This is a genomic window from Morganella psychrotolerans, assembly GCF_965118875.1.
Lineage (GTDB): Bacteria > Pseudomonadota > Gammaproteobacteria > Enterobacterales > Enterobacteriaceae > Morganella > Morganella psychrotolerans_C.
Map to the genome: position 1 here is coordinate 1 of NZ_CBCPJD010000012.1, position 115,343 is coordinate 115,343.

Consider the following 115,343-nt stretch of genomic DNA (forward strand, 5'->3'; position numbering starts at 1 on the left):
ATAAAAATATTCTGACTGCTGTTTAATGCAGCAAATCACCCTGTTATTGTTAGTTTTTTCAGCGATTCAAACCCGAATTGCTGTAAAACCGGCAACAATTGCTGTGCAGACTCATCATTCCGCAGACAATAAGCAATGCATTCTTCTGCTGTAGAGTAATGTGGCTTCTCATTATTATTAATTAGCCATTGCACACGACGGGCAATTGCCGCTCCGGAATCAACCAACCGTGTGCCATCCGGTAACGCGGCTATCAATTCTTCCGCGATTAACGGGAAGTGAGTGCATCCCAGGACGATGGTGTCCGGCGGCTCTTTCATTTTCAGCCAGGGCGCCAGGATTTCCGCCAGTACATCAGCAGGCACAGCATCACCATGTAGTTTGCGCTCCGCCAGTTCAACCAGTTCCGCAGAACCTAATAATGTTACCTGACATTCAGAGGCAAAGCGGTCGATAAGCTCCCGTGTATACGCCCGTTTAACAGTCGCTCTTGTTGCCAGCAGCCCGACCACGCCATTGCGGGTCAGTTTTGCTGCCGGTTTCACGGCAGGAACCACACCGACAACCGGGATATCCGACATCGCCCGCAGTGCAGGCAGTGTAATGGTACTTGCGGTATTGCAGGCGATAACAATGACAGCCAGCGGATGTTGTTTTGCGACCTGCCGTACAATATTAATCACGCGTTCAACAATAAAGGCTTCGGTTTTTTCACCGTAAGGGAATGCTTCATTATCGAATGCATATATATAGTGGAGATCAGGAAGTAATTTTTTTACTTCCTGATAAACAGATAAGCCGCCCATGCCGGAGTCAAACAGCAGCACTGTCGGGCGGGCTTTCAGATCAGAAGTTGTAGCTTCCTGTGAGGAAGTATTCACGACCAGCGGTTCGGTAGCCATACGTCGTCTCGTAGTCTTTATCAAGCAGGTTAGCTACTTTACCACGAATTGTAAGATGGTCAGTGATCGGATATGCGGCAGTTATATCAAAAAGACTAACGCCACCCATTGATACTGATTTATATCCGTTTGCTGCAGGATCATATACACCATAATCTTTATCTGTACGCTGCCCGATATAGTGATAAGTTAGTCCCATATCAAATTCTTCTATATTCCAGTCCAGTTGGTACTTGAGTTGCTGTCTTGCTCTGCGATCCAGACGTTCATGCGTTTGTCCGTTTCTTGCATCAATATATTGATAAGAGAATGTATGGTGGAAAATCCACGTATCCATTTCTCCTGTCAGCTCAGTACCTTTTATGACGGCCTCACCGATATTATGGTTTTGCCACGGAGCATACGACTCGCTTTGGATTAATTCCTCAATATCATTACGGAAAGCGGTTGCCCGCCAGTTCAGGACACCAGTGTTTCCTTCAATTCCGCCTTCCCACTGTTTACTTTTCTCGGGTTTTAGATTGGGATTACTTCCCCACGCACTATAGAGTTGATTTAGTGTTGGCGCTTTGAATGCAGTTCCGTATCCGCCAATCAGACGATAGCCTTCTGCAAATTCCCAACCGATATTGGTTTGCCACGTAGAATTCCAGCCATAATCTGAATGATGATCAGATCGAACAGATGCCTCTGCGATAACCGGACCAATCCATTGCTGACCAGTTACGTATAGTCCGGTGTTATCAAAATAATCTTTATCTGCAGCTTCAAAATCACTGGAACCATCTTTCATTTTTTGCCGCAGCCAGTCAACACCACCGCTAACAGAACCATTTCCGACCTGAACATTATTTCCCCACTGAACATTATATTGTTCAGTATCAGTAAGACGACTTCCTTTACCATATTGTCCATACCGCGGGTCATAGTTGTAATCTTTAGTATGGTTAAAACTGTAATTCAGGAATGAAGAATAGATACCTTCGCTATACGAAATACCACCATCATATGTTCTGCTGTAAAGCTGACGGGTATCAACCAGTGCGCCGTCATATACAGCACTGTCATATGCTGTTCTGTTATCAAAACCGTAGGCTCTTGCATATACATCAAAGTTATCGTTTAGCTGATGTTTAACCCCCAACCAAAGTGACTTATTCATGAATCCGTCACGGTCAGGCTGAGGTACTCCGCCGGTATTACCATTAGCTTCAATATCAAAACCTTTTGTATAAAGATAACTTCCTGCCGCAGTGACCGTTGTTTTATCACCTATTTTTTGTTGTGTTGAAGCATCATATTCCTGATAACCATGAGATCCCATGGTTGCATTCAGTGTTGTACCTTCAGTTTTACGTTCAGTCAGAATATTAATCACTCCGCCGATAGCATCTGATCCATAAACAGCGGAGCGCGGACCTCTGATATATTCAATACTCTGCACCAGTGATAACGGGATTTGACTAATATCAGAACTACCGGATACGTTCGCCTGATTTAAACGGACACCATCAACTAAAATCATGACATGTCTGGCTTCTGTTCCCCGGATATACACTGAACTTAATTGTCCAATCCCCCCGCTCTGCGCCACATCTACCCCCGGCAATCTGCGCAGAACATCCACCACAGAATTTGACTGCCATTTGTCAATTTCTTCGCGGGTAACAACGGTGACAGGGGCTAATACAGAGGAAACCGGCTGCTGGAAGCGGTTTGCGGAAACAATTATTTGATCATCATTGGTGTTAGCTGAAACAGAAAAAGATAACGCAGAAAGAACGGCCAGTCCGGTGGCGGACAGCGCGCAAGGTAAAGTAATATTCATTTCCAAAGCACCCACATACATATAAAGAGGATGCCACCCATCAGCTTTGTAGCGTAAGCATAACGGACGACAAATCTTCGGCAGGTCTTCGGACTCAGGTGGGTATTATTACCCGCAACCACTTCCCGTCTTACGACAGTGTCATTTTGTTGCTATTACCATTACCGCTGCGCGCCAGTTCCGGAATTTCACCGGATTCCCTTTTCATTCTTATGAAGAAACCGAGTTATCATGCTACGATCACGCTTCTGACGCTGTCCATAACAAGGCTCCTGAAATGTCGGACAGAACACTTTAATTATTAAGACGCTAACATTTTTTGTGATCAGCAAACCGGGATTGATTCATGCAAAACACGTTACCCATTGAAAACTACAAAAAACAACTCGCAGAAAAGACAAGCCGTCTGCAAAACATGATGAGCCCTTTTCAGGCACCGGATGTGGACGTGTTTGCTTCCCCTGTATCTCACTACCGGATGCGGGCTGAATTCCGTATCTGGCACGAAGAGGATGACCTCTGGCATATCATGTTTGATCCGCAGACCAAACAGCGTATCCGCATTGATACCTTTCCGACAGCCAGCCATCTGATCAACGACATGATGCAGGCTATTTTGCCGTTAATAAAAGAGACACCTCTGCTGCGCCATAGACTTTTTCAGATTGATTATCTGTCGACGCGAAGCAATAAAATTATTGTCTCCATGCTCTATCACAAAAAGCTGGATGATAGCTGGACGGCAGCCGCAACAACACTGCGGGCACAATTACAAACGCTGGGGTTTGATATCCAACTGATTGGGCGGGCGTCAAAAACGAAAATCATGCTGGATAATGATTATGTGGATGAAGTGCTGCCGGTCGCAGGTAAAGAGATGATTTACCGCCAGGTCGAGAACAGCTTCACACAACCGAATGCTGCGGTAAATATCCATATGCTGGAGTGGGCGCTCTCTGCCACGCAAGGTTCACAGGGCGATTTACTGGAGCTTTACTGCGGCAACGGTAATTTCTCACTGGCACTGGCGCGCAACTTCCGTCGCGTACTGGCAACGGAAATTGCCAAGCCGTCCGTTGCGGCAGCGCAGTATAATATAGAAGCCAACCATATTGATAATGTGCAGATTATCCGGATGTCTGCGGAAGATTTCACACAAGCAATGCAGGGCGCGCGTGAATTTCACCGTCTCGCGGATATCGACCTGACATCCTACGAGTGCAATACGATTTTTGTTGATCCCCCGCGCAGCGGGCTGGATGAAGAAACCGTTAAATTGGTGCAGGGCTATGACCGCATTCTCTACATTTCCTGTAACCCGGAAACCTTATGTGAAAATCTGGAGACACTGAGTCAGACCCACAGAATTGAACGCCTCGCTCTGTTTGATCAATTTCCGTACACTCACCACATGGAAAGCGGCGTTTTATTGATCCGGCGCTGATCACTTGTTAATAGTCCTTCTAAAAAGTTCTTGATTTATGATCAAGAACTTTTTTAGTTTATATGTTTATTTCAACTATTCCCTGATCATATCTGGTCAGTTCTGTTTTTTTCTTTCTTTTTCCGTGTGATTCACTAAGCAGAGCATTAACCGGCGTAGTTTTCATCATAAAACTATATTTAAATTTTTATATATTCATTCAACTGACGCCCTCTATTTTTTCAACATTTCTGATACAAAAAATAACTCTGCCGCAATATATTAACAACCTGCCCAAACCAATTAAAGAAACCCGACCGGGTATATAAATATTTAACAATTTACTGTGAGCCGTTCCTGATATTAATTATTCCTTTGAATTTCAGGTCTTATTTTTATTTTCACTGACTTATACTCCGGGTAAAATAAACCCATCACTTAATCAAAAGGTATTTTTATGTCTCTGAAGAAAATAACGTTAATTTCAGCTGCTCTGTTATTCAGTAGTTTTCAGGCCAGCGCGCATAATATCTGGATTGAAAAAGCTGACGGCGCTGAATATGTTGTCCGCTTTGGTCACAATCCGACTGAAAAATATCCTGAGAATAAATTAAAACCTGTTCAGGCTGTTATGCAGGATGGTAAGACAGAAAGTATCAGTACTATATTTAAAGATGGCGAAGCGTACTTTGCCATGCCGGAAAATGCGTCAATTATATTATTAGGCTATGATAATGGCGTCTGGAGTAAATTAAAGAACGGACGCACTGTTGAAAAAAATAAAATTGAAGTACCGGATGCAGAATTCAGCAAAAATCCGATTAAATTCAGTAAAAATATTGTTAAGTGGGATAGTAATGCCACTAAAACGTTCAACACACCTTATGAGCTGGTTCCGATGACCAAACCGGTTGCCGGCGGGGAATTTGAAATCAAAGCACTGAAAGATGGTCAGCCGCTGGAAGGCATGAAGATTGCCAAAAGTGAAGAAGATCCGGGTGTATTAACCAATAAAGAGGGCCTCGCAAAATTCAAAGCTGAAAAAGGCGCAAACAAAGTGTATGCCGAATATAAACTGGATACACCGGATAATAAGGAATATGGATTCCAGCAGTTAGAATATGTCCTATCATTTGATGCAGAGTAATTAAACGTTATGAAGTCTATTTACTTATTTGCCGCTTTATTCATTAACGGGGTGCTGTTAGCAACAACAGCACAAGCTCACTCCATGCACGTTGTGGCACAATTAGAAGGTAATGTGATCAGCGGGCAATCCTATTATTCAGATATGTCACCGGCAAAAGATACTTATGTCGGCACCTATCTGAAAGGTCATCAGGATGATGAAATATCCGGTAAAACGGACGATAAAGGCTATTTCAAAATCGACGTACCCGCTACCGGTGAATATGTTTTATATGTTGAAGGGGATGAAGGTCATAAAGTTGAAACTGACGTTCCGGTTATTTCAGCAACCAGCAGCAGTGGTGATTCATCTTCCGGCTATATTCAGATCCGCCAGGATATTGATCAGTTAAAAAATAAAATTTATCTGCAAAATATTTTAGGCGGGGTTGGCTATATTGTGGGGATTTTTGGTGTGATTGCCTTCTTCCTTGCCCGTGAACTCACCAAACAGGCCGCTAAAGCCGCATAACAGGAGGACTAACATGCATTTATCAGAAGGCGTATTACATCTTCCTGTTCTTGCCGGTGCCGGTCTGGTTGCGGCGGCGGGTGTCGCCATCGGCATTCGTCAGCTGGATACTTCGCGCTTGTCTCTGGCGGCCTTGTTCGGCGCGGCTTTCTTTGTTGCCGGCACTATTCATGTGCCTATCGGGGTCAGTAGTGTGCATCTGATCTTAAACGGGCTGGCAGGACTGTTTCTCGGCTGGGCGGTATTTCCCGCCTTTCTTATCGCCCTGGCGCTGCAGGTGCTGTTTTTTTCCTTCGGCGGCTTCGCGGTGCTCGGCGTGAACCTGTGTAATATCTCGATTCCGGCGCTGCTGGTCTATTATCTGTTCCGCAACTCAATGCATCCGGGGCTGAGCCGGGGGCGTCTTATCTATATCGGGATCATGGCGGGTATGCTCGGAACTCTGGGGACTGTGTGTCTGACCTCCCTGGCACTGGTGCTGGACAGCGGAAAATCGTACATCGATCTGGTCTGGCTGCTGTTTATCGGGCACCTGCCTATTTTTGTGACAGACTCCCTGATAAGTGTCGGGATCCTGCTGGCGCTGGCAAAAATGCGTCCGGCATCACTGGCGGTCAATCAGACGGGTCAGCACAGCTATGGATAAGTGGCTTGCCCCGCACCGGCGTTTGCTTCTTGCTGTTCTCTGGGCATTTCTTCTCAGTGGCATCCGGCAGACCGACTGGCTGACAGCCGGTCTGTCTGGTGCCTTTGTGCTGTTTGTTATCTGCCGCCGCCATCAGTTAGGTCACTCATTGCTGACCGTTCTCAAGCTGAATATCTTTGTTTTATTCATCTGGCTGACGCTGCCGTGGAAAATCGAGAGTCAGGGAATTGTGCAATCTCCGGCAGGCATTTTTCTGGCGACGCAAATTACCCTGAAGATGAATGCGATTTTACTGTTTGTCTCCGCCATGCTGACCAACATGACAGATATAGACCTCGCTTGTGCGGTAAAACGCTATCCTCTGCCGGATAAGCTTATCAAACTGTTTATCCTGACAATCCGCTATATCGCGATTTTCAGTGAAACCAAACAACAAATTGAAACCGCCATGAAAGCCAGGGGATTCAAAAAAGGGATGAACAAACGGACATTTATGATGCTGTCCCAGTTAGTCGCCCTGCTGCTTATCAAAGCCATGCATAAAGCGGAAACGACAGAAATGGCACTGAAAGCCCGTGGTTTCTATGCGCGTCCATCTTCAATTACGACAAAAAGGTGTGTTAATGACTCCCCAAAGCCCGTTAGTTCAGGTCAGAAACCTTGTTGTCCGTCGCAACGCTGCGCCGATAATTCAGGATCTGAACTTTGACCTGAACGCCGGAGAACGATTGTTCCTGTGTGGTGATATCGGCAGCGGGAAATCCACCCTGTTACATACCCTGCTCGGCTTTATTCCGTTCAGTGGTGAAATCACTGTATTTGACCAGCGTCGTCAGTCAGAAGATGATTTTACAGAAATCCGCGGTCCGCTGGGATTATTGTTCCAGCATCCTGACGACCAGTTATTTGGTCCGGGCGTGCTGGATGATGTGATGTTCGGCCCGCTGAATATGGGTATGACGCAGGATGAAGCGCGCGAACGCGCCATCGCCTGCCTGGAAATGCTGGATATTATCCATCTGAAAGACCGGGCGGTGACGGAAATCTCCGGGGGTGAGAAGAACTTTACCGCGCTGGCAGGCGTACTTGCCATGTCACCGTCAGTATTGCTGCTGGATGAACCGACTAATGGTCTGAATGAGAAGAATATTCAGCGGCTGGAAAATATTCTCCGCGAACTGAATCTGCCGATGATTGTCGCCTCCCATAACAGGCAGTTTACTGAGTCAATGGCACACCGGGTAATCCCGTTTCCCTGCCGTCCCTGAAAACCTGATTCAGATAATAAAAAAGCCGATTAATATAAAATGATCGGCTTTTCTGTTTTCTTTGTTTTATCTTTTGTCAGCGACGGTTATTCCGTCACTTCATCCTGCCCGGTTTCACGGCGCAGTTTCATCGCCCGGTATAACCACAGTGCGATAATCACAATAAATACGGCAGAAAAATAATTTGATCCGGCTTCCGGATACTCCACCCGCAGTAATGCATTATAACTGAACAACCCTAAGAAAAACGTACCCGTCACCAATTTCGGCATGCCTTCAGGCAGCATCTGGTTAAGGTAGCGCTGATGGAAGCAATACACAGCCAGGCAAAGTGCAATGACCGGAAAAATCGAAAATTGAACCAATGAATTAAATAAAACTGAAAATGTACCGTGTACGGTAAGCCCGACAATAAACGCGAGCAATAAAGTTCCTTTGTCACGGCGGTACTGTTCCTTCATAGCATTCTCCCTGGTAGTGTTAAGTTAAAGGGCTGTCATCAGTGTCATCTGTTTTCTCTTGTTGGCGGCGATACCAGTAATACGCGCCACGGGCAATCATCCGCAGTTGTAATACCAGCCGTACTTCCAGATGCGCACGCTTGTCAAAATCAATATCCAGTGCTTCCGCACCGGCACTGAAGACGATGGTTACCATCGACTCCGCCTGTAGTTCCGTAAACTGACGTGGCATTTTGCTTTCCATTTCCAGATAGTCTGCCAGTTCAGCAATAAAATGCTGGATTTCCCGTGCAACAGCCGCACGAAACTCCGCAGATGTGCCGGATCGTTCACGTAATAGTAACCTGAAAGCGTTGGGGTTATTACCGATAAACTCCATAAATGTTGCAACTGATGTCCGGATCACACTCCCGCCTTTTGCGATACGCTGACGTGCCTGGCGCATCAGTTGGCGCAGCATCAGCCCGCTTTCATCGACCATCGTCAGACCCAGTTCATCCACATCTTTGAAATGACGGTAAAATGAGGTCGGTGCGATCCCGGCCTCACGGGCGACTTCGCGTAAGCTCAGACTGGTGAAGCTGCGTTCTGCACTGAGCTGACTGAAGGCAGCTTCAATCAAAGCCCGGCGGGTTTTTTCTTTTTGTTTTGCTCTTACACCAATCACGTTACTCACAGAATTTTGGCTCTCAATTAATTCAGACAGATCAATATAGCAAACTTAGTGTTATTTACAGTGATGATTAGTTGATGGCGACACAATTTCTTATGAAAAAATTCTTCAAACTGTGATGCATCAACCTTACATAATGTAGGCTGATTTATCTTCTGATGTTAAGATGATGTTATTAACTTATGTATAAACAGGTTATTTCTTATATGCAACAGAACCAGTTTGACGCAATTGTCATCGGCTCCGGTCCGGGCGGCGAAGGTGTGGCTATGGGGCTTGTAAAACAGGGAAAACGCGTTGCCGTTGTTGAGCGTTACAACAATGTCGGCGGCGGTTGCACCCATTGGGGCACCATCCCTTCCAAGGCACTGCGCCACGCAGTCAGCCGTATTATCGAATTTAACCAGAATCCGCTGTACAGTGATAACTCCCGGATTCTGAAATCCTCTTTTTCTGAGATTCTGGCACACGCCGGACGCGTGATAACCCAGCAAACCGGGATGCGCCGCGGCTTTTATGAGCGCAACGGCTGCACCATGTTCTACGGTGAAGCTGCATTTACAGACACCGGTGATATCCGTGTCCGTTATGCAGACGGCAGCAGTGATATTCTCAGCGCAACTCACACTATTATCGCCACCGGCTCCAGACCTTACTGCCCGCCGGATGTGGATTTTAATCACCCCCGTATCTATAACAGTGACACTATTCTCTCCCTGACACATGAGCCGCGCCATGTCATTATTTATGGCGCCGGTGTGATTGGCTGCGAATATGCCTCTGTTTTTCGCGGGTTAAGTGTAAAAGTAGATTTAATCAACACCCGTGACCGCTTGCTGGCGTTTCTTGACCAGGAGATGTCAGACGCACTGACTTATCATTTCTGGAACAATGGCGTGGTTATCCGCCAGAACGAGGAATATGAGCGGATTGAAGGTACGGACGATGGTGTGATTGTTCACTTCCGCTCCGGCAAAAAAGTAAAAGCAGACTGCCTGCTCTATGCTAACGGACGAACCGGTAATACGGATGGTCTGGGGCTTGAGCATGTCGGGATCAGTGCCGACAGTCGCGGGCTTATCAGTGTTAATGATACCTATCAGACCAGTAATCCGGCGGTTTATGCGGTCGGGGATGTGATCGGCTATCCGAGCCTTGCTTCTGCGGCGTATGATCAGGGGCGGATTGCTGCCCGTGCTATCACCCATGATGGTGATGCACCACTGCATCTGATTGAAGATATCCCGACCGGTATTTACACCATTCCGGAAATCAGTTCTGTCGGTAAAACCGAGCAGCAACTGACTGCAATGAAAATTCCGTATGAAGTGGGACGGGCGCAGTTCAAACATCTGGCACGGGCACAAATTGCCGGTCTGGATGTCGGCAGCCTGAAAATATTGTTCCACCGCGATACCCGCCAGATCCTCGGTATTCACTGCTTCGGTGAGCGGGCGGCAGAAATTATCCATATTGGTCAGGCAATTATGGAACAGAAAGGGGAAGGTAATACGCTCGATTATTTCGTGAATACCACCTTTAATTACCCGACCATGGCAGAAGCTTACCGTGTTGCCGCCCTTAACGGACTGAACCGGTTATTTTAAACCGGCGGTTCCTGTTGATAATACGCACACATTTTTGCACGGATCGCTTCTGCCAGTTGGCTGTACCGGCTGCGCAGCGGCGAACCGGGACGATAAACCAGAATCACTTCACGGAAAGGCTCCGGTTCAGAGCAGGAGAGATAGCACACACCGTCGCGTTTATGCTCCGGCGGAATAGCCAGATCCGGCAGTAAGGTGATCCCGCTGCCCGCCGCAACCATATTACGCAGCGTTTCCATGCTCGTTGCCCGGAAATGGGTATCTTCTTTCGCCCCCGCCTGGAAACAGAACCCCATCGCCTGATCACGCAGACAGTGTCCGTCTTCCAGCATCAGCAATTTTTCACCCGCCAGCTCATGCATTTCCACGTCCTGGCGCGCAGCCCACGGATGATCATCATAAACCGCCAGTTTCATCGGCTCATTAAACAGCGGCTCTTCAATAAACGCGCCGGTTTCTTTCACCCTTGCCAGGATCGCGCAATCCAGCTTTCCGCTGTCCAGTTGCGCCAGCAACTGTTGCGTTTGTGCTTCATGAAGATACATTTCAAGTTTCGGCCAGAGCCGGTGCAGCTCAGGGATAATATGCGGCAGCAGATACGGCGCAATGGTCGGAATCAGCCCGATATGCAGCGGACCTGCCATACTTTCACCCTGAAGTGATGCCATCTCTTCCAGGATTTTCACTTCACGCAGAATGGTCCGGGCCTGATCCACCAGCAACATTCCCTGCTGGGTAAACAAGACTTTACGGCTGGTTCGCTCCAGCAGCATCACACCCAGCTCATCTTCCAGTTTTCTAATCTGTCCGCTCAGTGTCGGCTGACTGACGTGACATGCATCAGCTGCGCGGCGGAAGTGATTATGCTCTGAAAGTGCAACCAGATATTCCAAATCCCGGATATTCATGCCTGTCTCTCCGTCTGCGATTAATAGATAAAATCAATTGATATCCATCATAACGCAACTAAATGGTTAGTCGAGCCTAAATCGCAGTGTCCACTTCCCCTTATCTGAAACAGTCCTGATTAGAATTTTCCAGCTGCTTCCGGTAAATCTCAGGCGGAAGATTATGCAGGCTTTCATGTGTCCGGTTCCGGTTGTAATCCTGCATCCGGAACCCGGCCATTTCTTTAACCTGACTCAGTGATTCAAATAAATACGCATTTAAAAATTCACGACGGAATGATCCGTTAAAACGCTCAATAAACCCGTTTTGTTGTGGTTTTCCCGGCTGAATATAATTCAGTGCCACTCCATTTTCTGTACAAAACTAAATCAGTTTATCCGATATAAATTCCGGTCAATTATCCACCCGGATATATTCCGGTAATGAGGTATCAACTTCAATGGCCAGGCACTCACGTGTACTTTCATCAATAATATTCAATGTTCTAAATCTCTTGCCGCAATACAGGCTGTCGTTCATAAAATCCATCGCCCAACGTTCATTAATCTGTGTTGCTGTAATCAGCGGTTTTCTTTCCCGCTCAGGCAATTTTTTCTTTACCCTGCGTTTCAGGTTTAAGCCCAGCCGGCAATATACCCGATAAACCCGTTTATGATTAAAGCGATGTTTTTTTGCCGTATCCGGTGAAAACATTTCCGGAAGCCGGCCTGTGGTGATAATTCCAGTTCGGCATAAATCGCTTCAATAACAGGGGCGTCCTTTATTTTCCAGTCAGTGTTTGTCCGGTAAAAAGAGGTTCCGGGCAATGAAACTAACCGACAGGCGGTTATGACCGATAAGCCTGCCTGAGTTAATTCCTGAGCGCAGGTCTTTTTCCCAGTCATCACCAGCCCTTTTTTGCGAAAAGCTCCTTCATAGCATGATTTTCCAGACTAACTTCCGCAAACAACCGTTTAAGCCTGGTATTTTCATCCTCAAGTTCTTTAAGCCTTTTAATATCAGCCGCTTCCATACCGCCATATTTTGATTTCCAGTTGTAATATGTGGCGTTACTGCTCCCGTTTTGGCGACAGATTTCGTCAACCTTCATACCAGAGTCAGCCAGCTTTAAAATACTGACGATCTGCGATTCGGTAAAACGTGCTTTTTTCATCATGACCTCTGCTGTTTTCAGGGCAGAAAATCTAATTATAGTTGTTCCATTTTAGGGAAAGTGGACAAACGCCAGTGGAAGCATTGCTTGATGGAAAGCGCATCTGGATTTAAACTAGATGTAATCTGACAGGCACCTGTGTATAAATAACCGGTAACTGGCAAATCACGTCTGAGCTAATACAATTAATATCTTGTAGTTCCGTCCAATAATTTTTGGCAAATTTTGCTTTCACGAATAATTATATCTCGTGTCGTCTGAAAAAATTTTGGTTCACCCTGACTCCATTGCATCAATAAATTATGCATTTTTTTTAAATCTTTTTCTCGTGCACACTTATTGAAGTGAAACAGCAATCTCATTCTGGCGTTATTTAGTCTGCTACAATTTAAATTTAAAACCTCTATTGTTTTACTAACGATGCTTAGTGTTTCAGCAGCAGGCTTACCATCTATACTAATACGATTGCAATATGATTCATTAGGTAGCAATTTGCCTGTACCTTTCTCAAAAACAAATAAATTGTGTGCGTTTGGAAGGGTGAGGGGAAAGAGAATTTTCCCTGTCCAGTCTTTGTCATTGACTCTCTTTTTATCTTCATAATGAGATTTATATGAATCACAACTAAGGTTCACTGGTAATTCATAATCATCACCTTCATTTGTGCCACCAAGACATACAGCTAAGAGATTAGACCATTCTAAATGCCAGTTAATACCACCTGGGAGAGAACCAGATTTGGATTTGAAATGTTCCACTTTTATTTCATGTTCATTTTTACGTTCTAAATCTATCTCACAATACGCACAAAGGTACATTTGATCATTGCAAATGTGTTGCTTGAGCCTCTTATACAACACGCCTTGTTCATGATTCCTAAAGTCATCCCAAGTTCCATTTTGATTCTGAGCTTTGAAATTGGTAAAAAATTGATCCTCCAAAGTTTTATTGATCCTTTTCAAAGTCATCCTCCCAAATTCTTTTTTCAATTTCAAGCTTTAACTCTACTAAGGTTTCATCATCCGGACCAAAGTGTTGGGATAAAGTAGCACCTAGCTTTCTTGTGTCATCGTTAGCATATTTTTCTGAATATACTAAATCTTTATATTCTTGTAAGAGCTTGGTGTACCTATCTTCTGGCGGCCTTTGGGCAACCTCAAACAAATTCTCCAATACCCAAGAAGATATTGCCCCTCTAACCCCTTTCGGTGCCTTAAATTTTTGGCCATTCTTTAATAACCATATATTTTGGCTATCAATAGTATGACAAACCTGAGGACTGTGAGTTGTAACTATAAACTGAATGTTTTTAAAAGTTTTCTCAAGTCGTGGAATAATATTTTGCTGCCATGACGGGTGTAAGTGCAGGTCTATTTCATCAATTAACACAATACCAGTGCCATTCAACGGAATGACACTATTAGGGTTTAACAGTGTCAATCTACGGGCAATATCTGAAATTAGTGCTAAAATAGATTTTTCACCTTGCGATAATTGCAGAACACTTAAAGAAATATTATCTTTATCCACAATCAGATCAAGAGGAGCTCTTTGAAGCTTGAGGTTACTAAATCCAGGTAGGAAAGAATAAATTGCATCTTCAACAGTATGTAATGTTTTACTATTGATTGAATAATAGCTATTTAATTTCTCCTTTAAAACCTTTAAAGTATTGTTATGATCTTCTAGCAACTTTTTAGTAGTCTGAGAATCCTTATTTTCTGTCAGAAGAGCTTTTAATAATGGATTATCTAAGTCCTTTTCTTTAGCACGAATTTCTGCTCTTAATGCTGTTACATCAGCATTATCAGAATTTTCAATTTCTATTAATTCTTTAAACCATCTAAAGAATAATTTAAAATCAGCCTTTCCTGTCAGGCTCTTATTATATGCTTTAAATTTATCCCAGATTTGAGCTTCTTTAATTTCTTCTGAATTCTCAATATCTTTAGTTGAAACATCATTAGCTCTTTCAACTGTATACATTGCAATTAAAGGAAATGAAGTATTTAGATTTATTGAATTGGCTGTTTTGAAAATATTACCTAACTCATTAATCCCGCTATAGTTACTTTTTACGCTATCCTCATAACCAGGTTCTGTCATAGCTATGGTCATAGGGAAACGTACTCCCATATAGTCGTAATTTATTACGATCGAAGCATAGTTTTGACCTTTTTTTAATTCATGCTTTTCGATACCATCGCCATTATGTGAGCGAGTAGATAGTCTTGAGGAGAGATGTGTCATTCCCTTCTGAATTGCATCGAGAATCGTCGACTTTCCACAGCCATTATTCCCTACTAAAATTGTAGAGTTTTTTTTCATGGAAAAATTCATTATAAGGGACTCAAACCCTTTATAGTTTTCCAAACGAATATCAACAACTCTCAGTTGACCACCTTCTAGCTGTTTTGCTGATAATTCTTTAAAGTAATTAGACATTTTTTCATCTGGCTCAACTCCGTACTCATTTGAGTCAAATATCTTATAAAGCTGATAAGAAGTAGCAAAATCACCATTTTCCGATTTTTTAATTAATTTAGTTATTCTACTCGGTAAGTTCTGTTCCATTTTATCCTCCTTCAGAATATTTCTTGATAGACTCAATTGTTGATTTTCCATATTTTTTTTCAAGTCTTTCAATGAAAGTTGGCTCAATATTATAAGCAAAACCGATTAAGCCTCTAAGGTGATTAATATCAACACTAGAAAGCTTGCCTTCTTTAAACTTGAAGACTAAAGAAGTAATGTATCTTTTTCTTTCCCTTCCTATTGATAACTTATTATTATTAGTTAAAGTCACTCCGGTAACATGACGGTTATGAGCTTTTGATGAATATACAATTTTATTATTGTTAATTATAATCCGTGTGCCAAAAAAACGACGCAGGGTTGATTTTACCTTTTGATGTGCCAATCCTAAAATATCTCTTTCATTTGTTGAGAAAGTTAAATCATCAGCATATCTTGAATAATTTATTTTATTTGATAAGCAAAAATAGCTTATCTCTTCATCGAAGCTACTCATAACAATATTCGATATAAAAGGAGAGCTTGGTGCTCCTACACTTAAAACTAATGCACCATTTTTTCTTTTTGTCCTATTCCAAAAACAAAATTGTTTTAATAAATTTTTATTGTCCTCTGAAATATCTAAATGTTGTCTAGCTAATTCCTTGAATAAAAACTCTGGTGTTATTTTATTAAAGAAATTAACCAAGTCCAGCTTTAATAAATAAACTGATTTTTGATGTATCTTAGCGTTATTTAATATATTCTTCCCATCAATATACGCTGTGGCTGCATCGTGAATATGAGCATGTTGTTTGAGTATTTCAATTATATCCCTTTGTATTGCTTTTACTCGTGATGTAGGTTGAGCTATGATACGATGGCCAACTGTACGCTTTGGGATTTTATATACTTTGTAGTGCGTCGCTGGTCTTGATTTTAAAAGTGCGTCAAAATCAGGATAAGCTTTTTTAAGTGTCGTTCCAATGTCGATGCTCATTACCAGCTTGTTCCGTTTACCAGTCAGTAACTAGTACCTCGGGATGAACAAGGGCCATTACTTCCCTGTTCATCCCGAGGTCTAGGCTCTTTACTTGTAGCCGCGGAACAAACTTTTTGATCCGCAACCTACTGGATTGCGGCTCAAAAAGTTTGTTCCGCAACTGTAAATGTAATCAATAAATTAGAGTTTGGCGCAACGCCCAACTAGATTTAACCAGTCATAGGATAAATCCATAATACGCTAAAGAGCATTGGTACTTTACACTTTCTTCCGAGAAATTTCAATTAATCTATTAAAAAGATACCACCGAGAATAACCTTTAGAAACAATAGGTTGATCTTTGAGTTACCAAATACCATGCAGCTAAACTTATTACTTGCTTTTGCTTTGTTGCGCTAAGTTAGATAATTGTTATTGCCACAATTCTGCCACACCTACAACACGCAAAACTGCACATTAATTTGAATAAAGCAAAACACTGTAACAGTAACCTAATGATTTTACGAAAAAAAATGGTTCTACAATAGGAGTCGAACCTACGATCTTCCCGCTACCTATATAAAATAAGCCGATGGTGATAAACAAAAATACCCGAATCACATAATGTGATTCGGGCACAAAAGCAGAAATTACACTAATCCTAAGCGGATTTTTGCCTCACTGACGGCAGCGGCAACTTGTGCCTGTGATACACCGCCTTTTGCACAGCGCTTCGCCAGACAGGATTGCAGCGACAGGATGTCATACACATCCAGCTCAATCGCCGGGCTGTATTTTTGCAGCTCCGAAAGCGGCATCTCTTCCAGTGCCAGACCTTTTGCTATCGCGCCAACCACCACCTCACCAACAATATGGTGCGCCTCACGGAACGGAATATCTTTTGCGACCAGGTAATCAGCCAGTTCGGTGGAATTTGCATAGCCCTGTTTGGCGGCTTCTTCGCAGCGCGGGCGTTTTACCTGAATATCTTCCAGCACTAATGCTGCCATATGCAGACAATCCAGCCAGGTGTCGAGTGCATCAAACAACCCTTCTTTGTCTTCCTGCATATCTTTGTTATAGGCCAGCGGCAAGCCTTTCAGCGTCATCATCATGCCGCTCAGTGCGCCCTGCACCCGTCCGCATTTACCACGGATAAGCTCAAGAGCATCCGGGTTCTTTTTCTGCGGCATCAGGGAAGAGCCGGATGTCACGCGATCAGATAACTCAATAAATGCCGCTTCGCCGCTGTTGAAGAAAATCATATCTTCCGCAAAACGGGAAAGGTGCACCATACTGATGGCGGCATCACTCAGCAATTCCAGCACATGATCGCGATCAGACACACTGTCGAGACTGTTACGTGTCGCACCGGCGAAACCCAGCCAGTCCGCAAGCTGATCACGATCGATGGCATACGCCGTTCCTGCCAATGCGCCGGAGCCGAGCGGGCTATAATCAAACCGCGCCAGTGCATCGCGCACACGGCTTTCATCCCGCGCCAGCATTTCGCTGTACGCCAGGCACCAGTGCGCAAATGTGACCGGCTGCGCGCGCTGTAAATGGGTGTAACCCGGCATTACGGCATCCTGGTTCTGTTCAGCAGTCAGCACCAGCGCCTGCTGAAATTCCTGTAATGCCGCTAAAATCTGTCCGACGGCTGCTTTGCACCACAGTTTTAAATCGGTTGCGACCTGGTCATTACGGCTGCGCCCGGTATGGAGTTTTTTACCCAAATCGCCGACTTTGCCGATAAGTTTACCTTCCACCCAGCTGTGGATATCTTCCGCATCACTGCTGAGAATGACACGGGGATCCGCCTGCACTTCTGCCAGCAGCTCATTCAGTGCCTGCTCCAGCGCCGCCTGTTCCTGTACTGTCAGTACATTGACTGTCACCAGTGCTTTCGACCACGCGACCGAGCCGGTGATATCCTGCTCCGCCAGACGATAATCGAATCTCAGTGAGTCGTTGAATTGTTTGAACCGTTGATCGGCTTCCTGACTGAAACGTCCGCCCCAGAGTGCCATACTCTTTCCCTTTCATTTTTTGATATACCCTTATTCATTCAAACTGCAGGTTCGTTGGCTGCGCTCAACCTGCCGGGTCACATAGTTTACCTATGCTCCCCGGCGGTCGGAGCTTGCCGCCTTCCTGCATCTTGAGTGACGTTGGGTATAAACTATACGGATAGAAAAATATTGCCTGCACGTCCCTGTGCATAAAATCCCTGTTTTTACTGATTATTTCTGTTCTTTCAGCGCGCGGATCCGTGAGGAAAGCGAGTACAGACGGATAAAGCCGCCCGCGTGGCTGTGGTCATAAACCTCATCTTCGCCGAATGTCGCAAACTCTTCTGAGTAAAGACTGTTCGCCGATTGCTTCTGAATCGCCGTGACCTGACCTTTATACAGTTTCAGTACCACTTCGCCGCTGACATCTGCCGCCAGCGAATCTGCTGCCGCCTGGATGGAGTGACGCAGCGGTGCAAACCAGCGTCCGTCATACACCACATAAGACATTTCCAGACCTATCTGCTGACGCCATTTGAAACAGTCACGGTCGAGGATAATTTCTTCCAGCCCGCGCAGTGCAGCCATCATAATGGTGCCCCCCGGGGTTTCATAACAACCACGGGATTTCATGCCCACCAGACGGTTTTCGATAATATCGATACGCCCGATACCGTGTTTCGCGCCCAGTGTATTCAGTGCATCCAGACAGTTAAACGGCGACAGCGCTTTGCCGTTCACGCCGGTCACTTCGCCCGCTTTGATGGTCACAGTCACCAGTTCCGGCTGATCCGGAGCATCCTGTGCATCAACTGTCCACACCCAGCAATCTTTATTTGAGACATTCCACGGGCTTTCCAGTACGCCGCCTTCAGTGGAAATGTGCCAGGCATTCTCATCACGGCTGTAAATTTTTTCCAGTGACGCGGTGGTCGGAATATTGCGGACTTTCAGATAATCCAGCAGTGCTTCGCGGGAACGCAGATCCCACTCACGCCATGGCGCAACCACTTTCAGTTGTGGTGCCAGTGCGGTGTAAGTGCCTTCAAAACGCACCTGATCATTACCTTTACCGGTCGCACCATGAGCAAGCGCATCTGCACCTAATTTCAGCGCAAGCTCTACCTGCGCTTTGGCGATAATCGGACGCGCCATAGACGTACCCAGCAGATATTTCCCTTCATACAGCGCGCCGCTTTTCAGCACCGGATAAACATAATCTTTGATAAATTCTTCACGCAGATCCGCCACATAACAAGATGATGCGCCGGAGGCGAGCGCCTTTTCTTCCACGCCTTCCAGGTCTTCCGCGCTCTGACCGATATTGGCGACAAATGCCACCACTTCACAGTCATCGTAATGCTCTTTCAGCCACGGAATAATGGCTGATGTATCCAGACCGCCGGAATAAGCCAGTACGATTTTTTTAATGCCTGTTTTCTTTGCCTCTGCCATAACCCTGTCCTTTCGATAAATGTTATCCGCCGCAGCGGAATGATCCTGCAAATCTGCCGATAATCCGATTACGCGGAGATCCGCGTGCCGATGGCTTCGCCATCGAATAATTTGTGCAGTTGGTCTGCATGCCGCCAGGAGGCGATATCAACCGGATGCCCCAGTGTTTCTGCGGCTTCCAGTGCAGCATTCACTTTGACAATCATGCCGTCCGTGATAATGCCGTCATCAATAAGTTTCTGTGCGTGCTCACCATCCAGCGCGTTAATTTTCTGTCCTTTGCCATCAAGAATGCCGCTGACATCAGAAAGCAGCACTAAATCTGCCCCGAGGGTTTTTGCGATAGCGGTCGCCGCCTGGTCTGCATTCACATTCATCAGCCGCCCGTCATCTGTGATCCCGATAGAGCTGATGATTGGCAGGAAGCCTCCGCTCAGCAAGGTATTGAGTAAAACAGGATTACCCGGTTGCGCCAGCCCGACATGTCCGAGCTCATCATTCAGTTGTGTGACACTGACACTCTGACCATCCCCGAGACATAACCCGACGCCGTTGAGCTGATAACGGGTTGCCCACGCCAGCAGGGTTTTGTTTGCCGTGCCCGCCAGCGCGCCGCAGATGATATCTATCTGATCAGCCGGGGTAACACGCAGCCCCTGTTTTTTCACCACCGGTAACTGTAATTTCGCCATCAGCTCATCCACCACACAGCCGCCGCCGTGCACAATGACAAGTGCGCGGTCATGTGATGCGCGGTATGCCGCCAGTGCGGTAAACAAACGCCCGAGGGCTTCTTCGCTGTCCAGTAACACGCCGCCTAACTTGATGACTAAGGGTTCCATTTTCATTTTCCGTCAGATAAATGTTTGATAAATGCTGTCAGTTCACTGTGGCAGCAAAGACAGTGTTTCATTAAAGCCAAAACGAATATTCATGCACTGGACCGCTTGTGCCGCGGCACCTTTAAGCAGGTTATCTTCCGTACCCACCACAATCAAATGCTCACCCTGCACAGCAAAGCCCAGATCACAAAATGGCTGTCCGACCACGCCTTTCAGTGCCGGAACGCCCTTGTCATACAGACGTACTAACGGCTTATCGTCATACGCCTGATGGAACGCCTCACTTATCTGTGCCGCCGTCACACCGCTTTTCAACTTACAGGTGATGGTTGCCAGAATTCCCCGTTTAAAGTTGCCGAGATGCGGGGTGAAAATAACCTGAGTACCCAGATGTGCGGCAATTTCCGGCTGATGACGATGCGTAAATAATCCGTATGGTTGCAGACTCACTTCACAGAAATTACTGCCTAATGCCGCTTTCCGTCCTGCACCACTGACACCGCTGGTGGCATTAATCACCGGCCACTGAGTGAGATCTAACAGTTTGTTTTCCAGCAGCGGTTTCAGGGCTAACTGAGAGACGGTCGGATAACACCCCGGTACCGCAATCAGCTCCGCCGTACGGATTTTGTCACCTGCCCACTCCGCCAGCCCGTACACCGCCTGCGCTAATAACGCGGTATGTTTGTGTTCGAATCCGTAGTATTGTGGATAAAAATCATCCTGCTGAACACGGTAAGCACCTGAAAGATCAAATACCACACATCCGGCGGCCAGGAAGACGGGCACAAGGTCATGACTGACTTCATGTGCGGTTGCCAGAAAAACCACATCGGCTTTTTGTGCCGCCGCCTGCGGGTCAGTTAACGGCTCAAGAGGTAAATCCACCAAACCTTTGAGCTGCGGATGTAAATCCGAAAAACATTTACCGGCATCCGCACTGTTGGCAGAAACCATCAGGCCGGTCAGTTCCGTCTGCGGGTGGCGTTGGATATACGCGGCAAGCTCTGCGCCGGTGTATCCGCTGGCCCCGATAATCAGTGTTTTCAACATAAGTCATCTTCACCTTGTACCTGAAACACAAACAATGTATTTTTATTCACATAAACTGCATGAATATTGATACTATCATGGATAAAGGCTGTCAACAGTGAATATTAAATTACCTGCATTTATTGAGATTTATCGTCAACTGATTGCTGCACCTTCCATCAGTTCGACGGAAGCAGAAACGGATCAAAGCAACGAGACAGTTATTAATTTATTAGCCGCCTGGTTTGAAACCCTGGGCTTCGATGTTGAAGTTCAGCCGGTGCCGGAAACCCGGGGGAAATTCAATCTGTTAGCCAGCCTGGGTGATGGTGACGGCGGATTATTACTGTGTGGTCATACCGATACTGTGCCGTTTGATGAAGGGCGCTGGAGTAAAGATCCCTTCACGCTGACTGAGCAGGACAACAAGCTCTACGGGTTGGGCACCGCGGATATGAAAGGGTTTTTCGCGTTTATCCTTGATGCGGTGCGTGATATTAACGTGCGTGATTTACAGCATCCTCTGTATATCCTCGCGACCGCAGATGAAGAGACAACAATGGCCGGTGCGCGCTATTTTGCGGCAAATGCGGCTATCCGTCCGTCTTTCGCCATTATCGGCGAGCCGACCTCGCTGCAACCGGTGCGGGCGCACAAAGGGCATCTTTCCAATGCTATCCGCATTACCGGACAGTCAGGTCACTCCAGTGATCCCTCTCGCGGCGTGAATGCAATTGAGCTGATGAATGAGTCAATCACGCATCTGATGGGTCTGCGTAATCAGCTGAAAGAAAAATTTAATAACCCGGCATTTGTCATTCCGTATCCGACCATGAATTTTGGTCATATTCACGGTGGTGATGCGGCAAACAGGATCTGTGGCTGCTGTGAGTTGCACATGGATATCCGTCCGCTGCCGGGTATGACGCTCAGTGATATTGATGAGATGCTGAATGCAACACTTGAACCGGTGAAACAGCGCTGGCCGGGGCGCCTGGCTATTGAGGCACTGCATGAACCAATCCCGGGCTATGCCTGCCCGACGGATCATAAAATGGTCGGGGTGATTGAAAGCTTGCTCGGAGAAAAAGCACAGACAGTGAATTATTGTACCGAAGCGCCGTTTATTCAGGATCTCTGCCCGACACTGGTGCTCGGTCCCGGGTCAATTGAGCAGGCGCATCAGCCTGATGAATTTCTCGACACCCGTTTTATTGAGCCAACCCGCGAATTGCTGACCCAACTCGTCACCCATTTCTGCCTGAAAACGGCTGAGTAATCTTCTCTGCGGACAGCGCTGCCTGTCCGCCCCTTTATCCCATTATGAATTTTCTTCATCATCTTATTGCGAAAACCTCACCCGCACTGTGTCAATTAGTGGTTGACGTTTAACCAATTCATCCCTTAATCTACGTCCAGACGTCTAAACGTATAGACATTCAAATAATCGCGTACCGGAACATATATCCAACATCATTCAAGATGCAGCCAACGAACCTGCAGTTTGAATGAATAAGAGTATATTCACCACGGACGGATGACAGCGGGGGCAGAGATGAGTTTTTTACACGTTGACCAGCACGAGGCACTGAACCAAAACCTGGCGGAATTAGCCGGCCGCGTGGAAGTATCTTTTGAGTTTTTCCCCCCGGGCACACCGGAAATGGAAAACACACTGTGGCAATCTATTGAGCGCCTCAGTGTTCTGAAACCTAAATTTGTCTCTGTGACTTACGGGGCAAATTCCGGCGAGCGCGACCGCACACACTCTGTGATTAAAGGGATCAAAGAAAAAACCGGGCTGATTGCCGTGCCGCATCTGACCTGTATTGATGCCACCCGCGATGAACTGAAAACCATCGCAAAAGATTACTGGGATAACGGCATCCGCCATATTGTGGCACTGCGCGGCGATTTGCCGGATAACAGCTGCAAACCGGATATGTATGCCGCCGACCTGGTCAGTTTGTTAAAATCAGTCGCCGATTTTGATATTTCCGTCGCCGCTTACCCGGAAGTGCATCCGGAAGCGCGCAGCGCGCAGGCAGACTTGATTAATCTCAAAAAGAAAATCGATGCCGGGGCAGACCGCGCTATCACGCAATTTTTCTTTGATGTCAGCACTTATCTGCGCTTTCGCGACCGCTGTGCCGCCGCAGGGATTGATGTGGAAATTGTTCCGGGTATCCTGCCGGTGTCCAATTTCAAACAGTTACAACGTTTTGCCGGTATGACCAACGTGCGCATCCCGGGCTGGCTCGGTAACATGTTTGAAGGGCTGGATGATGATCCGGAGTCCCGCAAGCTGGTCGGCGCATCGGTTGCAATGGAGATGGTGAAGATTCTCAGCCGCGAAGGCGTGAAAGATTTCCATTTTTACACCCTGAACCGCGCTGAGCTGACTTATGCAATCTGCCACACTTTAGGTGTCCGCCCCGCTGTAGCCTGTGTGGCATAAAAAAATCATTCACATCGCGAATAATTATAGCGATATCATTGGGTAACTAAGGATATCGTTAAGTTATTTTGTATAGTTGGTTTTTATTTCACCGGTTCGACTCAAACATCTGACTATCATCACCACTACAGCATATCTTACTGATTATCCGACTCAAGGCGCATTTACGTAAAATCACCTATTCACCTTCCTGCCAAACAAACTGAAAATACGCAGTCATTTCATAAGAAAATTTGTCGTATTTCACTTTCTCTCCGTGTGACGGGCTCCGCCGCACAACATCCGCAGGTCAGAATCAATATGAAAAAATTAGTTTTAGTGTGTTTAATTGAAGCAGCATTGGCAGGGTATTCTGTTGGTGCAGTGGCAGCGCCGGTACATTTCACTGAAGAAGTAACTAACGGAACTGTAGTTAACGGTGAGGTTGTATCTTCAGCCACACAGGTAAACCCGATAGGCTCTGCTACACAAAACGTTTCAGACAATGGTGTTGTTAATAATGGTATTGTTCGTGATGGCGGCACCATTTGGCTCGAAGATAACGGAATTGCAAATAATACAACAGTGGGGAACAACGGGATTCTGACTGTCATCAATAGTACAATCCGCGATACTGTTGTACAGGAAAATGGTTACCTTGAATTACGGGTAAAAGGAAAATCTGTCGGTACTCTGACCATTGACCGTGGTGCAGAAGTCAGTGTTGATAATAATGACTCAACAGGTATGGATGTTTCAACAAATAAGCCGCTTCAGGGTGCGGGTGTGTATATTGAGCATCTGAAGCTTGCCGGTGAAATGGATATTGATACTGATTGGGATCAGCAACCTGAAGATAATATTGCCGCGACACCGTCAACCCCCGGTCCTGCATTTGTCACCACTATCGATAAATTAGAAATGGCTGGCGGACGCATGGGAATGGTAACCTATCTGCCCGCAGCACAAGCTAACCGCCTGGAAATTAAAAACCTCTCCGGTCAGGGGGATTTCTATATATCCACTCAACTGGCTAATAACTGGGGTGACTTCATTAATGTCAGCCAGAATGCCACCGGGAAATTCGGAATTGATGTTGAAGATACCGGCAAAGAACCGGTAAAAGCTACTCCTCTGAATATTATCCATGTTGCCGCTGGTGATGCTGAATTTAAATTACTCAATAAAGACAGCGTAGTTGAAGTAGGTGCGTATCAATATCACCTGGTTAAAGAAGAAAAAGGTGAAAGTTCAGACTGGGTTTTACAAACTCAGCCGGATGCAACGTCATACAGCGCCAAAGGTGTTATGGCAACTGCTGCCGCACCGCGCCAGGTATTACAGGCAGAATCAGTTTCTCTGCAACAGCGTCTGGGAAATTACTACAGCAATCCGCAGCATGGTTACGGGTTATGGACGCGCTACCTGCACGATGACACCCGCCTGAATGATAAACTTAACACCTCATTTAAAAACAAACTTGATGGCGTACAAATCGGGGTGGATAAACCATTCCGTCTGGATGATGCCACTGTGCTTGTCGGCGTATTCACCGGTTTCAGCCGGACAAAAGTCAGCACAGATAACTATGGCAGCGGAACCGTTGAAAGTTACCACGGCGGGCTCTATGCAACTTATCTGCATGACAATGGCTTCTATGCCGACGGAATGCTCAAAGGTAACCGCCTGGACAATGAAAACAACGGCCGGATGAAAAACGGCAGTTCTGCGCACGGTGATTATCACCAGAACGCATTCACTGCGACAATTGAGAGCGGATTTAACTACGAGGTTGTTCCGGCACTGACTATACAGCCTTACGGCAAACTACAATATGCCCGTATCGGTAGTGCAGATTATGAACTGAATAACGGGATGCGCGCAGATGTTCACAGCGCAGACAGTTTGCAGGGTGAAGCCGGGACATTAATCAGCACATCATTTGATGTAAACAGCGCGGTACTGAAACCGTATGCCCGCCTGGCGATTGTCCATGAATTCACAAAAGAGAATGATGTGACAATTAACCGCACCAATACAATCAGTAATGATTTCTCCGGCAGCACCGGTAAATACGGTTTAGGTATGGATGCACAGATCACACCACAGGCAGCATTCTATACAGAAATCAACTATCTGAACGGTAATAAAACAGAAACCCCGCTGCGTGCAGATGTCGGTTTCCGTGTGCGTTTCTGATTTTTTGATGTAAATAAAAATGCAGGGCTATTCCCTTTTACAGGGAATAGCCCTGCAGTAATATTATTTTGGATTACGCCGGATCAGCCGGATATCCGGCCGCACTGAGTGCTGTACGGAAAGTACTTTCTGCGATATTACTTTTAATTTTCACTGTTCTTGTTGCCGGCTTAGTCTCTATCTGTGCCTGCCCATCCACATCTGATAATGCTTTTGTCACTGATTTAGCACAACCGCCGCAAGTCATGTTCGGTATAGTAAAACTAATCATTTTTCTCTCCTGATTATTCGTAATTTCATAATTAAGGTAAGGCTTACCAGCATAGTAAGGTCAACTGGTTTTTAATTAAGACGACGACCAAACCGGGTGCTCCGCGATGTATTTTTCTCAGTATTCATAACCGGTTCAGTTAAGCTTGTTATAATCGGGCAATCCGGCTGATTATTACCGCTGCAATGTTGAGTCAGTTGCTCAAGTGTTTGAGCCATATCCTGTAGTTCTGTGATTTTCTTTTTTAATTCAGACAGGTGAGTAAGTGCCATCTCTTTGACGTTTGCGCTGGTGCGGTCACTGTCGCGCCATAAAAGTAAAAGTGCAGAGATTTGATCTGTAGAAAAACCAAGATCGCGGGCACGACGGATAAGATGAAAACTTTCCACATCAGATAAACTATAACGCCGGTATCCTGAATCAGAGCGATTTGCTTTCGGAATTAAACCGATCTGTTCGTAATAACGAATCATCTTTGCTGAAATATTAGCGAGTTTAGCCGCCTGCCCGATATTCATAATATCTTCCTTTATGTTGAGGTCAGCTGGGTTTTCCAGCCCGGCTGACCCGCAGATTAACGGATATATCAGCCTTTCACCGGATAAAGCAGACCGGCATCCGGACGGATGGGGATAGCGATAAATTTGTCTTCATTAAAAACTGCCCCCGCAATAAGTTATTGAGTGAGAGCCTAAGCTTTACCTTAAGGGCAAGGTCAAGTTATTTTTAAAAAACTAATTCACCAGACATCAGATGTCTGGTGAATTTCAAGGTAATTAATTACATTCTATTTTCATACTAATTTTTTTAATTTCCGTTTACGGACAATAACGTAAAAAACAGGTGTCAGTAACAATCCGAATAATGTGACTCCCAGCATGCCTGAGAATACGGCAATCCCCATAGCCTGCCTCATTTCAGAGCCCGCACCACTTGCAAAAACCAACGGAATAACGCCGGCAATGAATGCAAATGATGTCATTAGTATCGGGCGTAACCGCAGATGCGCAGCTTCTGATACCGCAGCAACGGGATCAGCACCCTGCTTTTCCTGAGCAATAGCAAACTCAACAATTAATATTGCGTTCTTAGCGGCAAGGCCAACAAGAACAATAAATGCAATTTGCGTAAAGACATTATTATCACCATTAAACAGCCATACACCGGCAATCGCCGAGAGTAATGCCATCGGTGCTATGAGTAAAACAGAGAAGGGTAAAGCCCAACTGTTATATTGGGCAGCAAGGATCAGGAAGGCGAAGAAAACGGCCAGCGGGAAAATATATAATGCTGAGTTTCCGGACAATTGTTCCTGATAAGTCAGATCTGTCCATTCATAGGCCATTCCTTCAGGCAATGTTTCACGCAGGATTTTTTCAATCGCGTCAGTTGCCTGACCGGAAGTATAACCGGGAGCTGAGTTCCCTGTAATATCGACTGACGGGAAGCCATTATAGTGAATAATACGGTCAGGTCCGGTTGTCCGCGTAATTTTAACTAATGTCCCGAGCGGGATCATATCGCCGTCTTTATTGCGCACCTTCAGTAACTGAATATTTTCAGAGTCTATTCTGAATAATGTATCCGCCTGAACAATCACGCGATACGTCCGGCCAAACCGGTTAAAATCATTTACATATAATGACCCTAGATTGATTTGCAGTGCATCAAAAATATCCGTTAATGTCACACCTTGCGATTTAGCTTTAACCCGGTCTATATCAACATCTATTTGCGGTGAATTAGTTTGAAAGCTTGCCATCATTCCCGTAAGTTCAGGCGCCTGCATCGCTTTCATTAAAATCGTCTCCTGCACTTTTGCTAACGCATCAAATCCGAGATCTGCTCTGTCTTCTATCTGAATTTTAAAACCGCCCATAGAACCTAAACCGGGAACCGGAGGTGGCGGAAAAATACCGGCAAAACCGTCTGGTATCCCGCTGAATTTCCCCATCAACCGGCCTGCAATAGCATTAGCTGAAAGAGACGGGTCAGTGCGCTCGTCAAAAGGTTTAAGCATCGCAAACATTAATGCTGAATTAGGTATATTAACCGGACCATTCACAGATAAGCCGGGAAATGCAACCACATGCTCAACACCGGGTTCTTCAAGTGCAATACGGGACATCTCTTTAACCATGTTCTCTGTTCTGTCGAGCGAAGAACCCGGCGGTAATTGTGCGACACCAATTAAATAATATTTATCCTGAGCAGGCACAAATCCATTTGGTACGACATTAAAGCCCAGCGCCGTCAGCCCGGCAAATCCCATATACAGAATGACAATAATGACACTGCCCCGGATACAGCGGCGGACTAATTGAACATACTTTTCTGATAACTTATTAAAAAAATGATTAAACCGGGCGAAAAAACCACCAAATAAACGATTAATAACCCGTGTTAACCAGTCTGCTTTTACATTTTTACTGTGTGGTTTAAGTAATATTGCACACAGTGCCGGTGCTAACGTTAATGAGTTAATTGCAGATATTACTGTCGAGATAACAATCGTTAATGAAAACTGGCGATAAAACTCCCCCTGTAAACCTGATAAAAAGGCAGTGGGAATAAATACCGCAGCTAATACAGATGTTATTGCTAATATAGGCCCCGTAACTTCATTCATGGCTTTAAATGCAGCATTTTCAGGTGTTAACCCCGCAGAAATATGCCTTTCTACATTTTCAACCACAACAATCGCATCATCAACCACTATCCCTATAGAAATCACCAGACCAAACAGAGATAAGGTATTTAAAGAAAAACCAAACAAATACATAAAAGCAAATGTACCGATTAATGAAACCGGTACAGCAACAAGGGGAATAATCGAGGCCCGCCAGCTTTGTAAAAATAACACAACAACCAACACGACCAGAATAGTTGCTTCGAGTAATGTAATTGCGACGGATTTTAATGACGCACTGACAAATACAGTAGGGTCATACGCTATTTTATAATCGATCCCGTCAATAAAATCAGTTTGTAAACGAGCCATTGTCGCCCGGACAGAAGCAGAAACATCTAACGCATTCGCACCGGGGCTCATAACGACTTGTAAACCAACGGCATTTTTTCCATCAAGGAGGCTACGTAATGAATAATTATCAGCACCTAATTCTATTCGCGCGATATCTTTCAGATAAGTAACCTGACCATTTCCGCCGGCTTTGATAATAATATTGCCGAATTGCTCTTCTGTTGTAAGTCTGCCGAGGGCATTAATACTTATCTGAAACGATGATGTGGTATCAGGCTGCTGTCCGACAGAGCCGGTGGCAACCTGAATATTTTGCTCACGAATAGCCTCCGTAACATCATTTGCGGTCAACCCCAGTGATGCAATTTTAGTCGGATCTATCCAGACCCGCATCGCATATTCCCCCTCGCCCCATACAACAGCGCTTGCAACACCAGAAAGTTTGGCAATTTCATCGCGGACATTTAACATTGCATAGTTAGAAACAAAAAGTGAGTCGTAAACATCCTCAGGGGAATACATATGAACAACCATAAGTACATCCGGCGATGTTTTTTCTGTCGTCACACCTATATTTCTGACCTCTTCAGGTAACCGGGGAAGGACTCTTGATACTAAATTCTGAACCTGAATCTGGGCAATATCAGGGTCAACGTCTTGCTTAAATGAAATAGTTAACACCATTTTTCCGTCAGTCGACATCTGGGAACTCATATAGAGCATTCCTTCGACACCATTAACAGCTTGTTCTATCGGAGAGGCAACCGTATCCGCAATAACTTCAGGTGTCGCTCCCGGATAGCTTGCAACAACCTGAACCGTCGGCGGTGTGACTGCCGGGTATTCACTCAGGGGTAATTTAAAAACACTGAGAATACCGGCTATCAATATAAATGCTGATAAAACAATGGCGAAAATTGGTCGCTGTATAAAGAAATGAGAGAACTTCATTATTTATTTCCCTCCGCTTCATTTAATACGCTATCGCTACTTTGTCCGATGTTATTATTCTCAGCCTCCGGTAAATACATCGGAACATTCTCCGGCATGACCTCCATTCCCGGTCTGACAAGGCCTTTAATAATGATCCTTTCACCTTTGACTAAACCACTCTTTATTACCCGAAGTCCATCAATCATAGCTCCCGGCTCGACTTGCCGGTATACCGCTTTATTATTATTATCAATCACCAACACATAGCTTTGGCCCTGATTAAAACCAATAGCCCGGTCATCAATCAGTATTGAAGATGTTTTAATACCAACAGGGAGTTGGACACGAATAAAAGAACCGGGTACTAATTTTCCATTTTTATTTTTAACTACCGCACGGGCTTTAACTGTGCCCGTAGTACGATCAATTTGGTTACTCATAAAATCAAGCGCGCCTGAATAAGGATAATTTTTTCCCTCAGATACACTGATATTTACAGAAGGACGTTCTGGACCCTGATCTTTTTCAGATTCAGCCTGTATGGCTGACAGTTTATGAAATGTTTTTTCATCAATATCAAAGTAGGCATATACCGGATCAATTGAGACAATCGTCGTTAATAACGTAGCCGTGTTAATATCACCGCCGGTAACAAGATTTCCTTCTGTAATAAGTGCCCTGTCAACCCGGCCTGTGATCGGTGCTTTAACTTGCGTGTAAGATAAATTTAATTTAGCCGCATCAACAGTGGCTTTTGCTGATTTAACCTGTGCATTGCTTACAGTACGATTGGCCTGAGCATCATCGTAATCTTTACGGGAAACCACCCCTTTATCAACAAGCTTTTTGATTCTGCTATAGTCACTATTCGCCCGGAAAGCGGATGCTTCAGCCTGACTTAACTGGCCAATAGCGTCATCTAATGCGATTTGGAAAGGCTGAGGATCGATAAGGAACAACAGATCGCCTTTTTGAATAACCTGACCTTCCGGGATACTGACAGAATTAATCCGGCCACCAACCCGGGGGCGTAATTCCACTATTTTGGGGGCGGCCAGGTAGCCGGTAAATTCAGAAAAAGGAACAATATCCCGCTGGATAACTTCTGCGACGGGAACTTTCGCAAGCATGATATCACTCGTGCTTTCCGGCTTACTCTCATTCTTATTATCTTGTGCAGCCGCAGTATTACCCATTGCGATAGCGACAATGATAGTTGCATATACACCAATTTTCATTTTCATAAAAAACCCTGCCTGATTAAATCAATTAATAATTAATTTAAATACTGTTGGATAAGATCTTTGCAAGGGTAAAGGTTACAGCCACTGTAAGGTCAACTGTTTTAATTCTGGTACAGAGCCTGAACAGGGAAAATAAAAAACCATTGACCTTATATGTGCTTTAAGGTTTTTAATACACTTACAAAATAACATTACCTTCAAATAAAACAGGATCACAAATGAAAAAAATTATTGCTGTATTAGCACTGGGACTATTTAGTTATCAGGGCATTGCCGCTGCTGTTGAACCAGGCAATCAATATAAAAATGAATTAAGTGAAACAAATAAAATATCGTTTACCGGAACTGAAAACAAAAATGAAACAGAGGTTAAAAACAATAATACCGTACTCGCAAAAATAACATTCACAGGCGATTCGAACCTGGACTCGATAGAATACCGGGCTATTGAGAAGGCGAATAGTCTTGGCGCCAGCCATTATAAAATTATCGGTGCCGGAGGAGAAACAAACCTGCGGGGTTATGTGGTATTTTATAAATAACGTGTCTCTGCTCACAAGGGAATTAGCTATGGATAATAGTGTGTTACGTAAAAAAGTTGTAGATGATATTCTTATCTGGATTGAAAAAAATTCAGATATACCTCTTGATGTTGATACAATATCTGATAAAGCAGGTTACTCAAAATGGCACTTTCAACGCATATTTAAACATATTGTTGGCGTAAATTTAGGTGAGTATATCTTAACAAGAAGACTATTGAAGGTGTCATCAGATCTGAAAGAGACTAATGATAAAATCATTGATATTGCAGTCAGATACGGTTTTGAGAGCCAGCAGGGATTAACCCGTGCATTTAAACGCACACTGAAACTAACCCCCGGAAAATATCGGGAAATACATCATTAAGGAATAAAAGTATAAATAGATACAAAAATTCCTGATATTAAAAAATGTACAAAATATTACGCGGGTAAAAAACACACACACCTTCTATAGTAATTACCTTTTACCCGCTAACAATACGATATCATTTGTATGTCACCCTGAAATTCCTCTTGACCTTACAATAATGGTAAGGTTTAAAATTATATCAGTACTGATTTTAATCCTATAACTGTCAAAACCGGGATGATGCACAATGAAAATAGGTGAAATGTCAAATTTGTTTAACATTCCACGAGAAACTATTCGCTTCTATGAGCGGGAGGGTTTGATGCTGGCTCCGAACAGAAATAATAACAATTACAGAAGCTATAGTGAAAATCATATTGAGCGATTACGATTTATAAAAAATTGTCGATATTTCAACATGTCACACCGTGAAATCAAAAAATTACTGGATCTTATAGATAATAATAAAGACAACTGTACTTTAGTCGATAAAGTTATTGTTAGTCATTTATCTAAAATCCGTGAAAACATTAATAATCTGAAGAAATTAGAAAAAAATCTTATCACCTTACAGAGGCATAGTAATGAAACAGAACCTGATAATAAATGTAAAACAATAAAAAGCCTATTATCAATAGATATTTAAAAAACCAAAAATAAATACACTTCAAAACCGCCCGATCTAAACGCTAAATCATTCAATCTGTGGCAAGGTGGCGAAGTAAAGAGCACGGGGAGCATACATCATGACCAGGGCGATGAACGAAGCCAACACCGCCACAGGTTGAAGGATGACGCGTTTATTTGAATTCTTTAAAGGCCTTCAGCGTATTCGCCGCATACATCATTGACGGCCCGCCCCCCATAGCAACTGCAACACCCAGCGCTTCCGCCAGTTCCTGCTCTGTAATACCCAGATCGACCAAGGTTTTGGTATGAAAACCAATGCAACCATCACAACGATTTGCCACTGCGATACCAATCGCTATCAGTTCTTTGGTTTTTTTATCTAATGCACCGTCTGCTGTGCTGCTGCCGATAAGGGCAGAAAACGCTTTCATCACATCCGGAACCTGTTTACCAAATTCCTGCATATTACCGGAAATATCATTTATCACTTCTTTGTAGTAAGACATATTTTATCCTTATTATATACCCTTATTCATTCAAACTGCAGGTTCGTTGGCGGCGTGAAGCCAGCCGGGTCACATAGTTTACCTATGCTCCCCGTCTATCTTCCCTTGCCGCCTGCCTGCATCCTGAATGTCGTTGGGTATAGATAGACCAATACAATATACATTATTATATAATGTATATTGTGATATTATCTATGACAGCTACGACAAATTTAGATATCAACCCAATTTTACGGATAAAAAAATGGCCGCATTTGCGGCCATTTCCGGGGGTATGACAAAGTTTTGCTACAATCAGCCGGTATTTCGCATTCCGGCGGCAATACCTGCGATAGTCACCATCAGCGCTTGTTCTACCTGCGGATCAGATTGTTCACATTCGCGTGAACGATGCAGAAGCTCTGCCTGGAGGACATTCAGCGGGTCCGTATAAACATTACGTAATGCAATTGATTCGGCAATCCATGGCAGATCAGCCATCAGACACTCATCTTTGGAGATGGTCAGGACACTCTTAATATCCTGCGATAGCTGGTCACGCAGTTTTTGACCCAGCGGCCACAAACGCGGCTCCACCAGGCGCTGGTCATAATATTCCGCCAGCCATAAATCGACTTTTGCAAACACCATTTCCAGCATCGCAACCCGGGTTTTAAAGAACGGCCACTGGTGATACATCTCTTCCAGTACGCGCTGATTACCTTCATCCACCGCTGTTTGCAATGCCGCCCCCGCACCCAGCCAGGCCGGCAGCATCAGACGGTTTTGCGACCAGGCAAAAATCCACGGAATAGCGCGGAGTGTTTCCACGCCGCCGGTCGGACGGCGTTTTGCCGGACGCGAACCCAGCGGTAGTTTGGCCAATTCCTGCTCCGGTGTTGCCGAGCGGAAGTACGGGACAAAATCCGGCTGCTCACGGACATAATCTCGGTACATGTCACAAGACACTTCTGAGAGCCTTTCCATAATCACTGCCCATTCCGGTTTTGGCTCCGGCGGCGGCAGAAGATTAGCTTCCAGGCTTGCGCTGGCATACATCGCCAGGCTGCTGATAGTGACCTGCGGCAGACCAAACTTAAAGCGGATCATCTCGCCCTGCTCAGTGACACGCAGTCCACCCTTCAGGCTTCCCGGCGGCTGTGAAAGCAGTGCTGCATGTGCTGGTGCGCCCCCGCGTCCGATAGTACCCCCGCGTCCGTGGAACAGGGTAAGTGTCACCCCTTCGCGGTCGCAGACTTTAATCAGTGCATCCTGTGCGCGGTATTGTGCCCATGAAGCCGCCATCACACCGGCATCTTTGGCGGAATCCGAATAGCCGATCATCACCATCTGCCGGTCATTGATCAGGTTACGATACCAATCAATACTCAGCAGGCGGGTTATCACGCTTTCCGCATTATTCAGGTCATCAAGTGTTTCAAACAGCGGCGCCACCGGTAATGTGACCGGGCAACCCGACTCTTTAAGCAGAAGTTTGACAGCCAGTACATCTGACGGCACTTTCGCCATCGAAATAACATAGGATGCCACAGAGTTTTCCGGTGATTCAGCGATCACGCGGCAGGTATCAAACACTTCACGGGTTTCATTGCTGCACTGCCAGTTAAGCGGCACAAGCGGACGTTTGGATTGCAGCTCGCGCAGCAAAAATTCCTGTTTTTCCTCTTCCGGCCAGGCTGCGTAATCGCCCAGTCCGAGGAATTGCGTCAGTTCAGAAAGCGCTTCTGTATGGCGGGTGCTTTCCTGGCGCACATCAATCCGCACCAGTTGCAGCCCGAAACAGCGGATACGGCGCAGTGTATCCAGTAATTGCCCGTTAGCGATAATCTTCATGCCGCACTGCACAAGAGACTGATAGCACAGATACAGCGGCTCCCACAGCTCTTCGTTGTCTGTCATCAGGTTATCCGGCTCAATAGCCAGTTCCCCTGCAAGACGGCGCTCCAGATAATCCAGCGTGCTTTTCAGACGGGCACGCAACTGTTTGGTTATCACGCGGTACGGCTCTGCGGCATCCTCGCCTACGCGTTCACGCAATGCAGGTGAGCACTCACTCATGGAAAGCTCGGATACCAAAACCTGAATATCGTTATAGAAGAGATCTGCCGCTTTCCAGCGACTGAGCAACAGTACATGGCGGGTGATATCTGCCGTTACATTCGGGTTACCATCGCGGTCACCACCCATCCAGGATGTAAAGCGGATCGGCGTGGCTTCCACGGCAAGGTTATAATCCAGTGACGCTTCCAGTTGCTCGTTGAACTCACGCAGGAATGCCGGTACGCCTTCCCACAGGCTGTTTTCAACAACAGCAAAACCCCATTTAGCTTCATCGATCGGCGTAGGGCGATCTTTACGGATTTCATCCGTATGCCATGCCTGAGCTACCAGCTGGCGCAGGCGACGCATAATACGGTCGTGCTCATAATCCGCCAAATCATCATGATCCAGCTGAGCCAGGCAGGTATTCACCTCCACCAGCTTGTGAATCAATGTGCGGCGGGCAATTTCAGTCGGGTGCGCGGTCAGAACCAGCTCGATGGAAAGCGAATCAACGGCTTTACGCATCTCTTCATTGCTGAAATTTTTTGCTTTCAGCTGATCAAACAACGAGGCCAGCGCCACCGGGTTACTGGCGGCTTCGCCGTGCGGCGAAATGCTGTGATACTGCTCAGCCACATTGGTTAAATTCAGGAACTGGTTAAATGCACGAGCGACCGGCAGCAGCTCATCATTGGATAAATTTTGCAGTGTCAGCAGCAATTTCTGACGCTGAATTTCATTACCGGTCTGTGATGCTTTGGATAGCTTGCGGATGGATTCTACTTTTTCCAGAATATCTTCACCCTGCGCCTCTTTGATGGTATCTCCGAGAAGCTTGCCAAGCATACTGACGTTACTGCGCATTGCAGAATATTGTTGATTCATACGACCTCTGGCCCTTATTGACGGCAGAATCCTATGACCGCCGGTTGAGGAACCTTCATCCGGCAGTTATCGAGCCTGTACATCTTCGTGATTTTATACGGCGGATTAATTTTTATTTTGTGACGCCGTTCCCTTGCAATTATCTCTTGCCCTATATTCATATCAAAAAAAACAAGCTTTGAAAGGACTTTATCGGATTTAATTACACAGGAGACGCAATGCGTAGTAAGGGCAGATGTCGCAATATCGGGTAAAACACCGCCTGACCAGCATAATCAAAGGGAAACACTAAACCCGCAGACAGATATCGCGAATTAAGGTAAAAATAATAACGATTCAGCACACGAATAAATAATCGGGTTCCGGGTAAAAAATTCAGCGGGGAAGGGTAATCAGAAGGTTGGTCGGTGTGGCGGCGGGGCTGAAAATAATAACGGGATACAATTAATTCCGTTAATTGTATCCCGCAGGGTTCGTCTCTGTCCTGAAGCTGACATCCTGTCAGAGAAAGCACATCCGGTGCATATCCATTTACCACAACATCCTGTCGTGGCCATCATCCGTGACGGTCATATGTCCGTTTTGAAACATCACCATGTGCTATTTATATCAAGACTAAACAGCAAGTTTAATAAGACAATTCCCGTTATAGCAACAAATTGTCTTTTATTGTTCTTTTTCGGACTTCTTTTCGATATATACCATCACAGTAACTGTGCCAGCCGGTTTAAATCGGACTGAATCGCACCTGCGGTAACATCACGCCCCGCCCCCGGTCCGCGGATAACCAGCGGGTTATCGCGATACCAGCGGCTTTCAACCGCAAAAATATTATCTCCCGGCAACAGTGATGCCAGAGGATGATCCGGACGCACAGCTTCCACGCCAACCCGCGCTTTGCCGTTTGCATCAAAGCGCGCCACATAGCGCAGCACCATATCCATTTCACGGGCAGCCTCCAGGCGGCAAACCATCTGTTCATTCATTGCTGTCACATTTTCAAAGAAATGATCCGTATTGCCGCTCCGTGCTTCCTGCGGTACAAGCGATTCCACGCGGACATCTTCCGGCTCAATTTCATATCCTGCTTCACGCGCCAGGATAATCAATTTTCGCATAACATCCTGCCCGGACAAATCAATCCGCGGGTCCGGCTCTGTCAGACCCTGCTGCCACGCCTGCTCAACCAGTTCACTGAACGGTACTGAGCCGTCAAATTGCAGGAACAACCAGGAAAGTGTGCCGGAGAAGATCCCGCTGATCGCCAGAATACTGTCACCGCTTTCATGCAGATCCCGTACACAATGGTTGATTGGCAACCCGGCACCGACGGTTGCATTATACAACCAGTGACGCCCGGTTTTACGGAATGCATCGCGGATCTGCCGGTATTCCCGGGTTTTTGCCGCCCCGGCAATTTTATTAGCACTGATAACATGAAAACCGTATGCCGCAAAATCGGCGTAACTGTCTGCCAGTGTCTGACTTGCGGTTAAATCGATAATAACGAGATCATCAAACGGATGATTGCGCATCCACAGGTACAGCGACTCTTCATCGGCAAAAGGTTCTGCTTCTTCATTGAAGAATGCCAGAGCACGGCTCGGATCAAGCCCGTCATAGCTGAGTAACGCCCGGCTGCTGTCCGCAACACCTGTCAGGATAAATTCAAACCCGCTGCGGGCAGAAAGATTGCGCTGCTCGCGTGCAAACAACTCCAGCCAGCGGCTGCCGATATTACCTTTACCAAAGACCATCAGGCCAATCTGTTTCTCTGCGCGGAACAGACTCTGATGTAATCCCTGAATAACATGTCCGGTCTGACGGGTACGCAGAATAGCCACCAGGCTGATACCGTCTTCTGCCTGCCAGATAAATTCCACCGGCTGGTCTTTGAGCTGCTGATAAAAACGGTGATAGTGGAGCAGATTTTTGCAGACACCTGCGCCGACCAGCGCCACCAGCGCAAATCCGTCACGTAAAGTCAGCGTGCCGGGCAATCCTGCGCTCTCCAGCACATGCAGTGCGCTGTCCGCAATTTCTGATGTATAACTGAGCTGAATAAGGTTGTCGTCATTATGTAACCCGACAGCCAGCGGACGGATCTGGCTGCGTTTAAGCAGCAGATCAATACTTTTATAGCGCGCTTTTGCATTTTCCCCGGCGGGCAGACGGATATCAATCAGACAGACATCATCATGATTCGTCACGATTTTCGCACCGGTTCCGGAGGCCAGTACGCGTTCAATTTTTGTCGAGCCCTGCTCCGGCTGATAACTGCACCGCAGCTGGAGGTCGATATCACTGGCAGAGACAGGTTGCAGGGTACGGGTATGCAATACCGGAGCGGCAAGGCGTGCCAGTTCACTGGCTTCATCGAGGCGCAGCAGCGGCAGCAGACAGGCATCTTTGACTTTGCGCGGATCTGAGCTGTAGACCCCCGCCACATCACTCCAGATAGTGACTTTTTTCACGCCTGCCAGCGCACCAACCTGAGTTGCAGAATAGTCACTACCGTTACGACCGAGCAGTACTGTTTCACCCTGCCGGTTGCGGGAGATAAACCCGGTCACCACGAGGCGCTTGGCCGGATGGCGCGCCATCAGTTCCGCCAGCAGCGGCTGTGACTGTGCCGCATCCACCTCGGGCTGTGCCGCGCGCTCTGCGCAAAGGAATGTCCGCGCATCCAGCCATTGTGCCGCCATGCCCTGTTCTTGCAATACCTGCGCCATCAACCGGGCTGACCAGACTTCACCGTGGCCGACAACTTCGGCATAAGCCGCATCTGTCAGCGGGTTTTCCAGCAGTGCCGCCAATCGGTTAATGTCATCTGTAAACTGAAATATCAGTACATTTGCCTGAACTTCAGGCAATAAATCACAGATAAGGGAGGTCTGATAGCGGTGTAAGGTTTCCTGTGCCTGATGAGCAGCAAGGCGATCACTCTGGCTCAGTTTTACCCAGTTAATCAGCTGATTCGTTGTGCTGCCCGCTGCGGACACCACCATCAAATCATCAGGTTCACTGTAATTCGCCATAATATTCGCCACGCGCAGATAGCATGTTGCATCTGCCAGGCTGCTGCCGCCGAATTTATGTAACTGACGCCCTTTTTCTGACTCATCAATCGCCAAAGCACTCATGGATACCCTTACCCCTTAGTCACTGACTGAAATGCGTGCTCCAGGGCTGCGGTCAAATCACCGCTGTCCTCGATCCCCGCAGAAATACGTAATAATGCATCTGAAATTCCCGCAGCCTTGCGTGCCTGCTCCGGCATACCTGCGTGTGTCATGGTCGCCGCATGGGAAATCAGCGTTTCCACGCCACCTAATGACTCTGCTAGTGTAAAGAGAGACAGGTGAGATAAAAAGCGGGAAATGGTGGCTTTATCTCCATTAATTTCAAAACTGAGCATTGCACCGAATCCTTTCTGCTGTTTTGCTGCCAGTGCATGCCCGGGATGTGTCTCCAGTCCCGGATAATATATTTTTTTCACCATCGGCTGTTGTGCCAGGCAGGCTACAATGGCACGGGCATTTTCCTCCTGCAACCGGATACGCGGGACCAGTGTGCGTATTCCGCGCAGCAGCAGATAACTGTCAAACGCGCCGAGCGTAACGCCGATATTATTCGCCCACCAGCCCAGTGTTTCGGTATGCTCTTGTGACGCGGCAATCACCACGCCCGCCACCACATCAGAATGCCCGTTCAGATATTTTGTGCAGGAGTGGATAACAAAATCCGCCCCCAGCGCCAGCGGTTGCTGTAACACCGGGCTGAGAAACGTGTTATCTGCCGCGACCAGCGCACCGGCCTGATGCGCCTTTTCACTGACCGCCGCAATATCGGTTATCCGCAGCAACGGATTACCCGGCGTTTCAATCAATACCAGTTTTGGTTTTTCCGCCAGCGCGGCACTAAGAGCAGCATCATCATTCATATCCGTAAAACGGACAGAAAAATGCCCGCGCTGCTGACAACTGTCCAGCAGCCGGTAAGTGCCACCGTAACAGTCATGAGGTGCGACAATCACATCGCCCGGTGACAAAAAAACCGTAAACAGCAGGTGCAGCGCCGACATACCGCTGCTGGTCACGACCGCCCCGGCACCACCTTCCAGCTCTGCCAGCGTGCGCCCGGTAATATCCCGTCCGGGATTGCCGCGGCGCGAATAGTCATGCTCACGCGGGCAGTCAAATTCCGGAAAATTATAGGTTGATGAGAGATAAACCGGTGGCACAACACAGCCAAACTGGTGCTCCTCATTAAGTCCGTTATGTATTGCCGCAGTAGCGGGTTTGCGAGTCATACCGCTGTTCCTCTCAATAACCTGAATGAGAGATCAGCATATCCTTAGCTTATTTAGACGTCAATATGTCTGGACATCCATCCTGCTTTACGGTTAGATATACAAGTGGGATAATAATGCTATCAGTCTGGTGCGATCCCGTACCCGGCTCCTCCTAAACTGACTAATATAGCAAGGTAATTCATGGCTGAATGGAATGGCGAATATATCAGCCCTTATGCTGAGCATGGCAAAAAAAGTGAGCAGGTAAAGAAGATCACAGTTTCTATTCCGTTGAAAGTACTGAAAATTTTAACGGATGAGCGTACGCGCCGCCAGGTGAATAACCTGCGCCATGCCACCAATAGTGAACTGTTATGTGAAGCGTTCCTGCATGCTTTTACCGGACAACCGCTGCCGGATGATGATGACCTGCGTAAAGAGCGCAGTGATGAAATCCCGGAAGTGGCGAAAGAGATTATGCGCCAGCATGGGGTTGACCCGGATACGTGGGAATATTGATTTTTATCCGCATGTTACGTGTTACAACAACCAAAAAAATGACATAAAAAAACGCCCTGTGAAATATTTTCATTCAGGGCGTTTTTTATCAGATTCAACGCGGAAACCCGCGCTGTATCATTATTTCTTCACAGCAGGAACGCTGAAACGTTTGTTAAAGCGATCAACACGGCCGCCGCTTGCAACATCACGCTGTTTGCCGGTGTAGAACGGGTGACATTCGCCACAGACGTCCAGGTTGAAGTTGTGCCCTGCAGTTGAGTTAATTTTCATTACGTTGCCGCAAGAACAGGTTGCAGTGACTTCTGCGTAGTTAGGGTGAATACCTTTTTTCATGGGAAAACCTCAGTTAAGGCCGCGTCGCCATCCGGGCATTGTTGCCGGACACCACACGTCGTGTTGATGATAAATTGCCGCTGGTTTTTTAATTACCAAAGGCGGCGGATCATACAGAATATCCGGGAACCATGCAATGAAATCCGGCGGCTTTTCGTGGTATTCTGAATGTTATATACCAGATAAAACGGTTGGAATTTCCGGGTGATACACTAAAATCCGGTTATTATTCAGACGCTTTTGCGCTTTTTCTGGCTGTTGTGCTTTTGCGCATGCAGCCCTGTTGCCTATTGTGGAAATTATCATGACAGTCGTCCGGGTCATCTTGCCAGTCCCTCTGACACAAACGTTTGATTATTTATTGCCTGATAACCTGCCGCGTCCCGTGGCGGGTGCGCGGGTTATTGTGCCGTTCGGCAGACAAAAACAGGCGGTCGGGATTGTTGCGGAACTGGCAGAGAGCAGTACCTTCAGCCCGGATAAACTCAAAGCGGTCACAGAGTGTCCGGACAACGACACCTTGTTTCCGGGCGATTTATGGCCACTGCTGAACTGGGCAGCACAGTATTATCATTATCCGTTAGGCGAAGTGCTGTTTCACGCCATGCCTATCCTGCTGCGCCAGGGTAAAGAAGCGGCATTCACGCCGCTGTGGCGCTGGGAAGTCACCCCGGAAGGGACAGAGATTGATATCTATACTCTCAGTCGCTCCCCGAAACAGCAGCAGGCGCTGGCCTGCCTGCGCCGCCAGCCGGTTTACCGCCATCAGACCGGCGAATATGAATTAAGTGACAGCGCGTTACAGGGGCTGAAAAAGAAAGCCCTGATCGCACTCAATGATGTACAACCGGAAGCGAAAGACTGGCGGCCTGATTTTGCCGTCACCGGCGAGCGACTGAAACTCAATACTGAGCAGGCAACCGCAGTCGGCGCTATCCGCGCAGAGCAGCATCAGTTTTCGCCGTGGCTGCTGGATGGTGTTACCGGTTCCGGTAAAACGGAAGTCTATCTGAGCGTGCTGGAAAATGTGCTGGCAGAAGGTCATCAGGCGCTGGTTCTTGTGCCGGAAATCGGGCTGACCCCGCAGACCATTTCCCGCTTCCGTGCGCGTTTTCATGCGCCGGTGGATATCCTCCATTCCGGCATGAATGACAGCGAACGCCTGGCGGTCTGGCTGCGGGCAAAGCGCGGCGATACCGCGATTGTGATCGGCACCCGCTCCTCACTGTTCACGCCGTTTGCCTCCCTCGGTATTATTATTATTGATGAGGAGCACGACGGCTCTTACAAACAGCAGGATGGCTGGCGCTATCATGCCCGCGACCTCGCCGTTTTCCGCGCCAAGAAAAATAATATTCCTATCGTAATGGGAACGGCCACACCTTCGCTGGAAACACTGTGTAATGTCAGACAGAAAAAATACCGTCTGCTGCCGCTGACACAACGGGCGGGAAATGCACAGCTTGCTGATCAGCATCTGCTTGATCTGAAAGGTCTTCCGCTGACAACCGGTTTATCACAGCCGCTGATAAAGCGGATACGTCATCACCTGGCGGCAGATAATCAGGTCATTCTGTTTCTCAACCGCCGTGGCTATTCGCCGACGCTGCTGTGCCATGAGTGCGGCTGGATAGCAGAATGCCCGCGCTGCGATCACTTTTATACACTGCACCAGAACCACCGCATGCTGCGCTGTCACCAGTGTGACAGCCAACGTCCGGTGCCGAAACAGTGTCCGAAGTGCGGCTCCACACAATTAGTGCCGGTCGGGCTGGGCACCGAACAACTGGAAGACGGCATCACGCCGTTGTTCCCGGATATTCCGGTGACCCGGCTGGATCGCGATACCACCAGCCGGAAAGGTGAGCTGGAACAGCACCTGGCCGCAGTTCATCAGGGCGGTGCGCGGATACTCATCGGTACACAGATGCTGGCGAAGGGTCATCACTTCCCTGATGTGACCCTGGTTGCACTGTTGGATGTGGATGGCGCGCTGTTCTCCGGGGATTTCCGGGCAGCCGAGCGTTTTGCACAATTATACACCCAGGTTTCCGGGCGGGCAGGTCGTGCCGGAAAGCGCGGGGAAGTGGTTTTACAGACCCATCATCCGGAACACCCGTTGCTGACTGTTCTGCTGGACAAAGGCTATGGTGCGTTTGCGGTACAGGCACTGAATGAGCGGCAGAGTGTCTGTCTGCCGCCTTATACCAGCCAGGTGATGATCCGCGCGGAAGATCAGAATAACCAGCGCGCCGGGGCATTCCTGCAAACAGTTCGTCAGTTGTTTGAATCACATCCTCTGCGGGATGAACATTTCTGGCTGATGGGACCACTGCCGGCAATTCAGGCTAAGCGCGGCGGGCGTTTCCGCTGGCAGTTACTGTTACAACACCCGTCACGCAGCCAGTTACAAAAAATTGTCGCACAGGCTATCCCGCATATTCAGCAGTTGCCCGAAAGCCGGAAAGTCCGCTGGAATGTTGATGTGGACCCGACTGATGGCTGATACTTTACTTACCGGCCGGGAATGCGTGTAATATCGAAAAAATTGAGATATCTCACAGTTTTATGCAAACCAGATGACAGATTAGTTTTACAAAGGGTTTAGAATAACGCTGAATATATACCCAACGTCATTCAAGACGCAGGCAGGCGGCTGGTTTCACGCCGCCAACGAACCTGCAGTTTGAATAAATAAGGGTATAAAACGATCACAAAAACCACGCAGATACTTCACTTACAGGGTAAACAAAGGAACCAACGATGGAAGAACGCCGCAATGATACCGGCGCGACCATGAAAGATGTCGCTAACGCTGCCGGCGTCTCAACAGCGACAGTTTCACGAACGCTGATGAACCCGGAAAAAGTGTCGGTGCAAACCCGGCAGAAAGTTGAAAATGCCGTTCTGGAAGTCGGTTACTACCCGAATAACCTCTCCCGGGGACTAAAACGCAATGATTCCCGCACCATTCTTGTTATCGTGCCGGATATCGGTGATCCTTTTTTTACTGATATCATTGTCGGAATTGAAGAAATTGCCGCGCAGCATGGCTATCTTGTGCTGATTGGCGACTGCCGTTATCAGCACAAACCGGAACACACATTCCTTAACCTGATAGTCACCAAGCAGATAGACGGCATGGTGTTACTCGGCTCCAATGTGCCGTTTGACCGCCATGATGAACAGCGCCATCTCCCGCCGATGGTGATGGCAAATGAATTTGCACCGGAACTGGAACTGCCGACCGTCAATATTGATAACCTGACTGCGGCGTTTAATGCCACGCACTATTTACAGCAACTGGGGCACGGGCGGATAGCCTGTATTTCAGGCCCGGAAGATTTACCTCTCTGCCAGTACCGTATCGAGGGGTATATTCAGGCAATGCGCCGGATGGGAATGCCGGTGCGCAAAGAATATCTGATCCGCGGGGATTTTACACACGAAAGTGGTGCCGCCTGTGCCGCACAACTGCTGGCGCTGCCGGAACCGCCCACCGCTATTTTTTGTCACAATGATATTATGGCAATTGGTGTTCTCTGGGCTGCCAGACAGCAGGGGCTGACACTGCCGCGGGATCTTTCTGTGGTGGGATTCGATGATTTACCGGCGGCGCAATATTGCTCCCCGACCCTGACAACGATTGCACAACCCCGCTATGAGATAGGCCGCCACTCTTTTTTACTGCTGCTGGAACAATTGCAGGGCCGCACTGTTGCGAAGGGATCACGGCTCCTGGATTCTGATTTAATCATCAGAGAGAGTGCTTGTGCGCCTAAAAGCTAGGCAAAAACCGCCATATTCAGTAACATGTAAGGCTGAATAAGATGTTTTCTTACGTTTCCTTAGTCGACTCATTTAGCGAATTGAAATAGTGGCACAACGAGATTATGTGGGACGTGGTCGCTCAGCACCGCGTAAAAAAAGTAAATCACGGAAAAAAGGTCAGGCTAAAGGTCTGCCTTTTACGACATTAGTCATTGCTGCGGCACTGGTTGTCCTGTTTGTCGGCGGACTTTTTTATCTGGTTCATAACAAAAAAAATCCGTCAGATGCAGCTGGTGTATTGCCTCCGGCACATCAACAGAGCACAAATAACGGGCTTCCGCCGATTCCGGAAGAGCGCTGGCGTTATATTAAAGAACTGGAAAACCGTGAAGCGGGCGTTCCGGAGCAGTATTACAACAGCACTCAGCCGCCGGTAAACCAGATAGACCCGGGCGCTAAACTGACACAGGAACAGCGCCAGTTACTGGAACAGATGCAATCCGATATGCAGCAGGCGCCGGTTCAGTTACAGGGTGTACCTGCAAATGGCGGAGTTCCGCGCTCTCAGGTGATTATCACTGAGCCGAATCAGCCGCTGCGGATGCAGACAGAAAACCCGCGCACAGCACCACAGGTCGCGGAAAAACCGGCTGAAAAACCAAAACCACAGCCGGTACAGGAAAAACCGAAAGCGGAAGCTGAGCGCTGGTTAATCCAGTGCGGGTCATTCCGGGAAACAGAGCAGGCGGAGAGTGTCCGCGCCAGTCTTGCATTCTCAGGGCTTGAAAGCCGCGTCTCACAAGGCGGTGGCTGGTATCGGGTAATGCTCGGACCGTATGATAAGTCTGCCGCTCAATCTGTCAAAAACCGCGCCTCTGATGCCGGTGTAACAAATTGTATTCTTCGCTCCGCCGGGGGTTGAAAACCTTCAACCCTCCCCCATATCTAAAGTTAATTCGGCACAACCGGGTCAAGCCCGGTGGTGTCTGTAACCCAACGTCATTCAAGATGCAGGCAGGCGGAAAGGGAGGCCAGACGGGGAACATAGATAAACTATGTGACCTGGCTGGTTTCATGCCGCCAACGAACCTGCAGTTTGTATGAATAAGGGTTATCTATCTTTTTTTAGCACAACCAGGGGCTGATTCATGACAACAATCGTAAGTGTTCGCCGTAATGGCCAGGTCGTAATTGGTGGTGATGGACAGGCGACAATGGGTAATACCGTCATGAAAGGTAATGTCCGCAAGGTCCGCCGCCTCTATCACGACAAAGTTATTGCCGGTTTCGCCGGGGGCACCGCAGACGCCTTTACACTCTTTGAACTGTTTGAACGCAAGCTTGAGATGCATCAGGGACACCTGACAAAAGCCGCCGTTGAGCTTGCAAAAGACTGGCGGACAGACCGCATGCTGCGCAAATTAGAAGCGCTGCTGGCCGTGGCAGATGAAACCGCATCACTGATCATCACCGGCCAGGGCGATGTTATCCAACCTGAAAATGATCTGATTGCCATTGGTTCCGGCGGCCCGTACGCCCAGGCTGCTGCCCGCGCTATGCTGGAAACCACCGATTTGAGCGCCCGCGAAATCGCAGAGCGCGCTCTTACTATCGCCGGTGATATCTGTATCTACACCAACCATAATCAGAATTTTGAAGAGTTATCTTCAAAATCATAAGGATCGATTTTATGTCTGAAATGACTCCACGCGAAATCGTCAGCGAACTCGATAACCATATTATCGGGCAGGATAAAGCTAAACGCGCCGTTGCCATCGCGCTGCGTAACCGCTGGCGCCGTATGCAGCTTGATGCTGAGCTGCGTCACGAAGTGACGCCGAAAAATATTCTGATGATAGGCCCGACCGGTGTCGGTAAAACAGAAATTGCCCGTCGTCTGGCAAAACTGGCAAATGCGCCGTTTATTAAAGTGGAAGCCACTAAGTTTACTGAAGTCGGTTATGTGGGTAAGGAAGTTGATTCCATTATCCGTGACCTGACCGATTCCGCCATCAAAATGGTGCGCATGCAATCCATTGAAAAAAATCGCCACCGTGCCGAAGAAATGGCCGAAGAGCGTATTCTGGATGTGCTTATTCCGCCGGCGAAAAATAACTGGGGCCAGACCGACAGCCCGGCTGAGCCATCAACTGCCCGCCAGGCATTCCGCAAAAAACTGCGTGAAGGTCAGCTGGATGACAAAGAGATTGAAATTGAAGTCTCTGCATCCTCAATGGGTGTTGAAATTATGGCACCTCCCGGCATGGAAGAGATGACAAATCAGTTACAGTCCATGTTCCAGAACCTCGCCGGACAGAAACAAAAACCACGCAAAATGAAGATCAAAGAAGCCTTCAAATTGCTTATCGAAGAAGAAGCCGCAAAACTGGTCAATCCGGAAGAGCTGAAAGAGCAGGCAATTGAAGCCGTCGAACAGCACGGGATCGTATTCATTGATGAAATCGATAAAATCTGTAAGCGCGGCGGTCAATCCTCCGGTCCGGATGTGTCCCGTGAAGGTGTTCAGCGCGATCTGCTGCCGCTGGTTGAAGGCTGTACTGTCTCCACCAAGCACGGCATGGTAAAAACAGATCATATTCTGTTTATTGCTTCCGGTGCATTCCAGGTATCCAGCCCGTCAGACCTTATCCCTGAGTTACAGGGTCGTCTGCCAATCCGTGTGGAGTTACAGGCATTAACCACGGAAGATTTCGAACGCATCCTGACTGAACCGAATGCCTCACTGACAATACAGTACAAAGCCCTGCTGGCGACTGAAGGCGTGAATATCGCCTTTACAACTGATGGCATCCGTAAAATTGCGGAGTCCGCATGGCAGGTGAACGAAACCACCGAAAATATCGGTGCCCGTCGTTTGCATACGGTGCTGGAACGATTAATAGAAGATATTTCCTATGAAGCCAGTGAAATGCAGGGGCAATCCATTGAGATCAATGCAGAATATGTGAAAGATCATCTGGATCAGCTGGTTGCTGATGAAGATTTAAGTCGCTTTATTCTGTAATTCGATAATAATTAGACTCAATGTCATTCAGACCGCCCGGCGATAAACCGCCGGCGGTCTGAAATAAAAGACAATAATGGGGGATATTTATACCCCATTATTTTTGTCGTTATTATCAAATTCTGAAAAAAGTAAGTGAGCGTCAATGTCAGTCACCGCCCCACCTGTGGTCAGTCGTACCCAAGCCTGGTTAGAAAGCCTGCGGCCCAAGACATTACCTCTCGGGGTAATTGCCATTATTACCGGCTCGGCGCTGGCATACTGGACCGGTCATTTTAAATTTCCGGTCGCACTGCTGGCACTTATCACAACAGGTATTCTGCAAATTCTCTCGAATCTGGCAAATGATTACGGTGATGCGATAAAAGGCAGTGATACCGAAGCCCGCCTCGGACCGCTGCGGGGTATGCAAAAAGGCGTTATCACCGCCGCACAAATGAAAAAAGCGCTGATCCTGACTGTCACCCTCGCCTGTCTTTCCGGACTGGCACTGATTATTGTTGCCTGTGAAAAACCGGAAGATATTGTCGGCTTTCTGGGGCTGGGTGTTGCTGCCATTATCGCCGCTATCACCTATACCGTCGGGAAAAAACCTTATGGCTATCTCGGGCTGGGCGATATTTCAGTGCTTATTTTCTTCGGCTGGCTGAGTGTCATCGGCGCTTACTACCTTCAGGCAGGTCATTTCAGTTCACTGACCATTCTGCCGGCAACCGCCTGTGGTCTGTTATCCGTTGCTGTGCTGAATATAAATAATATGCGTGATATCGAAAATGATATTATTGCCGGTAAAAACACCCTGGCTGTCCGCCTGGGGCCGCTTCACTCTCGCTATTACCATACTGCATTGATTATCAGTGCATTTCTCTGCCTTATCCTCTTCACCCTGCTATACATGAATAGCTGGCACAGTTGGCTGTTCCTGCTCTCCGCACCGGTTTTGTTTATGCATATCAGGCGGGTGCTGGGTGATATGAGTGCCGTCGGCATGCGCCCGTTGCTGGAGCAAATGGTCAAAGCCGCACTGCTGGTGAATATATTATTCTCAGCCGGGCTGGTGTGGTCGCGCCTGTAAACACAGAATACGCCGAAATATGCCGCTTCCTTGATTCAGATCGGGAAGCGGCCTGCTGTTGATTTTGCAAACAGCAGCAGGAAGGGGCTATACTGATCCTATCCGGCAGCAACCAGACATAAAATCCTATGAAAAATGATACCTTCGACACCTCCGAGCTTTGTGACATTTACCAGGAAAATGTGAATGTCGTTGAACCCCTGTTTTCCAACTTCGGGGGATGTTCATCATTCGGGGGACAAATTACCACCGTTAAATGCTTCGAAGATAACGGACTGCTCTTTGATCTCCTGGAAGAAAACGGAGAAGGGCGCATCCTGCTTATCGACGGAGGCGGTTCAGTCCGTCGCGCATTGATTGATGCAGAGCTGGCTTTCCTCGCAGCACAGAACGGATGGGAAGGAATTGTGGTCTATGGTGCTGTCCGTCAGGTTGATGACCTGTCTGAACTGGATATCGGAATCCAGGCAATGGCTGCAATCCCTGCCGGGTGTGTCACTGAAGGCATCGGTGAGAGTGATATCCGCGTCAATTTCGGTGGTGTAACATTCTTCTCCGGCGATTATCTGTATGCAGATAACACCGGGATCATCTTATCTGACGTCCCGCTGGACTCACCGGAAGATGATGAAGAAAACGAAGATGACGAAAATGATGAAGATGAACTTACCGCAAATTAATTAACATTTGCGGAACACAAATATCAAAAAGGGCGGATATTCCGCCCTTTTGCATTTCTGACGCAGATGATACCTATTTTCAGAGCAAGCTTAACAACTCACCACCGAAAACCAGATTATCTTTCCGCCGCACATTAACTTATTCAAACACTGCGCTAAATCATTCGTTTTGTGACAAGGCGGCGAAGTGAAGATATCCCCGGGAGCATACACAAGTATGTGACCGGGGTAGCTGAACAAAGCCAACGCAGCCACAAAGCGAAGGATGACGCACATTAACTTATTCAAATATTACGCTAAATCATTCGTTCTGTGGCAAGGCGGCGAAGTGAGAACGACCCCGGGAGCATACATCAGTATGTGACCGGGGCGGGCGAACAAAGCCAACGCAGTTACAGAGCGAAGGATGACGCGTAATTATTGGACGTCGTCCATACGACCCAACAACGCCCGCAGACGCTCCTGCCAGCCATTCAGTTCCTGCTTCAGCTGCTCATTCTCACGTACCAGCGTTTCATGCTGGCCCGTTGCATTCTGCACTTCCCGGTTCAGGTTGGTGTTTGTTTCTTTTAATTCGTCGATTTCCATCTGTAACAGTGTGATGGTGTCGATTGCCTGCTGGACTTTTGCTTCCAGCTTTTCAAATACTTCAAATGACATCTTGCGTCCTCCATGTAAGCGATGCACTGATTGTAAGTAGGTGTTATCAATGTGTCCAGTCACATCCCGTGTATTCCTCATTCTTCCGCAGAATAAAATCCGGCGGTTATCACAGATTTTTGTTGTTCATTTGTTACATAATAATCGAAATCGCTCAATTTGTTGACGAGACACGCAGATTTTGATTTCGTTATTTCTCGTTTCCGCTCATTAACGATAAATTCACACTAAGACATATGTCTGATACACGAAGAACATGATTTGTTAATAATTCACACTTATTTCACCTTCTCTGCATTATCAGGATTGATACTATGAGCCTAATGAAATCTCCTACCCTCTTCGGGCAATGCCTCTCCGAATTTATGGGTACCGCATTACTGGTCTTCTTTGGTTTAGGTTGCGTGGCGGCTGCCCGCATTGCCGGAGCGCAACTGGGATTATGGGAAGTAAGTATTATCTGGGGACTGGGCGTTGCACTCGCTGTTTATCTGACTGCCGCTATCTCCGGTGCGCACCTGAACCCGGCGGTAACGCTGGCACTCTGGCTGTTTGCCTGCTTTGAGCGCCGCAAAGTACTGCCCTATATTGTGGCACAGTTCCTCGGCGGATTTGCAGCCGCCGCGCTGGTCTATGCCATGTATTACAATGTATTCCTCGATTATGACCAGGTACATCATATTGTCCGTGGCACACAGGAAAGCCTCTTTACCGCCGGGGTATTCTCAACCTATCCGGCAGCGCCTGTCAGTGTCGGTCAGGCTTTCTTTATTGAAGTGGTGATCGCCGCTATCCTCGTCTGTCTTATCCTTGCGCTGACAGATGACGGCAACGGCGTACCACGCGGTCCGCTCGCCCCTCTGCTGATTGGTCTGCTGATTGCTGTTATCGGGGGTTCATTCGGACCGCTGACCGGCTTTGCCCTGAACCCGGCACGTGACTTTGGCCCTAAAGTGGTTGCTTACCTGGGTGGCTGGGGAGAGATTGCCTTCACCGGCGGGCGTGATATCCCGTATTTTCTTGTCCCTCTGCTGGCCCCGGTTGTCGGCGGATTACTCGGCGCATTTGGTTACCGCAAACTGATCGGCCGTCATCTGCCTTGTGAAGTGTGTGAAATCAAGGATGAAAAATAATCGCGTACGGTACAATTACCGCGTGTTTGTTCACTCAAAAATAAAATAGGTTTTAATATGACAACAGAAACAATCACCCGTGAAAAAAAGTATGTCGTCGCACTGGATCAGGGAACCACCAGTTCACGGGCGGTGCTTTTTGATCGTGACGCTAATATTATCGAGATAGCACAACGTGAATTTACCCAAATCTACCCGAAACCGGGCTGGGTAGAGCATGACCCGATGGAAATTTGGGCAACGCAAAGCTCTGTATTAACAGAAGTGCTGGCGAAAACAGATGTTCACACGGATGAAATCGCGACTATCGGCATCACCAACCAGCGTGAAACCACCATTGTCTGGGAAAAAGAGACCGGCAAACCGGTTTACAACGCCATTGTCTGGCAATGCCGCCGCACCTCGGATTACTGTACTCATCTGAAACAGGATGAGGAAATAGTCGAATATATCCGGAAAAATACCGGACTGGTGATTGACCCCTATTTCTCCGGCACAAAAGTGAAGTGGATCCTCGAGAATGTCGAAGGTGCGCGCGAAAAAGCCGACAAAGGCGAACTGCTGTTCGGCACTGTTGATACCTGGCTGGTCTGGCGCATGACGCAAGGGCGCGTTCATGTCACTGACCACACCAATGCCTCACGAACCATGCTCTATAATATCCACACCCTGGAGTGGGATCAGACTATCCTGGATCTGTTCGGTATCCCGCGGTCTATGCTGCCGGAAGTCAAAGCGTCATCTGAAATTTACGGCAAAACCAATATCGGCGGGAAAGGCGGCACGCGTATTCCTATCTCCGGTATGGCCGGTGACCAGCAGGCCGCACTGTTCGGTCAGATGTGTGTGCAGTCCGGCATGGCAAAAAATACCTACGGCACCGGCTGTTTCCTGCTGATGAACACAGGAACAGAAGCAGTCCGGTCTGAACATGGTCTGCTGACGACAATTGCCTGCGGTCCGCGCGGCGAAGTGAATTATGCACTGGAAGGTGCGGTATTCGTGGGTGGTGCATCCATTCAGTGGCTGCGCGATGAGCTTAAAATTATCGCGGATGCTACTGATTCCGAATACTTTGCAACTAAAGTCAAAGACAGTAACGGCGTGTATGTTGTACCTGCATTTACCGGTCTGGGTGCGCCGTATTGGGATCCGTATGCACGTGGTGCGATTTTCGGGCTGACCCGTGGTGTGAACAGTAATCACCTGATCCGCGCGACCCTGGAATCCATAGCCTATCAGACCCGCGATGTGCTGGAAGCGATGCAGGCAGATGCCGGTACCCGACTGAAAGCTCTGCGTGTGGATGGCGGCGCGGTCGCAAATAATTTCCTGATGCAGTTCCAGTCCGATATTCTGGGCACCCCGGTTGAGCGTCCGCTTATCCGCGAAAGTACGGCGCTGGGTGCAGCGCTGCTTGCCGGGTTAGCCGTCGGTTTCTGGCAGGATCTGGAAGAGATTAAAGCCAAATCCACCATTGAGAAGGTATTCCGTCCCGGCATCGAAACCACTGAACGGAATGTCCGCTACAGTGGCTGGAAAAAAGCGGTTGCCCGCGCACAGGACTGGGAAGACCACAGTTAATTCCCCGCTTTCTTATTTTTGACTCTGCCGCCGGTTAATACCGGCGGTTTTCTTTATTAATTAAATAATGCGCGAAATAAACAGTCACTCACCGAACAAAACCCCGCCGGACCCCGGTCGGGCCAATAAAAACAGATTAAACCTATAAATACCGATCATTGATCACAAAAAATCACTATGTGTAATCAATATGTAACACTGTGTGCCGTGATTCACAGTAATAACGAACAAAAACGAATATTATTCGCCCGCAAAGGAAAATTAATAACGGAAAAATCGGTCATCATACCGGGATACCGTTACATACTCTAAATAATTCCGGATGCATGCAGGCGACAAGCTCTGACCGCCGGGGAGCATACATAAGTATGTGACCAGGCGGGCTGAGCGCAGTCAACACACAGGCATCCTGAAGTATGACGAGTATAACTAATTAATAAAAAATCTTAGCGAAGGAGACGCATATGCTAAGCCTGTTTAAACCTGCGCCACATATTAAGCGGCTCAGCACTGATCGTATTGATCCGACATACCGCCGCTTGCGCTGGCAGATCTTTATAGGGATATTTTTTGGCTACGCCGCCTACTATCTGGTGCGGAAAAACTTCGGGCTGGCTATGCCACACCTGATTGAACAAGGATTTACCCGCGGTGAGCTGGGAACAGCGCTGTCTGCGATTTCAATCGCTTACGGGTTATCCAAATTTATCATGGGCTCCTTTTCGGATCGCGCAAACCCGCGTTATTTTCTCGCGACCGGGCTCATTCTCGCCTCCGCCATTATGCTGATTATGGGGTTTGTGCCATGGGCAACATCCAGTATCTGGGTGATGTTTATGCTGTTATTTATCTGCGGATGGTTCCAGGGGATGGGCTGGCCGCCGTGCGGGCGAACCATGGTTCACTGGTGGTCCCAGAAAGAGCGCGGCGGTATTGTTTCCGTCTGGAACTGCGCTCATAACGTCGGTGGTGGCTTACCGCCAATGCTGATGCTGCTGGGAATGTATTGGTTTGGTGACTGGAAATCCGCATTCTATATGCCGGCTTTTGCCGCCATTCTGGTTGCGCTGTTTGCGTTCGCGTTAATGCGCGATACCCCGCAATCCTGTGGTCTGCCACCAATTGAAGAATATAAAAATGATTATCCCGATGACTACACAGCGAAAAGTGAAGAAGAGCTGACCGCAAAACAGATCTTCATGCAATATATTCTGCCGAACAAATTGTTGTGGTATATCGCTATCGCCAACGTGTTTGTTTATCTCCTGCGTTATGGTGTGCTCGACTGGTCACCGACCTATTTACAGGAAGTTAAACATTTTGATATCAAAGGCTATTCTGTCGCTTATTTCCTGTATGAATGGGCAGGTATCCCGGGAACACTGCTCTGCGGCTGGATGTCAGATAAAGTCTTCAAAGGTAACCGTGGTGCTACCGGCATGTTCTTTATGACTCTGGTGACAATCGCCACTGTGGTGTTCTGGCTGAACCCGCCGGGAAATCCGTCCATTGATATCGCATGCATGATAACCATCGGTTTCCTGATTTACGGGCCGGTTATGCTTATCGGCTTGCATGCCCTTGAACTTGCGCCGAAAAAAGCAGCAGGTACTGCCGCAGGCTTTACCGGTCTGTTCGGTTACCTGGGCGGCTCCGTGGCAGCCAGTACCATTGTTGGTTTCACTGTCGATTATTTCGGCTGGGATGGTGGTTTTGGTGTGATGATTGGCGGCAGCGTACTCGCCGTGATCTTACTGTTCGTTGTCATGCGCGGTGAGAAAAAGCATCATGAGGATGCAATCAACGCAAAGGCATAATAACGGATATACCATGTTAAGGAGAACACCGTTATGAATTTGTCCCGTCAGTTTTGTCTTATCAGTGCCCTTGCGGGCGCTGTATTTTGCAGCACCGCCGCTTTTGCTGCGGACAGTAAAATCGTGATTGCCCACCGGGGTGCCAGCGGTTATCTGCCAGAGCATACACTGCCTGCCAAAGCGCTGGCTTATGCTCAGGGTGCGGATTATCTGGAACAGGATCTGGTGATGACCAAAGACGACGAACTGGTCGTTCTGCATGATCACTATCTGGATCGCGTGACCGATGTGGCTCAGCGTTTCCCGGACAGAGCACGGGCAGATGGCCGTTATTATGCTATCGATTTTACCCTTGCGGAGATCAAATCCCTGAAATTTACGGAAGGGTTTGATATCAAAGACGGTAAACAGGTACAGAACTACCCCGGTCGCTTCCCGATGGGAAAATCAGATTTCCGTATTCACTCTTTTCAGGAAGAGCTGGAGTTTATTCAGGGCCTGAATCATTCAACCGGGAAAAATATCGGTATTTATCCTGAAATCAAAGCGCCGTGGTTCCATCGTCAGGAAGGCAAAGATATCACCCGCAAAGTGCTGTCAGTGCTGAAAGACTATGGTTATCAGACTAAAGATTCCCCGGTTTACCTGCAATGTTTTGATCCGAATGAGCTGAAACGGATTAAACAGGAATTACTGCCGGAAATGGGGATGGACTTAAAACTGGTGCAGTTGATCGCCTACACCGACTGGCAGGAAACATTTGAGCAAAATGCTGACGGTAAGTGGGTAAATTATAATTATGACTGGATGATGGCGCCGGGTGCAATGAGCAAAATCGCCGCGTATGCGGACGGAATCGGACCTGATTATCACATGCTTATCAATAAAGATTCCAAAGCCGGTCATATCACTCTGACACCGATGGCACAGGATGCTCACAACAGCCACCTGGCTATTCACCCGTTTACTGTCCGCGCAGACGCACTGCCGCCGTATGCTGAGAATGTCGGCCAGTTATTTGATGTCATTTATAACAAAGCCGGTGCAGAAGGACTTTTTACTGATTTTCCGGATAAAGGTGTGCAGTTTTTGCAAAAACAGCAATAGCTTCTCGGCCATAAAAATAGTTTCTCTGCCGTAAAATATAACGGGCACTAATAATAGTGCCCGTTATGCTTTTCACCGCTTAATAATAATCAGGATGCCATCGGTTCCCGGCGCTGCATCCGGTGAGCTACCGGTGCCCAGCACAGCACCATGACCACCCCGGTAATCACCATCAGCAGCCCGACACTTGATTGCCCGCCCTGCGGCATCAGGGATGAAATCCAGGTAATAGCACCGGAGCCGACATTCTGTAAACCGCCCACCAGCGCGCCTGCCGCCCCCGCCAGATACGGGAATGGCTCCATTGCCGCTGTGGTTGCCAGCGGAAACAACATTCCGGCACCAAAAAAGAATACCGATGCAGGGATCAGTAATGTCCAGACATTCATAATACCCATCAGCCCCGGGATCCACATCAGCACCCCGGCACTCAGACAGCAAATCACCGCACACCAGACCAGAAAACTGAATGATTTACTGTCCCGCCCGGCAAACCAGGCACCGAAAAATGCCGCCGGTATCGGCAAAATAAACAGAACACTCACCGCCATGCTGCCCAGTCCCAGACCATCGCGCATCAGCACGCCGCTGGAGGCTTCAAACACCGCAACACCCGCCAGACCACAAATTAACATCACCAGGTACGGAACAAATGTCCGGTTAGTCAGTAATAAGCGGAATGACGCCCACATTTTCGGTTTTTCTTTCATTGCAGGACGGGTTTCCGGCAGCTTGTGCCACATGTTGTAGCCCACCGCCAAACCCAGTACCAGCAGGAAAGCGTAACAGGCACGCCAGCCAAAAAATGCGGCAAGTGCGCCGCCGAGCATCGGAGCTATCAGCGGACTGACCAGAATCCCCATATTCAGCAGGCTGTTGGCATAACGCAATGAAATTCCGGTATATAAATCACGCGGCATCGTGCGCGCCATCACCCCGGCGACGCCGGTTCCCAGGCCTTGTAAGCCGCTGGCGACCACCAGCATGGTCAGGTTCGGTGAAAAAAGGGCTGCCGTAGTAGCGATAATATAGATAACCAGCCCGGTCAGGATCACCGGGCGGCGTCCGACTTTGTCGGAGATCGGTCCGTAGATAAGCTGCGACGCGCCATAAGTGAACAAATACGCCGCCATCACACTTTGCACGGCACCCGCAGGCTCGCCGAAATCGAGTGCAATATCCGTTATCACAGGCACATACACAGTCTGCGTCATTTGTCCGACAGCAATCAGCGCAATCAGCATGACCAGCAGATGAAAGTTTTCCAGTTTTTTCATTTTATTATCAGTCTTTAAATTATCACCGGGACGGTGCAATACCGGTAAAATACAGGTGCAACACCCATAATTGCGATGCTGAGATTCTTCATATTTACGATGCTGTATAAAATAGCAAAATTAAAAAATTTTGGGAGATAGTTCACATATTTATTTTTGACAGGAATAGCCCTGTTTTCTGCTGTTTCCGGCAACTTAGCTGTACAGTTTGCTCTGACTTATCGTATTCATGCGATAGGATCGGCTAACACATTTAATCGATACATTTTTCCCCGTCGCCTTATTACACTGGTTTGCATACTACTTACCTATTAATTGACGGAGGTCGCGGATGTCAAACTGGATCACAGGACGTGTCACTCGCATCACAAACCAGACAGATACTTTATTCAGCCTGCACGTTAAAGCACCTATCCGCCCGTTTACCGCCGGACAATTCGCCAAACTGGGTCTGAAAATTGACGGCGAACGCATTCAGCGCGCCTATTCTTATGTCAATGCACCGGATAATGATGACCTTGAATTTTACCTGGTCAGTGTCGGGGATGGCAAACTCAGTCCCCGCCTCGCTGCATTACAACCCGGGGATGAGCTTCTGATTACTGATGAAGCTGCCGGTTTTTTTGTATTGGATGAAGTGCCGGACTGCGACACACTCTGGATGCTCTCCACCGGTACAGCCATCGGACCCTTTTTATCTATTCTGCAATATGGACAGGATTTGGAACGCTTCCGCCATATTGTGCTGGTTCATGCCGTACGCTACGCCGCCGACCTGAGTTATGTTCCGCTGATGCAGCAACTACAAACAAAAATCGGCAGTGACAAGCTGCGCATTGTGACGGTCGTCAGCAGGGAAATGGCTGAAGGATCACTGCACGGCCGTGTACCGGCACTGATTACTTCCGGAGCACTGGAAGCCGCGGCAGGCCTGCCGTTAACGGCGGAAAGCAGCCACGTCATGCTGTGCGGTAACCCGGAGATGGTAAAAGACACTCAAAACCTGCTGAAAACAGAGCGGGGAATGCGCAAACACCTGCGCCGTAAGCCGGGACATATTACCAGCGAGCAGTATTGGTAACTATACCCTTACTCATTCAAACTGCAGGTTCGTTGGCTGCCGTTGCGCCACGGATGGCACTATTGGTGTTCAGCAGGCAGATAACATCAGCGGTTATCGATTTTATCAACCGGATCAGTCTCTTCCCCGAACCGGTTGCCTTCATCCACACTTTTAAACACGCCGCAGTCCAGTACCATCATCATCACAATAAAGACCGGCAGAAAACGCCCCAGTCCCCACTGCATAAAATCACCGGTAATACTCCAGTCCGGCGTGGTCAGCCCCCATGCCACCAGCAACAATAATGACCAGCCGCCACGCTTGTTGCGATCATGCAGACGTTTGGTAAAAATGGCGGCAGCGGGATACAGGACAATCACCACCGGCACCATAATAATTTCAACAGGTAACTGAAACAGCCCCTGTGCAGACATCAGGAGAAACAGCACTGCGCCGCATAGCCCGATCCCTGCCCAAAATGCTTTACGGCTGATCCGCCCGTGAAACGAAAATGCCCATTGTTGTAGTGTCATTTTTCTTTCCTAATCGTGTACACTGGTTATACCCTTATTCATTCAAATTGCAGGTTCGTTGGCTGCATCCTGAATGACGTTGGGTATATATCGCTGACGGACGACCGGGAGTAAGCTATGAAAGCCGCAAAAAAACTCGCGCTGACCGCCCTTATACCGGGAAGTTTACTGCTGTTCAGTATACCGGGTTTTTCGGGTGACGCTGTACTGATCCCTATCCCCTGTGCGCCGGAAACTCTCTGGCTGCAACCGGATGCGCCGACATTCGACACAACTATCCCCGTAATGCGCGAACAGTTTAACCGCAACAACCCGACGCTGCCATTGCGGGAATACAAAGTCGTGGCATCAAACGACATTGCGGCAAGCTATCTGCGCGCCGCCACCAGGATAAGCCCGTATTTATACTCCTCTGCAGTGCTGGAACGAGACAGTGAAAAAATAAAAAGCCTGCAACTGACTCTGCTTCCTGCCGCAGACAGTTCACAAAGCAAAGCAAACCGCACACGGATGCTCGCCTATATTAAGGCATTGATTATTCAGTTCGAACCCACACTTAACAATAATAATATTGATACCGCACTGAGCCGGGCGCTGGCAACAGACTTTCAGGCGGGCACCTATGCCTCGCAATTCGGCGCGTTGCGCTATCTTCTGGTAGTTGATAGTGAAAAGGGAGTAACTTTCGCTATTGAACCGATTAAGCTTTCACTATCTAATAGTAAAGCCGGACAGTAAATCACGGCGGAAAAGCAAAGCTATTTCGCACAGGTTTTACTATACTGTCCCTCTGTTTGCCTGTTCGCCACTCTGCGCGGACAATGGTAATGAAGCTCACGTCATTAAACTCATCCCTGTTGGAGGAAATACAATGCGACATCCCTTAGTTATGGGTAACTGGAAGCTGAACGGCAGCAGTAAAATGGTTTATGAGCTGATAACAGCTCTGCGCAAGGAAGTCTGCGGTATCACCGGATGTGACATTGCGATAGCACCACCTGCGCTTTATCTCTCTCAGGCAAAACAAGTCCTGGCAGGCTCCACTATTGCGCTTGGTGCACAGGACACGGGTCTGAATTTCTCCGGTGCATTCACCGGCGAAACATCCCCTGAAATGCTGAAAGATATCGGCGCACATTACGTTATTGTCGGCCACTCAGAGCGCCGCACTTACCACGGTGAAAGTGATGAGTTAGTCGCAGAGAAATTCGCTGTTCTGAAAAAACTGGGTCTGACTCCGGTTCTGTGTATCGGTGAGTCTGATGCGGAAAACGAAGCCGGCAAAACAGAAGAAGTCTGCGCACGTCAGATTGACGCCGTACTGAACACTCAGGGCGCAGAAGCCTTTATGGGTGCGGTTATTGCGTATGAGCCAATCTGGGCTATCGGAACCGGCAAATCTGCCACTCCGGCACAGGCACAAGCAGTACATAAATTTATCCGCAGCCATATCGCGAAGAAAGATGCGAAAGTGGCAGAGCAGGTTATTATCCAGTACGGCGGTTCTGTCAATGACAAGAACGCCGCAGAGCTGTTCACCCAGCCGGATATCGACGGTGCATTAGTCGGCGGCGCATCTCTGAAAGCCGATGCCTTTGCTGTCATCGTCAAAGCAGCAGCCGCAGCAAAAGCCACAAAAGCTGTAAAATAAATCAGCCACCAGCTGAAATGCAAAAAGCTGCGAAATTATCCGCAGCTTTTTTGTATCTGGTATTTGTATAACGTTTTAAATCATTCCGCCTGAAGAATAATCAATACAACTATTTAAATCACGCCAAACCATTTGACCTAAAATTTCACCTGAAAAAAATCAGCCCTGCTCTTTATTCAGACCTTTATCAGGTCAATCCTCTAAATCATTCGGTCTGTGGCAAGGCGGCAAAGTGAGGATAGCCGGGGAGCATACATCAGTATGTGACCCGGTTAGCCGAACGCAGCCAACACGGCCACAGGCCGAAGGATGACGAGGATTTTTAGTAGAGTTTCTTGGCAGTTTCATACCAATCTTTCTTAAACACCCGCTTCATATTCATCACCGCATCAATAATATCGTGATGAACCATCTTCTCATTCTGAATACCCACACAGCGCCCGCCGTAACCTTCCAGCAGCAACTGAATAGAATATGCGCCCATGCGGGACGCCAGAATTCTGTCATACGCAACCGGCGAACCGCCACGCTGAATATGCCCCAGAACGGTGGCGCGGGTTTCGTGATGTGTTTCTGCCTCAATCTGGCGGGCAAGTTCATACACATCTGTTACGTGTTCGGTGATTGCCACAATCGCATGGCGCTTGCCTTTATCAATCCCCGCTTTAATTTCAGCAATCAGTTCATCGCGGCTGTATTCCACTTCATTCGGCGGCAGAACAATAAATTCACATCCCCCGGCGATTGCGGCTGAAAGAGTCAGATCACCGCAATAGCGCCCCATCACTTCCACAATAGAGATACGTTTATGGGAAGTTGAGGTATCACGCAGGCGGTCAATTGCTTCCACAACCGTTTCCAGTGCAGTGAAATAGCCGATGGTGTAATCCGTTCCCGCTACGTCATTATCAATGGTGCCGGGCAGCCCGATGCACGGAAAACCGGCTTCTGTCAGCTTTTTAGCTCCGAGGTAAGAACCATCTCCGCCGATGACAACTAATGCATCGATATCATTTTTGCGCATATTCTCGATGGCTTTTTCACGGACTTTGTCATCACGAAATTCAGGAAAACGCGCCGAACCCAAAAACGTTCCGCCACGGTTGATAACATCAGAGACACTGAAACGGTCGAGCTTTTTCATCCGGTTTTCATACAGCCCGAGATAGCCGTCATAAATACCGATAACTTCCAGCTCTTCTGACAGTGCGGCGCGGACAACACCCCGGATAGCGGCATTCATACCCGGCGCATCGCCACCACTTGTCAGCACACCGATTCGTTTGATCTTCTTGCTCATGATGACCTCTGATTGTAGATGCAATAGTTGCTAATCTGAAAAACCTCACCGGCATAGTACCACGCACCCCGGCAGGGCCTCGGGAATTCATTATCGTAATATCGTGTAATAACACAAAGCTGAATTGATTCACCTAATCTTATAATAAAATAAGACATTACCGGATGCACCTGCTTTTGCGGATTTTTTTGTCATTTTGAGACACCGGAAAGCAGATAAACGCATCACTCAGATAATCCGTTAAGGATACCCGAAAAATAGAAAACAATTAGCGTTATTACAACATTTATTTCACAAATAATGCGGTGTATAAAGAAAAAACGGAAGGAACAGAATAAAAATAAAAATCACATCGGATAAAAAATATATATCCGGATTTACCCCACATTGTGTAACAAACAAGAGCAAAATGTAACTAATTATTTCAAAATACATGTTATGAAATATAAAAAAAGAACAACAAATAATTAACTACTTATACGGAACTATTGAATTTAATTTATCACCGATAATTTAAAAAATATCATCGCTAACATTCAGACACACTAATTTAATATTTATTACGTTATCGTTTTTACTCTTATTACTGGTAACCAAGTTAGATAACAGACTGAATAACAATACAGAAATAATAAAATCAACCCAAAAACGGATAAAACAAGAGGTTTATACTACAGAGGTGAACATTAAAAATCATTAATTTAGCTTTACTCACAATGTGAATAAAATGCCATTTTCGATAAAAAAGGGTGAAAGACGTATATAAATTACCATTTTCCCACCCGTTGATTAAACATAACTTAAATAAGATACTCATTTCATACAAAACATCATTATTTATAAATCATTACCATTTCTATATTAACGAAATGGCTTTCGTTATATTTCACCAACACCAGGGAATAATTAATGAAAACAAAAAAGAAAATATTGCATCTCGCTATTTTTGCTATTTTATTCACGACCGCACCTTCCTTAGTCAGGGCTGCCACATTTTGCGGTGACAGAAGCCAGGTTACTTACGGTGGCGATTTCGTATTAAGTGGTGAACTAACTGCGGATGAATGCTTTGAAGTCGGCGCCTGGGTAGAAGGTAACCCTGATGATTATATCGGTATCGCAAAAAACCTGACAATGCTGAGTGGCAGTAAACTCAGTGTATTAGGTCTTTTTGAGGACTCACAAGTTCAGGGCGGTGCCGAAGTCTGGATTGATAAAAATACACATATCACCTGGGATGGCTACCATTCCGGCTTTCCGGCAACCGGCAGCCGTATTGATATTCAGAGCGGCGGATTAATCCGTGTGCTCGACGGTGGTACACTGAAAGATTCCGTACTTAATGGCGGAACCGTGTATGTCAGTAATAATGGTCAGGCAGATGATCCGGGAAAATCGGAAAATAACACCGTCAACAGCGGTGGGAAATTATATATCTATTCCGGCGGGCAATCTTCCGGTACACAAATTAACAGCGGCGGTTATGAATACGTTCAGCAGGATGGTCACTCCCTGAATACGCAGATTAATGACGGCGGCTCTCAGATGCTCCGCTCCGGGGGCGTTGCAGATAGCTCAGTGATTCAGAGCGGTGGCTTTCAACAGCTTCATCAGAAAGGCTTCGCTGATAATACGCTGGTGAATACCGGTGGGCGGCAATATGTCGTGGATGACTCCAAAGCAACAAATACCACTGTTGACGGCGGAGAACAATATATCTTCCGCCAGAATGACACGGCAGCGGCCGGTATCGCAGAATCAACTCAAATTAAAAACGGCGGCGCTCAAATTCTGAAAAACGGCGGGCAGGCCATTGATACTCAATTGTGGAATAACAGTACACAAAGCATCTTCGGCGGCTCGTCTGCAACCGGTACCACGTTGTATGACAGCGCCAAAAGCTGGCTGGCCGCCGGCGCTCAGGCATTGGGTGCAATAACAGTTAATGACCGGGCGCAGTTACAACTCACCGCAGGTGCGCAGGACAAGCAAGCCGCTGATGCCGGTGCCTATGCCGAAAACGTTATTTTATCCGGCGCGGACAGCACACTGATGGTGATCACCGGCGACAGCGGCAATACCGCATTCACCGGCTCACTCAGCGGGCAGGGACAAGTCCGTTTTGTTGCACCGGTTACCGCCGGATACAGCCACCTGATGATCGATACGCTTTCCGGCAACCAGACATTCCATATGAATACAGCGATTGCCGAACAGCACGGCGACTATCTGACGGTTAATACCGGCAGCGGTGAACACGCACTGAATATACAGGATTCCGGCGCGGAAATTACCCGTCCGGATGAATCCCGCCTTGATCTGGTGACAGATAAAAGCGGTAACGCAAAATTTAACTTAGGTGCATTCGGTGGCTCAAACATCAATGCTGTTGATGGCGGCACCTATATGTACTCACTGCATCAGCGTGAAGATCAGAATGGCAAAATCTGGTATCTGGCGGCACAGAAAGATGATGGCGGTGATCCGGGCATTGTTCCGCCGGTAGTGCCGGAGGATAAAACTACCCCGGCTACTGATGCGATTTTATCACTGGCCAGCGCCCCGCAACTGATTTTCAACCACGAACTCAATAACCTGCGTCTACGCAGAGGTGAATTACGCAATAATCAGGGTGATGCCGGGGTATGGATGCGTTTAACCGGTGATAAAACCCGTGCGAATACAGGGCACACCCGCTTTAAACTGAATCAGGGCGGTGTTGAATTAGGTGCGGATACACCGGTTGACCTGGCACAGGGACAACTCTGGCTCGGCGTATTTACCGGTTATAATAATGCCACACTGAAACATCAGCGCGGCGGTGACAGCAAAATCGACAGCATCACCGCCGGCGGCTATGCCACCTGGTTTGACGGCAACGGCTGGTATATCGATGGTGTTCTGAAATATAACCACTTTAATAATAAGCTGCGTGCCACTTCCACGAATCACAGCAGCATTAAAGGGGATTACTCACAGAACGCTTACGGCACAGCAGCAGAAACGGGTTATTCCTTTACTCTGCCACAGGCTTTCTGGGCTGAGCCGTATGCACGACTGACTTACATGCGGGCAGACAGCGGAACCGTCAGCCTGAACAACAATATGCAGGCAAAACTGGATGCACAGCAGTCACTGCAATCAGAACTCGGTCTGCATCTGGGCAAAGATTTTGTGCTGAGCAATCAGGTTGAACTGTCACCTTATACAAAACTGGCCTGGCAGCATGAATTTATCAGTAATAACCAGGTCACGATTAACCAACGCAATACCTTTGATACGGATTTCTCCGGTGACAGTCTGAAAGCCGGTGGCGGGATAACCATCCGCTTCAATCCGCAAATTCAGGCATTCGCTGAAGTTAATTACCGTAATGGCGATAAAACAGAATCCCCGCTGAGCGGCAATATCGGTGTGCGCTACAATTTTTAATCTTTCATATTGTTATCTCTGTTCTCTATTGAGGCCTGCGGGCCTCTTTTTTTGCCCGAATCACAGACAAAAAAAAGCCCCTCATTGAGGGGCGCAAAAGACAGGGATGGTGTCTATGGCAAGGAAAAACTTCTTGGGTGCTACTTAACTGCTCTACGACTCACTACACTTCACTACTCTGACAAATTCATTGCGCGGTATTCTGCGCTGATGTGACGACAGGGGGTGCCGGCGATACATGAATACCTTCCGGCTCAAATGTCGCATCAAGCTGCAATTTCTGCTCCGGGTTGAGTAACTGGTACATTTGATGATGAACCCGAATCATCTCAACCTGATAATCCAACCGTTTACGCATCTCTTTTTCCAGTTGTGACCTGACAGCGGTCTCATCAAACTGTATGGCTTTCACCAGTTCATAAAGCGCGATATCATCTTCCGCAAGATTACGAACGTTGCGTAACTGGTCGCGGTAATTTTCCATTAAATCCCGCAACCGCATCCGTTGTTCTTCCGTTAACCGGATGCCGGTCAACATAGAGGTATAACCATCTCCCCCTGATGTCGTTATACCTTTATACTGACTGTGACACTGGGCGGCGTTTTCCCGGCTATCACTTTCTGTATCCTGCGCAAAAACCGGCGCAGTGTGCATCACAAAGATTGACGCTAAAGTGATTGTTGCTATCTTACCCATATCAACTCCTTAAACTTCTGAGCCTGTGTCACCTGACTCGTTGGAATTAACTATACGCACCCGGCTGCAAACATGCGTCAGAGCATGTAAAAGAACGTAAAGTCATGGAATAGAAACGTTTGTTGTCGTATTTTGCTCGTGGAGGACGTAAATAATGAATAAGATACTGCTTGTTGATGATGACCGCGAATTAACGTCGCTGTTAAAAGAGTTACTCGATATGGAAGGGTTCAACGTTGTCATTGCACATGACGGCGAGCAGGCTCTGACCCTGATTGATGATTCCATAGATCTGTTATTGCTCGATATTATGATGCCGCGTAAAAACGGTATTGAAACCCTGAAAGAGCTGCGCCAGAATTTCCAGACACCGGTGATTATGCTGACCGCACGCGGCAGTGATTTAGACCGCGTTCTGGGGCTTGAACTGGGCGCAGATGACTATCTGCCGAAACCGTTTAACGACCGGGAGCTTGTCGCCCGTATCCGCGCAATCCTGCGCCGCTCCAACTGGAGTGAACAGCAGCAGAATGATACCGGCAGCAACTCATCTGTTGTGATGGTGGATAAACTGCAACTCAACCCGGGACGCCAGGAAGCAAGCTTTGCTGATGAAGTGCTCGACCTGACCGGTACCGAGTTCACCCTGCTCTATCTGCTCGCACAGCATCTGGGACAGGTTGTCAGCCGTGAACACCTCAGCCAGGAAGTACTGGGCAAGCGCCTGACCCCGTTTGATCGCGCAATTGATATGCACATATCAAACCTGCGCCGTAAATTACCGGAGCGCACCGACGGGCTGCCGTGGTTTAAAACCTTACGCGGGCGCGGCTATCTGATGGTATCCGCAACATGATAAGCAGCCTGACCGCGCGGATTTTCGCGATTTTCTGGTTCACCCTCGCACTGGTGTTATTACTGGTGCTGATGGTGCCGAAACTCGATTCCCGGCAACTCATGCCTCTTCAGGAGGCAGAGTACCGCCAGGGAATGATGCTGCAACAGCATATTGAATCCGACCTGGCACAGGACCCTGCGAATGACCTGCTCTGGTGGCGGCGGCTGACCCGTGCGCTGGTGAAATGGACCCCGCCGGACAAACGCCTGATTATTGTCACCACGGAGGGGCGCATCATCGGGCCTATCCGTAATGACTCCCAGGTTATCCGCAACTTTATGGGGCAGTCCGACAACACCGACAACCCGAAAAAGAAACGCTACGGGCGCATTGAGCTTCTCGGCCCGTTTGAAGTCCGTGACGGCGAAGACCGCTATCAGCTCTATCTCATTCGTCCGGCAAATACCGCACAGTCTGATTTTATCAATTTCCTGATTGATCGCCCGTTCCTGTTACTCGCCGCGACCATGCTTATCAGCTCGCCATTACTGCTCTGGCTCGCCTGGAGCCTGGCAAAACCAGCCCGTAAACTGAAAAATGCGGCAGATGATGTAGCCAAAGGCAATCTGCGCCAGCATCCGGAACTGGAATCCGGTCCGCAGGAATTTCTTGCCGCCGGTAACAGCTTTAACCAGATGATAAGTGCTCTGGAGCGCATGGTGAATGCACAGCAACGGCTGATATCGGATATCTCCCATGAGCTGCGCACCCCGCTCACCCGTCTGCAACTTGCGACTGCATTACTGCGCCGCCGGCATGGTGAGAACAAAGAGCTTGAGCGCATTGAAACCGAAACACAGCGCCTGGACGGCATGATAAACGATTTACTGGTGCTCTCCCGCAGTCAGCACAAAAACGAGTTGCTGCGCCAGAACATTAAAGCCAATGAGTTATGGGATGATATTCTTGATGACGCGAAGTTTGAGGCAGAGCAGCGCCATAAAACGCTGGAGATAACCTCACCGCCTGGCCCGTGGACAATTTACTGTAATCCATCCGCCCTCGGCAGCGCCTTTGAAAACATTGTCCGCAATGCACTGCGTTACTCGAATCAGCGCATTCAGGTTGCATTCAGTGCGGATACTCAGGGAATAAGCATTGTAGTGGATGATGACGGTCCCGGTGTCAGCCCGGAAGATCGCGAACATATCTTCCGGCCTTTCTACCGCACCGACGAAGCCCGCGACCGCGAATCCGGCGGAACCGGACTGGGACTGGCGATAGTCAGCACCGCCATCAGCCAGCACAACGGCAAAGTAATTGCTAATGACAGCCCGCTCGGCGGTCTGCGGCTGGAAATCTGGCTGCCGCTACACCCGCGCTGAGACAAATCAAAAAAGATTGCAGAAGAAAACAGCATCACCGGAACCTCTGTTCCGGTGATGCTGTTTTCCTAAATAACAATATTCGAACTATATTCAACAAAAAACATTTCCACTGTAAACGCTCACATACCGATTAAAAAAAGTAACAATCCATAGTCTTAAATGAAAAAGACGTTTTTTTAGCTAGTAACACAAAGAAAACAACATTAATGAAAAATATTATTACTTTAAACCGGATAAAGTGCGTTTAATGAAAGATAAGCGAGTGTTATGATGCTTGACCTGGCTACGGAATACGACTAGCCTTTGGCAGCAAATATAAACACTACTGATGATTAACGTCGCGTCATTCGTAATAACTATCAAAAATCAGAGTGTTACAAAGCAATACATCACTTACTGACCAGATTATTCAATAATATCAGTAAGATAAACTCGCAATAGCGCACTCTGGGAGCCGTAACCCAGTGCGGTAGCTATGGTTATCAAATATAGTAATTAGGAGAAGTTATGATTGGGGTAATATTAGCTGCAGGTGTTGGTTCCAGACTCAGACCAATGACAAACAATAAACCGAAATGTCTGGTAACAACAGCAGGAAAACCAATCCTCCAATACCAACTTGACGCATATAAAAATGCAGGCATAACGGATATTATTATTATTGTTGGTTATGAAGGTGATGCAATTCGTAATTACTGTAAATATACTAAAGAGCTAAATATACATATTATTGAAAATAGTGAATACGAAGATACCAATAATATGTACTCACTATATCTAGCCAAAAATTATATCAATGGAAAAGCCTTCATTCTTAATAACGCTGATCTTGCGGTTGAAAACAATCTAATAACAGACATGATTTCATCACCAGAAAAAGATATCGTCGCTGTTGATTTTTCTTTATATAATGAAGAGTCAATGAAAATTACTTGCAATGATGCAGGTATGATTATTAATATATCTAAGCAAATTTCAGAAGAAGATACACTAGGATGTTCTATTGATTTTTATAAATTCTCCGAAACATCTTCCGAGATATTCTTTGAAGAATTGGAGCGAATTATTGTAAATGAAAAAAACAAGAAAGATTGGACTGAGATAGCAATGCAACGGTTATTTCAGTCTCAAGAGTTAAAATTCAAGCCATTTAATATACAGAATACTGCTTGGGTAGAAATTGATAACTACGATGACTTAGCCTTATCCGATAAAATTTTTTCTCAATTAAAAAAAAAGATAACTGACTATACATGCTATTGCTTTGATTTAGATGGAACGATTTATGTTGGAAATGAAATTATTCCAAACGTTATTGAATCAATAAAAATTTTAAAAGAAAAAAATAAAACAGTAAAATTCATATCCAATAACTCATCTAAAAACAATACAGAATACTTATCAAAACTCCATTCTCTTGGTATAGACTGTTGTCTTGAAGATATTAAATTATCTACCGACAGTGTTATCAACTATCTGAAAGAGAAAAAAGTAAATAAGGTATATGTACTTGGAACAAAAAGTCTACAAAAACAAATAATTGATGCTGGATTTGAATTTTGCTCTCATTCACCAGAGTTTATTGTTGTAGGTTATGATAATGAACTAACATATTCAAAACTTAAAACCACATGCCGGCTAATAAATAACAATATAGACTATATCGCGACTCATTGTGATATTTTTTGTCCAAGCGAAGATGGTCCAATCCCTGATATCGGAACAACAATATCTACTCTTGAAAAAACAACAGGCATTAAACCATATAAAATATTTGGTAAACCAAATGCTGATTTAATCGAACTGATTTTAAAAGAAAGCAAACTAAAAAAATCAGATATGTTAATGATTGGAGATCGCCTATATACAGATATATTGATGGCAAACAATGCAAATGTTGATTCTATTCTTGTATTGAGTGGCGACACTCAACGAGATGAGATTGAAAACAGTGATATTAAACCTACGTATATTTTGAAAAAATTTGATTTAATAAGTAAAAATTAAAAACTTCATTGTATAATAATACTAACTCAACTATAAATATGATAGATAAAATGACTCCAAGTAAAAAAGGTTTATTCAGAAATATATTTATTTTATCTATCATGCAAATTATAAATTATTTATCACCACTTATAGTCTTGCCATATTTAAGTCGAATATTCACCACTGAACAATTTGGTTTCTTTATGGTAATAATATCCATTATCACTATGTCTCTAGTCTTAACTGAATATGGGTTCAATATATATTCAACAAATAAGATAGCATTAAATAAAAATAATAAAGAAAAAATAAGTAATCACATAACAAGTGTCTATGTTATAAAAATATTTCTTTTTATTATCGTATCCATTCCAATTACTTACTATTTTAAAGTTAACAACATAGAATTAGAATACCTAACACTTACGTTAGCAACAATATTTTTCCAATCGTTTCAATCCACATGGTTTTTTCAAGGAATAGAAAAGATGTTGTTTATAATGGTGATAACATCATTATCTAAGCTAACATATTTATTACTAGTTATTATTTTCGTCCATAATTCTAGTGATATTAGCATTCTTCTTTTTTGCTTAGCTATTAGCAATCTAGTTGGTGCTACTTTTAGCATCATAAGTATATATAGTAATGGATATTATTTTAAAGTACCTAGAATACAATTAATTAAAAAAATATTTATAAATGGGTCATATTTTTTTATATCTAGAGCTGCAGTGGTTATATATACATCTGCAAGTACCTTTATCATAGGTACATTTAGTGGTCTTACACAAGCCGCACTATATTCAAGTGCTGAAAAATTATATTTTTCAGGGCAAAATTTATGTTCGCCTGTAAGCCAGGCATTATTTCCATACCTGTCCAGAACAAAGAATAGCCATGATATATATAGAATAACATTTTTATTATTAATTCCATTAATGGCCGGCTGTTTTATTATGATGTTTTTTTCTGGTGAAATACTAAGCTTAATCTATGGAGCTAACTATTACCATGCAGATAATATTCTTCGTATTTTTTTACTAACAATAATATTTACATTTGTTAGTATTAACTTTGGATACCCAGCATTCTCAACAATAAATAGATTAGACATCCCAAATAAAACTGTAATATTAGGGGCGTCAATACAAGCTTTATTATTGTTTATTCTATACATCCATAACTTATTAAGTGCGATCTTAGTTGCCAGCTCAATTTGTATCGTTGAATTTATCATAATGAATATAAGAGTTATAGTTTTCACGAAATTAATAAAGAAAGTAAAATGAAAAAAATCCTATTGCTACTATTCCTTCCATTGTTTTTATTAATTAAATTAATCCCTCGAAATAAAAATATTGTTTTATTTGGTAGTAATAAAAAAACAAACTTTTCCGACAATCCAAAATATTTATTCATAGAAATAAATAAATATAAAAACGATAAAAACCAATTTATTTATGTGTCAAAAAATAAACAAGCTATCGCAGAAGCAAAAAAATATGGTGATGCTATATATATATATTCATTTAGAAGCATCATTCTTCATTTAAGAGCCTATTATTTTATTAACTCTCACTCTATTGATGACTTCATATCGATACTCACTAATGGCGCGGTAATAGTTCAACTTTGGCATGGGTTACCATTAAAAAAAATCGGGAATGACACTGATTTCAATCATCTAGAATCTAACTTACTGAAGAATGTGAAAATAAATTTATACTGGAAGCTATTTCCATACTTGGATTATAAAAGACACACCTACCTATGCATATCAAATTCAATATTTACACCATATTTTATGAGCGCATTTAACACTATCAAAAATAGAATAATTTATGTCGAGCAACCTCGGGTTTTATATTCAAAAATAGATGATACAATAAAAAAACAAAAAATAAAAAATAAAATAATAAGTATATTTCCTACATATAGAGCTAATATCATGCCATCTTTCTTTTCTTATATCACCGATGATGCCTTGATACATTTAAATATACTAGCAAATGAAAAAAATTATCTTATATATATAAAGCCACATCCACTAGAAGTATCTATACTATTGGATAGAATTAACTCTTTATCTCTGAACAAGGTCATACTCTACACTGAAATAGACCCCTATCCATTAGGAAAAATATCCGACCTAATTATAACTGATTACTCTAGTATATATTTTGATTTATTAGATGATAATAAAAGGATTGCTTTTATTTGCCCTGACATTAATACGTATTTGAAAAATATTGGTCTATATTTTGATTACTATAATGACAAGCTCACCCCAGGGCATAAATTTAGTTCTTTTGATGACTTTTTAGAAAATATACAATATTGCTTTGACACCATATATGATTTTTCATATATTAAAAAACACCAATCAACTCAAAGCATTCTTGACTTAATCATTAACAAAAAATTAAAAAGATGATATATATATTATTACTGATGTCTTTATTCGAAAAATGGTCTATTAAATATCATTTTTCTTTTTCTTTTTCTTATGACTTATTAGTGACGCTATGTCTGATGTCACTATTAATAATATATACCTTCCTATCATCATCCTCAATTAAATATAGATTATTTATATTATCTATCGTGCTGTTGACTTTTTTTTGTTTTTTCTTATCTAATGGGGATACCTATTTATTCGCAATAAATAACCTTATTTTCCTTGGAAATATTTCTATATTTTATTATAGCTTTAGAATGAGAAATATTATTGATTTATTATTATTCCTAAAAATAAACTATCTTTATATTTTTGTATGCTTTGTGCTATATCTCATTTCTAAATATATCTATATTAATGATGATGTTTTAGAGTTTATTAACCATGGTAATGGTTATAAATATCCATTCTATTCATCAGGGAAATTCACATTAACATTCAGTGAGCCATCATTTGCTGGAACATACTTGGTTTCCTTATTTTTAGCAACACTAACATTGATTAAAAAAAACATAACATTTATTATTACTAGTTTTATATTTATATTTTTAGTCTATTTATCAGGTTCTAAAATTGCATTTTTAATTCAAATAACACTCACCTTACTTTATTCCATATACATTTTATCAAACCGCAAGTTATCTCTTTTAAATTTACTATTATCTTTTATACCTATTGTCACAATAAGTTCTTTTATTGTTTCCATATATTCAATTCATCCAAGCTTTATTGAACTCTTACCTGAGGCTAGTAGAGACTCATTTTACACTCGATTTTTCTTTATATTTCATCGATTTTCATATATTTACGATAGACCTTTTGGCTTCGTCTTTAATATGAACGACCCTGTATTAGTCGAGTCTATAAAAACATTCACCAATATATCAATCACTAAAAACTACAGCCTAGAATTAATTGGCTTTATAGACAAACCACTATATTTCGTTCCTAAAGACTATTTTTCATTCTTATCTTTTAACTATGGATTAATTTCTATATTAATATTTGTTTTATTTCAAATGTCTTTAGTGTACTTGACAAAGAAGTTAAACGTATGCTTTAACTCGCAACTAATAATACTTGGTATCCTATTATTTATATCCTTTTCCAATAACCTTACTTCCATTTCAATATTAATGTTATTGCCTCTATTCCTTAAAAGCACGGTAGATAATAATGTCAAATAAAATAATCTATATCTCACCCTATCTTGATACTGACACATCTTTTGGTGGTAGTGTTGTTAGCTGGTCAAATTTGGAAAAATTAAAATTATCATCAAATATTATAAGTATCGCTATCTCTAGAAAATCAAATAATAGATGTGACTATTCTGTTCATGCAAGCAAAAATAAAATAACAACCGCATTTAATAACTTATTAGGTTTTTCTGGCCGGCTATCATTTAATACAATAAAAGAAATCCTTATTATAATCGATAAAGAAAAACCAGCATTAATTTACCTAGATAGTAGTTATCTTGGGAAATTAGCTAAATTAATTAATAATAAGTATCCAGATGTAAAAATAATAACATTTTTCCATAACATAGAGTATGATTTTGAAATAAACAGATTGAGAAAAAATCAACTCCAATATATACCATCGTTTTGGTCTGCTTGGCTTAATGAACGTTCCGCTATAAAATATTCTAATAAATTATTTATGCTACATAAGTCAGATTCAGATAGAGCCCGTAAGTTATATAAAAGGTCAGCTGATTTCTTATTACCTGTCACCCTTCCTTCACATATAGGAGAGGAATATAATAACATATCGTTCTCTGAGCTTACCCCTCGTAATATTGGTTTTTTTGGTACTGCATTTTATGCGAATGTAGAGGCTGCAAAATATATTTCAAAAATACTCTCTCCACTACTACCGGAATATAATTTCATTATTGCGGGAAATGGTTTTGAAAAATATACATCTGATTTATCTAATGAGAATGTATCAATATTAGGTACAGTTAATTCAATAACTGAATTTTATAACTCTGTTGATATAATAATTGCCCCAGTATTTTCTGGTGGTGGTATGAAAGTAAAAATAGCAGAAGCACTCTCTTATAATAAATTAACAATCGGCTCTCCATTTGCATTAATTGGCTATGAAAATGTCATCGATAATAAAAATTTATTTTCTGCTGATACTACTGAAGATTTCATTAATTTGATCAAAAATGTAGCATATCTTGATAATCCTCGAAAATTATTCATTGATTACTTCAGTAATGAATCTGTATCCAAACAGATGATAGATGAAATAGAAAAAGAACTAATATAATGTCTAAACAAATATGTACTATCGCTCATGTTCAGGTTATACCTAAACTATCTGGTGCTCAATTGTTTTCTTTTGAGATTTTAAAAAACACATTGGCCGATAGGAAATACATTATATGCTCATCATCCGAGATTGTTGATAATAAACAAAAAGAAGATTTTATTAGACAATTTAATAGTATTGATGTTGAAATAATTTGGGTTAAGCACCTGAAGAGAAGCATAGGACTCCATGATATTCTAGTATTTCCTGAGCTGTATCATATTTTTAAAAAATATAACTTTGATATTATACATACTAATTCGACAAAGCCTGGATTTGTTGCCAGAATTACAGCTCGCCTAGCCGGTATAAAAAAAATAATCCATACTGTTCATGGGATCGCTTTTCATAAGCATACGTCTTTTATCACAAGGCTACTATTTTATATAATCGAAATTATTTCGCTTCAATTTGGACATTATAACGTAACTGTTAATAAATTTTATTTAAAATATTACAAGTTTTTTCCATGGAAAAAAAGTATCAGTATTTACAATGGAATAGACTTTACGAAATTACAAAATAACCAGATTCATTCTCGTTCTGAAATAGTTAAATTACTATTTGTTGGAAGGCTGGATAAACAAAAAGATCCATTGACCTTAATTAAAGCATTTTATTTATGCAAAAAAAAACATAACGAGATTAGCTTAAATATTGTTGGTGATGGTGATTTATTTGATGATTGCGTTAATTTAGTTAATGCTTTAGGTTTAAATGACTCTGTCGTTATGTACGGATGGAGTGGCAGTACATCAGAGTTCTATAATAATTCTGATATTTTTATATCTCCTTCTATTTTTGAAGCTTTCGGATTTACATTAACTGAAGCGGCATACTATAAATTACCTATTATAGCTACTAATGTTGAAGGTATACCTGAGGTAGTCATCGATGAAAAAATGGGTTTTCTTACCGAACCAAAAGATATTAATAGGATATCCGATAAAATTATTTACTTGATCGAAAATCCGGAGATCGCAGTCAATATGGGGGAATATGGGCATACTTATGTTACTAAAAATTTCCCAATAGAAAAAATGATAAATCAATATAATGCGCTTTATCATACTTTTGAGGATTAACCATGACTATTTTGCCAGTTATTATTGCTGGTGGCTCAGGCAGTCGCTTATGGCCGTTATCAAGGGAAGAATATCCTAAACAATTTTTATCTATCTTTGGTGAGAATTCATTATTACAAAATACTGTTTCTCGTCTTGATACACTAGAGTGTGAACCTCCTTTAGTCGTTTGTAACACTGAACATCGTTTTCTTGTTGCTGAACAATTAAAAAATTTTGTTTTATCCGGCATAATTTTAGAGTCTGAAAAAAAGAATACCGCACCTGCTATTGCATTAGCTGCTTTTAAAGCACTACAAAGCGGAATTGACCCACTTCTTTTGATATTACCATCAGACCATATTATAAATAATAATAATATCTTTATAGATACGATACTAAAAGCAAAAAAAACAGCTACGGATGGTTATTTAATTACATTTGGTATCGTTCCTTTATCACCAGAAACAGGTTATGGATATATTAAAAAAGGAAACTTAATCTCTCCTGAAATTTTTAAAGTTTCTTCATTTAAAGAAAAACCGAACTATTCTACTGCATTAAATTATATAGAGTCTGGTGATTATTTTTGGAATAGTGGAATGTTTTTATTTAAAGCTTCTGCTTATTTAGAAGAATTGAAAAAATTCGCGCCAAACATCTATGACTCATGTAAAGCTGCTTTAAAAAAATCTCGTTGTGACCTTGATTTTATTCGCATTGATGAAAATGAATTCAACAAATCCGATTCAGATTCAATTGATTATGCTGTCATGGAAAAAACATCTCTATCTGCAATGATACCATTAAATGCTGGTTGGAATGATGTCGGTGCTTGGGATGCTATTTGGGAAATAAGCAACAAAGACTCGGCTGGTAATGTGATATCAGGTGATGTTTACACAAAAGACGTATCTAATTGCTATATATCTTCCTCCGAAAGAGTTGTTGCTGCTGTTGGATTAAATAATATTGCAGTAATAGAAACAAATGATGCAATTCTTATTGCAGATAAAGATCAAGTGCAATCTGTTAAAGATATTATTACTTTACTTAAAGAAGATAATAAATACCATTACATTAAGCATCGCAATGAGTTAAAGCCTTGGGGTTCACAGGATTCTATTGATGATGGTGAGCGCTATCAGGTAAAAAAAGTTGTTATTAAGCCAGGGAATAAAATTTCATTACAAATTCATTATCACCGAGCTGAACATTGGGTCGTGGTTTCAGGAACAGCAAAGGTAACTAAAGGTGAATCTAGTTTTATATTAACTGAAAATGAATCAACATATATACCGATTGGTGAAGTTCATTCAATAGAAAACCCAGGAAAAATTCCTTTAGAATTAATAGAAGTTCGTTCCGGAACTTATCTTGATGAAAATGATATTTTACGCTTATCGGATACTATATTATAATTATGTCTAATTTATCATGTTTCAAAGCCTACGACATTCGTGGCCAAATCGGTAATAACTTAAATGAAGATATCGCTTATCGAATTGGCCGTGCATATTGTGCTTATCTGTCCCCATCTAACGTTGTTATTGGCTGTGACTGTCGTAACAGCTCAGATCTATTGAAAAAAGCATTAATTCAAGGAATCATCGATTCTGGCTGTAATGTTCTCGATATAGGAATAGTCGGTACCGAGGAAGTTTACTTTGCTACCAGTAACCTCAATGCTTGCGGTGGCATTGAAATTACTGCCAGCCATAACCCTATTGATTACAATGGAATGAAGCTGGTTAGAGAGCAATCAAAGCCGATCAGCGGGGATACCGGCTTAAACGAAATAAAAAAAATAGCAGAGGAGAATTCATTTCCTTCTGTTAAAAAACAGGGCTATCTTACTAAGATATCGAATTTACATCCTTATGTTGATCATCTTTTTTCTTATCTTGATTTAAAATCCATTCAGCCGCTGAAACTAGTTATAAATTCAGGGAATGGCGTTGCTGGTCATGTTATTGATGAAATAGAACATAGATTTAAATTATCAAACACCCCTATTTCTATTGTTAAGTTATTTAATAATCCTGATGGCAATTTCCCTAATGGTATTCCTAATCCATTATTACCTGAATGTAGGAAAGACACTCAGAATGCTGTAATAGCACATAATGCAGATCTTGGAATTGCATTTGATGGTGATTTTGACCGTTGTTTTTTCTTTGATGAAAATGGATGCTTCGTAGAAGGCTATTATATTGTCGGAATGCTTGCTGAAGCATTTTTACAAAAAGAAACGGGTGCCAAAATTATTCATGATCCCAGACTCAGCTGGAATACTATAGATGTTGTCAGTAATGCTGGAGGTATACCGGTTCTATCCAAAACAGGTCATGCTTTTATTAAAGAAAAAATGCGTAAAGAAGATGCTATCTATGGCGGTGAAATGAGTGCTCACCATTATTTCAGAGATTTTGCTTACTGCGACTCAGGAATGATTCCATGGCTTCTGGTAATCGAATTACTCAGTAAAAAATCTATTTCCTTATCACAACTGGTTAAACAATATATAGCTAATTATCCTTCTTCAGGTGAAATTAATTCTACTCTGACTGAGCCTGAAAGTGCAATCATGCGTGTAACTGAATACTTTCAGGATGATGCTATCGTCATAGATAAAACTGATGGTATTAGTATGGAATTTAAAGAGTGGCGTTTTAATTTACGATGCTCTAATACTGAGCCGGTTGTCAGATTAAATGTTGAATCCCGTGCTGATATTGAGTTAATGAAAGAAAAAACTGATCTTATCCTGAATATTCTCAGAGACTGAATGGTATCATTCAATATCTGACTTACTATTTTTCTTCAAATCCAAACCATGCTCAACATCGTCCTGTTCGAACCTGAAATACCGCCGAACACCGGCAATATTATCCGTCTGTGTGCTAACACCGGCTTTCGGCTGCACCTTATTCATCCGTTGGGGTTTACCTGGGATGATAAGCGCCTGCGCCGTGCCGGGCTGGATTACAGCGAGTTTGCGGATATCAAACATCATCATGATTATACCGCGTTCCTGGAAAGTGAAGCGCTGAGCCCGGATAATGCACAGTCCCCCACCGGGAACAGGGTGTTTGCTCTGACCACCAAAGGAACGCCACGCCACAGCAATGTCAGCTATCAGGCGGGGGACTATTTGTTGTTCGGACCGGAAACGCGCGGGCTGCCGCCTTATGTGCTGGATAATATGCCGGTTGAGCAGAAGATTCGCGTACCCATGCTGGCGGACAGCCGCAGTATGAATTTATCCAATACTGTCGCGGTGATTGTGTTTGAAGCCTGGCGGCAACTGGATTATATGGGGGCCTTACTGCGGGATTAACAATCATACCCTTATTCATTCAGGCTGCAGATGCGTTGGTTACATCCTGAATGACGTTGGGTATATACCCGCAAAATTACCTGCTATAAAAAAGGCGGTTTCATACTGTGATGAAACCGCCTTTTTTGATCTGATTTTTTTAACCTGAATAAATCATCTTTCCGGCTATGTTCTTTTTTCAATCCGCGTTGCCATTAGCAGCAATGCAAACAACACACCCAATACACTGATATGCACATTCTCAAAGTTACCGCGCACAACAATATAACCAAGGAATGACGTGACCAGTGTGATAATCACCTGAAACTGTAGTTTATCCCGCCTGTCGGCAGCAATCGCTCCTGAAAGGGAAAAGGTAAATACCAGGTAAATCATTCCCAGAAGCCCCGCAATACCGCAGGCAAACCAGTAAGTAAGGAAAACATTATGTGAGCCGATAGAGGTGCGGAATGTCCAGTCAGGGTTCTGAATCGCGGCGGTATCATAAGCCTGGTTATAAACCTGCCGTCCTATACCATGCCCTTTTAAGGGGTTTTCCATGATCAGTTCATACGCCGTTCCTTGGGTACCGTTTTGATAACGATAGCTGCTATCAGTCTGGCTTAGTTTATGGTTTAAAATGCCATTGTCTTTTCCTAAACCATACTGCGATACAGCAATTGCACCCAATGCCAGCACCAGCAATGCTGCCACAACCATGCCTTTATTGCGGTTTAGTCCAAATGCCAGGAAATACATTATCAATACCGCCAGCCATGCGCCCCGTGCCAAAGTTCCCAGTAAAACAAAGAGCATCAGTGCGCCCAGTGTGAGCAACCCCGCCCATTGCCATACACTGCGCTTGTTCATCAGGTGCCAGTGCGCAATCAGTACCGGGAAGAAGATAATCAGCGCGTCAGAAACATCACGGTGATTAAAATTGGTAAACGGCATAATCCCCTGACGGTAATCGAGATAATACAGATATAGCTCCCGCAGGCAGACAAACAGTAATCCTGCAGTAAATGCGGTGATGATCATTTTCAGCACTTGTTCCTGCGGCGTTTTCATCAGCACCAGCACGATCAGGACAAACATCAGTAATACATCACGGAAGTGACTGTTTTTTATATCAGAAAGACTGCCGCGCCAATCAGGTGAAATCAGCAGACCATAAATTATTACCAGCGTGAATAACCCGATACAGAGTGAGATCGGGTTTTTGAACAGAGACAAGCAAGCTTTACGGTAACGGATAATATGCCAGAGCGCAGTTGCGGCGATCAGCGCAAAAAAAATCGTTTTGTAACGGGTGACCCCTGTAACATACAGCAGGGAAATATATCCCCCGACAATAAACAGGCTCCACAGTCCATGGGTGTTTAATCCACGGCTGTTTACTCCATGACTCAATGATTTTTTAATCACGATAGTTTAAATCCCTTCGCACCCGTTAAAGTGCTGATCCATATCCAGCGAGGGTTTGTCACAACCGGGTTTGCCGACAATCTTTGCGGGCACACCGGCGACCGTCGTGTGCGGCGGTACAGGGTGTAATACCACAGAGCCCGCACCAATTTTGGCGCCTCGCCCGATTTCAATATTGCCGAGGATTTTTGCACCTGCGCCAATCATTACACCTTCACGGACTTTCGGATGGCGATCGCCGCCGGTTTTACCGGTTCCGCCGAGTGTGACGGATTGCAGAATAGAAACATCATTTTCCACCACTGCCGTTTCACCGATCACAATTCCGGTGGCGTGGTCAAACATAATACCGTGACCAATTTGTGCCGCAGGGTGTATATCCACGCCGAATGTCACTGACACCTGATTCTGGAGATAGGTCGCCAGCGCTTTGCGGTTCTGCTTCCACAGCCAGTTGGCGATGCGGTAAGACTGCAATGCGTGAAAGCCTTTCAGGTACAGCAGCGGCGTGGAGTATTTATCTACCGCAGGGTCACGCAGACAGACCGCTTTGATGTCCTGCGCAGCAGATTTTATCATCTGCGGGTCATTGCTGTAGGCGTCTTCCACCACTTCGCGGACAGAAATTGCCGGCATGGTGGGCGTCCCCAGTTTATTGGCCAGCATGAAACTGAGCGCACTGCCCAGGTTTTCATGCTTGAGTAATGTCGCATGGAAAAAACTGGCCAGCATCGGCTCACAATCAGCAAAATCCCGCGCTTCCTGCTTTATATGGCTCCAGACTTCTTCCAGTTCTTCGTAGGACATAATTACCTCACAGACTTCGGATAAAAAACGGGCTTAAAAGCGCTCACCTTCTTCTTTGGTGGCACGTCCCAACAGAGCACGGGCCGCTTCGAGCACATCTTTATTGCAATAGAGTATCTGATAGATTTGCTCAGTGATGGGCATTTCCACACCGGCACGCTCTGCCAGCGCACGGACTTCTTTGGTGTTCCGGTAACCTTCCACGACCTGACCAATTTGTGCCTGTGCATCATCCACACTCACGCCCTGCCCCATCATCATGCCAAAACGGCGGTTACGGGATTGGTTGTCAGTACAGGTCAGCACCAGGTCACCAAGACCGGCCATACCCATAAAGGTCGAAGGATCTGCGCCTAATGCCACGCCAAGGCGGGTCATTTCAGCAAGACCACGGGTGATAAGTGCAGTACGCGCGTTTGCACCAAAGCCCATTCCGTCCGAAATTCCCGCACCAATCGCAATGACGTTTTTCACGGCACCGCCGAGCTGAATTCCGGTAAAGTCAGGGTTTTTATACACACGGAAACTTTTTCCGCAGTGGAAAAGCTGCTGAACTTCATCGGCAAATGCCGGTTCAGTTGCAGCAACGGCAATTGCGGTCGGCAGACCGGCAGCCAGTTCTTTGGCAAAAGAGGGGCCGGAAATCATCGCCAGCGGGATTTGGTCGCCGAGCACTTCACGAACCACTTCACCCAGCAGACGCCCGGTTTCCGCTTCCAGACCTTTGGTTGCCCAGATAATTCTGGCATCCGGTCGCAGTAGTGGTTTTACACGTTTGAGTACATCCCCGAAAACATGGCTCGGCACAACCAGCAGGATATTGCGGCTGGCAGCGAGTGCTTTTTCAAGGGAGGCTTCCGGAATGAGGGTGTCAGGGAACGGAACATCGGGAAGAAATGCCTGATTTGCGCGATCGGCTTCAAGCTGGCGGATGTGTTCCGGATCGTGTCCCCATAACACCACACGATGCCCGTTACGGGCAAGTGTGATCGCTAAAGCGGTGCCGTAAGAACCGGCACCGAGTACAGTCATAGAAGCGTCTGTCATTATGCTTCCTGTTCGCCACCCTGCGGCGCGGCTACCTGCTGCTCTTCCTGCTGTTGCAGGTAGCTCATAAACAGGGCATCAAAGTTAACCGGCGCCAGGTTCAGCTGCGGGAATGTACCGCGGCCAACTAAGCCCGCGATACACTCACGTGCATACGGGAACAGAACATTCGGGCAATATGCACCCAGGCAATGTGCTAACTGAGTGCCTTCCAGACCGCCGATGGTGAAAATACCGGCCTGCTGAACTTCACACAGGAATGCGGTTTCTTCGCCCAGTGTTGCGGTCACAGTGACACGCAGAACGATTTCATAAACATCATCCGCCAGTTTGGTTGAACCGGTGTCCAGATCCATTTTCACTTCCGGCTGCCAGTCCTGCTGGAAAACCGCAGGGGCATTCGGCGCTTCAAAAGAGATGTCTTTGGTATAGACGCGCTGAATGTTGAAAGACATTTCTGTGTTTTGTTGTTCTGACATAATGTTACCTTTTGATATCCTTATAAATAGTTTGAGTTACAAAGGGTGTTAATTCAAACGTCCTTTGCCGGGTTACTTTTTACTGCGGGAAAGCGGTAAGTTATCACCGGTCCAGCCGGAGAGTCCGTCTTTCAGCACAAACACACGTTCAAACCCGGCTTTAATCATGCTTTCTGCCGGTTTACCCAGGTCCATACCATTGGCAGAAACCAGAATAACCGGACGGCTTTTGTGTTTTTCCACTTCGCCGAGATTATTATCTTTAATTTCTGACGGAGTCAGATTCACCGCATCAATGATGTGACCACGGCGGAAATCGTCCCGGGTACGGGTATCCACAACAATCGCTTCTTCTTTATTAATCAGTATGATAGCTGTGGATCGGGGAATGGTTTTCACTTTGGAAAACATTCCTTTGAAGGTCAGTAAAATAACAGCAACCAGTAACGCAACCCACACAAGGGCGATAATCGGGTGCTTACTAACAAATGGCATAATTTCTTGCAGCATGGGGGACAATAACTCCCGTTAGTTAATAACAAAGATCAAAGGGCAGAAGTATACCTGTGTGTCAGGTCAAATACAGCCAATCTTGCCCGGGATGTTGCCGTTTTCATCTTAATTTTGCGGCGCGTGCCGCGAAAATACATTTTCCCGACGGACAGACCCTGTAATTTACCATTGATCTCCCGTTAAGGTAAAAAACTAACGCAACAAATTCACAGGAAATATCTCCCCGGTGATTGTGCTGAAGTGTAAATATGGGATAACAGGGCTGGTAACGCCCTAAATAGCATGGAATAATTGCAGTTTATACCCTTATTCATTCAAACTGCAGGTTCGTTGGCGGCATCCTGAATGACGTTGGGTATACAATAAAATATGATCGTTTCTTTGGCACAACGGCAAGGTCGGATAAATTGGCGCATAAGAACGTGTTCCGCAGACATTCCCGCCGGGTCATTCACGGCATCCGTATATTGCTGGCAGCCCTGCTGTTACCAGCCTCCTTTGCTGTTTTTGCAGCCAATACCCCATCCGCAGATGCCAGTAAAAATGAGCTGAAAAACTTACAGCTCAATATTGCAGAAAAAGAAAAAAGCGTCAAAGAGCAGCAAGGCAAACGGACAGATTTGTTAGGCCAGCTTAAAAAGCAGGAAAGTGATATCGCGGTTGCCGGTCGTGAACTGTATTCCACTCAAAAAGGTCTGAAAAAACTCGATGGTGAAATCACCACACTGGCAGCAGACATCCGGCAACTGGATTTAAAACAAAAAACGCAGCGCGCGCTGTTGTCAAAACAGCTGGATGCCGCATTCCGTCAGGGTCGCCATCAGGGCATTGAACTGATATTCAAAGGTGATGAGGGTCAGCGCGAAGAACGCATCCTCGCCTATTACACTTATATAAGTACCGCGCGGGAAAAAACGATTACGGAGCTGGAAGAAACCACCAGACAGCTTCACTCTCAGCGCAGGGAAGAACAGAAAAAACGGACTGAGCAGAGTAGCTTGCTCGGCAAACAACAGTCAGAAAAGAAAAAACTCGATACCGCACAAAACGCCCGTAAATCAACCCTCACCAAATTAGAAAGTTCCCTGAAAGCGGATCAGAAAGATTTGCTGGTGATGCGGGAAAATGAAAGTCAGCTGCGCAACAAAATAGCCAAAGCAGAGCGCGAAGCCAAAGCCCGTGCTGAACGCGAAGCCCGTGAAGCCGCGAAGGTCCGGGCAAAACAGGCGCAGGCGAAGAAAAAAGGTTCCACCTATACCCCGACTCAGGACGAACGCTCGCTGATGTCACGTACCGGTGGTTTGGGTCGCCCGGCAGGTCAGGCGATGTGGCCGGTACGCGGTCCGGTTCTCCATCGCTTTGGTGACAGTATTTCCGGCGAACTGAGCTGGAAAGGTATGGTGATCGGCGCGCCGGAGGGCACACAGGTTAAAGCGGTTGCAGACGGACGGGTATTGCTGGCCGACTGGCTCCAGGGCTATGGTCTTGTTGTGGTGGTTGAGCACGGTAAAGGGGACATGAGCCTTTATGGATATAACCAGAGCGCACTGGTGAATGTAGGTGACCAGGTGAAAGCCGGTCAACCGGTGTCACTGGTGGGCAGCAGCGGAGGTCAGGAAAGACCGGGCCTCTATTTTGAAATCCGGCGCCAGGGACGGACGGTTAATCCGCAGCCCTGGCTGGGGAGATAGCACACTGTGACTTACCGGCAGAAAACAAAATGTATCTTACTGACATCGTTACTTTTTATAACCTCGTCACTGATAGCAGTTTCTGCCGGTGCGGCGCAACTCGCGATTGTTATCGATGATTTCGGTTACCGTAAACAGGATGATAACCGCATCCTGGAACTGCCGCCGCAAGTCTCAATCGCTATCCTGCCGAACTCCCCTTTTGGTCGGGAGATGGCAGAGAAAGCCCATCGTCAGGGTCGGGAGATCCTTATCCATATGCCGATGGCACCCATCAGTAAGCAGCCTCTGGAGCGGGATACATTGCGCCCGTCAATGAGTACCGCTGAAATTGATCAGCTCATTAAAGCCGCTATTGCCCGCGTTCCCTATGCAGTTGGAATGAATAACCACATGGGCAGCGCAATGACCTCTGATCTCACCGCCATGCAACACGTGATGACATCCCTCTCCGGCTCTGGTTTTTATTTTCTCGACAGTGTGACCATCGGCAGTACAAAAGCCACACAGGCGGCACAAGGTACTCCGGTGCGCGTATTGCGCCGTCAGGTGTTTCTGGATAATGTCCAGACCGAGGAAGAAACCCGCAAACAGCTTAACCGCGCCGTTGCACTTGCGCGTAAACAAGGTTCGGTGATTGCTATCGGGCATCCGCATCCGTCGACAGTCCGTGCGCTGCATAAGCTTGTGCCAATGCTGCCGCCTGATATTGAATTGGTTTCGCCGGGCTATATGCTGACGCATGCAGGAAAACCGTCATCCGTCAGACCGCTGCCGGTTAAACCAGTGAAACCGGCAGAAACCGGAAAAGAGAAACAGAAACCGGTGGAGGTTGAAAAACCGTGGCTGACGCCGATGACAGAACAGTGTGAAGGGCTGCCGGTGCTGAGCGGGGAGTTTTATACTGCGTATATTAATCTTCTGACTGAAGCGGCACTGCAGCAGCAATTAACCGGCAAAGCCGCAGCCGTGCTGTCTGATATCCCGCTGGCACTGCCGGCAGCAGAGCCGGCGACTGTGCCGGAAACCAGACCGGACACTAAATCAGAAACTAAACCAAAAGCAGAAACGGTTCCGGCTGAAAAACCGGCGGCAACTATTGTGCCTCCGGTAACTGAAACATCAATATAATGAGCCAGGAATAGTAAGTCCGATATAGTAAGCTCGGGCTTTACGATATAATTTATCTGTGATTCAAATTTACAGCATCAGATGTTTTCGGCATGTAATACCTCCTGATCCGCCCGGAAAACCCGTTTCACCATATAACGGATAATCAGTGCGGCAATGACCATTGATGCATACCCGGCGATACGGAGCAAAATAGCCACAGAGTCCGGCCCCCGGTAATCCCGGATATAAGAAGAGGACAGCACTGCATATATTGCGCCGCTACTCATAAGAAAAACAATCAATCCACCCGCTATGCCGGTTAATAATAACCGACCGGTGCGTAGTTTCTCTCCGCTGTATCCGAATGCACCATACAGCGCCGTGACTAATATTCCCGCCAGTACCAGCAGATCAGGCAGTATATTTCTCAGCCCAATCGTAAATAACATAATGATTTCCTGCAATATTACCTCTCCGCCAAAAAGACTGACATAAAAGAAAAGAAGAATTAACGGGAGCAGAGCAGAGAGATAAACAGTCAGGGATGTCAGCAGGATATTATGGACTATCCCGTTGTTATAGGGCGCTATTTTATATATCGCGCCGGTTTTAATCCGGGAGCGGGTCATTCCTGTGGCTATAAGCCAGAGTGCCACCATAGTAATCAACAGTTTTAAAATATACAGCCCGTAAATCGCCAGTACAGGCGGTGCTGCCATATATGGCTGATCTTTACCGAGGTTTGAAATCACCATAAGCTGCGCCAGACCGGCAAGTTTAAGAATAATAAACCAGATAACTGCCATGCCCGCCACAAGGATAAGTGAACGGCTGTCTGTCCGGCAAAGATGACGATGATAAAACAGAAAAGAGGTGAATATAAACAGAAGCGGACCGTAAACAACCCATTCAGAATAGGTCTCTAACTGAAGTACAGGTAAAACATAATATGCATTACTGAAGATGGCCGGCAGGATCTGGTAAATCCAGATAGCCCCGGCAATCATCCAGGTTAGCGTAAATACACATGGCAGACGGAAAAATGATACTCCGTCCGCCGGTGCTGAATCCTTCATTATCGCATCCTTTAATTTATCCGTTTATACCCTTATTCATTCAAACTACAGGTTTGTTGGCTTCATCCTGAATGACGTTGGGTATATTATTTATCAGATCCGGAATACGAAACGAATAACTTTCCGGCTAAGCCACAATATAAGCACAGCAGATACCACTGCACATCCGATAAATCCGTTTTCCAGCTTGCCTGCGCTCAGATAAAAATCATCACCCATCATACTGAATATAAACATTGCAGCGATCGCAACCATTAACACAATACTTAATATTACGGTGGTAATAACAGAGATAGTCAGTTCACGGACCCGCAGCTCACTCTCTTTTACAGGGAATATTTTGCGGATACACAGGAAAATAACACCGCCGGAAATAACCAGGTTAATCGCAACACTCAGCGCACTTTGTGTCAGCATTTTCGGGCTGATCCCCGGGAGGTCACCTGCTATCATCGAAAATGCACACAGTGAAATTAACCACATCAGGTACATCATACCTGTGCTGAATAATACGCCATAAATTACCGGTGATGTTTCTGCTGTCAGCAGGAACGGCTGTGTGTCCTTAATATAGCGATCAGCCGCCAGACGAACCGCCAGATACAACACTAAAAATGACGCCAGATAAATCAACAAATCTGCCAGGCTCACCAATTTTATAAGCAGTAAAAAATCAAAATTATCCGGACCATAATCCTGAAGAACAGACCGTATTACTGTTATTTTCAGCATGGCGAGAGCATAGTTTACGGCATAAAGAAAAATCGCCAACCCGATAATGCCAAGGACTGATTTCCGGTTCAGCAGCGTTATCCGCGTGTGATATAAAAATAAGGAAACCAGTGCAAATTGCCCGGTCATCTGAATAAAATGGTGCCCGAGTACAGGGGATAAATAATTCCACAGTGATATTGTCGTCCCGTTATCACTGACCTGCGGATAAATATTGATGATCAGATTACCCATCATTATCAGCAGATAACTCAGAACAAACAGTAACGGCAGGCGAAAAAAAGTCGGTTGATTCATTATTTTTCTCTTAATACAAATTAACCATACCGCCGGTTCGGCGGATTATGGTTACGGATAGTCTATTCAGGCTTCAGACTACTATAATTATGCAGAACTTTGTTGCCGTCCATCACCTGAATATCCTGTGGCGGCTGATAACAGTCAGATAACGGGGAAGCGCACCGCTGTTTATCCTGCTGACGCAATCCCAGCCAGTCGCTGATAAGCCAGTAATCTGAGCTGCCTGAGTAAAGTGTATTTATTTTTTCACCGCGTGGATAGTGACCGGTCAGTTTTTCGCTGTACCAGATGTACATCGGGATATCAAAGGCGGCTTTAACCGGCACGGCTATCCCGTGGGCATACTCAGTTTCCCCGCGGCCATCGGTTTTACGGATCATACCGTGATCAGAAAAATACAGCATGGATGAACGGCTGTCCGCCAGACGGGAAGTGATTTCGCCCAGCAATTCATCTGTATAGTAGACAGAATTAAGGTAGCAATCTTCTTCCTGCTCTCCGGTGAACGGGATAACAGTTTTGTCTTCCACCCGCTTACAGGCGGGTGAATGGCTGCCGTAAATATGCAGAACAATCAGTTTACGCCCCGGTTGTTTCAATGCGGCATCGAGATCCGGCAGCAACGTCCGGTCATCCACCATACTGTCATTCCAGCGCGAGAATTGCGCCCGGAAAGAGATAGCAGCAATCAGCCCGTAACCCAGCCCGCCGACGCCCTGGTTGCTGTACCAATGCGTTTTCAGCCCGGCAGATTGTGCCAGGGTCAAAATATTGTCTGCATAATCAGAAAAATGTCCGGTTTGTCCCAGCGGAATATTAGAGACAGATACCGGGACGGATAGAATCGTCACCGGCGCAGGGGATACAGCCTGATTAAACACCAGCATATTTTTTTGCTGCGCGACTGCCAGCGGTGTCGTGTTCTCCGCCCGTCCGTATAAACTCAGATCGCTGCGGCGCACCGATTCGCCTATCACCAGGACGTAGTTTTCAATCTCATCATTTACTACATCATAATGAAAATCGGGCTGGTACGTTTTCACTTCATCGATCATTTTCTGCATGTGCTGCACACGGAAGAATTCCCCCAGATCATAAAACGGGGTGTGTTTGGTCAGGGTTTCTCCCCAGACGAAATCATCCGAGCGGGATTTGCCGTTAAAATAATAAAGTGACCCGCTGACAACCAGATACACGAGGAAGATACTACCCGCACAGCGCAGTGTCCGGGCAGAAAAGCAGCGACCTATTCCGCGGCAGAGCAGATAAAACAGCAGTGTGATAAACAGAAATACCAGCAGATACGGCCAATACATCAATGACATTGCCTGTGCTTCATCAGTCGTGGTTGCCAGGAACGTTTCTGCCAGTGCTTCACTGAAAGCAGACTGATACTCCTGCCATAAAAAAATCCGCATTCCCTGTACCGCACAGAAAAACAGCACCAATATTCCGGCGACTATCTGCCCGGCTCTGTACCGGGTCAGTAATCCGCAGGTCAGCAGAAATAAAAGGGTAAATAACGCCGTTTTTATACTGTGTGCGGCGCCCTGATTCGCATCCGTATAAAACAAAACGGCTATCAGAAGGGCTGTTAATAACAGGCAGATTTTTTTCATTGGCTTATTTTGACCGGCTTATTTTCACAAGCATAATCGTTCCCGAAAAATATAGAGTAAAGGCGCTGAATAATACCTGAATTTGCAACACTGTGCCGGATTGCAGCTTTTACCGGCGAATTTTTTAAGCTGAATTTAATGTCTATACCCTTATTCATTCAAACTGCAGGTTCGTTGGCTGCACTGATATAATTTTTCATCCACCTCTCCTATGCTTCAATGCTATTATGGGATCAGTGATTTTTTCATTTTCTTAAATGAACCCGAACAGAGGAATGCGTGATGATTATTGTCACCGGCGGTGCCGGATTTATCGGCAGCAATATTGTAAAAGCACTTAACGATGACGGTTACACTGATATTTTAGTGGTCGATAACCTGAAAGACGGCACAAAATTTGTGAATCTGGTTGATCTCGATATCACCGATTATATTGATAAAGAAGATTTTATCGCCGGTATTATTGCCGGGGATGATTTCGGGGATATAGAAGCTGTTTTCCATGAAGGCGCGTGCTCTTCCACAACGGTGTGGGATGGCAAGTATATGATGGATAACAACTATCAATACTCCAAAGAGCTGCTGGACTATTGCCTGGATCGCCGCATTCCGTTCCTGTATGCCTCTTCTGCCGCAACCTACGGCGGGCGCAGCGATAACTTTATTGAAGATCGCCAATTTGAAAAACCATTGAATGTATATGGTTATTCAAAGTTCCTGTTTGACCAGCATGTCCGCGATGTTCTGCCGGATGCAGAGTCACAAATCTGCGGATTCCGTTACTTTAATGTCTATGGTCCGCGTGAAGGTCATAAAGGCAGTATGGCAAGCGTCGCTTTCCATCTTAATAACCAGATTTCAGATGGCGAAAACCCGAAATTATTCTCAGGAAGCGAAAATTTCCTGCGTGATTTCATCTATGTGGGTGATGTTGCCGCTGTTAATCTGTGGTTCTGGAAAAATGCCAAATCCGGGATTTTTAACTGCGGTACCGGTCATGCGGAATCTTTTCAGGCTGTCGCTGATGCCGTAACCGGTTTCCACAGTAATCGTCAGTGTACACTTGATTACATTGAATTCCCGGAAAAACTCAAAGGCCGTTACCAGGCGTATACGCAGGCTGATTTAACCAACCTGCGCGCGGCGGGCTATCCCGGCAAATTTAAAACCGTTGCCGAAGGTGTTCACGAATACATGATTTGGTTAAATCAGGGAAATTAATTAAACACACATGAAAATTCTGGTGATCGGGCCATCGTGGGTCGGTGACATGATGATGTCACAAAGCCTTTACCGTACCCTGAAAACACGTTATCCGCAGGCAACGATAGATGTGATGGCACCTGCATGGTGCCGCCCGCTGCTGGAGAAAATGCCGGAAGTGGATGAGGCAATCGCCATGCCGCTGGGTCACGGCGCATTTGCCCTTGGCGAGCGCTGGCGTCTTGGTCATACCCTGCGTGATAATAAGTATGATCGTGCTTATGTGCTGCCAAACTCATTCAAATCAGCCCTGGTGCCGTTTTTTGCAAAAATTCCGGTACGTACCGGCTGGCTGGGTGAAATGCGTTACGGGCTGCTTAACGATCACCGGAAACTTGATAAACCCGCTTTCCCGTTAATGGTTCAGCGCTATGTCGCACTCGCGTACGACAAGACAGATGTTCCTGATGCCGGGGCTATCCCGCAGCCGCTGTTATGGCCGAAGCTGGTGGTGCGCGATGAAGATATCGCTGAAAGTATGGCGGCATTTAATATCGGCGATCACCGCCCGGTTGTCGGGTTTTGTCCCGGTGCGGAATTCGGTCCCGCCAAACGCTGGCCGCATTATCACTACGGTGAATTAGCCAAAAAACTCATTGATGAGCGTGATTTTCAAATCATCCTGTTCGGCTCAGAAAAAGATCACGCCGCCGGGGAAGATATTCTTGCCGGGCTCAGTGATGAACAACGTGATAACTGTCTGAATCTCGCAGGGAAAACCTCGCTGGAGCAGGCTGTCAACCTGATCGCGGGTTGCCACGCTGTTATCTCTAATGATTCCGGCCTGATGCATGTGGCAGCAGCACTTGATCGCCCGCTGGTCGCCTTATATGGTCCGAGCAGCCCGGATTTTACGCCGCCGCTGTCAGAAAAAGCCCGCGTTATCCGCCTTATCACCGGCTATCACAAAGTCCGCAAAGGCGATACTCACGAGGGATATCATCAGAGCCTGGTTGATATTCAGCCTGAACGTGTTCTGTCAGAACTCGATGATTTACTCAAGAGCACTCCGCCATGCGCCGTGTGTTAATTGTCAAAACCTCATCCATGGGTGATGTACTGCATACATTACCCGCGCTGACTGATGCCGCGCTGGCAATTCCCGGTATTACATTTGACTGGGTTGCGGAAGAAGGGTTTGCACAAATCCCGGGCTGGCACCCGGCGGTTGATCGCGTCATTCCTGTTGCCATCCGCCGCTGGCGGAAAAACTGGTTTCGCAGTGATATCCGTCAGGAGCGCCGTCAGTTCAGAGAAACCGTGCGCTCCCGCTCTTATGATGCGGTTATTGATGCCCAGGGGCTTATCAAAAGTGCGCTGCTGGTTACCCGATTAGCAGATGGCCGTAAACACGGCTATGACCGCCACAGTATCCGCGAGCCGCTTGCCAGTTTTTTTTATGATGAAAAACACGCCGTCAGTAAACAACAACATGCTGTTGAGCGCATCCGCCAGCTTTTTGCCCTGAGCCTGGGTTATGAAAAACCGGACAGTCAGGGTGATTATGCAATTGCCACCCATTTTCTGAATAACAGCACAACCGGAGCAAACTCTGCGCCCTATCTTGTCTGTCTGCATGCCACAACCCGTGATGCCAAACACTGGCCTGAATCTCACTGGCGGGCGCTGTTTTCACAACTGACAGACAGTGGTCTGCATATCCGGTTGCCGTGGGGGGCGCCGCATGAGCAGGAACGCGCACTGCGTCTGGCAGAGGATTTTCCACATGTGCATGTGCTGCCTAAATTATCACTGGCTGAGGTTGCCGCTGAAATTGCAGGGGCTGAAGGGGTGATTTCGGTTGATACCGGGCTGAGCCACCTGACCGCCGCACTGGATAAACCCAATATTACGCTGTACGGCCCGACAGACCCGGGGCTTATCGGCGGCTACGGCAAAGGGCAGTTTGCCCTGACCTCGCCGGATGGCTCTCTGGCGTCAGTGACAGCAGATGATGTTCTCGCCGCCATGACCGCACACGGTATGCGTTAAGGCGCGGTGCGCTGCGTAAATTTCCGCTGATAAAACTCCGCCAGTGTCATACCTTCCGCCCGTTGGGCAATATAGGCAAAGAGCTGCTCCAGGTCATCGTAAAGCGCGTCAATCGCTGCTTCATCCCTGAATGTCGGGCTACCGCCCGGCATAAATTCAGACGAATGCAGCATAAATTCAATATGATCATGCCCTTGCGCCAGACAAGCATCAACCACCTGTTGCATCTGAAGCAGATTGCCGCCTTTTGGTCTTAACCAGTTAACAGACGGCGAGCGTTTCTTACCGCGCAATCCGTCATAAAACTGTTTAAGACTGTTCATCAGCGGCGAATGGCGGTTCTGAATACTCATCGGCACCTGTAACAGTGCAGAATCACCCACATGGCTGATATCATTGAGATCCATAAAATACGCATCAGCCCGGAAATTCAGGTAATTTGTGCCGCCTTTGCCGAGCGGTGCCGGTGCGCCTGATGTATACGCCCAGTTCACGCCGGGAGTAACAGAGCAGTCTGCGAGATAACCAAACTCTGCCAGCAACTGTGCGTATTTTTCATTAAGTGCCCAACGACCTGAACGGTGACTGACCATTTTAGTCTGAAGTTTATCTTCCAGCAGGGATGTCATGACATTGATTTTTTCTTTCATCACATCATCAGGAAATTCAATCAGGTACGGCTGGAAACGATCGTCGTCCGTGGTCAGTGCTTTCAGCGGCGGGCTGTTCCATGCATGCAGATGCATGCCGATTTCCCCGGCCTGCCGCGCAATCACATCCTGTGCAAATTCAATATATGCATCATCTGCCGCCATTTCATAGTTAGTCAGCCAGACGGGTTTAAACGCGAATTTTTCACACAAAACCTGAAATCGCGGCAAAAAACGCGTGTTTTGTGTGGTAATGACCGGACCGGGCTCCCAGAGATTATCCCCTTCTGTATCCAGGGTGATGATAAATGCGGGCTTCGTCATGGTTGTGTTCCTCACGCGTTTTTCCCGGGGACGGGCTGAATTAAATGACAGTACTGCTGAATTATCGTCTGCTGCCCAAATTTTTGATACATCGCCGGCGTGATAACCGGCGGAGATTCATACACCAGGCGAATTTTTTCGGCAAGGCTCTCAGGGGTCAGTGCAGACAGGTATTTTTCCAGCTCACCCACCATAATTTCACTGATACCACCGGGGCAATGTGTACTGACAACCGGCGTACCACACATTAATGCCTCAATCAGTACGGTCGGTAACCCTTCGTTATCAGAACTTAATAATACTGCTTTTGCACCACGGATAAGCGGCATCGGGTTTGTCTGAAAACCAATAAATTCAACACGATTTTCCAGCCCGAGAGCGGTCACCTGCATTTCCAGCGCCAGTGTGGCAGCCGGGCTGCCCTGCCCCGCGAGCAATAATTTACACGGTAAATCAGCCAGAGCGAATGCAGCCAGCAGCCTGTCCTGACGTTTCACTTCATGGAAACGCCCCAGATGGATCATATAATCCTGTCCCTGATACGGGTTTTCTGCCGAAGCCTGCTGCTGAATATCTGTCACATCAAACGGGTTATAGATAGTCACACACTGTGCGGGCTTTACACCAACGGAGTCACACACATCACGGCAGACCGCATCGGATACGCCGATAATATTGCGCCCGTCATACACTTTGCGGATTTTGGTCTGCTTCAGCATCCGGCGCAGACCTGTTTTATTTCCCAGATAACTCGCAGAATACATTCCGTGCAGGCAAAACCAGACATTCAGTCCGGCAAGTGCGCGGGACTGCACCACAATACGGTCTGTTTTATGTAAATTCGATACCACCAGTGCCGGAATACCTTTGCGGGTAAACAGAGCGGATAATAAGGCATCCATTTTTACTGCGCGCCGTTTTATCTCTGTCTGACGCCGGAACAGCCCGCGATAGGTATCTTCACAAACCTGATAATCAACCCCGTCCGGAATGTCATAGTCCCGCACAGCACTCAGTGCCAGCAGTGTGACATCATAGCCCGCCTGCACTAATCCCTGACTCAGGCGCAGCACGACTTTCTCCGCACCGCCGCCGGGTAATCCGTCAATAATAAATAAGATATGCTGTTTCATGTCGACAGTACGCGTCCGTAGAGATCAATCAGTTGCTGTGACAGTGCCGCCGGTGTATGCGGTAAAATCCGCTGCCGCGCGCGTTCAGACATTGCATTATTCAGATGATTACAGGGCAGTTGTGCAACGGCATCAGCCAATCCGTCAATATCAAGGGCATCACAGACAAATCCCTCTTCGCCCCGGGTAATAAATTCAGCGCCGCCGCAGGTTGTACTGGTGATCACCGGCAATCCGCAGGCCATCGCTTCAAGAACCACATTCGGGAACGGATCATACAGTGTCGGGAGCAATAATCCGTCACACATCTGATAGAGCGGTAATGTCTGTTTCTGCATACCGAGAAAATGGATACGATCCGCGCAGCCCAGTGACGACGCCAACTGACGGTATGCTTTTTCATCTTTATCCTGCCCGGCGACCAGCAACCGGGTACCATTATTACGGCTGACCGCTTTTATCGCTGCCGCCAGTCCCTTTCGCTCAAACCCGGAACCGACATAAATCAGGCATTTTGCCTCCGCCGGAATACCCTGTGCCTGTCGTAACCGCAGACGCTCTTCTTCCGTCGCCGGATAAAACCGGGATGAATCAATTGCATTATAGATAACCGTAATCTGTGACTCAGAAAGACCAAAGTCTTCCATTACTTCTTTTTTTACCATCTCAGAGTTACAAATCACCTGCTTAAAATGCGCATCATGATACATCGCCTGTTCTGCTTTCATCACATAACGGTGATAAGGCGAAGCAAACAATAATTTAGCCCGCCAACCCGGCAAAACCCGCGCCCGTTGTAACAGCCAGCGGCGGTGAACGCCATCACCCGCACGATAAATATCACACCCGGCAATACGCTCATGGCTCTGAACAATATCAAATTTTTCCGCCTGCCAGCAGGCACGGGCGGCATTGGCAAACCCGCGTTCACGGCTGATACGCCCCCATTTTACCGGATTAACCACATGGATATGCCAGCCGGGAGCCGCAGCGCCCTGCCAGGAGCGGGTGATTACATTCAGCTCCAGGTTTTGCGTATCCAATGCTTCCAGTGCGCGGGAAACAAACCGTTCCGCGCCGCCGTCAGGGCGGTATTTCTGGCGGACAATCGCTAAACGCAGGTTTTTCATAAGTAACTCCGTGCTGCCGCAATCACCACGTCCGCAGGTATTGCGCCCAGATAGCGGTCATCGGCCCTGGTATCGACATCATCCGGGTCCGGCTGGTCGCCGTAATCCGAGGCTTTGATTATTCTGCCGGTTGCCTGCCAGGGGGACCAGAAAATCAGTTTTGTCGGACCAAACAGTGCCACCATCGGTGTTTTCAGTGCGGCGGCCATGTGCATCGGGACAGAATCCACACCAATATACAGTTTTGCCCGGTCAATCAGTGCCGCAAGCTGCGGCAGCGCAAGTTCACCGGCAACCGATACAATTTTCCCTTCCGCCACTGCCTGAGCACAAGGTGCAAGAATAGTCTCCACCATCTGTAATTCGCGGGGATCAGGACCGCTGCTGAGCACAATCTGGTGCCCGTCATCTGCCAGCGCCTGAATCACCTCACTCATTTTGTCTTCTTCCCAGCACTTATAAAACCAGCGGGATGTCGGCTGAACCACAATATAATTGCCGGTGATATGTTTGCGCTGCAACAGTTGCTCGGTCTGCTGCCGGTCAGCCTCAGAGTAAGCCATGGTGACCGTATCATCCGTTACCGGCAGATTCAGCGGGGTTAATCCGTTCAGGTTCTGCTCAACCGTATGCATGGATTCTTCCTGAGACGTATCCGCCAGCAGGGTATAGCATTTTTTCCAGAGAATATTTTGCCGTTTCCATAAGTCCAGCCCCACCCGAATCCGGGCACCGGTAAACCGGGTAACAATAGCGCTGTACCACTGATCAGCCAGATTAATCACAATGTCATACTGCCGCTGCCGCAATGATTTAAGCAAGCGCCATTCGTGCCCGATACGTCGCTTTAATCCTTCTTTACGCCACTGCCTGTCCATCGAAAAAATATGACTGACTCCGGGATGGAGACTCAGCATAGGCGCGGTTTCTTTATACAGCAGGACATCGACCTCAGCATCCGGGTAATTAGCGTTCAAAGTATTAATTACAGGTGTTATCAGCAGGGTATCGCCGTGATGACGAAGCTTTATCACTAAAATACGCTGTACCGGGGCAGATGCTGTTTGCATAGGCATTCCATTCATTATCTGGCAAAAATCAGGGAAGTTATCTGTAAAAATCAGAGCAACAGCGTACCATAAATCAATGTCCGGAGTATTAACAGATCATCACAGAGTGTTGTGCCGCATAGCAGTAAACCTGCCATTATCCACACCGGGTTTATGCTTTTTAATGCGCTATTCGTGTTAGTTTTATGCTATTATTACCGCAATCTTATCTGCGAAACTGATAAAATGTTACTGCGCGTATATCAGGTATTACTTTACCTCATTCAACCTCTTATCTGGTTACGCCTGCTATGGCGCAGCCGTCGTTCTCCTGCCTACCGCAAGCGCTGGGCTGAACGTTATGGTTTCTGTAAAGGGAAAACCGGTGTCGGCGGCATTGTTCTGCACTCGGTTTCTGTGGGTGAAACCCTCGCGGCCGTTCCTCTTGTCCGCGCATTGCGACACCACTATCCGACCTTGCCCATCACAGTTACCACCATGACACCAACCGGCTCAGAGCGTGTGTTATCCGCACTGGGTGATGATGTTTTTCACGTCTATCTGCCTTATGACTTACCCGGCTCCATGAAACGGTTTCTGAATACTGTTCAGCCGCGGCTGGTGATTGTCATGGAAACCGAGCTGTGGCCGAATATGATAACGCAACTGCACCGGCGTAAAATTCCGCTGGTTATTGCGAATGCCCGTCTCTCAGCGCGATCAGCCGCCGGGTATCAGAAAGTCGCCAATTTTGTCAAAACCATTTTAAACCGGATAACCCTGGTTGCCGCCCAAAATCAGGAAGACGGCGATCGCTTTATTGCACTGGGATTGCGCCGCCAGCAGTTACACGTTACCGGCAGCCTGAAATTCGATATTTCTGTCACACCTGAACTGGCAGCAAAAGCGGTGGCATTGCGCCGCCAGTGGGCTGCCCGCCGTCCGGTCTGGATAGCAACCAGCACCCACGAAGGCGAAGAAGATATTATTCTGAACACCCACAAAACACTGCTCGCCCGCTACCCGAATCTGTTACTCATCCTTGTTCCCCGCCATCCTGAACGGTTTGCAAAAGCCCGGGAACTGACCGAAAAAGCCGGGTTAACCTATGTGATGCGCAGTAATAACACCATCCCGACACCGGAAACACAGGTGGTCGTCGGCGACAGCATGGGCGAACTGATGCTTCTGTACGGACTGGCTGATATTGCGTTTGTCGGCGGCAGTCTGGTTGAGCGTGGCGGACATAATCCGCTGGAAGCCGCAGCACATGCACTTCCGGTATTGATGGGACCGCATACCTTTAATTTTAATAATATTTGCAGCAAGCTACAGCAGGCCGATGCGCTGATCACCGTCACGGATGAAAAAAGCCTCAGTGACGCCGTCTGTAACCTGCTGAATGATGAAGATTATCGCCTGTACTGTGGTCGCCATGCGGCTGAAGTTCTCCATGAAAACCAGGGCGCACTTCACCGTCTTCTGCAACTGCTCAGCCCGTATCTGCCACAACGGGGGCACTGATGCCGGAGATAAAACGCCTTTCTGTCGTGATGATCAGTAAAAACAATGCCGATGTTATCGGGGATTGTCTGCGTTCTGTACAAGGTCTGGCGGATGAAATTATCGTGCTGGATTCCGGCAGTCAGGATAATACCTCAGAAATTGCCCGCGAGTCCGGGGCATTGGTATATGAAAACCGGGACTGGCCGGGTTTCGGGCGTCAGCGTCAGCTTGCACAGCAGCATGCCACCGGCGACTATATTCTGATGCTGGATACCGATGAACGGATCACGCCGGAATTAAAACAATCGATTGAACAGGCTCTGAGTGCGCCGCAACTGAATACGGTTTATCGTTTCGCCCGGCGTAATTTGTTTCTCGGGCGTTTTATGAAACACAGTGGCTGGTATCCTGATCATGTCCTGCGGCTTTATCCGCGGGATCAATATCAGTACAACGACAATGCGGTTCATGAATCCGTGAATACACAAGGTGCAAATATCATCACCCTGAAAGGAGATGTATTACACCTGACCTGCCGCGATTTAATTGAGTTTCAGCAAAAACAGCTGCGTTACGCAGGAGACTGGGCGCAGGCCCGTTATCAGGCCGGTAAGCGCTGTTCGTTTCTCTCTGTTCTGACACATACCGGCGGTGCATTCTGTAAGACCTTGCTGTTAAGAGCCGGTTTTCTCGATGGTAAACAAGGCGTTATACTGGCTTTTGTTAACGCACAATATACCTTTAATAAATACGCAGCCTTGTGGTCGATGGGCAAAAAAGATGAGTCCGCATCATGAAAACACGCGCAATTTATCCCGGCACCTTTGATCCGATCACCTGCGGGCATATCGATATTCTTGAACGCGCTGCAAAAATGTTTGATCACATCCTGCTGGCTATCGCTGACAGCAGCCGTAAAAACCCGATGTTTACCCTCGATGAACGGGTCGCTCTGGCACAAAAAGTCTGCACCCATATTCCGAATGTGGAAGTGGTCGGTTTTTCAGAACTGATGGCAAATTTCGCGAAGAAACAAAACGCCAATGTCCTTATCCGGGGTGTTCGTTCTGTTGCGGATTTTGAGTATGAGTGGCAGCTCGCGAATATGAACCGCCATTTTGCCAGTGAGCTGGAGAGTGTATTTCTGCTGCCGTCACAGAATTTATCGTTTGTGTCCTCATCGTTAATTAAAGATGTGGCGCTGCATGATGGTGATGTGTCTACATTTTTGCCTGAGCCGGTTGCACAGGCAATGCTGAAAAAACTGGGAAAAAGCTGATCAATGCTGACACGCGGGGCAAAAAAATGTGCTCCGCTGCCCGACTTTCACCACTTCAATCGGTTTGCCGCAATTCGGGCAACATTCACCCTGTTTTCCGTAGACAAATAATTCCTGTGCAAAATAACCGGGCTTTCCGTCTGACTGTAGAAAGTCTTTCAGCGTGGTCCCGCCCTGTTTTATTGATTCCGTCAATACCTTCTTAATGGTTGCCACCAGGCGCTCTGTTTCTGTTTCAGTCAGATCTTTCGCTACCCGTAACGGGTGGATCCGTGCAATAAACAGCGATTCATTCGCATAGATATTACCGACACCGACCACAATTTTATTATCCATCAGCCAGCTTTTGACCGGCGTATTCCGTTTGTGGGACTTCTCAAACAGATATTGCGCATTAAATTCATCCGTCAGCGGCTCCGGTCCGAGGTGCGCCAGTACTGAACAGGTTGCCAAATCATCTGCCCACAGCCAGGCACCAAAACGGCGCGGATCGGTATAACGCAAAATTTTGCCATCACCCATGACCATATCCACATGGTCATGTTTCTCTTCCGGGGTCTCTTCCAACAGGATCCGCAAACTGCCCGACATTCCCAGATGGATGATAATCCACCCTTCCGGCAGCTCAATCAGCAGGTATTTTGCTCTGCGCTGTACGCTGAGGACAGGCCGGTCACTCAGGCGCTCGATCTGCTCTGATACCGGCCAGCGCAGACGTCTGTTTCTGACTTCAACATAACGCACAGTGTTACCGACAAGGTGCGGCTCAATACCGCGCCGGCTGGTTTCGACCTCTGGTAATTCAGGCATACGTACTCCGGATAACAGGTTTAATACATTGAGTTAAAATATATTCTGAGGGATATTATTTTGCAGACAGTGAGTTGCGGATCAGATTAAGTGTTTCATCCGCACATTTATCCCAGTTAAATTTATCAAGAATAAACGAAAACGCACAATCTGTTTTATCTGCCGCACTGGCGGGATCATCAATAATCCGGCGGATAACACCGGCAAAACTGGCTGCATCCCCGCTTTTGGCAAAATTAACCAAATCATCCCCGGTGATACTACGGATGGACGGCAAATCAGAGATAACAACCGGCTTTTTCATTGCCATATATTCGAATAATTTAAGCGGGGAAGTATATCGCCCGCCCATACTGCTGTCAGTCAGCGGTAACACGCAGATATCCGCATCAGCAATAATCTGAAACCGGTTCACCGGCTCAACATATCCCATAAAACAGATGCGATCCGTAACCTCTAAGGTTTCGGCCAGGGCTTTTAGCTCTGCTATCTGTTCGGGTTTTCCCCCCGCGACATTCAGTGTGACATTCTCCAGCGCAGGTAATGCGTGAATAATTGTCGGCAATCCTTTCCAGGGATGAAGGCTTCCCAGATATAATAAATTAGTTTTTGAGCCGGTCTGATTTGAGTTTGCCGTGCCCGTTACCGCACCGGCAGCCAGTAGATCAACACCATTCGAGGTGACATAAACAGGTGTATCTGTCTTATAAAGTGCCTGTGCATCTATTTTTATCAATGCTGTTTTGACAAATACAGCTGAAGCATCACGATAAACAACGGATTCTGTTTTCAGTAATTTTGCCAGCTTCCGCTGATTTTTAATGCAGGAAAGGTTGTGAGATTCCCTGAATGACTGAGAAAAAACCTCATGGCTTTCAAAAAAGCAGGGAATACCCGGATGCTTATTCAGCAGATAATGTGCCATTTTCAGATTGCGCGTAAACACGGCATCCACCGGATTTTTTTTCAGCCATGCAGAAACCTGATAATTAAATACTTTCTGACTGTTAAACGGGAAAAACCAGGTTTTCCGGATATTTTTCAGTCCGGTGAACCTGACTCGCGCATCAATAGCACGTCCCAGAATACTGTCTGCGGATACGGACGATTGAGGCGATACCATTTCAACGGAGCATCCCCTGCGCGCCATCGCATCAATCATCTGGACAATTTGCAATGATGCGACACGGTAATCCGGTACAGGATAGGGATCAATGTAAGCAATCTTCATTATGCTCAGCTTCGTTTTTCATCATTTGCAGTTAATACCCTGAGAAGTCTGCGGGCTGAATGTTGCCAGGTATAACGCCCGACAATGCGTAAACGCGCATTCTCTCCCATTTTCTTCCCTCTGTCAGGCAACATATACAAATGGTTAACCGCATCTGCAATGGCCTGTGCACTTCCCGGCGGAACAAGCAGACCGCTTTGTTCTTCATTGCCGATAACTTCCGGAATTCCGCCGATATAACTGCCAATCACCGGCTTACCACACGCCATCGCTTCTGCAATGGTAATCCCGAATGCCTCATCTCCGATACTCGGAAACACGCCTGCATCGGCAGCAGCATACCATGCCGGTAATTCATCATGACTCACCGGCGGGTGAAAAATAACGCAATCCTGAACACCTTTTTCTGTCGCCCGTCGCCGGAGTGCAGGTAAATCATCACCCGCACCAATAACCAGCAGCTTTATATTATCATTTTTTAATAATGCGATAGCATCCACCGCATAGCGGACACCTTTCCAGCCAACTAACCGACCGGCAAATGCCACCAAAAAGGTATCATCATGAATACCGAGAGTCTGGCGCAAGGTTGTTTCCATCGGCTTAAACCGGGTGGTATCCACCCCGTTATAAATGACGGACGGAAATTGTTTGTAATGATGCTGAATCTGCCAGGCATTAAAATGACTGCACGCCACCCATGCATCCAGCCGTTGGCTGAGTTTGCGGTCTCCGCGGAAAAAACTGGTGCCGCCGCTCATAAAACAAAATTTTGTTTTTGTGTCTTTTGGTAAAAGGCGGGGCCAGAAAAAATCAAATGGTTTGGTCAGGATAATCCAGTCAAAGTTCTCTTTCTGAACCTGATGGCGGGCGTGACGGGCAAAGGAATAACGTTCCGTTATTTTCTGAAAACGACTGCCGATATTCAGCACCCGCTTGCGGGGTATATAAGGAAAAGTATGAACTGTCACCGGACGTCCGTCTGGCTCAGGCCGGACATCACCCTCTCCGCCAAAAATATGGACCTCGTGACCTTCATCAGACAGTACCTTTGCTAATTCCCATACAGCCGTCTGTATTCCGCCGTATGACATAGTTACCGTCACATCGATAAAACCGATCTTCATATTTCCGCTTACCTTAACCTTACCTCAGCCTGTCATATAGCCAATGTCACTATAAATGAGAATGACTAACATGTCGGATGTGTTTTTCCGGTATTTCCGGTAATGTATATATCTCCCTGTAAGATATCATCAAACCCTCTGCGCGGGTTAATCTTTTCAAATATTTAACCTTTCGCCAGCCGTTATGATTATTATAAATCAGGCAATTACAGACAAATACCTGACCGAAATAGCAATAAATGATAAAATACATTAAAATCAACATATTACCATTTCTTATCACATCCTTATTAATTAACAATCCTGCATTTATATTCGGTACAGTATAAATATCATATTATTATTAAAATCAGCTGCTATCTCTGATAAACAGGATAAACATTACGCTTCTGATAAGATAAATCCTATTCCTTTAATATAGACTCCATTTTATCCAGCATATTGTTTATATTAAAGTTTCTTTCTGCATGACATAATGCTGCCTGACTCATTTTTATTCTCAGCGCATCATCATTTATCAGCTGACGCAATTTGTCTGTCAGTTGCTCAACATTACGGGGCTCAACAATAAACCCGGTTTCATTATCAATGACAGCCTCCGTGATCGCACCGACGGTTGTGGAGATAACAGGTAACTCACATAGCATCGCCTGCATTATTCCCTGCGGGACGCCCTCATTACCGAATGACGGCAAGACAAAAATATCCATTGCATTGAGACATAGCGGTACATCATCACGATTTCCTAAAAAAATCACTGACTCTGATAAATTCAGGGATTCTGTCATTGGCACCAGATTTTTACGCTGCGGTCCGTCCCCGACAAAAAGTATCTGCCAGTCCGGATATTCTGTATGCAACGTTCTCCAACTTTCCAGTAAATATTTATGTCCTTTCCATGTACGCATCGTGGCAACAATACCAATCGTGCGTTTGTCCGGAATTCCCAGTTGCCGGCGGGCAATGTGTTTATCCTGCGGAAAAAACTGTTCCGTGTCTATCCCGGTGGGAACAGATGTCATGTGTGACAGCGGATAACCATTGTGAGCATGTAAATGCTGACGCAATTTTTCACCCGTGGTGACAATATGGCGACAAGCCCGCAAATATAACCAGCGCGTGATAAAAGACGTCGATACCTGAGTGGATACATGGCGGGTACGGACAACAGGCGGCATTCCCGTCAGCGTTGCACAGGCAGCAGCGATAAGCCAGGTGTCGGTTGAACTGTGTGTATTAATAACGCCGAACTCCCGCCCGTGTCGTTTCAGCCAGTGACGCACCGACTGTAGCGCAGTCCATCGCTTTTTATAAATAGGTAACGGAACCACGTCCACCCCGTAGCGCGGAGCCTGACGTAATATTTCCGAATCCGGGCAGCACACAATAACAACACGGTATCCCCGCCGGATCATGCCCTGAGACTCAGTCAGAATACGTATTTCCTGCCCACCCCAACCGCAGGATGACTCAGTATGGAGGATAGCAAAAGGATGTTTATCCATTCAGGTTAGTTCTCTTTTTAAGGTGATGAACGCTATCTGTGCTGACAAAATCTTTTTTGGCAAAAAAAACAACTATACCCAACGTCATTCAGGATGCGGCTAACGAACCTGTAGTTTGAATGAATAAGGGTACACAAGCAAAATAATCCGGATTATATCAACACAACCCGTCATTAAATGACACCACCTTGCTAATGACAATAAAAAACCCAGCCGAGGCTGGGTTTTTTCAATCAGAAAGCAAAACTTACTTAATTTTTGCTTCTTTGTACAGAACATGCTTGCGAACAACAGGATCGAATTTCTTCAGTTCCAGTTTCTCAGGCATTGTACGTTTGTTCTTCGTAGTGGTATAGAAATGACCTGTACCTTCAGAAGAAACCAGTTTAATTTTCTCGCGAATACCTTTAGCCATTTTTCAGCTCCTTAGTACTTCTCACCGCGGGTACGTAAGTCAGTTAACACTGTCTCAATACCCTTCTTGTCAATGATACGCATACCTTTAGCAGATACACGCAGAGTCACGAAACGCTTCTCAGACTCAACCCAGAAACGGTGAGAGTGCAGGTTCGGCAGAAAACGACGTTTGGTCGCATTTAATGCGTGTGAGCGGTTGTTACCACTCATCGGACGCTTGCCAGTAACTTGGCAGACTCGGGACATGTCTATTCTCCAAAAATCTAATCAGCTCGAGCTTTGTATTGGGTGAGGCTGCCTCGTCAGGCTTAGGAGCCTATCTCAGCGTACTTTTGACTCGCCGGGAAAGTGCTCTGTCAACCAGCAAAAATTTGCTGAGATAGGCTCTTCTCGCCAAACCCAAGATCCTCAAAGGTGGCGTAGTATACGCTTTCCGGCGCAAACGCTCAAGACCCGAACAGTAAAGATCGCGTGTTTCTGCGAAAAAAACTGATCAGATCAACCCATGTTCCGCAAATGAAAACGTATTGAATTTCCCGACAACCAGGTGATCCAACACGCCAATCCCTACCAGCTCACACACCTGCGCAATTTTTTTTGTCAGCAGAAGGTCAGCCCGGCTGGGTTTTTCATTACCGGAAGGGTGATTATGCGCCAGTATAACAGAGACTGCATTCACTTTGAGTGCAAGACGCAAAATTTCCCTGGGATGAACCTCCACACAGTTTACCGTTCCGGAAAACATTTCCTCATAACGAATCAGCTGATTCTGATTATTCAGAAACAACACAACGAACACCTCCCTCTCCTGCCACATAATCAGCTGATGCAGATACGCTTTGACAGAACAGGCGCTGTTGAGAAACGCCATCTCCTGAAACTGGCTGCTGAAAAAACGCCGTGACAACTCAACAATGGCCTGAATCTGACAGTATTTACTGTCCCCTATCCCATTGAGGGGCTTAAACTCATCGTAGCCGGCCGTCAGCAGCCGGTGTAATGAACCAAATACACCTAATAAATACTCTGCGAACTGCCTGACCGGCAGTTCACGGTTACCTGTCCGTAAAAAAATGGCCAGTAACTCTGAATCACTCAGCACAGAAGCACCATAGGCAATCAGCTTTTCTCTCGGCATTAAATCCACGTTTATAATCGGGTTATCCATCTCCTCACCACCTGTCTTTTTCCGGTTTTGACAGAGAAAAGTATGGCGGTTTCCTGCATACCTGCGCAAAAAAACCGTTATTTTTGCGACCTGAGCCGAAGAAAAAAGTTTATTTACCTGGATAAATAAACAGCACTCTACCTATACGCTGAGGTTGTGGTAAAATCGCGCATCTCCAAATAATAACCGGATAAAGCACAATGTCTGCACTGACAGGAAAACAGATTGTTCTGGGCATCAGCGGTGGCATCGCAGCCTATAAAACACCTGAGATTGTCCGTCGTCTCCGTGACCGGGGCGCTATTGTCCGTGTCACTATGACCCCTGCGGCAACCGCGTTTATTACCCCTTTAACACTTCAGGCCGTTTCCGGTTTCCCGGTGGCGGAAAGCGTTCTTGACCCTGCAGCCGAAGCTGCAATGGGACACATCGAACTCGGAAAATGGGCTGATCTCATTATTCTGGCTCCCGCCACTGCGGATTTAATCGCCCGCCTGAGTGCCGGTATGGCAAATGATCTGGTTACAACTATCTGTCTGGCGTCTGATGCCACTATCGCCGTTTCGCCGGCCATGAATCAGCAGATGTATAACGCACAGACCACACAAGAAAATCTGGCACACCTTGAACAGCTTGGTTTTGCTGTCTGGGGACCGGACAGCGGCAGCCAGGCTTGTGGTGATGTTGGTCCGGGACGTATGCTGGATCCGTCAGAGATTGTCGCCAGGGCAGAACGCCATTTTCAGCAAAAACAGGATATGACCGGTATCCGCCTTGCGATCACCGCAGGGCCCACACGTGAAGCCCTTGATCCTGTCCGCTTCATCAGTAATCACAGCTCCGGTAAAATGGGATTTGCTATTGCACGGTCAGCCGCTGCCCGCGGAGCGGATGTCACCCTGATTACAGGTCCTGTCACATTGCCGACACCCCCGGGTGTTAAACGTATTGATGTTGTCAGCGCGTGTGAAATGAATGATGCAGCACAGCTCGCCGCACCCGATCATCATATTTTTATCGGATGTGCTGCCGTTGCTGACTATCGTGCCAAAGTGGTTTCCGGTGAAAAAATCAAAAAGCAGGGCGACGAAATAACCTTTACCATGGTGAAAAACCCGGATGTGATTGCAGGTGTCGGTGCACTGACCAAAAACCGCCCGTTTGTGATTGGGTTTGCAGCTGAAACCCAAAATGTGGAAGAATACGCACGCGGCAAGTTGGCAAAAAAACAACTCGATATGATTTGTGCCAACGATGTTTCTGTTGAAAACCAAGGTTTTAACAGTGATAACAATGCCATTCACTTATACTGGCATACCGGCGATATAAGCTTACCGAACATGAGCAAATCCGAGCTCAGCCACCACTTACTGGACGAAATACTGAAACACTATGACGAAAAAAATCGACATTAAGATTCTTGACCCGCGCATCGGCGGGGAATTTCCGTTACCGGCATACGCCACTCCGGGTTCTGCCGGGCTGGATTTACGCGCTTGCCTGGATGCCGCAACTGAGTTACTTCCCGGCCAGACACTGCTGTTACCAACCGGCTTAGCGGTGCATATTGCTGATCCGTCACTGGCTGCAATGGTTCTGCCGCGTTCCGGACTGGGTCATAAGCATGGTGTTGTACTGGGTAACCTGGTCGGACTCATTGATTCTGACTATCAGGGACAGCTGATGGTGTCTGTCTGGAACCGTGGTGACAAAACTTTTATCATTGAACCGGGTGAACGTATTGCACAGATGATTATCGTTCCTGTTGTTCAAGCCGAATTCAATATTGTCAGTGAGTTCACTGAAAGCGAACGCGGTGACGGCGGATTCGGCCATTCAGGTCGTCAATAATACTGATAACGCCGTGATATCCGGTGCTTTTCTGATAACTACGCTGAGTAAAGGTGTGGTTATCAGATGACAGGTTTGTTTTTGCATTAAAGCAGGGGTGTTATCTGATATGGCAGAAAGTACAAAAAAGAAGAACAGGCGTGAGGAAATCCTGCAGGCGCTTGCGCTGATGCTCGAGTCCGGCGACGGCAGCCAGCGGATAACAACCGCGAAGCTTGCCGCCAGTGTCGGCGTCTCCGAGGCTGCGCTCTACCGACATTTTTCCAGCAAAACAAAAATGTTCGACAGTCTGATTGTCTTTATTGAAGATTCCCTGATTTCGCGGATAAACCTTATCCTTCAGGATGAAAAAGAGACGATTTTACGGATAAAACTCATTCTGATGCTGATCCTGGGGTTTTCAGAAAAAAATCCGGGACTGACCCGAATCATGACAGGTCATGCGCTGATGTTTGAGCAGGATAAGCTGCAAAGCCGTATTAATCAGCTCTATGAGCGTATTGAAGCCCAGTTGCGTCAGGTTTTAAAAGAAAAGCGGATCCGTGACGGAGGTGGTTTTACTTATGACGAAAGCCTGTTAGCATCTCAGTTACTCGCTTTCTGCGAAGGTATGCTATCGCGTTTCGTACGTTCAGAATTTAAGTATCGTCCGACACAGGAATTTGATGTCCGTTGGCCGTTGCTTCTCGCGCAGTTACAGTAACACCGGCAGAAAACCGGGAGTCATTCATATTCCCGTGCTCAGACCCGCTGGTGACAGTCCCGTTTTTAGTTAGACTACTCACCCCGCCCGATATATTGGGCGAGGGCTTTTTTTGTTCAAAATCAGCGTCAAATCTGAATTCCGTATTGTTCACGATAAGCACGGACCGCACACAGGTGCTCACTCATCTGTGGATCTTCAGCCAGGAAGCTGACCAGGTCATTCAGTGTAATAATCGAGAACACCTGACACCCGTAATCTCTCTCCACTTCCTGAACCGCAGATAATTCTCCCTGCCCTTTTTCCTGACGATCCAGGCTCAGCATAACGCCTGCAAGCGTGGCATTATTTTGTCTGATGATTTCCATTGATTCACGGATTGCCGTTCCGGCTGTTATCACATCATCCAAAACCATAATACGCCCGCTCAGCGGGCTGCCGACCAGCGTTCCGCCTTCTCCGTGATCTTTGGCTTCTTTGCGGTTAAAGCAGTAAGGCGTATCAATATTATGATGTTCCGCCAGTGCAACGGCGGTAGTGGTTGCTATCGGGATCCCTTTATACGCGGGTCCGAACACCACATCATACTGTACGCCGCTGTCACATAATGCCGATGCATAAAAACGCCCGAGCAGTGCTAAGTCCCGACCGGTATTAAATAACCCGGCATTAAAAAAATAGGGGCTTTTCCGGCCGGACTTCAGCGTAAACTCACCAAATTTCAGCACCTGTTTTTTCATCGCAAGTTCAATAAATTCGCGCTGATAAGCTTTCATCGATATCTCCTGACTCTGGTTTTGTCCGGTAAATGACAGGTATAAAAAAGGCGACTATCGAGTCGCCTTCTGATTAATTTTCTAATGCCGCCTTCTGGGCGGCGAAAATAGTATCCAGCCCGCCTCTGGCAAGTGCCAGTAAAGCCAGCAATTCATCATGACTGAACGGTTCACCTTCTGCCGTTCCCTGAACTTCAATCATTCGTCCGTCATCAATCATAACGACATTCATATCTGTTTCAGCGGCGGAATCTTCGACGTATTCCAGGTCACAGCGCGGCTCACCATCCACAATTCCCACGGAAACCGCAGCAACCATTGATTTCAGCGGGCTGGCTTTCAACTGACCTTTTTCAACCATCTGATTAAGTGCGTCTGTCAGCGCAACACATGCGCCGCTGATAGCCGCAGTACGTGTACCACCATCTGCCTGGATAACATCACAATCCAGCGTGATAGTAAACTCGCCCAGCTTTTTCAGGTCAACCGCTGCGCGTAATGAACGGGCAATCAGACGCTGAATTTCCATGGTACGGCCGGTTTGCTTACCACGAGCCGCTTCGCGCGCATTCCGCGAATTGGTCGCTCTCGGCAACATGCCATATTCTGCTGTGATCCACCCCTGTCCCTGACCTTTCAGGAAACGCGGAACGCCTTCTTCAACGGAGGCATTACATAACACTTTAGTATCACCGAACTCCACCAGCACAGAGCCTTCAGCGTGTTTGGTATAATGACGGGTGATTGTAATAGGACGCACCTGGTCTGTTCCGCGGCCTGCGGGACGTGATGACTGACTCATAGCGATTCTCCGGTTCAGTTAACTGTTGGGCGCGCATTATACGGCTTAAACCCGCGAATGCCTATGCCTTAACGGCATAAGAGCGCTATAATCAGAACATTAAATCCATTATCAGGACAGATATTATGATCCGTAGTATGACTGCGTTTGCCCGTCAGGATGTTAAACGCCCGTGGGGAAATGCCGCATGGGAACTCCGCTCCGTTAACCAGCGTTACCTTGAAACTTACATCCGTCTGCCGGAACAACTGCGCAGCCTGGAACCGGTGATCCGCGAGCGCCTGCGCCAGCGTCTGACGCGCGGTAAAGTGGAATGTAATCTCCGTTTCGAACTGAGCAGCGCCGCACAAGGCGTACTGAGCATGAATGAAGAGCTGGCCAAACAGCTCGTTGCCTCAGCAAACTGGGTAAAAAATTACAGCCACGAAGGTGAAATCAATCCGCTGGAAATTCTGCGCTGGCCGGGTGTGATGTCGGCTCAGGAGCAGGATCTGGATGCAATCAGTGAAGAACTGCTGGCCGCGCTGGATGAAACAATTACATCCTTTATTGATGCCCGTGAGCGCGAAGGTGCGGCACTGAAAATCTTAATCGAACAGCGTCTGGACGGTGTGACAGAAGAAGCACGCAAAGTCCGCGCACTGATGCCGGATATCCTGCAATGGCAGCGCGAGCGCATTCAGGGCAAGCTGGATGATGCCCAGATTCAGGTAGATCCAAACCGCCTGGAGCAGGAACTGATTCTGCTGGCACAGCGTATTGATGTCGCCGAAGAGCTGGATCGTCTGGATGCACATGTAAAAGAAACGCATAACATCCTGAAGAAAAAAGAAGCTGTCGGTCGCCGCCTGGACTTTATGATGCAGGAGTTTAACCGCGAATCAAACACCCTCGCCTCAAAATCCATTAATGCCGATATCACCAGTTCCGCCATTGAACTGAAAGTTTTAATCGAGCAGATGCGTGAGCAAATCCAAAACATTGAGTAAACCCTCACAGTAAATCAGAGCACATCAACAAGCCGGTCAATACACAGTATTGACCGGCTTTTTGTTAAACCTCTTTTTCCGGCGCTATTTCCTCCACATCATCAGGTTCGGCTTCCTTACTGACGGGGATGATAAGATTGAGAATAATAGCGGTGATCCCCCCGATACAAATCGGGTTTTCCGCTAATGCGTAGAGTGACGGAGGCAGAACATGGAATACTGCGGGGTCATAAGACACGCCCAGCCCCAATCCCAGAGAGGTAGCAACAATCAGGGTTTCGCGGCGGCGCAGGCCGTTTGACAGAATAATACGGATACCGGCAATAGCTATCATGGAAAACATCAGTGTCATTGCCCCGCCCAGTACCGGTGCCGGAATGGTGGTGAAAAACCAGCCAATACCCGGAAATAAGCCGAGGATAACCAAAATCACCGCAATAATTTTCCCCACATGCCTGGATGCCACACCGGTCATCTGGATCACACCGTTATTCTGCGCGAAGGTTGTCAGCGGCAGCGAACTCATAGCGGATGCGGCAACAGAGACTATTCCGTCGGCCATCACGCCGCCTTTCAGACGGGACTGAAATTCCTGCCCCTGAATTTTCTGCCCGGAAACCAGTGCGGTGGCGGTTAAATCCCCGACCGCTTCCAGCACACTTAACAGATAAATAATCGCAACGACAAGAAAATGCCCGAAATTAAATGAAAATCCATATTTAAACGGGACAGGGATAGTAATAAATGCCGCTTTACTCATCTGACTGAAATCAACCATTCCGAGGAACAGCGCGCAGATATAACCGACAATTAATCCGATAGCGATCCCGCCCATACGCAGCAGCGGACTTTTGCAGCAGTTAAAACCAATCACCACCAGCAATACTAATAATCCGACACCGATGTTCTGGTAATCGCCGAATGTCCCTGATGATTTGGCTGAGAAACCGCCGCCGAAATCAATAATACCGACCTTAATCAGACTCAGCCCGATCATCAGAACCACAACACCGCTGACAGTCGGGGTTATTACACGGCGCAGATAGGGCAGGATAAAAGACGATCCCACAACTAAAAATGCCCCGGCGAACGAGATACCAAAAATGGTGGATAACAATAATTCTTCACTTATACCATCAGCCCGCATACTGGTTCCGATGGCAATCATTACGGTCACAAATGAAAAGTTAACAGATTGAATGGATAGCAACCCCGAGCCGACCATTCCGTAGCGGTTCACCTGCAACCATGTCCCCACTCCGGAAGCGATCATAGCCATTGAGACGAGGTATGCATTGGTTTCCGGTGATAATTGCAGTGCAGTACCGACAATCAGAGCCGGTGTAACCATCGGAACAAAAATAGCGAGTAAATGTGTTACTGCACCAATAATTGCCTGTAAAAACGGGGGTTTGTCTTCAAGTTGGTAGATAAGATCTGACGTTGTGCTTTGTTGATCAGACATCTCTTCTCTCCTGTAAGTGAATTTGACTATCTGAACTCATTTTTAACTATCTGTTTTATTGTGATTTTTATTTTCAGTTCATGACAATCCGCCATAAGCCATAGTGCGGATTGTTCTGATGGTTAAAGCAATAACCACACCAAAAGAAGGGTTCAGTGACAGGAAAGGGAATAAAGTGTGATTGATAACGGAGTTTTAATCTGATTTGTGAAATTGTTCACTATTTATACTGAGACAGATACAGAGTTACCAAAAAAGCCGGGAAAACGAAAAACCGTGCTCCTGGTTAATAATATCATTATGAAAATAGTGGTTGATAATTAATCAAATTGATAACGGGTAATTATCAATTTTTGATATCTTACTGATTACACTAACAATTAGTCTTGTCCGGGAATACGGGAACGACTGAGTCGGGTTTTAACCAGCAAACGCAGAGAATTAACCACCAGCAGCAAAATGAATGCATTGGAAAAGATAAACAGTGTGAATGCCAGCAGATGAATAAATTTATTGTCTGAAGACATACTGATATTCAGCGAGGATTTCGCCAGCGCGGAAACACCGAATGAAAAACTCCAGAATGACAATGTGAATGTCTGCTGTGTAAACCAGGGAATGAGACGGATCATAAACACAAGCTGCAAAAGCCCGTAGCCGAGCAGCATTTTAGCAAAAAAATCAATATGGTTATGATTAACGGCAAGATAGGCGCTGCACGCAACCAGAGCAGGGGCAAGCTGAATGCCGAAAGAGAGCCGGGATTTTTCGTCCATCAGTCCGTCACTGCGGATCCGCTTGAGAATAGCCGGTTCCAGACTCAGCCAGGAAAAAACTCCCGCCCCGAAAAAGAGGATACCGAGATCGGTATAACCCAGCGCACCGCAGGCCATTGCACAGATAAAATTATTAGCGACTGTAGGGAGATAAAGCACCGGGGTTGTCGCCGCTTTCGGATATTCTCCCTTCCATTGGGAACCGGTAAGCCAGGCCGCATAAGCCAGCTGAGCCACCGCACCAAGCCCGAACAGCACGCCGGCAAACAGCGGGAGGTAGGGTGTCAGCCCCATTGCCACCAGAACAGTTGTTGCCGGTAATAAGCTGGAAAACCCGCTGGCGACCGGATGGCGAAATTCATCCGTCACGCGATCGGTAAAACAGAGACTTTTTATAATAAAGAGAGACACCAGCACCAACCAGACAATACACCCCGCACCGATAATCACTTCACCGATGATCGCCGGATAGCCCTGTTCTGCCGCGGCATATCGCCACGCCATACCGGTTCCGATCAATCCCAGGACCATACCTAAATAACCGGCAGAAAACCGGGATGCGGTAGATTTAATATTATTTATCAAGGATATGATCATATTTATTCAACTCAGTCATTAAGCAATATTCGGCTGTTTTCAGCCGGAAATAAAATAATAATACAAATATTATAATTTATTTTGATAAGGGTCATTCTATATGCATGTTATAAGGCATCAATTATCCTGCACCAGACCATCCAGTCCCCAGTGATGCGTAATCTCACGGATAATCAGCAGAAATGCGGTGAATTGTTTATCAGAAGGTATTGATGTTGATGATACCGGGCTGCCGTTTATTACATTAACAACCTCATTAAAG

At 46.3% G+C, this 115,343-nt stretch carries 101 protein-coding genes, 1 pseudogene and 1 riboswitch (1 of these 103 running past the window's edge); of the genes and pseudogenes, 51 read left to right on the forward strand and 51 right to left on the reverse strand.

The annotated features are described in order from the left end of the window. Window positions 1-35: 35 nt before the first annotated feature. On the reverse strand, window positions 36-902 hold the full coding sequence (murI, locus tag ACMHKJ_RS13030; RefSeq protein ID WP_413494513.1) for a glutamate racemase: 867 nt from the start codon (window positions 900-902) through the stop codon (window positions 36-38). Next, window positions 847-2,730: a TonB-dependent vitamin B12 receptor BtuB gene (btuB, locus tag ACMHKJ_RS13035; RefSeq protein ID WP_413494515.1), complete on the reverse strand. Its 1,884-nt coding sequence runs from the start codon at window positions 2,728-2,730 to the stop codon at window positions 847-849. The genes murI and btuB overlap by 56 nt, the downstream gene beginning before the upstream one ends. A gap of 62 nt (window positions 2,731-2,792) precedes the next feature. After that, window positions 2,793-2,971, reverse strand: a riboswitch (cobalamin riboswitch). Between the two features lie 105 nt (window positions 2,972-3,076). Here btuB and trmA point away from each other — a divergent pair. The 6 genes from trmA (at window position 3,077) to ACMHKJ_RS13065 (ending at window position 7,727) form a co-directional block, all read left to right on the forward strand. Then, window positions 3,077-4,174: a tRNA (uridine(54)-C5)-methyltransferase TrmA gene (gene trmA, locus ACMHKJ_RS13040; protein WP_413494517.1), complete on the forward strand. Its 1,098-nt coding sequence runs from the start codon at window positions 3,077-3,079 to the stop codon at window positions 4,172-4,174. Window positions 4,175-4,610: 436 nt separating this feature from the next. Further along, window positions 4,611-5,300, forward strand: a complete 690-nt coding sequence (locus ACMHKJ_RS13045; RefSeq protein ID WP_413494519.1) for a DUF4198 domain-containing protein — start codon at window positions 4,611-4,613, stop codon at window positions 5,298-5,300. A 9-nt stretch (window positions 5,301-5,309) separates the two neighbouring features. Continuing rightward, complete coding sequence (locus ACMHKJ_RS13050; RefSeq protein ID WP_413494521.1) at window positions 5,310-5,813, forward strand: Additional component NikL of nickel ECF transporter; 504 nt, start codon at window positions 5,310-5,312, stop codon at window positions 5,811-5,813. Window positions 5,814-5,826: 13 nt separating this feature from the next. Beyond that, window positions 5,827-6,459 carry a cobalt transporter CbiM gene (gene cbiM, locus ACMHKJ_RS13055; RefSeq protein WP_413494523.1) on the forward strand — a complete coding sequence of 211 codons (633 nt, stop codon included), beginning with the start codon at window positions 5,827-5,829 and terminating at the stop codon, window positions 6,457-6,459. Further along, window positions 6,452-7,168, forward strand: a complete 717-nt coding sequence (locus ACMHKJ_RS13060; RefSeq protein ID WP_413494525.1) for an energy-coupling factor transporter transmembrane component T family protein — start codon at window positions 6,452-6,454, stop codon at window positions 7,166-7,168. Before cbiM ends, ACMHKJ_RS13060 begins: the two co-directional genes overlap by 8 nt. Further along, window positions 7,083-7,727: an energy-coupling factor ABC transporter ATP-binding protein gene (locus tag ACMHKJ_RS13065; protein ID WP_413494526.1), complete on the forward strand. Its 645-nt coding sequence runs from the start codon at window positions 7,083-7,085 to the stop codon at window positions 7,725-7,727. The genes ACMHKJ_RS13060 and ACMHKJ_RS13065 overlap by 86 nt, the downstream gene beginning before the upstream one ends. 86 nt (window positions 7,728-7,813) lie before the next feature. Here ACMHKJ_RS13065 and ACMHKJ_RS13070 read toward each other — a convergent pair whose 3' ends face one another. Both ACMHKJ_RS13070 and fabR read right to left on the reverse strand, forming a co-directional pair. Then, on the reverse strand, window positions 7,814-8,188 hold the full coding sequence (locus ACMHKJ_RS13070) for a YijD family membrane protein (RefSeq protein ID WP_413494528.1): 375 nt from the start codon (window positions 8,186-8,188) through the stop codon (window positions 7,814-7,816). A 19-nt stretch (window positions 8,189-8,207) separates the two neighbouring features. After that, window positions 8,208-8,864 carry an HTH-type transcriptional repressor FabR gene (gene fabR, locus ACMHKJ_RS13075; RefSeq protein WP_067369287.1) on the reverse strand — a complete coding sequence of 219 codons (657 nt, stop codon included), beginning with the start codon at window positions 8,862-8,864 and terminating at the stop codon, window positions 8,208-8,210. A gap of 203 nt (window positions 8,865-9,067) precedes the next feature. Here fabR and sthA point away from each other — a divergent pair, with 203 nt between their 5' ends. After that, entirely contained in the window at window positions 9,068-10,468 is a 1,401-nt protein-coding gene (sthA, locus tag ACMHKJ_RS13080) for a Si-specific NAD(P)(+) transhydrogenase (RefSeq protein ID WP_413494530.1), read from the forward strand. Here the strand turns inward: sthA and oxyR are convergent. The 9 genes and pseudogenes from oxyR to argC form a co-directional block, all read right to left on the reverse strand. After that, window positions 10,465-11,376 carry a DNA-binding transcriptional regulator OxyR gene (oxyR, locus tag ACMHKJ_RS13085; protein ID WP_067369284.1) on the reverse strand — a complete coding sequence of 304 codons (912 nt, stop codon included), beginning with the start codon at window positions 11,374-11,376 and terminating at the stop codon, window positions 10,465-10,467. The two genes, sthA and oxyR, sit on opposite strands and share 4 nt — an antisense overlap. 100 nt (window positions 11,377-11,476) lie before the next feature. Beyond that, window positions 11,477-12,530 (reverse strand): annotated as a pseudogene (locus tag ACMHKJ_RS13090) (IS3 family transposase). Window positions 12,531-12,715: 185 nt separating this feature from the next. Then, window positions 12,716-13,471 carry a retron system putative HNH endonuclease gene (locus ACMHKJ_RS13095; protein ID WP_413494532.1) on the reverse strand — a complete coding sequence of 252 codons (756 nt, stop codon included), beginning with the start codon at window positions 13,469-13,471 and terminating at the stop codon, window positions 12,716-12,718. 4 nt (window positions 13,472-13,475) lie between these two features. Continuing rightward, the gene (gene ptuA / locus ACMHKJ_RS13100; RefSeq protein ID WP_413494534.1) at window positions 13,476-15,104 is read right to left on the reverse strand and encodes a retron Ec78 anti-phage system effector ATPase PtuA; all 1,629 of its coding nucleotides are present in this window, start codon (window positions 15,102-15,104) and stop codon (window positions 13,476-13,478) included. A gap of 1 nt (window position 15,105) precedes the next feature. Continuing rightward, window positions 15,106-16,044, reverse strand: a complete 939-nt coding sequence (locus tag ACMHKJ_RS13105; RefSeq protein WP_413494535.1) for a retron St85 family RNA-directed DNA polymerase — start codon at window positions 16,042-16,044, stop codon at window positions 15,106-15,108. Between the two features lie 632 nt (window positions 16,045-16,676). Further along, on the reverse strand, window positions 16,677-18,056 hold the full coding sequence (gene argH / locus ACMHKJ_RS13110) for an argininosuccinate lyase (protein WP_413494537.1): 1,380 nt from the start codon (window positions 18,054-18,056) through the stop codon (window positions 16,677-16,679). 213 nt (window positions 18,057-18,269) lie between these two features. Further along, the gene (locus tag ACMHKJ_RS13115) at window positions 18,270-19,493 is read right to left on the reverse strand and encodes an argininosuccinate synthase (RefSeq protein WP_413494539.1); all 1,224 of its coding nucleotides are present in this window, start codon (window positions 19,491-19,493) and stop codon (window positions 18,270-18,272) included. A 68-nt stretch (window positions 19,494-19,561) separates the two neighbouring features. Further along, window positions 19,562-20,335 (reverse strand): acetylglutamate kinase, encoded by a 774-nt coding sequence (gene argB, locus ACMHKJ_RS13120; protein ID WP_413494541.1) that lies wholly within the window; start codon window positions 20,333-20,335, stop codon window positions 19,562-19,564. A gap of 42 nt (window positions 20,336-20,377) precedes the next feature. After that, complete coding sequence (gene argC, locus ACMHKJ_RS13125; protein WP_413494543.1) at window positions 20,378-21,388, reverse strand: N-acetyl-gamma-glutamyl-phosphate reductase; 1,011 nt, start codon at window positions 21,386-21,388, stop codon at window positions 20,378-20,380. A 97-nt stretch (window positions 21,389-21,485) separates the two neighbouring features. On the opposite strand from argC, the gene argE reads away from it, so the two are divergent. The 3 genes from argE to ACMHKJ_RS13140 all read left to right on the forward strand — a co-directional run bounded on the left by argE (window position 21,486) and on the right by ACMHKJ_RS13140 (window position 26,003). Then, window positions 21,486-22,646: an acetylornithine deacetylase gene (gene argE, locus ACMHKJ_RS13130; RefSeq protein WP_413494545.1), complete on the forward strand. Its 1,161-nt coding sequence runs from the start codon at window positions 21,486-21,488 to the stop codon at window positions 22,644-22,646. Window positions 22,647-22,922: 276 nt separating this feature from the next. Continuing rightward, on the forward strand, window positions 22,923-23,825 hold the full coding sequence (gene metF / locus ACMHKJ_RS13135; protein ID WP_413494547.1) for a methylenetetrahydrofolate reductase: 903 nt from the start codon (window positions 22,923-22,925) through the stop codon (window positions 23,823-23,825). Between the two features lie 300 nt (window positions 23,826-24,125). Next, complete coding sequence (locus ACMHKJ_RS13140; protein ID WP_413494549.1) at window positions 24,126-26,003, forward strand: autotransporter outer membrane beta-barrel domain-containing protein; 1,878 nt, start codon at window positions 24,126-24,128, stop codon at window positions 26,001-26,003. 73 nt (window positions 26,004-26,076) lie between these two features. On the opposite strand, the gene ACMHKJ_RS13145 is transcribed toward ACMHKJ_RS13140, so the two are convergent. The 4 genes from ACMHKJ_RS13145 to ACMHKJ_RS13160 form a co-directional block, all read right to left on the reverse strand. Next, a complete protein-coding gene (locus ACMHKJ_RS13145) occupies window positions 26,077-26,274 on the reverse strand; it encodes a heavy-metal-associated domain-containing protein (protein WP_413494550.1) in 198 nt (65 codons plus the stop codon). A gap of 71 nt (window positions 26,275-26,345) precedes the next feature. Further along, complete coding sequence (gene cueR / locus ACMHKJ_RS13150) at window positions 26,346-26,792, reverse strand: Cu(I)-responsive transcriptional regulator (RefSeq protein WP_413494552.1); 447 nt, start codon at window positions 26,790-26,792, stop codon at window positions 26,346-26,348. A gap of 275 nt (window positions 26,793-27,067) precedes the next feature. Further along, window positions 27,068-30,208: an efflux RND transporter permease subunit gene (locus ACMHKJ_RS13155; protein ID WP_413494554.1), complete on the reverse strand. Its 3,141-nt coding sequence runs from the start codon at window positions 30,206-30,208 to the stop codon at window positions 27,068-27,070. After that, window positions 30,208-31,434 (reverse strand): efflux RND transporter periplasmic adaptor subunit, encoded by a 1,227-nt coding sequence (locus ACMHKJ_RS13160; RefSeq protein WP_413494556.1) that lies wholly within the window; start codon window positions 31,432-31,434, stop codon window positions 30,208-30,210. The genes ACMHKJ_RS13155 and ACMHKJ_RS13160 overlap by 1 nt, the downstream gene beginning before the upstream one ends. Window positions 31,435-31,652: 218 nt before the next feature. Between ACMHKJ_RS13160 and ACMHKJ_RS13165 the strand changes: the two genes are divergently transcribed. The 3 genes from ACMHKJ_RS13165 (at window position 31,653) to ACMHKJ_RS13175 (ending at window position 32,974) form a co-directional block, all read left to right on the forward strand. Continuing rightward, complete coding sequence (locus ACMHKJ_RS13165; RefSeq protein ID WP_413494558.1) at window positions 31,653-31,976, forward strand: YdgH/BhsA/McbA family protein; 324 nt, start codon at window positions 31,653-31,655, stop codon at window positions 31,974-31,976. A 28-nt stretch (window positions 31,977-32,004) separates the two neighbouring features. Beyond that, window positions 32,005-32,343 carry a helix-turn-helix domain-containing protein gene (locus ACMHKJ_RS13170; protein ID WP_413494560.1) on the forward strand — a complete coding sequence of 113 codons (339 nt, stop codon included), beginning with the start codon at window positions 32,005-32,007 and terminating at the stop codon, window positions 32,341-32,343. Between the two features lie 232 nt (window positions 32,344-32,575). After that, entirely contained in the window at window positions 32,576-32,974 is a 399-nt protein-coding gene (locus tag ACMHKJ_RS13175; RefSeq protein WP_413494561.1) for a MerR family transcriptional regulator, read from the forward strand. A 154-nt stretch (window positions 32,975-33,128) separates the two neighbouring features. On the opposite strand, the gene ACMHKJ_RS13180 is transcribed toward ACMHKJ_RS13175, so the two are convergent. From ACMHKJ_RS13180 to metB, 4 genes are all read right to left on the reverse strand, one after another. Further along, the gene (locus ACMHKJ_RS13180) at window positions 33,129-33,464 is read right to left on the reverse strand and encodes a carboxymuconolactone decarboxylase family protein (RefSeq protein ID WP_413494562.1); all 336 of its coding nucleotides are present in this window, start codon (window positions 33,462-33,464) and stop codon (window positions 33,129-33,131) included. A 294-nt stretch (window positions 33,465-33,758) separates the two neighbouring features. After that, entirely contained in the window at window positions 33,759-36,392 is a 2,634-nt protein-coding gene (gene ppc / locus ACMHKJ_RS13185; RefSeq protein ID WP_413494564.1) for a phosphoenolpyruvate carboxylase, read from the reverse strand. Window positions 36,393-37,096: 704 nt separating this feature from the next. Further along, window positions 37,097-39,535, reverse strand: a complete 2,439-nt coding sequence (locus tag ACMHKJ_RS13190; protein WP_413494566.1) for a bifunctional aspartate kinase/homoserine dehydrogenase II — start codon at window positions 39,533-39,535, stop codon at window positions 37,097-37,099. A gap of 8 nt (window positions 39,536-39,543) precedes the next feature. Next, window positions 39,544-40,704 carry a cystathionine gamma-synthase gene (gene metB / locus ACMHKJ_RS13195; protein ID WP_413494567.1) on the reverse strand — a complete coding sequence of 387 codons (1,161 nt, stop codon included), beginning with the start codon at window positions 40,702-40,704 and terminating at the stop codon, window positions 39,544-39,546. 183 nt (window positions 40,705-40,887) lie between these two features. Between metB and metJ the strand changes: the two genes are divergently transcribed. After that, on the forward strand, window positions 40,888-41,205 hold the full coding sequence (metJ, locus tag ACMHKJ_RS13200) for a met regulon transcriptional regulator MetJ (protein ID WP_004236602.1): 318 nt from the start codon (window positions 40,888-40,890) through the stop codon (window positions 41,203-41,205). A gap of 120 nt (window positions 41,206-41,325) precedes the next feature. Here metJ and rpmE read toward each other — a convergent pair whose 3' ends face one another. Beyond that, entirely contained in the window at window positions 41,326-41,541 is a 216-nt protein-coding gene (rpmE, locus tag ACMHKJ_RS13205; protein ID WP_413494569.1) for a 50S ribosomal protein L31, read from the reverse strand. Window positions 41,542-41,845: 304 nt separating this feature from the next. Between rpmE and priA the strand changes: the two genes are divergently transcribed. The 7 genes from priA (at window position 41,846) to rraA (ending at window position 50,092) form a co-directional block, all read left to right on the forward strand. After that, a complete protein-coding gene (gene priA / locus ACMHKJ_RS13210; RefSeq protein ID WP_413494571.1) occupies window positions 41,846-44,047 on the forward strand; it encodes a primosomal protein N' in 2,202 nt (733 codons plus the stop codon). A gap of 257 nt (window positions 44,048-44,304) precedes the next feature. After that, on the forward strand, window positions 44,305-45,330 hold the full coding sequence (gene cytR, locus ACMHKJ_RS13215) for a DNA-binding transcriptional regulator CytR (protein WP_413494573.1): 1,026 nt from the start codon (window positions 44,305-44,307) through the stop codon (window positions 45,328-45,330). 88 nt (window positions 45,331-45,418) lie between these two features. Beyond that, window positions 45,419-46,234, forward strand: a complete 816-nt coding sequence (gene ftsN, locus ACMHKJ_RS13220; RefSeq protein WP_413494574.1) for a cell division protein FtsN — start codon at window positions 45,419-45,421, stop codon at window positions 46,232-46,234. 226 nt (window positions 46,235-46,460) lie between these two features. After that, a complete protein-coding gene (gene hslV, locus ACMHKJ_RS13225) occupies window positions 46,461-46,991 on the forward strand; it encodes an ATP-dependent protease subunit HslV (RefSeq protein ID WP_067369243.1) in 531 nt (176 codons plus the stop codon). 11 nt (window positions 46,992-47,002) lie between these two features. Next, window positions 47,003-48,337 (forward strand): HslU--HslV peptidase ATPase subunit, encoded by a 1,335-nt coding sequence (hslU, locus tag ACMHKJ_RS13230; RefSeq protein ID WP_413494576.1) that lies wholly within the window; start codon window positions 47,003-47,005, stop codon window positions 48,335-48,337. 145 nt (window positions 48,338-48,482) lie between these two features. Further along, window positions 48,483-49,412, forward strand: coding sequence for a 1,4-dihydroxy-2-naphthoate polyprenyltransferase (locus tag ACMHKJ_RS13235; protein ID WP_413494578.1), 930 nt, complete (start codon window positions 48,483-48,485; stop codon window positions 49,410-49,412). Between the two features lie 128 nt (window positions 49,413-49,540). Then, window positions 49,541-50,092, forward strand: a complete 552-nt coding sequence (gene rraA, locus ACMHKJ_RS13240) for a ribonuclease E activity regulator RraA (RefSeq protein WP_413494580.1) — start codon at window positions 49,541-49,543, stop codon at window positions 50,090-50,092. Window positions 50,093-50,509: 417 nt separating this feature from the next. On the opposite strand, the gene zapB is transcribed toward rraA, so the two are convergent. After that, window positions 50,510-50,752, reverse strand: a complete 243-nt coding sequence (gene zapB / locus ACMHKJ_RS13245; RefSeq protein ID WP_067369231.1) for a cell division protein ZapB — start codon at window positions 50,750-50,752, stop codon at window positions 50,510-50,512. Window positions 50,753-51,066: 314 nt separating this feature from the next. Here zapB and ACMHKJ_RS13250 point away from each other — a divergent pair, with 314 nt between their 5' ends. From ACMHKJ_RS13250 to glpQ, 4 genes are all read left to right on the forward strand, one after another. Beyond that, complete coding sequence (locus ACMHKJ_RS13250) at window positions 51,067-51,885, forward strand: MIP/aquaporin family protein (RefSeq protein WP_413494583.1); 819 nt, start codon at window positions 51,067-51,069, stop codon at window positions 51,883-51,885. Window positions 51,886-51,942: 57 nt separating this feature from the next. After that, window positions 51,943-53,469, forward strand: a complete 1,527-nt coding sequence (gene glpK / locus ACMHKJ_RS13255; protein WP_413494585.1) for a glycerol kinase GlpK — start codon at window positions 51,943-51,945, stop codon at window positions 53,467-53,469. Between the two features lie 464 nt (window positions 53,470-53,933). Further along, window positions 53,934-55,286: a glycerol-3-phosphate transporter gene (glpT, locus tag ACMHKJ_RS13260; RefSeq protein ID WP_413494586.1), complete on the forward strand. Its 1,353-nt coding sequence runs from the start codon at window positions 53,934-53,936 to the stop codon at window positions 55,284-55,286. Window positions 55,287-55,319: 33 nt separating this feature from the next. Continuing rightward, a complete protein-coding gene (glpQ, locus tag ACMHKJ_RS13265; protein WP_413494588.1) occupies window positions 55,320-56,393 on the forward strand; it encodes a glycerophosphodiester phosphodiesterase in 1,074 nt (357 codons plus the stop codon). Between the two features lie 89 nt (window positions 56,394-56,482). Here the strand turns inward: glpQ and emrD are convergent, their stop codons facing one another. After that, a complete protein-coding gene (emrD, locus tag ACMHKJ_RS13270; protein ID WP_413494590.1) occupies window positions 56,483-57,670 on the reverse strand; it encodes a multidrug efflux MFS transporter EmrD in 1,188 nt (395 codons plus the stop codon). Between the two features lie 331 nt (window positions 57,671-58,001). Here emrD and fpr point away from each other — a divergent pair, with 331 nt between their 5' ends. Then, window positions 58,002-58,751 (forward strand): ferredoxin--NADP(+) reductase, encoded by a 750-nt coding sequence (fpr, locus tag ACMHKJ_RS13275; protein WP_413494591.1) that lies wholly within the window; start codon window positions 58,002-58,004, stop codon window positions 58,749-58,751. An 86-nt stretch (window positions 58,752-58,837) separates the two neighbouring features. Here the strand turns inward: fpr and ACMHKJ_RS13280 are convergent, their stop codons facing one another. Next, window positions 58,838-59,266 carry a DUF805 domain-containing protein gene (locus tag ACMHKJ_RS13280; protein WP_413494593.1) on the reverse strand — a complete coding sequence of 143 codons (429 nt, stop codon included), beginning with the start codon at window positions 59,264-59,266 and terminating at the stop codon, window positions 58,838-58,840. 117 nt (window positions 59,267-59,383) lie between these two features. Here ACMHKJ_RS13280 and ACMHKJ_RS13285 point away from each other — a divergent pair, with 117 nt between their 5' ends. Further along, window positions 59,384-60,004, forward strand: a complete 621-nt coding sequence (locus tag ACMHKJ_RS13285; RefSeq protein ID WP_413494595.1) for a DUF1454 family protein — start codon at window positions 59,384-59,386, stop codon at window positions 60,002-60,004. A 133-nt stretch (window positions 60,005-60,137) separates the two neighbouring features. After that, window positions 60,138-60,917 (forward strand): triose-phosphate isomerase, encoded by a 780-nt coding sequence (tpiA, locus tag ACMHKJ_RS13290; protein WP_413494597.1) that lies wholly within the window; start codon window positions 60,138-60,140, stop codon window positions 60,915-60,917. A 322-nt stretch (window positions 60,918-61,239) separates the two neighbouring features. On the opposite strand, the gene pfkA is transcribed toward tpiA, so the two are convergent. After that, the gene (gene pfkA / locus ACMHKJ_RS13295) at window positions 61,240-62,217 is read right to left on the reverse strand and encodes a 6-phosphofructokinase (RefSeq protein WP_413494599.1); all 978 of its coding nucleotides are present in this window, start codon (window positions 62,215-62,217) and stop codon (window positions 61,240-61,242) included. A gap of 909 nt (window positions 62,218-63,126) precedes the next feature. Between pfkA and ACMHKJ_RS13300 the strand changes: the two genes are divergently transcribed. Beyond that, window positions 63,127-65,649 (forward strand): autotransporter outer membrane beta-barrel domain-containing protein, encoded by a 2,523-nt coding sequence (locus ACMHKJ_RS13300; protein ID WP_413494601.1) that lies wholly within the window; start codon window positions 63,127-63,129, stop codon window positions 65,647-65,649. 187 nt (window positions 65,650-65,836) lie between these two features. Here ACMHKJ_RS13300 and ACMHKJ_RS13305 read toward each other — a convergent pair whose 3' ends face one another. Beyond that, on the reverse strand, window positions 65,837-66,346 hold the full coding sequence (locus ACMHKJ_RS13305; protein ID WP_413494603.1) for a Spy/CpxP family protein refolding chaperone: 510 nt from the start codon (window positions 66,344-66,346) through the stop codon (window positions 65,837-65,839). Between the two features lie 154 nt (window positions 66,347-66,500). Here ACMHKJ_RS13305 and cpxR point away from each other — a divergent pair, with 154 nt between their 5' ends. The 10 genes from cpxR (at window position 66,501) to trmL (ending at window position 79,754) form a co-directional block, all read left to right on the forward strand. Next, window positions 66,501-67,202 carry an envelope stress response regulator transcription factor CpxR gene (gene cpxR, locus ACMHKJ_RS13310; protein ID WP_067422943.1) on the forward strand — a complete coding sequence of 234 codons (702 nt, stop codon included), beginning with the start codon at window positions 66,501-66,503 and terminating at the stop codon, window positions 67,200-67,202. Then, entirely contained in the window at window positions 67,199-68,569 is a 1,371-nt protein-coding gene (cpxA, locus tag ACMHKJ_RS13315; RefSeq protein ID WP_067369189.1) for an envelope stress sensor histidine kinase CpxA, read from the forward strand. The genes cpxR and cpxA overlap by 4 nt, the downstream gene beginning before the upstream one ends. Before the next feature lie 510 nt (window positions 68,570-69,079). Beyond that, window positions 69,080-70,579, forward strand: a complete 1,500-nt coding sequence (locus tag ACMHKJ_RS13320; RefSeq protein ID WP_413494606.1) for an HAD-IIA family hydrolase — start codon at window positions 69,080-69,082, stop codon at window positions 70,577-70,579. 50 nt (window positions 70,580-70,629) lie between these two features. Next, window positions 70,630-71,853: an oligosaccharide flippase family protein gene (locus ACMHKJ_RS13325; RefSeq protein ID WP_413494607.1), complete on the forward strand. Its 1,224-nt coding sequence runs from the start codon at window positions 70,630-70,632 to the stop codon at window positions 71,851-71,853. After that, window positions 71,850-72,998 (forward strand): CDP-glycerol glycerophosphotransferase family protein, encoded by a 1,149-nt coding sequence (locus tag ACMHKJ_RS13330; RefSeq protein WP_413494609.1) that lies wholly within the window; start codon window positions 71,850-71,852, stop codon window positions 72,996-72,998. The genes ACMHKJ_RS13325 and ACMHKJ_RS13330 overlap by 4 nt, the downstream gene beginning before the upstream one ends. A 1,200-nt stretch (window positions 72,999-74,198) precedes the next feature. After that, entirely contained in the window at window positions 74,199-75,308 is a 1,110-nt protein-coding gene (locus ACMHKJ_RS13335; protein ID WP_413494610.1) for a glycosyltransferase, read from the forward strand. Continuing rightward, on the forward strand, window positions 75,308-76,435 hold the full coding sequence (locus ACMHKJ_RS13340; protein WP_413494612.1) for a glycosyltransferase family 4 protein: 1,128 nt from the start codon (window positions 75,308-75,310) through the stop codon (window positions 76,433-76,435). The genes ACMHKJ_RS13335 and ACMHKJ_RS13340 overlap by 1 nt, the downstream gene beginning before the upstream one ends. Window positions 76,436-76,437: 2 nt before the next feature. Further along, on the forward strand, window positions 76,438-77,835 hold the full coding sequence (locus tag ACMHKJ_RS13345) for a mannose-1-phosphate guanylyltransferase/mannose-6-phosphate isomerase (RefSeq protein ID WP_413494613.1): 1,398 nt from the start codon (window positions 76,438-76,440) through the stop codon (window positions 77,833-77,835). A gap of 2 nt (window positions 77,836-77,837) precedes the next feature. Beyond that, window positions 77,838-79,202 carry a phosphohexomutase domain-containing protein gene (locus tag ACMHKJ_RS13350; protein ID WP_413494615.1) on the forward strand — a complete coding sequence of 455 codons (1,365 nt, stop codon included), beginning with the start codon at window positions 77,838-77,840 and terminating at the stop codon, window positions 79,200-79,202. Between the two features lie 48 nt (window positions 79,203-79,250). Continuing rightward, a complete protein-coding gene (gene trmL, locus ACMHKJ_RS13355) occupies window positions 79,251-79,754 on the forward strand; it encodes a tRNA (uridine(34)/cytosine(34)/5-carboxymethylaminomethyluridine(34)-2'-O)-methyltransferase TrmL (RefSeq protein WP_413494617.1) in 504 nt (167 codons plus the stop codon). A 165-nt stretch (window positions 79,755-79,919) separates the two neighbouring features. Here the strand turns inward: trmL and rfaL are convergent, their stop codons facing one another. The 5 genes from rfaL to ACMHKJ_RS13380 form a co-directional block, all read right to left on the reverse strand. Further along, on the reverse strand, window positions 79,920-81,161 hold the full coding sequence (gene rfaL, locus ACMHKJ_RS13360; RefSeq protein ID WP_413494619.1) for an O-antigen ligase RfaL: 1,242 nt from the start codon (window positions 81,159-81,161) through the stop codon (window positions 79,920-79,922). Window positions 81,162-81,167: 6 nt separating this feature from the next. Further along, window positions 81,168-81,968 carry a serine O-acetyltransferase gene (cysE, locus tag ACMHKJ_RS13365; protein WP_413494620.1) on the reverse strand — a complete coding sequence of 267 codons (801 nt, stop codon included), beginning with the start codon at window positions 81,966-81,968 and terminating at the stop codon, window positions 81,168-81,170. Window positions 81,969-82,001: 33 nt separating this feature from the next. Then, entirely contained in the window at window positions 82,002-83,015 is a 1,014-nt protein-coding gene (gene gpsA, locus ACMHKJ_RS13370) for an NAD(P)H-dependent glycerol-3-phosphate dehydrogenase (protein ID WP_413494622.1), read from the reverse strand. Continuing rightward, the gene (secB, locus tag ACMHKJ_RS13375) at window positions 83,015-83,494 is read right to left on the reverse strand and encodes a protein-export chaperone SecB (protein ID WP_413494624.1); all 480 of its coding nucleotides are present in this window, start codon (window positions 83,492-83,494) and stop codon (window positions 83,015-83,017) included. Before secB ends, gpsA begins: the two co-directional genes overlap by 1 nt. A gap of 72 nt (window positions 83,495-83,566) precedes the next feature. Then, complete coding sequence (locus ACMHKJ_RS13380) at window positions 83,567-84,004, reverse strand: rhodanese-like domain-containing protein (protein WP_413494626.1); 438 nt, start codon at window positions 84,002-84,004, stop codon at window positions 83,567-83,569. Window positions 84,005-84,414: 410 nt separating this feature from the next. Here ACMHKJ_RS13380 and envC point away from each other — a divergent pair, with 410 nt between their 5' ends. Next, window positions 84,415-85,698: a murein hydrolase activator EnvC gene (gene envC, locus ACMHKJ_RS13385; RefSeq protein WP_413494628.1), complete on the forward strand. Its 1,284-nt coding sequence runs from the start codon at window positions 84,415-84,417 to the stop codon at window positions 85,696-85,698. A gap of 6 nt (window positions 85,699-85,704) precedes the next feature. Then, entirely contained in the window at window positions 85,705-86,829 is a 1,125-nt protein-coding gene (locus ACMHKJ_RS13390; protein WP_413494630.1) for a divergent polysaccharide deacetylase family protein, read from the forward strand. A 77-nt stretch (window positions 86,830-86,906) separates the two neighbouring features. Here the strand turns inward: ACMHKJ_RS13390 and ACMHKJ_RS13395 are convergent, their stop codons facing one another. The 3 genes from ACMHKJ_RS13395 to ACMHKJ_RS13405 form a co-directional block, all read right to left on the reverse strand. Next, window positions 86,907-87,887, reverse strand: a complete 981-nt coding sequence (locus ACMHKJ_RS13395; protein WP_413494633.1) for a hypothetical protein — start codon at window positions 87,885-87,887, stop codon at window positions 86,907-86,909. Between the two features lie 93 nt (window positions 87,888-87,980). Beyond that, window positions 87,981-88,916, reverse strand: a complete 936-nt coding sequence (locus ACMHKJ_RS13400; RefSeq protein WP_413494635.1) for a hypothetical protein — start codon at window positions 88,914-88,916, stop codon at window positions 87,981-87,983. Window positions 88,917-88,978: 62 nt separating this feature from the next. After that, window positions 88,979-90,538 carry a phosphoethanolamine transferase gene (locus ACMHKJ_RS13405; RefSeq protein WP_413494637.1) on the reverse strand — a complete coding sequence of 520 codons (1,560 nt, stop codon included), beginning with the start codon at window positions 90,536-90,538 and terminating at the stop codon, window positions 88,979-88,981. 282 nt (window positions 90,539-90,820) lie between these two features. Here ACMHKJ_RS13405 and rfaD point away from each other — a divergent pair, with 282 nt between their 5' ends. From rfaD to rfaC, 3 genes are read left to right on the forward strand one after another with little or no spacing between them, the layout of a single operon-like run. Next, window positions 90,821-91,759, forward strand: a complete 939-nt coding sequence (gene rfaD, locus ACMHKJ_RS13410; protein ID WP_413494639.1) for an ADP-glyceromanno-heptose 6-epimerase — start codon at window positions 90,821-90,823, stop codon at window positions 91,757-91,759. A gap of 10 nt (window positions 91,760-91,769) precedes the next feature. Further along, window positions 91,770-92,831: an ADP-heptose--LPS heptosyltransferase RfaF gene (gene rfaF / locus ACMHKJ_RS13415; protein WP_413494641.1), complete on the forward strand. Its 1,062-nt coding sequence runs from the start codon at window positions 91,770-91,772 to the stop codon at window positions 92,829-92,831. Further along, complete coding sequence (rfaC, locus tag ACMHKJ_RS13420; RefSeq protein ID WP_413494643.1) at window positions 92,816-93,793, forward strand: lipopolysaccharide heptosyltransferase RfaC; 978 nt, start codon at window positions 92,816-92,818, stop codon at window positions 93,791-93,793. The genes rfaF and rfaC overlap by 16 nt, the downstream gene beginning before the upstream one ends. Here the strand turns inward: rfaC and ACMHKJ_RS13425 are convergent. The 4 genes from ACMHKJ_RS13425 to rfaQ are packed head-to-tail and all read right to left on the reverse strand — an operon-like array spanning window position 93,790 to window position 98,100. Then, window positions 93,790-94,767 carry a polysaccharide deacetylase family protein gene (locus tag ACMHKJ_RS13425; protein ID WP_413494645.1) on the reverse strand — a complete coding sequence of 326 codons (978 nt, stop codon included), beginning with the start codon at window positions 94,765-94,767 and terminating at the stop codon, window positions 93,790-93,792. The genes rfaC and ACMHKJ_RS13425 overlap by 4 nt on opposite strands. A gap of 11 nt (window positions 94,768-94,778) precedes the next feature. Then, window positions 94,779-95,900 carry a glycosyltransferase gene (locus ACMHKJ_RS13430; protein ID WP_413494646.1) on the reverse strand — a complete coding sequence of 374 codons (1,122 nt, stop codon included), beginning with the start codon at window positions 95,898-95,900 and terminating at the stop codon, window positions 94,779-94,781. Beyond that, window positions 95,897-97,030, reverse strand: coding sequence for a glycosyltransferase family 4 protein (locus ACMHKJ_RS13435; RefSeq protein ID WP_413494648.1), 1,134 nt, complete (start codon window positions 97,028-97,030; stop codon window positions 95,897-95,899). The genes ACMHKJ_RS13430 and ACMHKJ_RS13435 overlap by 4 nt, the downstream gene beginning before the upstream one ends. Continuing rightward, complete coding sequence (rfaQ, locus tag ACMHKJ_RS13440) at window positions 97,027-98,100, reverse strand: putative lipopolysaccharide heptosyltransferase III (RefSeq protein WP_413494650.1); 1,074 nt, start codon at window positions 98,098-98,100, stop codon at window positions 97,027-97,029. The genes ACMHKJ_RS13435 and rfaQ overlap by 4 nt, the downstream gene beginning before the upstream one ends. Before the next feature lie 225 nt (window positions 98,101-98,325). On the opposite strand from rfaQ, the gene waaA reads away from it, so the two are divergent. The 3 genes from waaA to coaD are packed head-to-tail and all read left to right on the forward strand — an operon-like array spanning window position 98,326 to window position 100,864. Beyond that, window positions 98,326-99,603, forward strand: coding sequence for a lipid IV(A) 3-deoxy-D-manno-octulosonic acid transferase (waaA, locus tag ACMHKJ_RS13445; RefSeq protein ID WP_413494651.1), 1,278 nt, complete (start codon window positions 98,326-98,328; stop codon window positions 99,601-99,603). Next, a complete protein-coding gene (locus tag ACMHKJ_RS13450; protein WP_413494653.1) occupies window positions 99,603-100,382 on the forward strand; it encodes a glycosyltransferase family 2 protein in 780 nt (259 codons plus the stop codon). The genes waaA and ACMHKJ_RS13450 overlap by 1 nt, the downstream gene beginning before the upstream one ends. Next, the gene (gene coaD, locus ACMHKJ_RS13455) at window positions 100,379-100,864 is read left to right on the forward strand and encodes a pantetheine-phosphate adenylyltransferase (protein ID WP_067369131.1); all 486 of its coding nucleotides are present in this window, start codon (window positions 100,379-100,381) and stop codon (window positions 100,862-100,864) included. Before ACMHKJ_RS13450 ends, coaD begins: the two co-directional genes overlap by 4 nt. Here the strand turns inward: coaD and mutM are convergent, their stop codons facing one another. From mutM to radC, 7 genes are all read right to left on the reverse strand, one after another. Continuing rightward, window positions 100,865-101,674, reverse strand: a complete 810-nt coding sequence (gene mutM / locus ACMHKJ_RS13460) for a bifunctional DNA-formamidopyrimidine glycosylase/DNA-(apurinic or apyrimidinic site) lyase (RefSeq protein ID WP_413494655.1) — start codon at window positions 101,672-101,674, stop codon at window positions 100,865-100,867. A gap of 55 nt (window positions 101,675-101,729) precedes the next feature. Beyond that, a complete protein-coding gene (locus tag ACMHKJ_RS13465) occupies window positions 101,730-102,905 on the reverse strand; it encodes a glycosyltransferase family 4 protein (protein ID WP_413494657.1) in 1,176 nt (391 codons plus the stop codon). Window positions 102,906-102,910: 5 nt separating this feature from the next. Continuing rightward, window positions 102,911-104,032 carry a glycosyltransferase family 4 protein gene (locus ACMHKJ_RS13470; RefSeq protein WP_413494659.1) on the reverse strand — a complete coding sequence of 374 codons (1,122 nt, stop codon included), beginning with the start codon at window positions 104,030-104,032 and terminating at the stop codon, window positions 102,911-102,913. A 404-nt stretch (window positions 104,033-104,436) separates the two neighbouring features. Next, window positions 104,437-105,537: a glycosyltransferase family 4 protein gene (locus ACMHKJ_RS13475; RefSeq protein WP_413494661.1), complete on the reverse strand. Its 1,101-nt coding sequence runs from the start codon at window positions 105,535-105,537 to the stop codon at window positions 104,437-104,439. A gap of 247 nt (window positions 105,538-105,784) precedes the next feature. Continuing rightward, window positions 105,785-105,952 carry a 50S ribosomal protein L33 gene (gene rpmG / locus ACMHKJ_RS13480; RefSeq protein WP_067369117.1) on the reverse strand — a complete coding sequence of 56 codons (168 nt, stop codon included), beginning with the start codon at window positions 105,950-105,952 and terminating at the stop codon, window positions 105,785-105,787. Window positions 105,953-105,963: 11 nt separating this feature from the next. Then, a complete protein-coding gene (gene rpmB, locus ACMHKJ_RS13485; RefSeq protein ID WP_067369115.1) occupies window positions 105,964-106,200 on the reverse strand; it encodes a 50S ribosomal protein L28 in 237 nt (78 codons plus the stop codon). A gap of 247 nt (window positions 106,201-106,447) precedes the next feature. After that, window positions 106,448-107,122, reverse strand: a complete 675-nt coding sequence (gene radC / locus ACMHKJ_RS13490; RefSeq protein ID WP_413494663.1) for a RadC family protein — start codon at window positions 107,120-107,122, stop codon at window positions 106,448-106,450. A 200-nt stretch (window positions 107,123-107,322) separates the two neighbouring features. On the opposite strand from radC, the gene coaBC reads away from it, so the two are divergent. From coaBC to slmA, 3 genes are all read left to right on the forward strand, one after another. Further along, window positions 107,323-108,537 carry a bifunctional phosphopantothenoylcysteine decarboxylase/phosphopantothenate--cysteine ligase CoaBC gene (gene coaBC, locus ACMHKJ_RS13495; RefSeq protein WP_413494665.1) on the forward strand — a complete coding sequence of 405 codons (1,215 nt, stop codon included), beginning with the start codon at window positions 107,323-107,325 and terminating at the stop codon, window positions 108,535-108,537. Beyond that, window positions 108,515-108,973, forward strand: coding sequence for a dUTP diphosphatase (gene dut, locus ACMHKJ_RS13500; RefSeq protein ID WP_413494667.1), 459 nt, complete (start codon window positions 108,515-108,517; stop codon window positions 108,971-108,973). The genes coaBC and dut overlap by 23 nt, the downstream gene beginning before the upstream one ends. Window positions 108,974-109,082: 109 nt before the next feature. After that, window positions 109,083-109,676: a nucleoid occlusion factor SlmA gene (gene slmA, locus ACMHKJ_RS13505; protein ID WP_413494669.1), complete on the forward strand. Its 594-nt coding sequence runs from the start codon at window positions 109,083-109,085 to the stop codon at window positions 109,674-109,676. A 128-nt stretch (window positions 109,677-109,804) separates the two neighbouring features. On the opposite strand, the gene pyrE is transcribed toward slmA, so the two are convergent. Together pyrE and rph are read right to left on the reverse strand one after the other, a co-directional pair. Beyond that, window positions 109,805-110,452, reverse strand: coding sequence for an orotate phosphoribosyltransferase (gene pyrE, locus ACMHKJ_RS13510; protein WP_413494671.1), 648 nt, complete (start codon window positions 110,450-110,452; stop codon window positions 109,805-109,807). A 73-nt stretch (window positions 110,453-110,525) separates the two neighbouring features. Next, entirely contained in the window at window positions 110,526-111,254 is a 729-nt protein-coding gene (gene rph, locus ACMHKJ_RS13515) for a ribonuclease PH (protein WP_067369108.1), read from the reverse strand. A 125-nt stretch (window positions 111,255-111,379) separates the two neighbouring features. Between rph and ACMHKJ_RS13520 the strand changes: the two genes are divergently transcribed. After that, entirely contained in the window at window positions 111,380-112,243 is an 864-nt protein-coding gene (locus ACMHKJ_RS13520) for a YicC/YloC family endoribonuclease (protein ID WP_413494673.1), read from the forward strand. A gap of 64 nt (window positions 112,244-112,307) precedes the next feature. Here ACMHKJ_RS13520 and ACMHKJ_RS13525 read toward each other — a convergent pair whose 3' ends face one another. The 3 genes from ACMHKJ_RS13525 to ACMHKJ_RS13535 all read right to left on the reverse strand — a co-directional run. After that, window positions 112,308-113,708, reverse strand: a complete 1,401-nt coding sequence (locus tag ACMHKJ_RS13525; protein ID WP_067369099.1) for a nucleobase:cation symporter-2 family protein — start codon at window positions 113,706-113,708, stop codon at window positions 112,308-112,310. A 380-nt stretch (window positions 113,709-114,088) separates the two neighbouring features. After that, window positions 114,089-115,081 carry a dicarboxylate transporter/tellurite-resistance protein TehA gene (gene tehA, locus ACMHKJ_RS13530; RefSeq protein WP_413494675.1) on the reverse strand — a complete coding sequence of 331 codons (993 nt, stop codon included), beginning with the start codon at window positions 115,079-115,081 and terminating at the stop codon, window positions 114,089-114,091. Window positions 115,082-115,198: 117 nt separating this feature from the next. Then, a protein-coding gene (locus ACMHKJ_RS13535) for a hypothetical protein (RefSeq protein WP_413494677.1) crosses the window boundary here: on the reverse strand, window positions 115,199-115,343 show its end. Its footprint extends 338 nt past the window's final position; the window shows 145 of its 483 coding nt (coding positions 339-483); its start codon lies beyond the right edge, outside the window — the gene reads right to left on this strand; the stop codon is at window positions 115,199-115,201.

Excerpts from the sequence above, each read along its gene's own strand:
- emrD (WP_413494590.1), bottom strand. The coding sequence starts at position 57,670 with ATGAAAAAACTGGAAAACTTTCATCTGCTGGTCATGCTGATTGCGCTG.
- ACMHKJ_RS13175 (WP_413494561.1), top strand. The coding sequence starts at position 32,576 with ATGAAAATAGGTGAAATGTCAAATTTGTTTAACATTCCACGAGAAACT.
- cbiM (WP_413494523.1), top strand. The coding sequence starts at position 5,827 with ATGCATTTATCAGAAGGCGTATTACATCTTCCTGTTCTTGCCGGTGCC.
- tehA (WP_413494675.1), bottom strand. The coding sequence starts at position 115,081 with ATGATCATATCCTTGATAAATAATATTAAATCTACCGCATCCCGGTTT.
- trmA (WP_413494517.1), top strand. The coding sequence starts at position 3,077 with ATGCAAAACACGTTACCCATTGAAAACTACAAAAAACAACTCGCAGAA.
- ACMHKJ_RS13145 (WP_413494550.1), bottom strand. The coding sequence starts at position 26,274 with ATGATTAGTTTTACTATACCGAACATGACTTGCGGCGGTTGTGCTAAA.
- ACMHKJ_RS13400 (WP_413494635.1), bottom strand. The coding sequence starts at position 88,916 with ATGAATCAACCGACTTTTTTTCGCCTGCCGTTACTGTTTGTTCTGAGT.
- ppc (WP_413494564.1), bottom strand. The coding sequence starts at position 36,392 with ATGAATCAACAATATTCTGCAATGCGCAGTAACGTCAGTATGCTTGGC.
- rfaD (WP_413494639.1), top strand. The coding sequence starts at position 90,821 with ATGATTATTGTCACCGGCGGTGCCGGATTTATCGGCAGCAATATTGTA.
- radC (WP_413494663.1), bottom strand. The coding sequence starts at position 107,122 with ATGGATAACCCGATTATAAACGTGGATTTAATGCCGAGAGAAAAGCTG.
- rph (WP_067369108.1), bottom strand. The coding sequence starts at position 111,254 with ATGAGTCAGTCATCACGTCCCGCAGGCCGCGGAACAGACCAGGTGCGT.
- ACMHKJ_RS13190 (WP_413494566.1), bottom strand. The coding sequence starts at position 39,535 with ATGAGTGCTTTGGCGATTGATGAGTCAGAAAAAGGGCGTCAGTTACAT.
- cpxA (WP_067369189.1), top strand. The coding sequence starts at position 67,199 with ATGATAAGCAGCCTGACCGCGCGGATTTTCGCGATTTTCTGGTTCACC.
- cpxR (WP_067422943.1), top strand. The coding sequence starts at position 66,501 with ATGAATAAGATACTGCTTGTTGATGATGACCGCGAATTAACGTCGCTG.
- ACMHKJ_RS13105 (WP_413494535.1), bottom strand. The coding sequence starts at position 16,044 with ATGAGCATCGACATTGGAACGACACTTAAAAAAGCTTATCCTGATTTT.
- cysE (WP_413494620.1), bottom strand. The coding sequence starts at position 81,968 with ATGTCCTACGAAGAACTGGAAGAAGTCTGGAGCCATATAAAGCAGGAA.
- ACMHKJ_RS13285 (WP_413494595.1), top strand. The coding sequence starts at position 59,384 with ATGAAAGCCGCAAAAAAACTCGCGCTGACCGCCCTTATACCGGGAAGT.
- ACMHKJ_RS13050 (WP_413494521.1), top strand. The coding sequence starts at position 5,310 with ATGAAGTCTATTTACTTATTTGCCGCTTTATTCATTAACGGGGTGCTG.
- ACMHKJ_RS13250 (WP_413494583.1), top strand. The coding sequence starts at position 51,067 with ATGAGCCTAATGAAATCTCCTACCCTCTTCGGGCAATGCCTCTCCGAA.
- coaBC (WP_413494665.1), top strand. The coding sequence starts at position 107,323 with ATGTCTGCACTGACAGGAAAACAGATTGTTCTGGGCATCAGCGGTGGC.
- fpr (WP_413494591.1), top strand. The coding sequence starts at position 58,002 with ATGTCAAACTGGATCACAGGACGTGTCACTCGCATCACAAACCAGACA.
- glpK (WP_413494585.1), top strand. The coding sequence starts at position 51,943 with ATGACAACAGAAACAATCACCCGTGAAAAAAAGTATGTCGTCGCACTG.
- hslV (WP_067369243.1), top strand. The coding sequence starts at position 46,461 with ATGACAACAATCGTAAGTGTTCGCCGTAATGGCCAGGTCGTAATTGGT.
- zapB (WP_067369231.1), bottom strand. The coding sequence starts at position 50,752 with ATGTCATTTGAAGTATTTGAAAAGCTGGAAGCAAAAGTCCAGCAGGCA.
- ACMHKJ_RS13520 (WP_413494673.1), top strand. The coding sequence starts at position 111,380 with ATGATCCGTAGTATGACTGCGTTTGCCCGTCAGGATGTTAAACGCCCG.
- ACMHKJ_RS13345 (WP_413494613.1), top strand. The coding sequence starts at position 76,438 with ATGACTATTTTGCCAGTTATTATTGCTGGTGGCTCAGGCAGTCGCTTA.
- ACMHKJ_RS13435 (WP_413494648.1), bottom strand. The coding sequence starts at position 97,030 with ATGAAAAACCTGCGTTTAGCGATTGTCCGCCAGAAATACCGCCCTGAC.
- ACMHKJ_RS13470 (WP_413494659.1), bottom strand. The coding sequence starts at position 104,032 with ATGAAGATCGGTTTTATCGATGTGACGGTAACTATGTCATACGGCGGA.
- ACMHKJ_RS13465 (WP_413494657.1), bottom strand. The coding sequence starts at position 102,905 with ATGAAGATTGCTTACATTGATCCCTATCCTGTACCGGATTACCGTGTC.
- rpmG (WP_067369117.1), bottom strand. The coding sequence starts at position 105,952 with ATGGCTAAAGGTATTCGCGAGAAAATTAAACTGGTTTCTTCTGAAGGT.
- ACMHKJ_RS13330 (WP_413494609.1), top strand. The coding sequence starts at position 71,850 with ATGAAAAAAATCCTATTGCTACTATTCCTTCCATTGTTTTTATTAATT.
- ACMHKJ_RS13165 (WP_413494558.1), top strand. The coding sequence starts at position 31,653 with ATGAAAAAAATTATTGCTGTATTAGCACTGGGACTATTTAGTTATCAG.
- ACMHKJ_RS13140 (WP_413494549.1), top strand. The coding sequence starts at position 24,126 with ATGAAAAAATTAGTTTTAGTGTGTTTAATTGAAGCAGCATTGGCAGGG.
- pyrE (WP_413494671.1), bottom strand. The coding sequence starts at position 110,452 with ATGAAAGCTTATCAGCGCGAATTTATTGAACTTGCGATGAAAAAACAG.
- argC (WP_413494543.1), bottom strand. The coding sequence starts at position 21,388 with ATGTTGAAAACACTGATTATCGGGGCCAGCGGATACACCGGCGCAGAG.
- rfaF (WP_413494641.1), top strand. The coding sequence starts at position 91,770 with ATGAAAATTCTGGTGATCGGGCCATCGTGGGTCGGTGACATGATGATG.
- ACMHKJ_RS13325 (WP_413494607.1), top strand. The coding sequence starts at position 70,630 with ATGACTCCAAGTAAAAAAGGTTTATTCAGAAATATATTTATTTTATCT.
- ACMHKJ_RS13160 (WP_413494556.1), bottom strand. The coding sequence starts at position 31,434 with ATGAAAATGAAAATTGGTGTATATGCAACTATCATTGTCGCTATCGCA.
- coaD (WP_067369131.1), top strand. The coding sequence starts at position 100,379 with ATGAAAACACGCGCAATTTATCCCGGCACCTTTGATCCGATCACCTGC.
- argH (WP_413494537.1), bottom strand. The coding sequence starts at position 18,056 with ATGGCACTCTGGGGCGGACGTTTCAGTCAGGAAGCCGATCAACGGTTC.
- ACMHKJ_RS13335 (WP_413494610.1), top strand. The coding sequence starts at position 74,199 with ATGTCAAATAAAATAATCTATATCTCACCCTATCTTGATACTGACACA.
- argB (WP_413494541.1), bottom strand. The coding sequence starts at position 20,335 with ATGGAACCCTTAGTCATCAAGTTAGGCGGCGTGTTACTGGACAGCGAA.
- oxyR (WP_067369284.1), bottom strand. The coding sequence starts at position 11,376 with ATGAATATCCGGGATTTGGAATATCTGGTTGCACTTTCAGAGCATAAT.
- metJ (WP_004236602.1), top strand. The coding sequence starts at position 40,888 with ATGGCTGAATGGAATGGCGAATATATCAGCCCTTATGCTGAGCATGGC.
- tpiA (WP_413494597.1), top strand. The coding sequence starts at position 60,138 with ATGCGACATCCCTTAGTTATGGGTAACTGGAAGCTGAACGGCAGCAGT.
- hslU (WP_413494576.1), top strand. The coding sequence starts at position 47,003 with ATGTCTGAAATGACTCCACGCGAAATCGTCAGCGAACTCGATAACCAT.
- ACMHKJ_RS13065 (WP_413494526.1), top strand. The coding sequence starts at position 7,083 with ATGACTCCCCAAAGCCCGTTAGTTCAGGTCAGAAACCTTGTTGTCCGT.
- ACMHKJ_RS13430 (WP_413494646.1), bottom strand. The coding sequence starts at position 95,900 with ATGAAACAGCATATCTTATTTATTATTGACGGATTACCCGGCGGCGGT.
- ACMHKJ_RS13350 (WP_413494615.1), top strand. The coding sequence starts at position 77,838 with ATGTCTAATTTATCATGTTTCAAAGCCTACGACATTCGTGGCCAAATC.
- gpsA (WP_413494622.1), bottom strand. The coding sequence starts at position 83,015 with ATGACAGACGCTTCTATGACTGTACTCGGTGCCGGTTCTTACGGCACC.
- waaA (WP_413494651.1), top strand. The coding sequence starts at position 98,326 with ATGTTACTGCGCGTATATCAGGTATTACTTTACCTCATTCAACCTCTT.
- pfkA (WP_413494599.1), bottom strand. The coding sequence starts at position 62,217 with ATGAGCAAGAAGATCAAACGAATCGGTGTGCTGACAAGTGGTGGCGAT.
- cytR (WP_413494573.1), top strand. The coding sequence starts at position 44,305 with ATGGAAGAACGCCGCAATGATACCGGCGCGACCATGAAAGATGTCGCT.
- ACMHKJ_RS13425 (WP_413494645.1), bottom strand. The coding sequence starts at position 94,767 with ATGACGAAGCCCGCATTTATCATCACCCTGGATACAGAAGGGGATAAT.
- ACMHKJ_RS13320 (WP_413494606.1), top strand. The coding sequence starts at position 69,080 with ATGATTGGGGTAATATTAGCTGCAGGTGTTGGTTCCAGACTCAGACCA.
- ACMHKJ_RS13180 (WP_413494562.1), bottom strand. The coding sequence starts at position 33,464 with ATGTCTTACTACAAAGAAGTGATAAATGATATTTCCGGTAATATGCAG.
- metF (WP_413494547.1), top strand. The coding sequence starts at position 22,923 with ATGAGTTTTTTACACGTTGACCAGCACGAGGCACTGAACCAAAACCTG.
- ACMHKJ_RS13170 (WP_413494560.1), top strand. The coding sequence starts at position 32,005 with ATGGATAATAGTGTGTTACGTAAAAAAGTTGTAGATGATATTCTTATC.
- glpT (WP_413494586.1), top strand. The coding sequence starts at position 53,934 with ATGCTAAGCCTGTTTAAACCTGCGCCACATATTAAGCGGCTCAGCACT.
- rfaQ (WP_413494650.1), bottom strand. The coding sequence starts at position 98,100 with ATGCAAACAGCATCTGCCCCGGTACAGCGTATTTTAGTGATAAAGCTT.
- ACMHKJ_RS13235 (WP_413494578.1), top strand. The coding sequence starts at position 48,483 with ATGTCAGTCACCGCCCCACCTGTGGTCAGTCGTACCCAAGCCTGGTTA.
- ACMHKJ_RS13525 (WP_067369099.1), bottom strand. The coding sequence starts at position 113,708 with ATGTCTGATCAACAAAGCACAACGTCAGATCTTATCTACCAACTTGAA.
- glpQ (WP_413494588.1), top strand. The coding sequence starts at position 55,320 with ATGAATTTGTCCCGTCAGTTTTGTCTTATCAGTGCCCTTGCGGGCGCT.
- ACMHKJ_RS13070 (WP_413494528.1), bottom strand. The coding sequence starts at position 8,188 with ATGAAGGAACAGTACCGCCGTGACAAAGGAACTTTATTGCTCGCGTTT.
- ACMHKJ_RS13340 (WP_413494612.1), top strand. The coding sequence starts at position 75,308 with ATGTCTAAACAAATATGTACTATCGCTCATGTTCAGGTTATACCTAAA.
- ACMHKJ_RS13380 (WP_413494626.1), bottom strand. The coding sequence starts at position 84,004 with ATGCTGCAAGAAATTATGCCATTTGTTAGTAAGCACCCGATTATCGCC.
- trmL (WP_413494617.1), top strand. The coding sequence starts at position 79,251 with ATGCTCAACATCGTCCTGTTCGAACCTGAAATACCGCCGAACACCGGC.
- ACMHKJ_RS13395 (WP_413494633.1), bottom strand. The coding sequence starts at position 87,887 with ATGAAGGATTCAGCACCGGCGGACGGAGTATCATTTTTCCGTCTGCCA.
- ACMHKJ_RS13155 (WP_413494554.1), bottom strand. The coding sequence starts at position 30,208 with ATGAAGTTCTCTCATTTCTTTATACAGCGACCAATTTTCGCCATTGTT.
- priA (WP_413494571.1), top strand. The coding sequence starts at position 41,846 with ATGACAGTCGTCCGGGTCATCTTGCCAGTCCCTCTGACACAAACGTTT.
- ACMHKJ_RS13450 (WP_413494653.1), top strand. The coding sequence starts at position 99,603 with ATGCCGGAGATAAAACGCCTTTCTGTCGTGATGATCAGTAAAAACAAT.
- ACMHKJ_RS13115 (WP_413494539.1), bottom strand. The coding sequence starts at position 19,493 with ATGGCAGAGGCAAAGAAAACAGGCATTAAAAAAATCGTACTGGCTTAT.
- ACMHKJ_RS13045 (WP_413494519.1), top strand. The coding sequence starts at position 4,611 with ATGTCTCTGAAGAAAATAACGTTAATTTCAGCTGCTCTGTTATTCAGT.
- rraA (WP_413494580.1), top strand. The coding sequence starts at position 49,541 with ATGAAAAATGATACCTTCGACACCTCCGAGCTTTGTGACATTTACCAG.
- ACMHKJ_RS13300 (WP_413494601.1), top strand. The coding sequence starts at position 63,127 with ATGAAAACAAAAAAGAAAATATTGCATCTCGCTATTTTTGCTATTTTA.
- metB (WP_413494567.1), bottom strand. The coding sequence starts at position 40,704 with ATGACTCGCAAACCCGCTACTGCGGCAATACATAACGGACTTAATGAG.
- ACMHKJ_RS13280 (WP_413494593.1), bottom strand. The coding sequence starts at position 59,266 with ATGACACTACAACAATGGGCATTTTCGTTTCACGGGCGGATCAGCCGT.
- cueR (WP_413494552.1), bottom strand. The coding sequence starts at position 26,792 with ATGAATATCGGGCAGGCGGCTAAACTCGCTAATATTTCAGCAAAGATG.
- ACMHKJ_RS13305 (WP_413494603.1), bottom strand. The coding sequence starts at position 66,346 with ATGGGTAAGATAGCAACAATCACTTTAGCGTCAATCTTTGTGATGCAC.
- rpmB (WP_067369115.1), bottom strand. The coding sequence starts at position 106,200 with ATGTCCCGAGTCTGCCAAGTTACTGGCAAGCGTCCGATGAGTGGTAAC.
- rfaC (WP_413494643.1), top strand. The coding sequence starts at position 92,816 with ATGCGCCGTGTGTTAATTGTCAAAACCTCATCCATGGGTGATGTACTG.
- murI (WP_413494513.1), bottom strand. The coding sequence starts at position 902 with ATGGCTACCGAACCGCTGGTCGTGAATACTTCCTCACAGGAAGCTACA.
- rpmE (WP_413494569.1), bottom strand. The coding sequence starts at position 41,541 with ATGAAAAAAGGTATTCACCCTAACTACGCAGAAGTCACTGCAACCTGT.
- ACMHKJ_RS13405 (WP_413494637.1), bottom strand. The coding sequence starts at position 90,538 with ATGAAAAAAATCTGCCTGTTATTAACAGCCCTTCTGATAGCCGTTTTG.
- secB (WP_413494624.1), bottom strand. The coding sequence starts at position 83,494 with ATGTCAGAACAACAAAACACAGAAATGTCTTTCAACATTCAGCGCGTC.
- sthA (WP_413494530.1), top strand. The coding sequence starts at position 9,068 with ATGCAACAGAACCAGTTTGACGCAATTGTCATCGGCTCCGGTCCGGGC.
- ACMHKJ_RS13060 (WP_413494525.1), top strand. The coding sequence starts at position 6,452 with ATGGATAAGTGGCTTGCCCCGCACCGGCGTTTGCTTCTTGCTGTTCTC.
- slmA (WP_413494669.1), top strand. The coding sequence starts at position 109,083 with ATGGCAGAAAGTACAAAAAAGAAGAACAGGCGTGAGGAAATCCTGCAG.
- dut (WP_413494667.1), top strand. The coding sequence starts at position 108,515 with ATGACGAAAAAAATCGACATTAAGATTCTTGACCCGCGCATCGGCGGG.
- mutM (WP_413494655.1), bottom strand. The coding sequence starts at position 101,674 with ATGCCTGAATTACCAGAGGTCGAAACCAGCCGGCGCGGTATTGAGCCG.
- btuB (WP_413494515.1), bottom strand. The coding sequence starts at position 2,730 with ATGAATATTACTTTACCTTGCGCGCTGTCCGCCACCGGACTGGCCGTT.
- ptuA (WP_413494534.1), bottom strand. The coding sequence starts at position 15,104 with ATGGAACAGAACTTACCGAGTAGAATAACTAAATTAATTAAAAAATCG.
- ACMHKJ_RS13475 (WP_413494661.1), bottom strand. The coding sequence starts at position 105,537 with ATGGATAAACATCCTTTTGCTATCCTCCATACTGAGTCATCCTGCGGT.